Consider the following 115343-nt stretch of genomic DNA (forward strand, 5'->3'; position numbering starts at 1 on the left):
AGCCAGACCATGGACTCGAGGGGGAGTTTACGCTTGCGTAGGGTGACGGTGTCAGTGAGAGAAAAAGCTTGCTGAATGAGGTCAGGAGACAGGAGGTCAGCGAGGCTTTGAACTTCATCGGGGGCAGTGAGATTGATAATACCGAGAGCTTGTGAAAGTTCCATTTAAAAAGGGTCCATGATGAGCATGAACCCTTTTTACACGAGCCACCGGATCGGTCAACTGATCCTTAAACGATCGGCATTAGCCTGAAGAGGCGGTTTTTATTTTTCTGCACCAGAACTTACAGCGCAGAACTTACAAAGCGATATCCGCAGGCTGTTTTGGCTCTTGTTTGGCCTGAACATCCAGCGGGCGCAGCTGAACCACGTCGGCGACCGGCGTGGTGATCATCGACGGCGTTTCCAGTTGCAGAATACGGCTGGTTTCCAGCAGCTCTTTCTCGGTCGCTTCGATATTGCCATTCAGTTTAGTGCCGTAAGACGGGATGATTTCCCGGAATTTGGCCTGCCATTCCGGGCTCGCGGCTTTTTCTTTAAAGACCGTTTCCAGCAGTTTCATCATGATCGGCGCTGCGGTTGACGCACCCGGTGATGCACCCAGCAACGCCGCAATACTGCCATCTTTTGCGCTCACCACTTCAGTGCCCAGACGCAATACGCCGCCGTGTTTGCCATCTTTTTTGATGACCTGCACACGTTGTCCGGCCACCCAGCGTTTCCAGTCTTTCTGCTCGGCTTCGGGGAAAAATTCCTTCAGTGCGGCATGACGGTCTTCATCGCTGAGCATCACCTGCCCGACCAGATATTTCACCAGATCGAAGTTACCCATGCCGACATGTGTCATCGGCAACAGGTTGGAACTGTTCACACTGCCAAACAAATCCCAAAGGGAACCGTTTTTCAGGAACTTACTGGAGAAAGTGGCGAACGGCCCGAACAGCAGAACCTGTTTGCCATCAATAATGCGGGTGTCGAGATGCGGAACGGACATCGGTGGCGCGCCCACGGCCGCTTTGCCGTAAACCTTCGCCAGATGGCGTTTCACCACATCCTGATTTTCGGTCACCAGGAATTCACCGCCGACCGGGAAACCGCCGTATTCACGCGCTTCCGGAATGCCGGATTTTTGCAGCAGCGTCAGGGACGCACCGCCCGCGCCGATGAACACGAATTTCGCATTCACCACGCGATGTTTGTGGCTGTGTTTCAGATCGGTAATCGTCACGCGCCAGCTTTTATCCGGATTGCGCTGGATATCGCGCACTTCCTGACCGTTTGCCAGCGTGAAATTGGATTTCTTCTGCAACGCCTCGACAAGCTGGCGGGTCACTTCGCCGAAGTTCACGTCCGTACCTGCGGTGGTGCGGGTCGCGGCAACTTTTTGCTTCGGATCACGGCCTTCCATGACTGCCGGGATCCATTGTCTGATTTGTTCCGGGTCTTCCGAATATTCCATCCCGCGGAACAGCGTGCTTTCCTGCAACGCAGCAAAACGTTTGCGCAGGAAATCGATATTCTCATCGCCCCAGACAAAGCTCATGTGCGGCACGCTGTTGATGAACGAGCGCGGGTTATTCAGCACGCCTTTCTGCACCTGATACGCCATAAACTGACGGGAAACCTGGAAGGCTTCGTTGATCGCCACGGCCTTGGTGATATCGACAGAACCGTCGGGCATCAGCGGGGTATAGTTCATTTCTGCCAGCGCGGAATGGCCGGTACCGGCGTTATTCCAGCCGTTGGAACTTTCCTGCGCCACGCCGTCCATGCGTTCAATCATATGGACTGACCAGTCCGGCTCGAGTTCCTGGAGATAGGTCCCCAGGGTAGCACTCATAATTCCGCCGCCGACCAGCAATACATCAACGGATTTTTCGTCTTCTGCGGCCGCAGGCTCGCTGGCACCCAGTGAGTCACGGTTGAGAAGCATACCAAGTATCTTTCTCATGACGTCTGTTTCTCTAAATGTTCAGTTCTGTTCTGTTATGAATCGTTGTTGTGACTATCGAACAAGAAATTAGCAAAAAAACACGCGGGATCGTTACTGAAACTTCATTTTTTCAAATGATGGCTACGAATATAACATTATCACTACAAAAATTAAAAAAGGATTTAACGTTTCAAAAAAACAGGCAAACGGGATACCGGACAGCGCTTCAGGCCGCGTCACCGCTGGATTTGAAGGGTTTTGCAAAGGAATTCCGGAGGGCTTTGGGTCGGTCAAAGAACGAGCTATTCGTGCTAAATCGGGTTTTGTGGTGAAAGCGAGATGTTAAAAAGGCGCAGTTGCCCGCGCCTTTACGATCACTTTTTACGGAATCAGATTACAACGCGACGTCTGCCACTTGTTTCTGCTCTTCGCCCTTTTTAGGAGCTGAAGAATTGTCCGCCGCCGGAGCCGGTTCCGCCGCTTTCGGTTGCGGGTTGTCGAGCATCAGAACGCGGCTGGTGTCGCCCAGTTCTTTCTCGGTTGCCGCCACGTTGCCGTTCAGTTCAGTGCCGTAAGAAGGGATGATTTCCTTCAGTTTGGCCTGCCACTCCGGTGTGGCGACTTTGTCTTTAAACACTTTTTCCATCAGGTGCAGCATGATCGGTGCCGCAGTGGATGCGCCCGGAGAAGCGCCCAGCAGCGCGGTAATGCTGCCGTCTTTCGAGCTGACCACTTCGGTGCCGAGACGCAGAACGCCGCCTTCTTTCTCATCTTTTTTGATGATCTGCACACGCTGACCGGCTTCCCACAGACGCCAGTCTTCTTTCTTCGCATCCGGGAAGTATTCACGTAATGCATCGAAACGGTCGTCATCGGAGAGCATCACCTGGCTGACCAGATATTTCACCAGATCAAAGTTGTCGATGCCCACGTGGGTCATCGGCATGATGTTGGAGAAATTCACGCTGCCGAACAGATCCCACAGGGAACCGTTTTTCAGGAACTTGCTGGAGAAGGTGGCGAACGGCCCGAACAGCAGAACCTGTTTGCCATCCAGAATACGGGTATCGAGGTGCGGAACGGACATCGGCGGTGAGCCGACAGACGCTTTCCCGTACACTTTCGCCAGATGACGTTTCACCACGTCCGGGTTCTCAGTCACCAGGAATTCGCCACCCACCGGGAAGCCACCATAGTTGTCCGCTTCCGGAATACCGGATTTTTGCAGCAGCGTCAGGGACGCACCGCCCGCACCGATAAACACGAATTTCGCTTTGATAACGCTTTCTTTGCCGTCGTTTTTCAGGTCGGCAACGGTCACGTCCCAGGTGTTATCCGGGTTACGTTTAATGTCGCGCACTTCATGACCGAGGCTCAGGGAGAAGTTAGGCTTCTTCTGCAACGAGGCCACCAGCTGACGGGTGATTTCGCCGAAGTTTACGTCGGTACCAATCGGAATGCGGGTCGCAGCGATTTTCTGCGCCGGATCACGCCCTTCCATCACCAGCGGGATCCACTGTTTGATTTGCGCCGGGTCTTCTGAATATTCCATGCCACGGAACAGCGTGCTTTGCTGCAATGCCGCAAAACGTTTACGCAGGAAATTGATGTTGTCATCACCCCACACAAAACTCATGTGCGGCGTGCTGTTGATGAAGGAACGCGGGTTGTGCAGCACGCCGTTCTCAACCTGATAGGTCCAGAACTGACGGGAAATCTGGAAGGATTCGTTGATTTCGACCGCTTTGGAGATATCGATACTGCCGTCGGCTTTTTCCGGTGTGTAGTTCATTTCTGCCAGCGCAGAGTGGCCGGTACCGGCGTTGTTCCAGCCGTTGGAGCTTTCCAGCGCTACGCCGTCCAGACGCTCAACCATATCGATGGACCAGTCTGGCTCTAATTCCTGAAGGTATGTCCCCAGCGTCGCGCTCATAATGCCGCCGCCGATCAGTAACACATCAACGGGCTTTTCATCTTCTGCCAACGCTGACTGGCTGAAAGCAACCACGTTAAGGCAGAGGATCATGGCGAGTATCTTTCTCATGACGTCTGTTTCTCTGAATGTTTAGTTTTAGTTTTGCAGGTGAAAGCTATCCAGATTTCTTCTGGATAAACGAAATCAACAACCCGGCGGTGCGGTGGGAAATAAGCGATTATTTCCACAGAGTATGAAAGGACAATAATGGGGAGCAACGAAAACCGCGGCGAAGAACGACAAATCAACCACACAAATGTTACCGAATACTCATATTATCGAGATTTCGTAAACAATTTAACATTATCGTTACGTGTATTAAAAATAGTTTAATACTTTAAATAATTACATAAGTTAGTGACGTGACGAAATCATTCAGGCCAGATTCGCCTGTAAAGCCGCGGCATGCGCGGCCAGAGCCGGTGCCGGACTGTGGCCAATCAGCATGAAGTTGTAACCGGCATTGCGCCAGTAAACCACGTTCATTCCCCGGCGGATTTCTCGCTGCAATGCCGTATTGTCGCTGTGCTCGCTGCGCGTAATACACAGCGCCATCGGGCCGTACCGCGCGTCAAGATAGGTAATTTGCGCGATGTCATATTCGTCATAATGCAACATACGGGCATCTTTCAGATCCGCGCCCTGCACCGCCAGCGCCGCCGGGCTCAGTGCAATGCCTAAGGTGTTTTGCACCCGCGCGAGCTGGATTTTTTGTTGTCCGGCAGAATCATCCACATCCGCCAGCGTCTGCGCGGTATACAGCGACATGTAATCCGCCACGCGCGCACGCCAGTTATCGTCAGAAGCAAAAAGCGTGGAATAACGTCCACCCAGCAGCCCGACGGCCAGAAAGCTTAACGACGCGGCGAGCAGTGCGCGACGGCTGAATCCGGACGAACCGGCAATCCGTGCGTCAGGGACAGCATCGAGCGCAGCCTGTAATTTCCCGACAGGCGCTTCCTGCAACATCGCGCCAAAGGCGTCGTGGAACGGTAAATTGCTGCGTGACATCTGCGCCAGCCGCTGCGCCAGCACGTCGTCCTGCGCCAGTTGTGCATCAAATTTTGCACGCTGAGATTCGCTTAGCTGGTTATCGAGGTATGCCACCAGAACTTCATCGGCGTAAGGCGCAGCCGGGATTTCACGGGTCATTTTTTCTCTCCCTGCTGCGATTGTGTGGCGGTACCGGCGTCTTTTGCCAGCGTCAGCCGGGCGGTCGCCAGACGGCTCATGATGGTACCGATGGGGACGGAAAGCGTCATCGCCGCCTCCTGATAGGTGAAACCTTCGACATACACCAGAAACACTGCGTTGCGCTGGGCTTCCGGCAGCCGGTTCACCCGCTGCATAACCTGCGTATGCCAGTGACGCTCCTCGAAAGACAGCGTATCGGCGGGCGCCTGCGTTTCATCAACATCAGCAAAACCCTGCCCCTGACGGACGTACTGCGCCCTGAGTTCGTTAACCCATATGGAGTGCAGGATAGAAAAGAGCCAGCGGTCCACACCGGTGCTGTCCTTAATCTGCGCGCAGCGTTCCAGCGCCCGCACGCAGGTGGATTGCACCAGATCGTCCGCCACATCATGCTTGCGCGACAGTACCATCGCGTAGCGCCACAGACGTGACAGGCACTGGCTCAGTTCAGAACGTAAGTCTGCCGGTGAGATTTATCGATTCTCCGTGATCAGGATTCCGGATGACCGTCGATGGCGGCGCTCAGGTCGCGGTATTCTTCGCAGCCGGTGCCGCACAAGCCTTTGATGGTCGCTAACTGGGCTTTGGCGAGATCAGGACGCCCTTTAATCATATAAGCCTCGCCGAGATATTCCCGGACTTTGGCATACTTCGCGTCAATCGCAATCGACTTCTGATAATAGCTGATACCTTCGTCGGTGCGCCCGAGTTTACGGGTGGCATAGCCGCGATAGTTCCAGGCTTCTTTGGTGTTCTGATCTTTCAGCGTATCCAGCACCGTCAGCGCTTCCTGATAACGACCGGTTTTCGCCAGATGATAAGCGTACTGCGTTTTATCCTGATCGGAAATCATGCTGCCTTTATCCACCATGCAGCTCTTAGTTTTGCTGTCGTAGATTTGCCCCTTCGGGCAGTCCGGCGTTTTTTTAGCGTCGGAATCATCACCCATCGCGTTAGCGGCGGCGCTGAAAAACAGCAGATTGCCCGCCAGACACACAACCGACAGCGCCTGTATTACCGTTTTTGTCTTCATAATGATGTCCTGTAGGGAATTAACTGATGACTTACGGGCGGCTTGTGCTGCCCGGTAACATGCGGCGCAAAATGCCGTCGCGGAGAACGTAATGGTGGAACAGTGCCGCCAGCGCATGTATACCCGCAATAATGATCAGCGCCCAGGCAACGTTGTTGTGCAACGAACCGAAAGTTCTGGTCATCACACTGTCGAAATTGAACACGTCAGGAATGGGGAATAAACCGAAGAAGTAGAACGGTTCGGCCTGCGACCAGCGGAATAAAAAGCCCAGAATGATTTGCGCGACCAGCAATAGATAGAGCGCCAGATGGGTCAGGTGCGCGGCGGCTTTCATCAGCGTCGGCATGGCGACCGGTTGCTGTTTACTGCGACCGGTGCTGACGGTAAACAAACGCCATAAAAGACGCCCGATAATAATCGCCGCCAGCAGTATCCCCACCGAGATATGCACCGATTGCAGCCCTTTGCGCAGCGGCGTGCCGCGCTCCAGCACTTCCCAGATATGCGCGCTGGCAAACAGGAAGATGACGGCCAGGGCCGTCAGCCAGTGCAGCAAAATAGTCAGGCCGTCGTAACGGCTGCGAAGAACAGAAGATGAAGTTTGCATATAAAACCGTGCCCGTCAGTGTTCGATATAAAGGTAAACACCTGAGCAGCGATTTTTATTCGCCGTGAAGGGAAATAATTTTCTCCGGTGAGGTTTTAAATGAAAAAAATTGAGGAGAAAATAGGCATCAGAACGCGAAAAGATAGCCTATATATAAATCAGAGACGCGCAAACAGCGCCCTGCGCGCCCGGAATGTCCCTTTTTGCGGGTCAAAATAGACGTTATTGCGCGATAAAGTTTTGCTCTGAGTGGCCGATAATCCGTATTGGGCGCCTTATACGTCAACGGCTGCGCCATAATTTTGCATTTATTTCTTATGAGGTGTGGCAGGTGAGCGAAGTATCGAAAGAGTCGTTTGCGAAGCGGAACACGCTGGCAATTTTGTCCGTTCTGCGAGACTTAAAGAAGAACCAGACCCTGGTCATGGTCAGCCATTCCCGCGGACAATTTATCAGTAAAATTCTGGACGTTGATGCTGACAACCATCAGTTCCTGTTCGATCTGGGCAGTTCAGATTACGAGAACACTCTGGCCGCTGAAGCCGGCACACTGACGTTTGTTGCGGAACCGGCCGGTGCCAAGGTTGAGTTTTCCTGCAGCAGAGTCCGCCAGGTCAGCTATGAAGGTTTGCCGACATTTACCTGCGATCTTCCGCCCGTGTTGTATTTCATTCAGCGCCGTGAGTATTTCCGCGTGAGTGTGCCGCGGATGTCGGATTTCCGTTGCAGCGGAATATTGCCTGATTCCTCTGAGTTTGCTTATCGCGTGCGTGATATCTCACTTGGCGGGCTGGGGCTGGAGATTGAAGGGGCTACACCGCCGGAAATCACCAGCGGGTCAATGCTGAAAGATTCGCTGATTCAGCTAGCGGAGCTGGGAACCTTTACATTAGATCTGCAGTATCTCGGCGCGATGGTGCGTAAATCGGTGAGCAATAAAGGCGAAACCGTGACGTCGCAGCGGCTGAGTTTTAAGTTTCCGAATTTATCACCCGCGCAGGAACGCGACCTGCAACGGGCGATTTTTGAGCTGGAAAAACAGCAGCATATGAAAGCGAAGCGTTTCCAGCACGATTAACGTTTAGATAAACATACCGCCTGAGGCCTCAACGCGCTGGGCGGTCATCCAGCCCGCTTCATCACTGAGCATCAGCGCCACCATATCACCGATATCATCCGGCAAACCGGCGCGGCCCAGCGCAGTATTGCTGGCAACCAGTCTGTTCACATCCGGATTATCGCGCACCATACCCCCACTGAAATCCGTTTCAATTGCGCCAGGAGCCAGCACGTTGGCGGTAATCCCGCGTGCGCCGAGTTCTTTCGCCTGATAGCGGGTCAGCACTTCGATGCCCCCTTTCATCATGGCGTAAGCCGATGAGCCCGGTAGAGCAAAACGCGCCAGCCCGCTGGAGATATTCAGGATGCGGCCTCCGTCGGCCATCAGCGGTAACAGTTTTTGCGTCAGGAAGAACGGCCCTTTCAGATGGACATTCATCATCAGATCAAACTGTTCTTCGGTAGTATCGGCAAAAGACTGATGTAAACCTACCCCGGCATTGTTGATCAGAAAATCAAAAGTATCGCGCTGCCAGACCTGTTGCAGTTGCGCTTTTACCTGCACAACAAAGCCATCAAAACTGCCGGACTCACCGGTATTGAGCTGCAACGCAACGGCCTTTCCACCCTGTGCTTCGACAGAAATCACCACTTCCTGTGCCGCAGCGGCCTGATTGTGGTAAGTCAGAATCACGTCAACGCCCTTTTTTGCCAGCTTTTCAATGGCATTCTTACCTAAACCACGGCTTCCGCCGGTCACTATTGCGATTTTACGGTTCATATCTGACCTCATTGGCTTTTTGTACCTTCTGCATCGGATGAAACACAGCCTATTGGATTACCGCAGAGTGATAAATGAGCCATAATGATTTTCACTGTCTCATTCTCAACAACAATCAGGCAAATTGTGGATAAAATTCAATCAATGCAGGTGTTTGTGCGCGTCGCTGAACTGAGTAATTTTACCCGCGCGGCTGAAAGCCTGGGATTGCCCAAAGGCAGTGTGTCGCGGCTGGTGCAGCAACTGGAAACGCGGATGTCGGCACGTTTGCTGCACCGTTCAACGCGCCGCGTACAACTGACACAGGACGGACAGGTGTTTTATCAGCGCTGCAAAGAGTTGCTGGCCAGCATGGATGAACTGGAATCGATGTTTCAGTCGAATCCGGCCAGTGTCAGCGGACGTTTGCGGGTTGATATGACCACCGGTATGGCGACGCATCTGGTGTTACCGCGTCTGGCGGAGTTTCTTAACCGTTATCCGGCGCTGGAAATTGAACTGAGCTGCACTGATCACCGCGTGGATGTGGTGCGGGAAGGGTTTGACTGTGTGATCCGCTCCGGCACCCTTAAAGATTCCGGGCTGATTGCGCGTCCGCTGGGGCATCTCAGCATGGTTAACTGCGCCAGCCCCGGTTATCTGCGCCGCTACGGCACGCCGGATCACCCTGACCAGCTGGCACAACACGCCATGGTGCATTATGAACAAATCCTCGGCAGCCATACGTCGGCCTTTGAATATCTCGACGGCAAACAGGTGAAAACGGTCAAAAGCGGCGGCGCGGTGACGGTTAACAGCACCGAAACCTACGTCAGCGCCTGTATCAACGGCCTGGGCATCATTCAGGTTCCGCTGATTGGTGTACGCGACGCGCTGGCGGGTGGTCAGCTGGTCAGTATTTTGCCGCAGTTCCGTGCACCGCCAATGCCGGTGACGCTGGTTTATCCCCATCGTCTGAATCTGTCACGCCGCGTTAAAGTGTTTATGGACTGGCTGACCGATATCACCCAAACGTTCATTGCCTGAGCTTTCAGACGCCTCTGGCTTAGCCCTCACCGCTCAGGCGTCTATACTTAAGGCCGGATGAATTTTTAAGGACAACATGGATCAATGCCCATCATTTCAAAACAAGAACCGGCCACACAGGAAAAACCGACCCCGCTGATCAACATCAAAACCGGCAATCAGACGGTGGATAAAAACATCGGCAGATTTTCACGACTCGTGGAATACGTGCAGTCCTGGGGCTGGGTGGCACATTTGCTGCGTGCCACGGAACGCTTTAACGATCGCCTTGGCAGCCAGTTTGGCGCGGCCATCACCTATTTCTCCTTTCTGTCGCTGATCCCGATTCTGATGGTGTCCTTCGCTGCGGTCGGTTTTGTGCTGGCCTCAAATCCTGATTTGCTGGCAGAACTGATCAACCGAATCGTCAACAGCATCAGCGACCCGAATCTGGCGAATACGCTGAAAAGCACGGTAAATACTGCCATCCAGCAGCGTACTGCCGTGGGGTTATCCGGTTTGCTGATTGCGCTTTACTCCGGCGTGAGCTGGATGGGGAATTTGCGCGAGGCGATCCGTGCCCAGTCGCGCGATGTCTGGGAGCGTAATCCGCAGGATCAGGAGAAAATTTACCGCCGCTATATTCGCGATTTTATTTCCCTGACCGGGCTGGTGCTGGCGCTGATTATCACGCTGTCGCTGACGTCGATTGCCGGTGCCGCGCAAAAAACCATTGTCGATGCGCTGGGTCTGGGTGGCATTGACTGGCTCCGCCCGGTGATGACCAGTATCACGCTGGTGATTTCCATTGCCGCTAACTATTTGCTGTTCCTGTGGATTTTCTGGATGTTGCCGCGCCACAAACCACGCAAAAAAGCGCTGCTGCGCGGGACGTTGCTGGCGGCGATGGGTTTTGAGGTGATTAAATTCGTGATGACCATGACACTGCCGAAGCTGGCGACCTCACCTTCCGGCGCAGCCTTTGGTTCAGTGATCGGCCTGATGGCTTTCTTCTATTTCTTCGCCCGCCTGACGTTGTTTGTCGCCGCGTGGATAGCGACGGCGAAATACAAAGATGACCCGCCGATGCCGGATCCGAAGCAAAAAGCCGCCAAACACGCGAAAAATGCCACGGAAAACGACAGTGAATACACGCCGGACAACCTCATCGTGCCAGACGAAATGCATATATCCACAGTTAATGCTGAAGATGAAGTTAAAAAGCAGTGAATAATGCTAAGTCAGGCATGGCGCCGCCGTGAAAACCAGAATAACTGACTGAGAGCCGTACTTTTATTTTGCGGTTTTGCAGTCAGTTGCTCTGCCTTTTACCCATTCGCCAAACTTATGACTGGCGAAATCCTGCCCTGATAAAATAATCCCCCGATCCGGCTTTAAACGCCTTTTTTCGCGGCTTCCGCTGCGTTGAAATACCGCCGCGCTCTGCATAAGATGCCTTTTCGATATACATTTATTTACATTAGATCCCTCCCACTCATTACAAATAAGAAACACTTATGCAAGCCACTATCACTCCAGAATTAGAAGCTGACGCGCAATTGGTGAGTCAGAACTCCCGCAGCAAAGTCATCGTGGCATCGCTTATCGGTACGGCCATTGAATTCTTCGACTTTTATATCTATGCCACTGCTGCGGTGATTGTTTTCCCGCACATTTTCTTCCCGCAGGGTGACCCGACGGCGGCCACGCTACAGTCTCTCGCGACCTTTGCCATCGCCTTTGTCGCCAGGCCGATCGGTTCCGCGCTGTTCGGCCACTTCGGCGACCGCGTCGGACGTAAAGTCACGCTGGTGGCCTCTTTGCTGACGATGGGCGTGTCTACCGTGGTGATCGGCCTGCTGCCGACCTACGCAACCATTGGCGTATTTGCACCGATGCTGCTGGCGCTGGCGCGTTTTGGTCAGGGTCTGGGCCTTGGCGGTGAATGGGGTGGCGCGGCGCTGCTCGCGACTGAAAATGCACCGGCGAAGAAACGTGCCCTTTACGGCTCTTTCCCGCAGCTTGGCGCACCGATTGGCTTCTTCTTCGCGAACGGCATGTTCCTGCTGCTGTCGTGGCTGCTGACCGACGAACAGTTTATTTCCTGGGGCTGGCGTGTGCCGTTCCTGCTTTCTGCGGTACTGGTGATCGTCGGTCTGTATGTGCGCGTTTCCCTGCACGAAACACCGGTATTTGCCAAAATTGCCAAAGCCGGTAAACAGGTGAAAGTGCCAATCGGCACGCTGTTCACTAAATATAAAAAGGCGACGATTCTCGGCACCTTTATCATGGTTGCGACTTACACGCTGTTCTACATCATGACCGTGTATTCACTGGGTTACGGCACTGCCGCAAAGCCGGTCGGGCTGGGCATTCCGCGCAATGAATTCCTGTTGATGCTGATGATCGGCGTGGTCGGTTTCGGCGTGATGGTGCCGGTTGCCGGTCAGCTGGCGGATAAGTTTGGCCGTCGCAAAACCATGATTTGTATTACGCTGCTGATGATCGTCTTCGCCCTGTGTTTCCCGACCATTCTGGGTGCCGGTTCACAGGCGCTGGTGATGGTATTCCTGCTGTGTGGTTTCATGGTGATGGGGCTGACTTTCGGTCCGATGGGTGCGCTGCTGCCGGAGCTGTTCCCGACAGAAGTTCGCTATACCGGCGCGTCCTTCTCCTATAATGTGTCTTCGATACTGGGCGCATCTGTCGCGCCGTACATCGCCACCTGGCTGGCAACCCATTACGGGTTGTTCTATGTGGGCGTTTATCTGGCTTCAATGGCAACGCTGACGCTGATCGCGCTGCTGCTGTCCAAAGAAACCGCCCATCAGTCATTGTAACTGACCCGGATACCGTGCCCGGTTTGCGCCCGGCACGGTGCCTTCTGCGAAGGTCTCTTATGCGCTTGCGTCGATTTATCCTGCCTGTTCTGATCCTGCTTATCCTTATTACTGCGGCCTTTTGGTATTTCTGGCCACACACCTCCAATCCCAACGCTCTGTGGAACATCATCAGCAAAAAATGCGTGCCGAATCAGCAAAGCACGGGCAAACCTGAGCCCTGCGCGCAGGTCGATGAACAACAGGGTTTTGTGGTGCTGAAAGATCTGAACGGCCCGCTGCAATATTTGCTGATGCCGACCGCGCGGATCACCGGTATGGAAAGCCCTGCGTTGCTGGAACCGTCAACGCCAAACTTTTTCAGCCAGGCATGGAATGCGCGGCATTTTATGGCGGATAAATACGGTAAACCGATTGATGACAGCAATGTCTCGCTGGCGATTAACTCGCAATACGGACGGTCGCAGAATCAGCTGCACATCCACATCTCCTGTCTTTTGCCACAGGTAAAAACCACGCTGAGCAAAGATGGCGGGCAGATGGGATATAACTGGCAGGAACTGCCGGATAAGCTGCTCGGACACACCTATCTGGCGCGTAAAGTGACGCAGGCTGAGCTGAATGAGAAAGGCGCTTTCCGGCTTCTGGCCGAAGGCGTACCTGAAGCCGATAAAAAGATGGGACATTTCGGCATGGCGATGGTCAGCCTGCCGGGCGGCGATTTCCTGCTGCTCGCCAGCGAGCGTGACTTACTCAAACTCAATAACGCCTCCACCGAAGAAATCCAGGACCACAAATGTGCGGTACTGGATCCGGTGCCTCAGCCTTAAAGCCCCCTTCCGGCCTTCCCCTTCGCAGGGGGAGGCGTTAATCCAACACGATTACTTCTGTTTCATCTGCTGCAAGATCGGGCCGCACTGGTTTTCTTCATTATCACTTGGAGAGATCAACGCCAGCAGCGCGGCAGCCGGGGCAACGACAGCGCCAAGCGCGACGGCTGCGGCACCGCGGGCAATCAGCGGCCCTGGTTTCACGCCGGCATCCGGATTTTTATAGGTGCCGCGAACATACAGCGGTGAACGTAAGGTCAGGATACGCACGCCCTTGCTTTCAGGGTTGATCGACAGATCCAGCCGTTCGGTTGCCATATTGGTGTTGCCGGTAATGTTAATCACCGCATTCTCAGTATCGAACACAAACAGCCGTGGCGTGACCAGTCCGTTCTTCACATTGACGTTGGCGGCCGCGCAGTTGATCGCCACTTCATCATCGCCGAACAGTTTACTCACCACGTAATTACCGACATTCAGCCCTGCCAGTTCCATCAGGCCACGGCTGATCACGCCATCGTTAATAAGGATTTTCATATCACCGTTGCTGGTACCGAGCAGCGCTGCGACCGAATTCCCGGTGCCGGTCAGCGTGGCGTCACCGTTCAGGTCGCCCAGACTGCGCTCCATTGACTGTACGTTTGGCAGCAATTGTTTGAGCTTCAGTTTACGGGCATGGATATCGGCGCGCGCCTGCATCGGCGATTTGTCACCTTCGAGGCGGATGGTGGAATTCAGATTACCGCCAGCCAGACCGAAACGCAGCGGGTCGAGCAGGATCTCGCCGTCGGTCAGTTTCAGGTGAGTGCTCAAATCGCTCAGTGGCAGGGATTTACCATGCTCGATACGTTTGGCGCTGAATTTCACATCAGCGTCCATTACCCGCCAGCTTTTTGTATCGAATTTCTCCACCGGCAATACTTTGTCGGCAGGCTGCCGGGTAGTTTCACCACGTTTGGCTTTGTCCTGGTTAGAATCGGCACCAATCAGCGGAGCCAGATCAGCAAAGCGCAGCTGTTTTGAAACTACCTCACCGGTCAGTTTAGGTCGCGGTTTAACGGCCTGATAAGTCAGTGAGCCGTGAATATCGCTGTCGCCGATTTCACCGTTAAAGTTCTGATAACGGTAAATTGCGCCGTCTTTATCATGCAACGTCGCCGATAAATGCCCGTCGGTGGAATACGGTGGCGTTTGCGGCAGCAGCACGCCGGTCAGGCCATACAAGTCAGACAGCGTCTGGCCGGAGAATTTCAGACGTAAATCCAGCCCCCCGAGATTCATCGGATCCTGCAATGTCCCCGCGACGGCCACCCGCGTATTCCCGGAACGGACATCTGCCTGTAACGGGAACAGCACATCCGGGTCTTTCAGCGCCAGCATGCCACCGATTTTGCCGCTGCCGGAAAGCGATTCACCGTTGTATTTACCGTCAACTTTCCAGCCAAACACATAAGGCGGGGTTTTGGTTTTCGGTGCATCTTTCTTATCACCGACCACTTCCGTGAACGGCAGCGGTTTGCCCAGCGGGTCAATCACGGCGCGGAAATCAGCTTTCAGTTTCGCGTCTTTATAGTCAATCTGCCCGCGATCAAACACGATATCATTGAGCGTAAATGACCAGGCAGACGGCGGCTGCGCCGGATCCTGTGTATCGCTGTTGGCGAGATTGAACGTCCAGTTATTTTTGCCATTATCCAGACGCAGCAATGAGGCATCAGGCTGTTTCAGCCATATACGCGGGATCAGCACTTCTTTATGCAGTAAGGCGAGTGGCGCAATGCTGGCGTCAACGCGGGCGAGTTTCACCATCTGCGCGTCTTTTTCGCCGGTTTGCACATCGGAAGGGTTACCGAGCACGATATCTTCAGCATGAATATGCGGCCACGGCACCCACGCGCGCCACCCCGCTTCGTCTTTCTGACGCGACCAGTCCACGCCTAAATCACCGCGGATCGCGAATGCGCGGTTCAGTTCGGTGCTGACTTTTTGATTGATGGTCGGTTTGAGGCGGTTCCAGTCGAATGTCGCAATGAAAATCACGACAGCAATCAACGCAATGATAATCACACCCACAACCCAGGAAATCACTTTACCTGTGCGCGTCATAAATCTGTTCCTTTCAGACAGTTAACCAATCCTAAGTTTTAACCATAGTAGAATTCTCAACAGCTTGCAGGAAGGGGCATTCGTGAAGGGGGCATATCAGGCAGGAAGTCGGAAGGTAATGCTTTTTAAATCAGTGAAATGAAAATGCATCACACCACAACGAGTCACCAGCAACTTTGAGAGTTTGCCTCAGCAGGTCAGGCGTGATCCATTATCCTTTGAAATGTATGGGCAGATTATCCAGATTGTCGAAAATGGTGGGGCGCGCCAGATAATAGCCTTGTGCCGCCAGCGCATCAGAATTGCAGACCATCGCCCATTCAGAGGCCGTTTCAACGCCTTCAATAATCACGCCTTTGCTATAACGGTTCATCAGCGTCACCAGCGTGTAAAACAGCCGTGACCCCTCTTCACTCTGGCCAAGCAAAATAAACAGATCGCGGGCGATTTTGATGTATTCGTAATGCCAGGTGGTGAAGGAAGAGAAGTTAGCGATACCCTGACCAAAGTCATCGAGCCACAACCGGTCAGATTGCTCGATTTGCGACAGCGGGATACTCAGCGCATTTTCGGCGCTTTCAACCAGTTCAAAACGGACATACGGCATCGCGCTGATTTGCGCGCGCAGCGCCGAATCAGATTGCAGCATTTCCAGTACCTGACCATCTACGTTAATCGACGCCAGTAATTCGTTTTCAATGAACAGATGCTGCCAGCGCTGCAACAGGTCGAGCTGCTCCTGCACGATTTGCAAACGTTTGCCCACAGCGATCGCGACAAAATATTCTTCCGGCGAAATGAATTTGTGCGGGCTCGCAGGGTGAAAAATCCCTGTCAGCAATTCAATTCCCAACAGCTTTCCTGTGGTGCGATAAATAGGCTGAAAACGGTACACTCTCTGACACTGACGCCAGTAAGACTGTGCTTTTACGCGCTCTATGGCGGTAAAAGAAGGCGTAATCAGCCCTAACATCATCTTAGTTATCATATTTTTCTGCCGTCATGAATAAGAATCAGATAATCAGGGGGACATGCGGCAACATGTGTCGCGTGACTACAATGTGATTCATGTCAACAGCGTGTGTTCGCAGAACACTGTGTTTCATGGAGGCAAAGTAGCCCGGTTTCCTGGCTTTCTTTAGTAGAGTTATCTATCGGCGCTGCGCGGGGAAACTTTAATCACTCGATATAACCTTACAATCTGTGCGCCTAAATCAGCCAAAAAGCCGGGCTGGAAGTTCTTTTACACAGGCTCTACAGTGGAAGCACTGAATATTTTATTGACGCCTCATTCACAAGCCGGAGAAAAAAATGCCTTACGTTAATATCAAAATCACCCGCGAAGGCGCGACAGCTGAACAGAAGAAAGCGCTGATCGCCGGGGTGACACAATTACTGGTGGACACGCTGGGCAAAAATCCGGCGACGACCGTGGTCGTCATTGACGAGGTTGACACCGATAACTGGGGAGTGGGTGGCCGTCCGGTGACCGAACTGCGTCAGGAAAATAAGTAACTGCCTCAGGTGGAAGTGCTGACGCTTCCACTTTTCCCCTCGTTTTTTCTTCGTTTTTTTGCCTGCCGCCTACAAAAATAAAACCTTGTTTTAATTTATTTGACTGACCGCATTCTTATGAAGAGACTAGAGCGCAATAATGACGGTCTTTTCTTTCCTTTCGTTTTAATGCTTCAGACATAGGCCAGGTACCATGACCAGCAAAAACATTGCCGTTATCGGCGAATGCATGATCGAATTATCTCAGAAAGGCGATGCGCTCCACCGCGGTTTTGGTGGCGACACGCTGAACACGTCTGTTTATATCTCCCGCCAGGTTTCCCCTGATGCGCTGAACGTGCATTACGTCACCGCGCTCGGCAATGACAGTTTCAGCAATGAAATGTTGCAGGCCTGGCAGCAGGAAGGGGTTCACACGGATCTGACCCAGCGCCTTGAAAACAAGTTACCCGGTTTGTATGTGATTGAAACGGACAGCACCGGCGAGCGCACCTTCTATTACTGGCGCAATGATGCTGCCGCGCGCTACTGGCTCGACAGTCCGCAATCCGAAGAGATTTGCCAGAAACTGGCAGAATTTGATTATCTGTATCTGAGCGGTATCAGTCTGGCGATCCTCAGCGACGCAAGCCGTGACCGTCTGATGACCTTGCTGAAAGCCTGCCGTTCACGCGGTGGCAAAGTGATTTTCGATAACAATTACCGTCCGCGTCTGTGGGCCAGCAAAGAACAGACGCAGGCCGCGTATAACGCCATCCTTTCCTGCACCGACATCGCCTTTCTGACCCTCGATGACGAAGATATGTTGTGGGGCCAGAAGCCGTACGACGACGTGATTGCGCGCACCCATGCGCTGGGCGTCAGCGAAGTGGTCGTCAAACGCGGAGCCGACAGTTGCATCGTCTCCAGCGCTGAAGGCGAGTTGCATGATGTCCCTGCGGTGAAATTGCCGAAAGAGAAAGTCATTGATACGACGGCAGCAGGAGATTCCTTCAGCGCCGGTTATCTGGCGGTGAGGCTCACCGGTGGCAGCGCGGTGGAAGCCGCAGTGCGTGGACATGAAACAGCGAGTACGGTTATCCAGCATCGCGGTGCGATCATTCCGATGGAGTTTATGCCGGGGCGGGCATAAGGGGAGTTTTTCTTTACTCCTCCCCCTGCGAAGGGGGAGGCTGGGAGGGGGTTTTAATGACTAACTCTTTGCTAAAGCACACTTAAACTTTTTGATTTAGACCTTAATACCCCACCCCAACCCTCCCCTTCGCAGGGGAGGGAGCCGACCGAATTCTTACTCAACGATCTACTTATTGCACAGTCGTCGCCGATGCCGCTGGCACATCCCCCGCAGGGGCATCAACCGCAGGCGCGGTTTCCACCGGTGCCATTATCTTGTCATAAACCGCCCGCAGCTCTGCGGCATTCACCTCAGGTTCCCCTTTTGGCTGCGCCACTAATAACGCAGGAGCGCGGGAAAGCTGTTGCTTCAGTTCCTGATTCAGCACCGGCAGGGTCAGCGTGGAAAGGAACTGCTGACGCAATTGCTGATACTGTTCTGGGGCGATATCTACCACACCGTTTTGCTGGGAACGCAAACGCTGGCTCATCAGCACATCGGTATCGGTACGGGCGTAAGTCGCGAACAGTTTGCTCAGCTGATCGTTTTTCTGCGCAATCAGTGCGTCAAATTCAGCCTGAGAAATGCCTTTATCGCGAACAGCCAGGAGTTCTTCTGACAAACGTTTAAACAACTCCGTCAGCTTAGCCTGCGGTGCTTCAATGCGGATTGCACACTGCGCGCGCTGATATTGCACATTACAGTCGAAACCCAGCCCCGGGCCAGGTGCCGGGGTGTCTTTTTTGGTTTCAAACGCACTTTTCAGTTGTTGCTGCAAATGCCAGAACAACGCTTCGCGGGCTAGATCACTGCGCCAGTATGCGGCAAGTGCCTGTGAATCCTGAATGGGCTGCCAGGCGTTATCCCACATTAATGAGACACGATCCTGAGTCAGATTTTCATCCATGACGGTCATGGATTTTGTCGTCACTTCAGACAGCGTGGGCAACGTCTGCGGCGTCTGGCGGCTGCCTTTGAGTGACGAGAACGTGCGATTGATTTGTTCACTCAGGCCACGACTGTCGACATTACCGACGACAAATAACGTCATCGCATCAGGCGTATACCACTGATGATAAAATTTGATTAATGCCTCGATATTGACAGGTTTGGTCGGTAAATGGTTTGGATTGTGACCAACCAGCGTCGAACCGGCCATCCGCGCACGCCACCAGGCATCCTGCGTATTTTGAGGCAGAGAACCTACCGGATCCTGAGATTCCTGACGGGCTGCACTCACCAGCGCCGGGGTGACAGACACTTTGCCCGCCGTATTTGCCAGCCAGTTCAGAGCATCTTTCAGAAGCTCAGGACGGTTATTGGGCAGGCTCAGGTTGTACATCGTGAAATCATAAGAACTGACCGCTGGCGGCAAGGGCCGCTGCGGATTGATACTTTGCTGCCACAGAGACTGGAGCTGAGCCGTGCTGAAGCCTTCGCTGTGCATCAGCGCAAGGCGGGGAAGGAAATGGGCATAGCCCGTTTGCTGGGCTGATTCCGCCAGCGAGCCGGTGCGAACCACCAGGCGTAATTCAATGCGATCGCTCGGGCGTTGCGGCGTGGTCAGCAACTGCCAGGTAAATCCATTGTCCAGTTTCCCCTGCTGCCAGGCCGGATCTGGTTGTAATGCTTCAGCTTGCACATGACTTGCGGCTGCTGCCAGCAGCAATCCACCAATGAGTAAACGGATTTTGGTGCCCTGCATGTGAACCCCTACGTAATGACAATCCAATTTTCAATATGCTGTCCTGCCGGTGTCGGTCGACTGGCCCACAGGAATTGAATGCGTAAGTTTAAGGACGGAAAATACAGCCCTTCGTTAGACCGCGCATTTTTCGCAATGTCACGCAGCCCGCAAAAATATTATGGGAACGAACGCCAGATGAGGCATTTGAGGGACATATTATGAAGATAATCCACCGGTTGCATCAAGTAACCGGTGGATATTAGGTGGGTTTGGGGCTAAATAAATGCGTTTTTAGAAACCTTTCTCAATATTTTCATCCATTCAGCCACCATATTTCAGAAATTTCAGGCGGACTTTTCGGCTTCGGTCAGACCTTTCTGGCCGTTTAAGGTCGCTTTTAACTGCCCTTCGTCCAGCTGATCACACCATTTTGCGACCACGATGGTGGCGACGCCGTTACCCACCAGATTGGTCAGCGCACGCGCTTCGGACATGAAACGGTCAATGCCCAGAATCAGTGCCAGTCCTGCAACCGGTAAATGGCCCACAGCAGACAACGTTGCCGCCAGCACGATGAATCCGCTGCCCGTTACGCCTGCCGCCCCTTTTGAAGACAACAGCAGCACCACAATCAGGGTGATCTGATGCCAGATATCCATATGGGTATTGGTCGCCTGCGCGATGAAGACTGCTGCCATCGTCAGATAAATCGAGGTGCCGTCCAGATTGAAGGAATAGCCGGTCGGAATGACCAGCCCGACCACCGATTTCTTACAACCCAGACGCTCCATTTTATCCAGCATGCGCGGCAGCGCTGATTCAGAAGATGACGTGCCCAGCACGATCAGCAGCTCTTCTTTAATGTAATTCACAAACTTGAAGATGCTGAAACCGGTGAAGCGCGCGATAAGCCCGAGCACCACCACCACGAACAAAATACAGGTCAGGTAGAAGCACAGGATCAGTTGTCCCAGTTGCACCAGCGAACCGACGCCGTATTTGCCGATGGTAAACGCCATGGCCCCAAATGCGCCAATCGGTGCGAGGCGCATGATCATATTGATGATGCCGAAAATGACCTGAGAGAAGCTTTCGATCACATTGAAAATCAGCTGGCCTTTGTGGCCCAGACGGTGCAACGCAAAGCCAAACAACACAGCAAATAGCAGCACCTGAAGAATGTTCCCGCTGGCGAATGCCCCAATCACGCTGGAGGGGATCACGTCCAGAAGGAACGGAATGATGCCCTGGCTTTGCGCCTGCTCGGCGTAAACCGCTACCGCTTTGGCATCCAGCGCGGCAGGATCCACGTTCATCCCGGCTCCCGGCTGTACAATATTGACGATCACCAGCCCGATGATCAGCGCCAGTGTACTGACAATTTCAAAGTACAGCAGCGCAATCGCACCGGTGCGGCCGACCGCTTTCATGCTTTCCATACCCGCAATACCGGTGACGACAGTACAGAAGATCACCGGCGCGATGATCATCTTGATTAATTTAACAAAACCATCACCAAGTGGTTTCATTTGAGCGCCAATCTCAGGGTAGAAATGCCCCAGAAGAACACCGACGGTAATAGCCAAAAGCACCTGAAAATACAGGCTTCTGAAGAGTGATTTTTTCATGAATACCCATCCTGAAGTGATTGCGCCGACTTCTATTTTTTGTAAGGTCAAAGGTAATGAGTGGCAGCAGGTAAATAACACAAGCACAACATGATGGAAATATTTCGTTTCCCTCCGCAATCACGAGTCATGAAAAACCGGAGCGGAAAGGATTCAGCAGGAAGTAATGTAAGTAAAAAAAGCGTCAGGAGGGGGAAATGCCGGACAAGAAGAGGTTTTCCTGTCCGTGGTACAGGTCAGGAAGGCTGGCAGAATTTCCGTTCGAAGTCAGTTTTGGAAAGCGGCGCGGAAAATAAATAGCCTTGTCCGAGCTGAATATTTTCCTTAAGCAGCCACTGACGTTGTTCCTCAGTTTCTACGCCTTCGGCTACCAGCTGAATATTCATGGCGCGACCAATCGAGGCCACAATATTCACCATCACTTCATCCTGCGGCAGCACGCTGACGAAGCTGCGGTCAATTTTGATGACATCAATAGGCAATGTGCGCAGCCGGTTGAGGTATTCCAGCCCGGAGTAACCCAGACCAAAATCATCAAGCTCGATGGAAACACCCACGGCGCGAAGTTCGCTGAGCAACAGCAGCGCGCGATCGAGATCATCAATGCGGGCCGTTTCCGTGATTTCCAGCACCAGTTGTCCCGGATTAATTTTGTAACGGCTCAGCAGGCTGCGCAGTTCCGGCAGGAAGTTACGCTGCTGTACCTGCGCGCCGGAGAGATTGACTGACAGCGGCAGGGGAATGCCTCGTTGCTGCCAGTCCGCCAGGATCTGACAGCCCAGCTCAAGAATTTTGTAACCCAGCTGACTCATGACGCCGATTTCTTCGGCCAGCACAATAAAATCGCTTTCCAGGCCGTAACTTCCATCGGCCATTTTACGACGCAGCAGGGCTTCCGCCCCGACCACCGTGTCGGTTGCCATATTCACCTGCGGCTGGATAAACAGCGTGAAATCATTCTGTTCCATCGCATGCAGGATTTCGTTTTCCTGCAGTAAGCGTTTCTGAATTTTTTCGGTCAGTTCCGGCTCGAAGAACAGGATTTGGTTTTTCCCCTGCTGATAGGCCGAGACTCTGGCCGCACGACCATTCACCATCAGTTGCTGCGCACTCACCGGGAATTCGCCGGTGTATTGCACGATGCCGATGCTGCCGGTCGGATGCAGAGACATATTGCCAGCATGACTTTCCTGCGGCGCATTGATGCGCTCCATGATTTGCCGCGCCAGACGCATCGCCATAAAGGGCCGCGGAATATCCGCCGCCAGCAGAGCAAATTCGTTATAACTCAGGCGCGCCAGCAGGCAGTTCTCAGGCAACACATTCATGATGGAAGAGATCAGCGGGCAATCCACATGGCCATCATCGCGCAGGCTTTCAATGCCGATTAACAGCAGGTGGAAACTTTTTTGCGGTTCAGCGCAATGCAGGCGGTGTTCCAGATGCTGCATAAACTGTTCTTCATTATTCAGCATGGTTTGAGAAGGCAGCAGTCCTTCACGGGCAGTGCATTGCGGCTTCTCCCGCTGTTGCTGATTGCGGTTGTAGCTGCGCACCAGCATGCCGATCTCATCGTCTTCGTGGCGTTGCGGCAGGGTTAGCTGATGGCCTGGCACCTCGCTTTCCGGCAGGGATTCCAGATCGCTGGCAATCGCGCGAAGCGGTTTCACGATCAAACGGTTGATAACCCAGCTCACGGAAATGGTCAGGATCAGCGCCAGCAACAGATATGTCGTCAGCATGGTCGAGAGCGCGCTGATGATGAACTGATACATGCGGTAGGAATCAGCCTGAAGGACCAGATAAGCCAGGGGTTTGGGGGCTTTAGGGCTGGCAGCCGCAGAATAGAGAGGTACGGAGATTGTCACCGGCAGATTGAAACCGCGGGTCACCCATTGCGGCACCGGGCGGCCTGGTGGGAAATGCGTATGCAGTGCGGCGATCTGATTGGGTAACACGACGTCGGCACGGCTCAGAATGCCCACCGGTTGCAGCGTATTCAGAATGTCCTGCGTTTCTTCCAGATCAACATCCAGCACGGCTTGCGAGAGCGGAACCCGAACAGAATGCGCAATATTCTCAAGTTGCTGGGCGTAATCGTCCCTCCGTTGCTGTACAAAGTGGAACAGCTGGATGACGATAAAAATACAAATGGTGATGGCCGCAATGCTCGACACGGCCGCCATCTGTTTAATCGTTAATGAACGCCTGACCCGCAACTTAATTCTCCATCTACCACCGACATGATTTTCCGCGCCCATCCGGGCATAAACGGTACTTGTGCGCAGTATACCTTATAACGTGTTATTTCGAGGTTAAAGACGAAGTTTTGGCTATAAAAAACAACATGTTTGCCGGTACACACCTACAATGAATATTCTTTATGTTGTTCAACTTAGAGAAAACATACATTACTCAGGTTAATCGAATAATTCACAGCATAAGAACATCCTGAGCCCGGCGCACCTGATGAATATTATGTGCTATTCATCACATAAAAAACCAAACATTATACTAATTTAACAAAAACGCATCGCAAAACAACATCAAAAACCTTTTGCGCCAGCCAGTTATGCCCGTGTTGTTTTTTATGCGGGTTAATCCTATTTTTTGTAAAAACTGCTCTATGCTGTAAAAGAACTGATATATTAAGACGAGTCCTATTCCCACATAAAACTTTAAAAATATTCATCTTTTTACACTCTTTGTTAACGGCCAATCACAGTCGTTTTGACGTCCAGAAAACACCGAAATATATAATCCTATCGGGCGGGATTTATGAATAAATATGATGACATTAAACGTTTTATGGATAAGACGAAGTTGGAAAATCTTGATTATAAAGAGCTTAATGAAAAATCAACGGGAGAATCCATAACAGGTTCAATGAATCAGTGGACGTTGATTAAACAAGTCTCAGCCAGCGAAGAGCCTGCCGGTCCACTTGATAACGGCCGTACCACGCAGCCAACGCCACAATCCATTTCTGCGGACGAGTTTTCGCTTTCTGCTTCTCAGTCTGTCAATGAGCAGCAGAAACCGCATGCTTCTGCCGCACAGCCTGTTATGCACACACCAGCCACGCCGATGTCTTCGGAGGTTACTCCTCCGCCAGCCGGTTTTGGTCTGCTTGATGCCCTGCGCGAAACGCTGCCGTCCGCACCCGTTCAGCCAGCCCCCGTGTCCGTGCAGCCCGCGCAACATCAGCCTGTTCACACAGCACCGACATTGCACGCCCAGTCAGTCATTCCTGACAGCGGCTCAGGTTTACTCGATTCATTGCGTAAAGCAATGCCCGAAGCGCCTTCAAAGCCTGCACCTGCGCCGGTTCAGACGCCTCAGCCAGAACAACACCCCGCCGCGCCGGTTTACCACCAGCCGCCGGTACAAAATCCAGCGCCAGTGGTGCCCGCATCCCCGGCGTCTGCTGAGGTTAACCAGCGCTTTAAACAAATGTTTAAACAGCGAGCGCCGCAGCCTGCCAGCGCTTATTTACATCGCGACACACCGCTTCAACCCCTGTTAGAGATGATTGCCTCATGCCGTTAGTTTGCGTTTGTTCACCGAAAGGTGGGGTAGGAAAAACCACGGTGGCCTCCAACCTGGCCTATTCGCTTGCCCGCAGTGGCAGCAAAGTGCTGGTCATCGATTTTGATGTGCAGAACGCCCTTCGCCTTCATTTCGGTGTACCTATTGCCGATACCCGCGGTTTTGTCGCCGGTTCGGGTAATGAATCCGACTGGAGCCAGTTCATCCTGAAAGCAGGTTCCAATACGTTTGTCTTACCTTACGGCGAAGTGACGGAAGATCAGCGGCTGGAATTCGAACATCAGCTTGCCAGCGATCCGCATTTTTTACAGCGCGGATTAAATACCGTCCTGAATTATCCGGGATTAATTATTATCGCGGATTTCCCTCCCGGCCCGAGTCCGGCATTAAAAGCCGTTCAGGCCATTGCTGATTTACATGTGGTGGTGATGCTGGCCGACACCGCATCATTATCTTTATTACCCTTAATGGAAAAAAACAAATTAATTGGCACCCCTTTGAATAACAAGTTGGGTGAATATTATGTTGTTAACCAAAGTGACACCCGCCGGACATTAAGCCGCGACGTCACCCAATTTTTCGAACAGCGTTTAAATGAAAGATTATTAGGCACAATCCACAGGGATGAATGTGTGCCAGAGGCCAATGCCTCGCAGCGCTCTATTATTGATTTCAGTCCGGTATCGGCTTCGGCATTTGATATTGAACTGATCAGCAAAAAAGTCGCCGCCATTTTAGGGATTAAAGTCGGTGATGGTGAATTACACGCCGCGCCTAAATCTGGCAGTTATTAGCTATCACTGTTAACAGCGACCCCAAAAGCGATGAATAAATTCCTGTTTTCTCTTCTTGTACTTCTGCTGCTGCCGGTGGCAGCAGTCATCATCATTACCCCGATGGACAGCCAGAAGCAGTACATTTTTGGCCTGATCAGCATCGGTCTGTTATTCCTGCTTGGCATCAGTAAAAGCCGACGGATTAGCGTGGTGATGGTCATCATGTCCGTCATGATGTCGACGCGTTATATTTACTGGCGTGCGACGGAAACGCTGCATTTTAATTCAACAATAGAAGCTATTTTAGGGATCGGCTTATTCCTTGCCGAACTGTATGTCTGGCTAATTTTGTTGCTGGGCTATCTGCAAACCACCTGGCCATTAAAACGCACCATCGAACCTTTGCCGGATGACACCACGCTGTGGCCAACCGTCGATGTGTATATTCCGTCTTATAACGAAAGTCTCGACGTAGTACGTGACACCGTGCTGGCGGCGCAGTGCATCGATTATCCGAAAGACAAAATCAAAATTTATGTTCTGGATGACGGTAAACGGGACGAATTTGCGGTGTTCTCCGCTGACGCCGGCGTGGGATATATCACCCGTAACGACAACTCCCATGCCAAAGCCGGCAACCTGAACCATGCAATGAAACTCACCAAAGGCGAGCTGATTTGCGTATTCGACTGTGACCACGTGGCCACCCGCGCGTTCCTGCAGGCGACGGTCGGCAGCTTCCTGAAAGACCCGCGTCTGGCGCTGATCCAGACACCGCACTACTTCTATTCACCTGACCCGTTTGAACGTAACTTGTCTGCGGGCCGCACCATGCCCAACGAAGGTGCCCTGTTCTACGGCCCGGTTCAGCAAGGTAACGACAACTGGAATGCGACGTTCTTCTGCGGCTCCTGTGCGGTTATCCGCCGTGTGGCCCTGGAAGAAGTGGGGGGTTTTGCGGTTGAAACGGTTACCGAAGATGCACACTCCGCGCTGAAAATGCAGCGTCGTGGCTGGAATACCGCGTTTCTGGATATCCCGCTGGCCGCCGGTCTGGCGACCGAACGTCTGGGTCTGCACGTCATTCAGCGTACCCGCTGGGCGCGCGGCATGACGCAAATTTTTCGGGTGGATAATCCGCTGCTCGGCCGCGGTCTGAAATGGCAGCAACGCCTGTGCTACCTGAACGCCATGCTGCACTTCCAGTTTGGTCTGCCGCGTGTGGTGTTCCTGACCGCACCGCTGGCTTTCCTGCTGTTCAACCTGAACATTATTTCCTCGTCCGCCAGCCTGATTTTTGCTTACGCGCTGCCGCACCTGGTGATGTCGCTGTACATCAACTCCCGCATGAACGGGCGTTTCCGCTACACCTTCTGGGGTGAGATTTACGAGACCGTGATGGCCTTCCACCTGATCCTGCCCACGCTGGTAACAATGTTCGCACCCAAACGCGGCAAGTTTAACGTGACCGATAAAGGCGGTTTGCTGGACGTCGGTTTCTTCGACTTCAACATCGTCAAACCTCACCTGATTGTCGCCATCCTGATGATTATCGGCATCGGTTACGGCATCGTGCGCGCCATCTTCCACAATTACTTTGCCATCGACCCAAACGTTATTGCGCTGAATATCGCGTGGGGCAGTTTCAGTGTGCTGATTTTGCTGGCAGCGATTGCAGTAGCGAAAGAAACCCGTCAGGTACGTAAAACTATCCGTATCGATGTGGCCATCCCGGCGATTATTCATTACGCCAATGGTATTTCACTGCGCACCACCACTATCGATATGTCGATGGGCGGTGTGCAGCTGGTGACGCCGGACGTGCGCTATCTGGATGAAGAAATTGAAGAAGTAGAAATTCAGCTGTCTTCCGGCGCGGAAAGTTTCCCGGTGACGCAAATCAGCGGAGACAAAGAGCGGTTGCGTCTGCAATTTGAAAACCTGCCGTTATCGAAACGCCGCGAGCTGGTTCGCGTGGTCTTATGCCGTGCTGATGCCTGGATTGGCGAAGAATACCCGCCGGATAACCCGTTCAGATCGCTGGTAAGCATCATCCGTTGCGTGTTCGAGTTGTTCTATAACACGTGGAAGGAACGCCGTGCTAAAAATAAACCCGCTGACGCCACCAGCAAGAGTGAAGCAGCATGAACCGACCTTATAACCTCATGAGTAAGCGCCGTTTATTGGCTGCACGGGGCGCATCCCTGTTCAGAAAAATCACCACCGGTTTGTTGCTGACGTTCAGCAGTCTGCCGTTGTCACAGGCGGAAGACGCGCCGGCACCAGCCGTTGATCCGGCAACCAGCCTGCCAGCCGCGCCGTCATGGCTACCGCCGGTCATGCCGATGCCGGGTGAAACGGCGCCAGCCGGTGACACAACGCCAGCCCCGGCCGCAGATGCACCACAGACGGATACCACGCCGGTGAATAACAGCCCGGCGATGCCTGATGTAACTGCCGATCCTTCCGCTGCCCCTGCGCCGGTAATGCCGCTGGTTCAGCCGGTGACCAGCAACGTCACCGTTGCCGAAATGGGCCAGCCAAACGGGCTGACGCTCAGCGGCGGCCAGTTGCAGTCCGGTATCATTTTCACCCTGCCTGCCGATGAAGTGGTGACTAACGCGCACCTGTCGCTGGCACTGAAAATTTCTCCGGCGCTGATTGCCCGCGATACCACACTCGAACTGATGCTCAACGGCCAGCCGCTGGGTAACCTGCCGCTGAATCAGAGCAGCAACGGCGGCGATGTTTACGATCTCGATATTCCGGCAGCCATGGTGGTATCCAACAACAACCTGAGCTTCCGCGTGCATGACAGCAACACCATGACCTGCGAGAAAGATCAGTCGGATAAATATTGGGTCACTATTTTGCCCACCACCAGCATCGGGCTGGAAGGTCAGCAACTGAATATTGGCCGTAATCTGGGTAACTTCCCGCGTCCGTTCTTTGATGGCCTGCAGATGCAGGAGTCCAAAATCACCATGGGCTTCTCTGCTGCCATGAAACCGGGCGATATCAGCGCTGCGGCGATGGTCTCTTCTTATCTCGGCATGTTGTCCGATTATCGCAGCGTCGATTTCCCGGTCATCCTGAATGATTTGCCGGATCAGAATGGCATTCTGTTCGGCAAGCCGGGGGATAAAATCGGTTCACTGACGTTGCCGGCGAGCAACGGCGCATCGATTCAGATTATCGATAACCCGATCAATCCGGTTTACAAGCTGCTGCTGGTACTCGGTAATGACGATAACCAACTGCGTCAGGCTGCGTATCGCCTGATCAGTGGCGGGATGCCGAACAACACCGACCATCTGGATGTGGCCCAGCAAACCATTCCGTCCAGCAAACCGTATGACGCGCCGCGCTGGATTGACACCTCACGGCCGGTGACGCTGGGTGAACTGGCGGGTAAAGATCAAGATTCGCTGATTTCAAACGGCATTTATCACGACGGCATTCAGGTCGCCTTCCGCGCTGCGCCAGATCTGTTCATGTGGGACGGACACAATATTCCGGTGCGCATTGATTACCGTTTCCCCACCGAAAACTGGATTGATGAAGACAGTTCAAGACTCAACGTCTCCATCAACAGCAACTTCCTGCGCAGCCTGACCGTCAACAAAGTGGGTCTGGTGGAAAATATCTGGCGTCGCCTGGGCGGTGACAGCCGTCAGGAACGCTACACGCTGCAACTCGCGCCCTACCTGATTTACGGCGACAACCAGTTGCAATTCTATTTCGACATCAAGCCGAAAAAAGATGCGCCGTGCAGCATTCTGACCAGCGACAATATTAAGAGCCGTATCGATCCAAAATCTTTCATCGATCTGAGCGGAAGCTACCACTTCGCTCAGTTGCCGAATCTGTCGTATTTCGTCGGCGCGTCTTATCCGTACTCCAAACTGGCTGATTTCTCCGACACCCTGATGCTGTTGCCGCAAACGCCGACGGCGGATGAAATCCACACCCTGCTGAACCTGGCCTCACGCGCCGGTAAAGCCACAGGCATGCCGGTGAATCATGTGCAGGTGGCCTTCGGCCTGAACGGTGATGAACAAAATAACCCGCTGTTTGACCGCGATATTCTGGCCGTCACCACGCTGGGCGACACGCCATTCAACCAGCAGTTACTCGCGGATTCTCCTTTCAGCATCAACGGTGGCTCAATGGGCGTAAAAACGCCGACCGAAATGCAGCGCGTTGTCGCCTGGCTGACCGGTGACTGGTACCGCCAGCCGGTCGATGCAGACCGTTATCTGTCCTCAACCGGCGCATGGCGTGGCTTCGTCAGCTACCGTTCGCGCTGGTCTGCCGACCATGTGGTCGTGCTGGCAACCGGTACAGACGATCAGCAGTTGCTGAAAATCCATAACGATTTGAAATCACCCAAAATCAACGCCAACGTGCGCGGCGATCTGGCGATTATTACCGATGAGAATGGCATCCGCAGCTTCTCAGTGGGTCAGCAATTCCCGACCGGGCAAATGCCGTGGTACATGATGGTGCTCTGGTATGCCAGCAAACACATCGTGATCCTGTCGTTGATTGCGACCCTGCTTTCGCTGGTGGTTGGCCTGAGCCTGTTCGTTGTCCTGCGTCGTCACGCGGCCAAACGTCTGGGTCAGAAATGAAAAGCATCGGCTTTAAAACAAAAACAATGAAGATCGCCCCGATTTCGGGCGGCGACTCTCTGGCGATTACCGGAGCTGGAAAATGAAGAAACATAAACTGTCCCTGGCGGTGATCAGGGCTATTTATCTGGTAGGGATCGCCGGAGTAGCGAGTTTTAGTGCCACCACCTTTGCAGCGGATACCACCAATCCTGCCATGAAAGCGTTGTTTGATCAGGCCGCTTACTGGCATGAACGCGCCCATGACGACCTGGCGAAAGACGCCTTACATAAAGTGCTGCTGGTTGAGCCAGACAATGCGCAGGCGCTGTACCTGATGTCGCTGTATTCCATGCAAAGTGGCGATAAAACCGCAGCCAGTCAGTGGCGCGAAAAACTGGCCGCTGCCTCGCCGGACGATCCGCGTCTGACATCGCTCAACAGCGCCAAAGCCATGCAGTCAATCCCGCCGGCTCAGCTGGCTTCTGCCCGCCAGATGGCCGCGCAGGGCAACGTCAGCGGTGCGCTTTCGGCGTACCGCACGATCTTTAACGGCAACCAGCCACTCGACAGCCTGGCGACCGAATACTATCTGACGATGGCGGGCGACAAGTCGCTCCAGCCGCAGGCCATTGCCGGCTTACAACAGCGTGTCGCCTCGCGTCCTGACGACACACAGGCGCGCCTTGGTCTGGGTAAGGTGCTGACGTATCAGGAATCCACCCGCCGCGACGGTATAAAATTACTGAGCACGATGGCCGGTTCCAGCACCGAAGCCGACCGCTCATTACGTCAGGCATTATTGTGGATGACGCCGCAGGAAGCTGACCGTGATTTTTATCAGGGCTATCAGGCGCGTCACCCGAACGACACCGGCGTGATGACATACTTCCAGAAAAACATCGGCGGCGCGGCGAAAGGTCAGGGCTTCACGGCACTGAACAGCGGCGACGTCAACAGCGCGAAAGCTAAGTTTGAAAGCGTGCTGGCCGATAACCCGAATGACGCCGATGCACTGGCCGGTCTCGGTTATATCGCGCAGCGCAGCGGTAACTTTGAGCAGGCGTCACAGTATCTGAGCAAAGCTGCCGCACAGGGCGGCCCGAACAGCACCCAGCTGAGCAATCAGGCACAGGATTCCGCGTTTTACGCCCAACTGGCGAAAGCCAAAGACGCCGCCGGTTCCGGCAGTTACGACGCCGCACTGGCGGCCGTCACTCCGCTGACGCAGGTCGGTGGTGAGAAAGGTCTGTCGGCCAGCCTGTTGCGTGCGGATATTCTGCGCCGCAAAGGCGATCTGGCCGGGGCTGAGCAACAATATAGCGCGCTGGGCGATAATGCCGATGCCCGCGCCGGGTTGTATTACGTGCTGCGTCAGCAGAACAAAACCGCCGAAGCCAGTCAGGTGCTGAAAACGCTGCCAGCCGGGATTCAGGCCAAAATGAACCCGCCGACCGTGGCGGATGTTATCGAGCCAATGCGCCGTCAGGCCGCCCAGGCCGTAGCGAACAACGATCCGCAGCGCGCACTGAATATTCTTCAGCAGGCACGGGAACGTCAGCCGTCAAATGTCTGGGTGAAACTGGATATGGCGCGCATCCTGCAATCGCAGGGGCAAACCGCGCAGGCACAGTCAATCATGGCGCCGTCTGCGCGTCCGGGTGCCTCTTCTGCCGATCTGTACGCCGCGGCCCTGTTCGCGTCAGAAACCAAAAACTGGTCAACCGCCAACGCCCTGCTCTCGCGTATTCCGCGCAGCAGTCAGAATCAGGGGATGCGTGAACTGGCGCAGCGCGCCAACTTCAATGCGCAAATGGCCGATGCCGAAAGCTATCTGCAACAGGGCAATGCCGCCGCTGCGTCTAACACCTTGCGTGCGCTGGCACAGAATCCACCAGCCGCGCCTGCGGATGTCGGCGCGCTGGCGAAAAACCTGGCGGCGGCCGGTCAGCTTCCGCTGGCGGTGCAACTGGTTCGCCAGAATATGCGTCAGGGCGTCAACGGCAATGCCGGGGATTACGCCGATCAGGTCAGCGTGCTGAATCAGGCCGGTCTGAGCAATGAGGCGCAAGCCTTCCTGCAAAATCCACAAATCCAGTCCGGCACGTCACCGACAGCGCTGGCGAGCCTGCGTAACGGTTTCGTGATCACCCAGGCTGACCAGTTGCGCGAACAGGGTCAGTACGCAGCGGCCTACGACAAACTGGTCGTCGCGTTGCAGGCTGATCCGCAAAACCGCGACCTGATGCTGGCGATGGCGCGCCTGTATCAGTCCGGAAAACTCAATAAACAAGCCGGTCAGGTCTATAACTACCTGATGAGCAACGACACACCGACACAGGATGCACGCGTCGGTGCGATTAATGTTGCGCTGGGCGAAGGTGATAACCAGCGCGCCAAAACGCTGATGGAAGGCCTGCGCGGACCGCGTACGCCGGACCGTCTGTTACTCGAAGCGCGCGTCGCCGAAGCACAGGGCGATCATCAGCAGGCGCTGGCGTTACTGCGTTCTGCGAAGGGCAAGATGATCGGGCTGGAAGGCACAGACAGTCAGGCGCAGGTGGCCGGATTGCAGATCAGCGACAACCCGTTCATCAACCGCTCAACACGCACCTCCGCCTCACGACCGGCGACACAATCTTCTTACGGCGCCGTATTGCCGTGGCAGGTATCAGATCAGGTTTCCACGCCGGGAAATATTCCGGCGGCAACGACCGAACCGACAGCGGTCACACAGCGTAATGCCACGGAAAAACAGATCGACGACATGCTCGACGAGTTGCAGGGCAAGACCGCGACCTGGGCGCAGGGTGATATGTCGATCCGTGGCCGTGACGGCGAAAGCGGTCTCAGCCAGCTGACCGAAGCTAAAGCACCGATGACCTTTGCCTTCGTGCCGTTTGATACGTCCCGTCTGAGTATTGGCGTCACGCCGGTTTCTCTCAGCGCAGGCAACCCGTCCGGTACCGGCAATTCCCGCTTCGGTCAGGGCGCACTGGCTGCAGCACAGTCGGCGCAGAAAGATGTCGCCGCAGCCGCAGCAGCGGCGGGTCTGGATCCAACATTAAGCCTGGCTGAATTGAGGAAAAGCATAACGTCTAACGACCTCAGCACTGCATGTGCCGCCACAGGTGATGCTGCGAAATGCTCGGCTTACAGCACAATAAATAGTATTGATCCAACCACTTACAGTGCAACAGAAGCAGGCAATCAAAGCGCAACCGGCGTAGAAGTGAACGCTGCGCTGACCGGTGACAGCTATAAAGCCGATATCGGCAGTACGCCGCTCGGGCAGGATCTGAACTCGCTGGTCGGTGGCGTGCAATGGGCACCGAAACTGACTGACTTCACCACCCTGCGCGTGACGGCTGAGCGTCGTGCTGTCACTGACAGTATTCTGTCCTACGTCGGCACCAAAGATAATTACAGCGGCAAGGAATGGGGTCAGGTCACTAAAAACGGCGGCAGCGTCAATCTGTCGTACGACGATGGCGATGCTGGTTTTTACGCCGAAGCGGGTTATTACAGCTATCTGGGTAACAACGTGAAGAGCAACAAATCGGTGAACGCCAATGCCGGTCTGTATGTACGTCCGTTCCGTTATGACGATCGTGAACTGAAAACCGGCATCAACGTCGGTTACATGGATTTCGACAAAAACCTCAGCTATTACAGCTTCGGTCAGGGCGGTTACTTCAGCCCGCAAAACTATGTCAGCGTCTCCTTCCCGGTGGAATACACCCAGAAATATGACGACTGGGATCTGAAACTGTCCGGCGCGGTGGGCTATCAGTCTTATTCGCAGGATAAGAGCGCCTACTTCCCGAATAACCCGGACCTGCAGAAACAACTGGAAGATCTGGTGGCTGAGGGCTACGGCACAGAAGCTTATTACAGCGGTAAAACGCAAAATGGCATCGGCTGGAATGCGGGCGTCGGCGGCAACTATCATCTGAACAAAAGCATGCAGATTGGCGGACAGGTTGGCTACGATACTTTCGGCGATTACAACGAAAGCAAAGCGCAGGTCTACTTCCGTTATCTGATGGGCCAAAATTAATCGCGGTGAAATAAAACCATGCAAGAACATAACTATACTCAGGTCGCGCAGGAATATTACCGCCAGCGCCACACCACACCCGGCTGGCAAAGCCTGGTGCAGGTGCTATTTTCAGGTATTCTGGCGTCCGCCGATGACGAAGATGGCCGCCGCTTTCTGACCCTGATGGGCAATAACCTGGCACGCCAGCATCCGCTTCCCGCCTCTGCGACCCTTGGCGAACTGGAAGACAATATCAATCATATTCTCAGCCGTTTTGACTGGGGTGTCGTGAAGCTGGAAGCGACTTCGCAACAACTGGCGCTGGTGCACATTGCCTGGCCGGCATCACCGCAAGGGCAGGATGATGCGTTGTGGCCTATTGCGCTCATCGCCCTGTTTGAAGGACTGTATGCTGAGTGGTTGTTATCACAAGGCGGGCAACCCTATGTTCCGCTGCGCTGGCAGGAAAGCACACCGGAAGGCGCATTCGTTTTTCGTTATCAAAATGGTTTGTAAGGAATCTCTATGTCGTTATTTCGGCGCTACAGCCTGGTGCTGTGGTTCGGCCTTATTTTCGCGTTTTTCAGTTCCGCTGTAATGGCTCAGGATGCTGGCTGGTCTGCGTATAAAAGTCGCTTTCTGATGCCAGATGGACGAATCATTGATACCGCCAATAAAAACGTCAGTCACACCGAAGGTCAGGGTTTCAGTATGCTGCTCGCGGTGTTCAATGACGATCAGGCGACGTTCGACAAGCTGTGGCAGTGGGCAAACACGACGCTCTATCGCAAAGATATCGGCCTGTATTCATGGCGGTATGACCCGAACAGCACTCCGCATGTGGCAGATATCAACAACGCCTCTGATGGCGATACGCTGATGGCCTGGGCGCTGTTGCTGGCGGGTGATAAGTGGAACGACAGCCGTTACACCAAAGCCTCTGAAAAATTGCAGACGGCGCTGATCAAATACAATGTGATTGATTACGCCGGTTACAAAGTGATGCTGCCGGGCGTGAAGGGTTTCAATCAGACCAGCAACGTAACCGTCAATCCGTCCTATTTCATCTTCCCGGCCTGGCAGGCATTTTATGCGCACAGCCATTTGAAAGTCTGGAAAGATCTGGATGAAAGCAGCACCGCGATGCTCAGTAAAATGGCGTTTGGCGATTTCCGCTTACCGACGGACTGGGTGGATATGCAGGCCGATGGCACCCTGAAACCGGCCAGCCGCTGGCCAACGCGTTTCAGTTACGATGCCGTGCGTATCCCGCTGTATCTCGGCTGGGCGCATCCCGGCAGCCCGCAACTGGCACCGTTTATTCTGTGGTGGCAAAAATCCCCACGCGACGCCACACCCGCCTGGATTGATGTCATGACCGGCACCAAAGCGGGCTACAACATGTCACCGGGATTATTAGCCGTGCGCGATTTCACCATGGCCAACGCTGGCGCCATCAGCCCGAACCTGGCACCGAAAGACGATTACTACTCTTCCACCCTGCAACTGCTGAGCTGGTGGGCAAGTCATAAAGGATAAGCGTACTCTGAAATAGTAAGGCCAGTCAGTGGATGCTGACTGGCCTTTTTTGTTGTAATCGATTGCATATATACAATCGATTAATTCTAAAATGATTGTATATATACAATTGATTTATCCAAATTTGATTGTATATTTAATATTGAAAATCAATAAATCTATTGTAAATATGCAATTAAAAGGTTTCTCTATGTGGGATAAAGAATTAAAGATCAAACAGGTAGACAACCTTCTCAATGAAATGAAACCTCGACGCAAAGCCAAGCGCCCAAAAAAAGGATGGATACAACTTCTCAGAAGCGCGCTGGGTATGAGCACCCGCTCCCTTGCCGAACGATGTGGTTTAAGTCAGTCGCGCATCTCGCTGATAGAAAAAGGTGAAATTGAAGGGTCGCTAACGCTGAATACACTGGAAAAAATCGCTGAGGGCTTGGATTGTGAGCTTGTATACTTTTTGCAGCCAAAGCAAGGGCGAACGCTGCAAGAACTAAGAGAGCAGCAGGCCGGGAAAAAAGCGAAATTCCTTAATCAGTACACTGAAATTCATATGTCACTGGAACAGCAATCCACATCATCAGCGTTCCAAGAATCGACACAAGACAAGCTTAAAAGCGACCTATTACAAAAATGGCCTCGGGATTTCTGGGATGAAAAATGAGCGAAACCATCAATAATGGCCTTCCTGAAGGGGCAACGGAACTTAGCCCTGACGATCTGGCCGGTTTAATTCCCGACTACATCTTTACCCGGGAAGACCTGAATCAATTTGAAAAAACGAACATACAGCAGGCATTAGCGCATCTCAGCCGTCAGAAGCTGATTTACACAGAGATCTTAACTGTCGATTTCTGTCTTCGATTACACCGCAACATGTTCAATAAAACGTGGGAATGGGCGGGGCAACTCAGACGCAGAGAAGTAAACATCGGGAATACGCCGCCTTATATGATCTCAATGCGTGTCAGAGATACTCTCGATAATGCAATTTTCTGGATTGAAAACGAAACTTACCCACCCGATGAAATCTGCCTGAGACTTCACAGAGACATTGTATGGATCCACCCTTTTCCCAATGGGAATGGAAGGCATTCCCGGATATTTTGCGACGTGCTTCGTCGCGCGCTTGGAAGGGGGTTCTTTCCCTGGGGGATATCAGCAGGCGAACTCGTTTCACCAGATGCACATCGCGCTGAATACATTCTCGCTCTGAGAGAAGCCGACAATGGCGATTATAGGCGCCTTATCAGATTTGCTTCTGACTAAATATTACCCAGAAAAAAGCCCGCTTTCGCGGGCTTCGTTATAACGGCGGGGGATTACTGATTTACGGCGACCGTCTGCGTCGTACCGGTTTCATCCTGATCGACGGCAAAGCAGGCGACGAGCTGATCGCCGTACTGTTTCAGCTGCGGCTGGAACTGTTTGCAGGTGCCGAACGCACGGCGGCAGCGGGCGTTGAACGCGCAACCGGCTGGCGGATTCAGCGGGCTTGGCAGCTCGCCGGTCAGTTTGATGCGCTCACGGCGTTCGTCCGGGTTCAGACGCGGTGTCGCGGACAACAGCGCCTGTGTGTACGGATGACGCGGATTGCTGAAGATGGCGTCTTTCGGCCCCTTCTCCACGCAGCGTCCCAGATACATCACCATCACTTCGTCAGCAATGTGTTCAACCACGGACAAGTCGTGGGAGATGAAGACGTACGACAGCCCTAAATCCTGCTGCAAATCCATCATCAGGTTCAGTACCTGCGCACGCACGGAAACGTCGAGCGCGGAGACCGGTTCATCGGCGATCACCACGTCCGGATCCAGCATCAGACCGCGAGCGATAGCAATACGCTGACGCTGGCCGCCGGAGAACATGTGCGGATAGCGGTCGTAATGCTCGGTTTTCAGGCCGACTTTCGCCATCATCGCCAGGGCTTTTTCGCGACGTTCTTCGCGGCTAAGTTTGGTGTTGATCAGCAAGGGCTCTTCGAGGATCTGCCCGACTTTCTTACGCGGGTTGAGCGATCCGTAAGGATTCTGGAACACGATTTGGATCTTCTGACGGCGCAGCTTTTCAGCGGTTGCGTCAGGTTTCAGCAAATCCTGACCACGGTAATACAGCTCACCGCCGGTCGGCACTTCAATCATGGTCAGCAGGCGGCCCAGCGTGGATTTACCACAACCGGACTCCCCGACCACCGCCAGCGTTTTACCGCGTTCGAGGGTAAACGACACGCCGTCGAGCGCTTTCACCGTGCGTTCCTGGCCGAAGATGCCCTTCTTCACCGGGTAATGTTTTTTCAGGTCAATCGCGTGCAACAGCGGCTGCGGTTGGGTGTTATCAGGACTCATAAGTAGGTCTCCCGGCATCATCCAGCGGATAATGGCACTTCGACTGACGCCCGTTCGCGAGGTCACGCAGCGCAGGTTCTTCTTTACGGCAAAGATCGGTTGCATACGGGCAACGCGGATTCAGCAGACAGCCGTTAGGACGGTCATATTTACCCGGCACCACACCCGGCAAGGATTGCAGACGCGCTTTATCTGCGGCGAATTCCGGCAGTGAGCGCAGCAGCGCCTGCGTATACGGATGGCGTGGCGCACGGAAGATTTCCGTGGCTTTTGCCGATTCCACTACCTGTCCGGCATACATCACAATAATGTGCTGCGCGGCTTCGGCCACCAGTGCCAGGTCATGGGTGATCAGCATCAGCGCCATGTTTTCGCGTTGTTGCAGATCGAGCAGCAGTTCAATAATCTGCGCCTGAATGGTCACGTCGAGCGCGGTGGTTGGCTCATCGGCGATCAGTAATTTCGGGCGACAGGCAATCGCCATTGCGATCATCACGCGCTGACTCATCCCGCCGGAAAGCTGATGCGGATAGACATCGAGACGCGAAGCCGGATCCGGAATACCCACCAGATTCAGCAAATCGATGGTGCGCTGACGACGGGTCTTTTTGTTGCCGCCCTGATGCACCTTGATGGCTTCCATAATCTGGAAACCGACGGTGTAACACGGGTTCAGGCTGGTCATCGGATCCTGGAAAATCATCGCGACTTCGGCACCGACAATCTGGCGGCGTTCTTTTTCGCTGATGCCCTGCAGATTACGGCCACCAAACTCGAGTTTTTCAGCCATCACTTTACCGGGGAAGTCGATCAGCCCCATCAGCGCCAGTGAACTGACTGATTTACCGGAGCCGGATTCACCGACAATCCCGACCACTTCGCCCTGTTTCACGCTGTAACTGATACGGTCTACGGCGCGGAACGGCGTCCCTTCGTCACCAAAGTGAACGGAGAGTTTATCCACGGTCAGCAACGTTTTGCCGACCTGAACATCATTCGTTAATGTTGTTTCCATCTCCAACCCCTTACTGCTTAAGTTTAGGGTCGAGGGCATCACGCAGGCCATCACCCATCAGGTTAAATGCCAGCACCGTCAGCAGAATGATCACGCCGGGGAAGGTCACGACCCACCAGGCACTTTGAGCAAACTGTAAGACGTCCGACAGCATGGTGCCCCACTCCGGCGTTGGCGGCTGTGCGCCCATACCGAGGAAGCCCAACGCTGCCATATCAAGGATGGCGTTGGAGAAGCCGAGCGATGCCTGAACGATCAGCGGCGCTAAGCAGTTAGGTAAAATATTGATGAACATCTGACGGGCAGAACCGGCACCGGCCACGCGCGACGCAGTGACGTAGTCGCGGTTCACTTCCACCAGCACCGCAGCACGGGTTAAGCGGACATAGTGCGGTAAGGCCACGAAGGTCAGCGCCAGCGAGGCGTTAACAATCGATGGGCCAAAAATTGCCACCAGCACCAGTGCCAGCAACAGGCTTGGCAGGGCCAGCATGATATCGACCACACGCATGATGATGGCGTCAACCACACCGCCGTAGTAACCGGCAAACAGACCGAACACCACGCCGAGGATCAGCGACAGTACGACGACCAGGCAACCGACCAGCAGCGATAAACGCGCGCCGTACATCAGACGCGACAGAATATCGCGGCCGACGTCGTCGGTGCCCAGCAGGAATTTCCAGCTCCCGCCTTCCATCCAGACCGGCGGGCGCAACAGCGCGTCACGGAACTGTTCGGCAGGCAGATGTGGTGCAATCACGTTCGCACCAATCGCAATGACCAGCATGATAATGATGTAAGCCAGGCCGACAACGGCCCCTTTGTTACGCTTGAAGTAATGCCAGAATTCGCGCAAAGGCGGCATCGGCACTGGCGCAGCCGTCACTAACTCGTTAGCGACCGGCTCAGTGGTTTGAGACATTGTGCGCCCCTTATTTCTTGTGGCGAATACGCGGGTTGACCACGCCGTAGAGCACATCTACCAGCAGGTTAACCACGATGATCAGAGTAGCGACCAGCAACACCCCGCCCTGCACGACCGGATAGTCGCGGCGCTGGAGTGCGTCAATCAGCCACCGGCCGAGTCCCGGCCAGGAGAAGATGGTTTCGGTCAGGATGGCACCGCCGAGCAGCGTACCGACCTGCAAACCAATGATGGTCACCACCGGCAACAGCGCATTGCGCAGTGCATGAATGACGATCACCCGCATACGGCTGACGCCTTTGGCGCGCGCGGTACGGATGTAGTCTTCGCCCAGCACTTCCAGCATGGAAGAACGGGTCATACGCACAATCACCGCCAGCGGAATGGTGCCCAGTACGATGGCCGGTAAAATCATGTGCATCACGGCATCCACGAAATCACCCGGTTCGCCCCAGAACAGCGTGTCGATCAGCATAAAGCCGGTCAGCGGCAGGCTGTCATCCAGGAAGACGGTATCGCTTATTCGCCCCGATACGGGCGTCAGATTGAGCTGCACCGAGACCAGCATCACCAGCATGATCCCCCACCAGAATATCGGCATCGAATAGCCGGTCAGCGAGATCCCCACAGCCGTGTGGTCGAATATCGATCCCCGTTTTACCGCCGCCAGCACACCCACCGGAATACCGACAATGATCGCGAAGATCATCGCGCAGATGCCCAGTTCCAGTGTCGCTTTGAAGCGCGGTACGAATTCCTGCCAGACAGGGGTGCGGCTTTTTAAGGACGTGCCCAGGTCGCCATGCAGCACACCGTTCACGTAGTGGAAATATTGTTGGTAAAGAGGCTTGTCGAGCCCCATATCTGCCATCAGCTGGGCGTGACGTTCGGGGGAAACACCGCGTTCGCCTGCCATGATGGTGACCGGGTCGCCTGGTATCATGTGTACGAAGGCAAAAGTCAGCAAAGTAATGCCGATAAACGTTGGGATAACTAACCCCAGACGTCGGAGTATGAACTGCAACATATCCCGTACTCTCTGTATAAAATGCCCGGCGAACCGTAGCTCGCCGGGCTTATTGATAGCTCACAAAACTTTATATCGCTGAACTAAAAGACGTAGTGAGCGCTCAGCGAGCAAGGCGGAGGAGCAGAGCAATTGAGACATACCATTAGGTAGGCGAAAATTGCGAGCACCGCACAACGCAGCTCCCTGTGCGCTCAGTAGTCAATTACTCCATTGAGACGTTTTCGAAGTGGTGTTTGCCGAGCGGATCGACGACATACCCTTTGACTTCTTTGCGAACAGGTTCGTATACGGTGGAGTGAGCGATGATCAGCGCAGGTGCCTGGTCATGCATCACAACCTGAGCCTGCTGATACAGCGCGGCACGTTTGGCGTGATCAGATTCAGCACGGGCTGGCTGGATCAAATCTTCAAACGGCTTGTAGCACCAGCGGGAGTAGTTGGAACCGTCTTTCGCCGCTGCACAGCTGAACAGGGTAGCGAAGAAGTTATCCGGATCCCCATTGTCGCCGGTCCAGCCCATCATCACAGACTGGTGCTCACCGTTCTTAGCACGCTTGAGGTATTCGCCCCACTCGTAAGTCACGATGTTGGCTTTCACGCCAATTTTTGCCCAGTCAGCCTGGATCATTTCAGCCATACGGCGTGCGTTCGGGTTGTACGGACGCTGTACCGGCATCGCCCACAGGTCGATAGCGAAACCGTCTGCGTGACCGGCTTCTTTCAGCAGCTCTTTGGCTTTCTCAGGATTGTATTCGTAATCCACAACGTCTTTGTTGTAGCCCCACATGGTTGGTGGGATCAGGTTTTTAGCCGGCTGGCCAGCACCCTGATAAACCGCATCGATGATGGCTTTTTTGTTCACAGCCATGGTCAGTGCCTGACGCACTTTCACTTCATCCAGTGGTTTCTTCTCAACGTTGAAGGACAGATAACCTACGTTCAGGCCAGGCTGTTGCATCAGGTTGATGGATTTATCTTTCTTCATTGCCGCGATGTCAGCCGGGTTCGGGTATGGCATCACCTGGCATTCGTTTTTCTGCAGTTTCGCGTAACGCACGGAAGCGTCAGGCGTGATGGAGAAGACTAAACGGTCGATCTGCGGCTTGGTGCCCCAGTAGCCCGGGAAGGCTTTGTAGAGAATGCGTGAATCTTTCTGGTATTGCAGAAGCTGGAACGGACCGGTACCGATCGGATCCAGGTCGACTTTCTCAGGGGTTTTCGCTTTCAGCATGTTGTCAGCGTATTCCGCAGACAGGATGGAAGCGAAGTCCATCGCGAGGTCAGCCAGGAACGGAGACTCCGGGCGGTTCAGTACGAACTGCACGGTGTTGTCGTCCACTTTCACGATCTTGTTAATCAGATCGCCCATGCCCATGCCTTCGAAGTATTCGTAGCTGCCGCCGGAAACGCCGTGGTAAGGGTTATTTTTGTCCAGCTGACGTTCGAAGGAATAAATTACGTCGTCCGCGTTGAAATCACGGGTCGGTTTGAATTCCTTGTTGTCCTGCCACTTCACGCCTTTGCGCAGATGGAAAGTGTAGGTTTTGCCATCAGCAGACACGTCCCACTTCTCAGCCAGACCCGGCTGGATTTCAGTGGTCCCGATCTTGAATTCAACCAGACGGTTGTAGATAGGCACGGAGCTTGCGTCATACGTGGTGCCAGAGGTGAACAACTGAGGGTTGAAGCCTTCAGGTGAACCTTCAGAGCAATACACTAACGTTTTTGCCTGGACACTGGCCGCAACGGTCAGCGCAATCAGGCCCATACTGAATTTCAGTAGCCCCGACTTACCTAAAGAGATTGTCATCGCTTCTGCTCCATCGATTAATGGTGATGTGGATGTGTGTGTTGTGTATACAGCTCACGTCACCCTTTATTTTTATTTGCGGGTGACTGTGTTTGCTCGTGTGCTGCAATAAGTCCAACCAGAGCATGGTGAACTGCCATTTTTTTCCTTCGATCTGTAAAGCTGTCTTTACAAAATCTTACCGGAAATAATCACTGGTCTTCCTTGGGGCTATCAATTTGGCAACTCCTTTCCTTGACGTCAATATAACCATCAGGCATTTACACAGACTGTGAGTTACAACAAACAAACATAAAAAAACATTTTGTTAACCAAATCAGGATGAATGTTCAGTTTGCGCAGTGAATAACCAGACAATCCCCTTTGTAAAAGAATATTCCTGGGGGTTTCGCCCATTTTAAATCCCTAAAAATTTCTGGCTAAATGATGAATATATGAACGGTTATTTTTGAGATAGGGGTGGAAACCAGCGGAAAATGCTGACAAGTGTAGCAAACGGCGTCGACTCATCAGCGAAAGCGTTTGCGCTGGCACCCGCAAAATACCCCAAAATAGCGCAATTGCACGCTGGTGGTGCAGGTGATTTAGCGTACTGATGTTGTCTGTTTTTCCGGCATAAGCCGGGTTGCGGGCGGACATGGATTGAAACCAATATGTTAAGCAGTTTTTAAACTCTGGCGCATTTATTGCTTGTTATTACGGGCTTATTACCCGCCAGAGGTTTTCTGATGGAACTGAAGTGGTTTGAAGATTTTCTCAGTGTGTCTCAGTGCTATAGCTTTACGCGAGCCGCCAGTGAAAGAAACATCACCCAGTCCGCGCTGAGCCGACGAATTAAGCAACTGGAAGAATGGCTTGGCGTGCCGCTTTTTGACCGAAAAACCTACCCGATACGCCTGACGCCGGAAGGCCAGGACTTCCTGCATACTGCGGCAGATCTGGTGTTTTCCATGACACAACTGCGCAGCGACCTGCGTGAGCGCCATGCGCAGAAGCACGCCATCGTGCATTTTGCCGCGCTCAATACGCTCTCCCTGACCTTTTTCCCCGACTGGATCAACCAGATCGACCCGTCGCATCAGTACGGCTACATTCGTTTGTGCGATCAGCAGCCGTCATTCAGCGGCAATATTTCCCTGCTGCTGGATGGCGAAACGGATTTTCTGCTGACCTACGCCCATGATTCCGTTCCGCTGATGAAACAGCTCGAACGCTTTCCCTATATCGAACTGGGAAAAGAGAATGCGCTGGCCGTCTGTGCACCAGACGATGACGGCAAGCCCCTGTTCCCGCTAAGCCCCTTTGGCGGCACCCGCGTCCAGCTTCCTTATCTCAGTTACGGCAATCGGTCCTTTTTTGCCCACGCGCTGAGTGCCCTGTTTGCGTCGCGCCCGCTGCCGCTGAAGCCGGTGTATGAAAATCCGATGTGCAGCGGCCTGAAAGCGATGACCATTTCCGGCTGCGGCGTGTCGTGGTTGCCCACCAGCCTGATCTGCGAGGAACTGGCGAACGGCTCGCTTATCCGCGCCGGAGAACGAAGCTGGGATATTCAGGCCAGCATCCGTCTTTACCGGCTGGAAAAATTTCGTACACCACAGGCTGAACGGCTGTGGAATAAAGCCAGCCAGTTGCACCAGACCCGCGCCGTCGCCTGACCGGTTCCGGCGGTAAAAATGTTCCCTTTCCACGCCTGGCTCCCGCGTGAGGCTCCCCGCAACCTGTAATTTCTCCTTTCTATTCAGAGAGTCACGCTGACTATTCTGTTTTCGCATATCTCAAAATATCTATGCGGTTTTGGAATGGGTCAGCTGAAAGACTCATTGGATCTTTGCCTTTTCTGCACACATTCTGAACAGGTTCCTCCGACACACTGACCTCATAAAACCGTAGCCACTGGCACAAGGAGTCTCCGTTGAATAACGCATCTGCGCAGAATAAAGAAACCGTCTGGAGCCTGGTCGACGCCAAAAAAGCCCTGTTCACCGCCCTGAGCGATCGCGTCTGGGGTATGCCGGAAATTTGCTATACCGAATACCGTTCCGTCGCTGAGCACACGGCGATGCTGAAAGAACAGGGTTTTCGCGTCACGGAAAACGTCGCTGACATTCCGACGGCCGTGATGGGCGAAGCCGGTGAAGGCGGCCCGATCATCGCCATTCTGGGCGAATACGATGCGCTGCCGGGGCTGAGCCAGGTAGCAGGAATTGCCCGCCCTGAACCTTTACCGGGCAACGGTCAGGGGCATGGCTGCGGGCACAATCTGCTGGGTTCTGCCGCCATGCTGGCAGCTACGGCGCTGAAAGACTGGCTGGCACAAACCGGCACACCGGGGCGCGTGCGCTATTACGGCTGTCCGGCGGAAGAAGGGGGCGCCGCCAAATCCTTTATGGCGCGCGCCGGGGCGTTTGACGGCGTGGATATCGCCATCACCTGGCACCCGAATGCCTTTACTGAAGTTGCCCGCGCCGAATCGCTGGCCAATACCCGCATGGATTTCGTCTTCCATGGCCGCTCCTCGCACGCCGCCGCCTCGCCGCATCTTGGACGCAGTGCGCTGGACGCCGTTGAACTGATGAACGTCGGCGTTAACTACCTGCGCGAACACGTACCGCAGGATTCCCGCATTCACTATGCGATGCTCGATTCCGGCGGCATCGCGCCGAACGTGGTGCAGGCGCGTGCCGCCGTGCGTTATGCCATCCGTTCACGCGACGTACATGCCATGTTTGAACTCAACGAGCGCGTGAAAAAAGTCGCGCAGGGCGCGGCGCTGATGACCGAAACCACCGTCGATATCAGCATCATGAGCGCCGTGGCCAACCTGCTGGGCAACCGCCCGCTGGAAGAAGCCATGCAGCGTAACTTCGAACTGCTCGGTCCGCTGGAATTCGACGCGGCTGACAAAGCCTTTGCCGCTGAAATTCAGGCCACGCTCAGCCCGCAGGATTTGCAAAGCGCCTACCGCCGCATCGGCCTCAAAAAACCGCAGGACGCCTCACCGTTATGTGAATTCATTGTCCCGCTGGAAACCTCCGGCGAACTGATGCTGGGTTCAACGGACGTCGGTGATATCAGCTGGAAAATGCCGACCGTGCAGGCGCATGTCCCGACTTACGCCATCGGGACACCGGGTCACTCGTGGCAGCTCACCGCGCAGGGGAAAATGCCTGCCGCGCATAAAGGGCTGGCTTACGTCGCCAAAATCATGGCCGCCACCGCCATCGACACCCTGACCGACAGCGCACTGATGGCAGCCGCCAAACAGGCGCATCAGGAACTGACCGCTGAAACCCCTTATGTGTGCCCGATCCCGCCGGAAGTCAAACCGCCGGTTCAGCCACGTCCTGAATAAAAGTTTGAAGCACCCTCTCTGATGACAGGGAGTGGGTCTGCTCCTCCCCCTGCGAAGGGGGAGGCCGGGAGGGGGTTTAGCAGGCAACTCCGGTGATGCCATTAATACCCCACCCCAACCCTCTCCTTCGCAGGGGAGGGAGCCGATCGAGTCTTTGCTCCTCCCCCTGCGAAGGGGGAGGCCGGGAGGGGGTTTAGCAGGCAACTCCGGCGACGCCATTAATACCCCACCCCAACCCTCCCCTTCGCAGGGGAGGGAGTTGACCGAATACGCCTTCTCTTTCTGCGAAAGGGGCTGACAGAGATTCACTATTTTACGCTCGTTTTTTTTAATCAAAGGAACCCGATTTATGCTCAACACCAGAACAAAAATCCTCGCCACAATGATTGGTCTCACATGGGGAAGTACGGCTGCACAGGCCGCGACGCCTGCGGATTCGCTGGTGATGGCATGGAATATTGACGCAATCAGCACCTTTGACCCGGCGCAGATTGGCGAAGTGGTCACTAATGAAATCATCAAAAACACCTGCGACACGCTGGTGGATTTCGATCCGAAAGACGAATCCCGCGTTATTCCGCGCCTGGCAAAAAGCTGGGATATCGCGCCTGATCGCAAACAAATCACCTTCCATCTCAATACCGGCATGACGTTCCCGTCCGGCAATAAAGCCACAGCGAAAGACGTCGCCTGGTCGTTGCAGCGCGTGGTGCTGCTCGGTTTCGGCAATTCCGCCACCCTGACTGAATATGGCTTTACCAAAGATAACGTCAAAGAACGCATTACCGCGCCCGACGACAACACGCTGGTGATGAAATTCGACCAGCCGTACCCGACCAATCTGGTCTTACAGGCTATCGCCGCCAATAACGTGTCGACCACGCTGGATCAGGCGCTGGTGGAGAAAAATGCCGTTGGCGACGACATGGGCAACAAATACCTGACCACGCACACCGCCTGCGTCGGTGCCTATCAGCTGATGCGCTGGAATGCCGGTGAAGGCGTGGTGTTGCAGGCGAATAAAGATTACTGGGGCGAGAAACCGAAACTGCAACGCATCCTGATCCGCCACGTTGCGGAAACCGGCACGCAGCGCCTGTTGCTGACACAGGGGGATGTGGATATCGCCCGTGACCTGGCGCCGGACGATTTACGTGATCTGGACAAAGGCGGTCAGGTGAAGGTGGAGAAAGTCCTCAAGCCGCAATTGTTCTTCTGGACCTTTAACAGCGAAGACCCGATTTTCAAAAACCCGAAAGTGCGCCTCGCGATGCGTTATCTGATTGATTATCAGGGGCTGGCTTCCACCGTGATGCCGTATCTCGGTGTGCCGCGCGCCAGTTTCGCCCAGCTCGGCGCCTTTGGTGCGCTGGATAAAGATGCCGGACAGCCGTTCAAACTGGATCTGGCGAAAGCCAAACAGTTGCTGACCGAAGCCGGTTATCCCGACGGTTTCTCCGCCAAACTGATCATCGGCACCCTGCCGCACTCGGCGCCTATCGCCCAGAGCACGCAGGAAAATGCCTCGAAAATCGGCGTAAAACTCTCCATCGAAAGCATGGCCAATGCCCAGTTATTCAGCCGCGTGCGCGGGCGTGAATTCCAGAGCGCCATGATGGCATGGCAGACCTCGGTGCCGGATGCGCACGGTAACGCCTCGCGTCTGGTCTACAACCCGGACAACAGCAAAGAAGCCAAGAAAACCCAGTATCCGAGCTGGCGTGCTTCGTATTTCGATCCGGCGATGAATAAAAAAGTCACCGAAGCGCTGCTCGAACCCGATGAGCAAAAACGTATTGCCCTCTATCACACCTTGCAGGAAGAGCAGATGCAGCAAGGCCCGATGGCGATCATGTTCCAGATGTACAACACCGCCGGGCTGACCAGACAGGTCAAAGACTGGACGTGGAACGGCTTCCGCGTTTATTACGCACTGGCATCCAAATAAGCCTTCCATAAAAAACCAAGGAGCGCCCGATGTCGCACCTCGATTCGACCACAGCAGGCATAGCGCATGCTGAACCTCTCTGGCTGCGGCTGCGCGAAAGCGCCGCCCGGCTGAGTAAATTGCTGGTTTCCGTGTTCTGCACGTTACTGGGGCTGGCGGCGCTGACCTTTTTTATCGGGCGCTTGCTGCCGATTGACCCTGTGGTATCAGTGCTCGGCGATAACGCCAGTCAGGAAGCCTATCAGAAGATGTATCACCTGCTCGGGCTGGACAAACCGCTGTGGGAACAGTTTCTGATCTACCTGAAAAACGTCGCGATGCTGGATTTCGGTAACGCACTGACCACCGGCAATCCGGTCACCACCGACATTGCCCGCGTGTTTCCGGCCACGCTGGAACTGGCGACGCTGGCGGCACTGATCGCCACCTGTCTGGGCATTCCGGCAGGCGTGTTATCGGCAATGTACCGCAATACCTGGTTTGATCACTGCATCCGCTTTATCGGCCTGCTCGGCCATTCTGCGCCGAATTTCTGGCTGGGTCTGATGGGGCTGGTATTGTTTTACGCCGGACTCGGCTGGATCGGCGGGCCGGGGCGTATCGACTTTATGTATGAATTCGACGTGCAGAAAGTCACCGGATTTTATCTCATCGACACCGCACTGACCGGAAACTGGGAGGCGTTTCGCAACGTTTTCAGCCACCTGATTTTACCGGCATCGATTCTTGGCCTCAGCGGGCTGTCGTACATCAGCCGCATGACCCGCAGCTTTATGATTGAACAACTCGGACAGGAATATGTGATCACCGCCCGGGTGAAAGGGTTGTCATGGGCACGCAGTGTGTGGATCCACGCCTTTCGTAATGTGGCGGTGCAGGTGGTGACGGTCGTCGCGCTGTCTTACGCCTTTTTACTCGAAGGCGCGGTGCTGACCGAAACGGTATTCGCCTGGCCGGGTTTTGGCCGCTATCTCACCAACGCCATGCTGGCGGGCGACATGAACGCCGTGGTGGGTTGCTCGTTACTGATCGGCGTGATTTTTGTGGCGCTGAACCTTATCTGCGACCTGCTTTACCGCATCTTTGATCCGCGAACCCGTCAGGAGCAATCATGACCGACTCCGCTAAACCTCATCTCACTGCGCGCCCGGCGTTTTCCCTGCGGGCATGGCTCGACGCGCCGGTTCCGGCCACACCGTGGCAGGCGCGTGTGCAGCAAAGCCTGAATCAGTGGCGGCGCTTTCGCCGGAATACGTCGGCGCTGTTCGGGCTGATCGTCATCCTGTTTATCGTCACAGTGGCGATTTTCGCGCCGTGGCTGGCGACACACGATATTTACGCGCAAAACCTGCACCTGCGGCTGGCACCGCCGGACCGGGAATACTGGCTGGGGACCGACGAACTCGGACGCGATATTTACAGCCGCCTGATTTATGGCGCGCGTATCACGCTCTACATCACCGGCCTGACGGCGCTGATTGTCGGTCCGCTCGGATTACTGGTCGGCACGCTGGCGGGCACGGTTGGCGGCTGGACGGACACCATTCTGATGCGCATCGTCGATATCTTTCTGGCGTTCCCGAGCCTGATTCTGGCGCTGGGTTTTGTCGCCGCACTCGGCCCGGGTATCGAGAATGCGATTATCGCGATTTCACTTTCTGCCTGGCCGCCGATTGCCCGTCTGGCACGCGCCGAAGCCTTGTCTATCCGCAAAATGGATTACGTCGCCGCCGTGCGTTTGCAGGGTGCATCGCAGATGCGCATCATCCTGCGCCACATCATTCCGATGTGTCTGCCTTCGGTGGTGGTGCGCCTGACGCTGAATATGGCGGGGATTATCCTGACCGCCTCCGGCCTCGGATTTCTCGGCCTCGGGGCACAGGCACCCAGTCCGGAATGGGGCGCGATGCTCTCTTCCGGCCGCCAGTTCATGATGACTCACTGGACGATTGCCGCCATTCCCGGCCTGTCGATTCTTTTCACCAGCCTGGCGTTCAACCTGTTCGGTGACGGCCTGCGCGACGTACTGGATCTGCGCCATGACTGAAACATTGCTTGATGTGCAAAACCTGAACATTACGTTCAAAGGCCACCGGCAGGAAAACCACGCGGTGCGCGGTATCTCCTTCTCAGTTGGCCGTGAAAAAGTGGCGATTGTCGGCGAATCCGGTTCCGGTAAATCGCTCACCGGCCGTTCACTGCTGAAACTGACGCCGCAGGGTGCCAGCGTCAGCGCCGACCGCATGCAGTTTGGCGATATCGACCTGCTCAGTACCGGCGAGCGCCAGATGCGCAAAATCCGCGGCAAACGGATTTCCATGATTATGCAGGACCCGAAATTCTCGCTGAATCCGCTGATGCGCGTCGGTCATCAGATTAATGAGGCATACCGCATTCACTTTCATGTCAGTGAAAAAGAAGCCCGCGTGAAAGCACTGGCGATGCTGGAAGCGGTGAATATCCGCGATCCGGAACGGGTGTTTGACCTGTATCCGCACGAGATTTCCGGCGGCATGGGGCAGCGCATCATGATCGCCATGATGCTGATCCCTGAACCCGATTTGATTATCGCCGACGAACCCACGTCGGCGCTGGACGTCACGGTGCGTCAGCAGGTGCTGAGCGTACTGGACGCGTTGCTGGCACGGCGCAAAACCGGCCTGCTGTTTATTACTCACGATCTCGGGCTGGTGTCGAGTTTCTGCGACCGCGCACTGGTGATGTACGCCGGACGTATTCTCGAAGAAATTTCGGCAGATCAGCTGCATAACGCCAGACATCCTTACACCCGCGCCCTGCTCGCCAGTCAGCCGGATTTACAGCATCCGGTGGACATGCTCGCTATTCCGGCACGCGACCCGGCGTGGCTGACCGGCCCGGTATACCGCTACGGAGAAGCCTGCTGATGACCACTTTCATGAATCCCACGCCGCCGCTGACCGCTGACCGGATGCTCGAAACCGTCGATCTGAGCATCGCTTTCGGCAAAGGCACTCACAGCAAAACCGTGGTCGATAGCGTCACAATGCACATCGCCAGAGGCGAAAGTTACGGGCTGATTGGCGAGTCCGGCTGCGGAAAATCGACCATTCTGCGCACGCTGACCGGCCAGAACACCCGTTACAGCGGCGCGATTTTGTATCAGAACCGCGAACAACATCCGGTGCGCAATAAAGACTATTACCGGCAGGTACAAATGGTGTTTCAGGATCCGTATGCCTCGCTGCATCCGCGCAAAATGGTCTACCACACGCTGCTGGAACCGCTGGTGATCCACGGCATGGACCGGCGGGAGGCACGCATCAGCGACGTGCTGAATGCGCTTGGCCTGAGCGATGCCTTTCGTTACCGCTATCCGCATCAGCTTTCGGGCGGTCAGCGCCAGCGTGTGGCACTGGCACGGGCGCTGATCATTGAACCGCAGGTGCTGCTGCTCGACGAACCTACGTCCGCACTGGATGTGTCAGTGCAGGCGGAAATCCTCAATCTGCTGAAAAAACTGCGCCGCGAACGCAACCTGACCTATCTGATGGTGACGCATGATCTGGCGGTGGTCGCGCACCTGTGCGACCGCGTCGCCATCATGCATCAGGGAAAACTGCTGGAAGAACTGACCGCCGCCGAAATCCGCAGCGGCGCGGCCCGCGAGCCGTATACCCAACAATTTCTTGCTGCCAGCCGCCACTGAAGCCGTTGAAGGAAACATCATGAATGTGATTGAAGCCATTGCCCGCTGGTGTTGCAGCCAGCCTGATTTCAGCACCACCGCGCGCCGCAAAGCCCGGGAAGCGATCACCGATACGCTGGCCTGCCTGTACGCCGGACAGGATGATTTCTCCAGTCGTGCCGTGCGTGCCGCCAGCGAAAGCTATTTTACCCCGCAAGCCCGTTGCCGTTTAGCCGGTGGCGGACGCGCACCTGCGGCCATCGCCGCGATGGTCAACGGCACGGCCGCGCACGCCATCGATTATGACGACAACTTCGCGCCGGGCATGAGCCATGCGTCTGCGGTGCTGGTTCCGGCGCTGCTGGCGGTCGCTGATGATATCCATGCCAGTGGCGAACAACTGGTGAAAGCCTATCTGATCGGTTTGCAGGCGCAGGCGTTTGTCGGTTCCGGCGTCGCACCATCACATTACACCGCCGGCTGGCACGGCACCTCGACCGTCGGCTGCATCGGCAGCGCGGCAGGTGTCGCCTGGCTGATGGGATTAGATCAGGCAGGTATCGCCAGAGCGTTAAGCAATGCCGTCAGTTTTGCCTCCGGCACCAAAGGTCAGTTCGGCACGCCGATCAAACCGCTGCACGCAGGATGGGCTGCCCGTAATGCAGTTGACGCGGCGAATTTTGCCCGGCAACACATGCAGGGACGCATTGATATTCTGGACGCGCCGCAGGGCTTTCTGGAAATGTTTGGCGGCCTGACGCCGCCGGGCTGGAATATTCCGGCTATTTTGGGCACCCATTTTCACGTCATAGAAACCACCGGCGTGATGCCCAAACGTCACCCGTGCTGCGGCTCGACGCACATGATTATCGACGCCCTGGACGACCTGCGTGCGCAGCATGATTTCAGTGATGATGACGTGCTGACCGTTGATACGCTGGTTGGCATCGCCAATCTGCGCAATCTGGCGTATCCGCTGCCGGTCAATGAAATGCAGGCGCGCTTTTCGATGCAATACTGCGTCGATACCTGGCTGCGCAACGGCTCGCTGAGCGTCGCTGATTTCACGCCAGCGCGGGTCGCAGAACTCACTGAACCGGCTCGTCTGGCGCGCATATCCCTGCGCTGCTATACGCCGGAACAGGAAGCAGAAACACCGCCGGGCGATCGCCTGACACATGAAGTAACGCTTACCCTGCGCGATGGCCGCACGTTACAGGCAGGCCGCAAACTGGCGAAAGGCAGCAACAGCGAGCCGTTCAGTGACGCCGACAGACTGCGAAAATTCACTGATTGTTGCACCACGATGAGCAACGCCAGCGACCTTTTTCGTCAGCTCAACCGGCTTGAGGAGCAGGAGGATTTAGGTTTTTTAGCCCCGTTGTTGGGTGAATCTTTGCGGGACGGTGCGCAGGGTTGATTGCAGGAAAAACGGCGTGCCGGACATTTTTACGTGATGCCTCGCAGGAATGAAAATCCCGCGAAAATGCCCCTTTCTTACGTATGTGACAACGTCTATTCTCGCGGCTCAGGGAACTCAAGAAAGGCGATCTCAGTTACCTGAGGGTGCATAAATTTCCGCTGGAAAAGCAGCAGGCTTTGCTGGGTTATTGCTGGCGTGAAGAGAAAATTGAACTGTATCTTCTGAGCCTGGATTCGCATGAGAATTTCTATCAGGATCATAAAAATCACCGCAAAGGCGATTTGAAGATGATGAAGTAAAAAGCAATGCATTTGCATTGGCAATGCAAATGCATTACGCTGACAAAATTGCTCAAATAAGCATCATTATGGAGTCTCATTATGTCAGCCTCGGCACTATGGGGAATAAAATTCGAAGCCGAATCCAAAGTCACCCGCCGCTTCCAGACCACCATTCCGGCCACTATCCGTAAGGCATTAAATCTCACCGAAAATGATCGGATCCAGTACAAGATTTTGCCAGACGGGCAGGTGGTTATTTCGAGGCAACTCGAAGAAGCGGAAGACCCTGTTATCAGTGCTTTTCTCGGTTTTGTGGCAAAAGATATGCTCAATAACCCGGAAAATATGCAGCCGGTAACATTATCCCTGCATGAAAAAATCAATGTACTGACCGCCGGGATGGCTATCGATCTTGAGAGCCCGCTTTCTGACGATGACGAGTAAAGGATTATGCACAATCAGGCCATGGAGATTAACGGATGGACCCTTCTCGCTCATCCTCTGATCCTGCAACAAATACAGGCACTCACTGATCAGGTTGTTTTACTGCGCCGCAAAGATCCGGCAGGCTATAAAAGTAAGAACGCCACCAAACGGCTGGCTGCGATCAATAAGCTGATGTTTGACGTTATCCCGCAGGATCCGGCGCGTGTTGAATTCCGTCAGGGCGATACGTTAGGCGGGGAATTCTCACACTGGTTCAGGGCAAAATTCTTCCAGCAGTACCGTTTGTTTTTCCGCTACAATCTGAAAAGCCGGATCATTATTTACGCCTGGGTGAATGATGATAAAGAATTACGCGCCTACGAAAGCAAAACAGACGCATACCGGATGTTTCGCAAGATGTTGAAAAGCGGTGAACCGCCAGACAACTGGCAGGCACTTTGCGAGGCGTCAGGGAAGGTAGCGGCGGAAGAATTACCTTAGTCTCCCTCATACACGCCACAAAGCAAAAAGCCCGCAACCAGAAGGCCGCGGGCTTTTTACAGACGAAAAAAAACCTGCTTTAAAAAGCAGGTTTTTCAAATATGGTCGGCGAGAGAGGATTCGAACCTCCGACCCACTGGTCCCAAACCAGTTGCGCTACCAAGCTGCGCTACTCGCCGAATGGGGCGCATCTTACTGCGACCCCCTCAGAGCGTCAACGGCTTTTTATAACATCCGAACTGACTGCCCATAAATTATCCGATACGCCGCCAAAATAACCTACAGCTTCTGTTCTGTCTGCGGTTTTGCACACCAGTTATTCGCCGGATTAATACCACCGTCCGGCGACGTATAACCCAGACAGCCTAAAATCGAATCGAATAACTCAACGTGACGTTTCTTCGCACCGACCCGCTGCTGCGCCTGCAACTGCTCAAACGCCAGCTTGTGATCCGGTTGTTCGAGGAAACTGTCAGAAGCCCACACCATCATCGGCACGCGGAACTGCTCCGGTGGTGCCATCTCGCGCGGCGTACCGTGCAGATGCGAGTTCTCATCGATAGATTCGCCGTGATCGGAAGCGTAAAACACCAGCGCTTTCTTATCACGCAGTTGATCAATTACGCTGTCAATAAAAGTATCGGTGTACAACACGCTGTTATCGAAGGCATTAATCAGTTCCGCTTTGGTGCAGGTGTTGCTCTTACATTCCGGGGTATAGCGGGCATAACTGCGCGGATAACGCTGGGAATACAGATAGTGCGAGCCTTTGGTATGCAGGATCACCAGATGCTTGCCTTTCGGATGTGTTTTCAGTGATTGCTCTAACTCATTGACCAGCAACATGTCATCGACCGGCTTGCCATCGTTGCGTTTTTCCGAGGCGATAATTTCACGGAAGGAGAAATTATTGGTGTCAGCATTATTGTAGAACCACAGCTCGCTTTGCATCGCGAACAGCTCTGAGGTGAAGCCCAGTGATTTCATCACCGCAAAAATATTCTGTTCTTTCAGCGTACGCTGCGGATTATCCGCCGTGCCGCCTTCACGCACGAACATACAACGCAGTGACAACTTGGTGGCCGTATCGCAGGATGTCCCGCGAAACGCCACCAGGTTCTTCTCTTTGGACAGGCGCGGTGTGGTATCCCGCTCGTAGCCCAAAATCCCCATATGATCCCAGCGGGTGGTTTCACCTATGATAAACACCACGTAGGTATCGTCGATGTCAGCAGGTGCAACGTAAGTGAAGTTCTTCGCCGGATCAAAGTAATTACCGGCATCCTGACTTTCATCCACCTGCGTATAGGCATACAAACCCAGTGCAGCCAGCCAGTTAGACGGCAGATAGGAGTGCGCGACAACACCGCCGTAGCTTGGCAAATCGACGTTAGTTTTCTTCTCATTCACACTCTGCGCGTGATCCAGGGAACGCAGCGGCAACCACACCAGCAATGCCGCCGCCAGCAGCACCGCTAAAGGCAGCACACGCTGCCCCGGCGTTTTCATTTGTTCGATCAACGTCAGACGCAGATTATTTTTCCAGATGAGGAACAGCGGTACCGCGCTGACCAGCGCCATCCAGATAAACAGGTGATAACCAACGATCTCTTTGCTCAGATCGATATCGGTGGTCATCACCGACACCACGATGCCGTAGCCGATCACCACGTTGAACATCACCATGTAATAACTGGCGGCAACGGAAATCAGCACCAGCAAACTGGCGATAATGCGGAAGAACAGCCGCCCGCCCAGCGAGAGCAAGCGCAGAACAAAGAAGGTAAATAAGACGATGGCACAGACTTCGGTGACGGCCTGAACCAGTTCAGCCGACGTGAAATGATTGACCAATGCAGCAAAGCGGCGCTGGAACACAGAGACATTCAGAAAAATGCCAATGTAAATCGCTAACAATAAAGAGATATTTTGCTGCGATAGAGTCTTCACTCTATTCATGAAAAGTGACTTTCCTAACGTATTTTGAAAGATTTGGAATCATTGTGACATGTTTATGGCGGACTGGTTCACAGATTATGCTGAGAATGCGGTTTTATGCAGCTTTCTGGATTATTCCGCATGCGCAGCGACGTCGTATTTTCTTTCCGAATATTTTCTGTTGGTCTGTGGATACGCGCTGGCAATGCAAAAAGGAGGCCGAAGCCTCCTGAGATTTTTTGCTTTTATACATCACAACATTCCCCTGGTGAAGGCGTTGTGTATCAGAACATTATTTAACGTTCAGCGTGACGTCGATATTGCCACGGGTCGCGTTGGAGTACGGGCAAACCTGATGCGCTTTTGCCACCAGCGCTTCGGCTTCGCTGCGTTCAAAGCCCGGCAGGGTAATATCCAGCTGTACTTCGATGCCATAGCCGCCCGGGATAGCACCAATGCCTACCGCACCTTCGATTTTAGCGTCAGCAGGGATCTTAATTTTTTCCTGCGCGGCCACGGCTTTCAGTGCGCCGAGGAAACACGCGGAATAACCGGCGGCAAACAGTTGCTCAGGGTTGGTACCGCCACCCATACCGCCCATCTCTTTTGGTACGCCCAGTTTGACGTCAAGAACGCCGTCATCGGAAGTCGCACGGCCATCACGGCCACCGGTAGCGGATGCATGAGCACGATACACAACTTTTTCAATAGACATATTTCGTTCCTTATCTGTGATAAATACTTATTAGTTTCAAACGATTTAATCGCACACTACTTAATTAACTTTACCTAACGACCCGCAGAAGCACCTTCGGACTCGTCTGGTTAACACTCTTAAGACAATCAGCGCTACGCTTTATCCTGAAGTTTAGCCCGTAATACTTCGAGCTGCTGTTTCAGCGCCACGAGTTCGCCGATATCACATTCCGTCGCACACACAATGGCTTCGGGAATGTCCTGTGCTTTTTCACGTAGTGCCTTACCCGCATCAGTCAGGGAAATAATCACCTGGCGTTCATCTGCTTTGGCGCGCTGACGCACCAGTAAACCTGCCGCTTCAAGACGCTTTAACAGCGGCGTTAAGGTCGCCGAATCCAGAAACAGTTTTTCGCCGATTTCAGACACCGTGACTTCATCACGTTGCCACAGCACCAGCATCACCAGATATTGCGGATAAGTGAGCCCGAGTTCCCCGAGTAACTTACGGTAAACTTTATGCAGTGCCAGATTCGCAGAGTAAAGCGCGAAACACATCTGTTGATCCAGATGCAGCATGCGGTGTTGTGTTGGGTCGCTGTCTGTTTTCATGTTCATGCCGCCAATATATATAGTGCGCGATATTATCGCAAGCTATTTCCGTGAAAAAAATCAGCAGAAATCAGAAACCTTCAATTCGCTGCAACATATACGGATAAAACGGATTGGATGAAACCCGCATCAGTTGATCCATGCTCACCACCAGCGCGCCATTTTCTCCACGGGCAGCCAGTGTTCCCAGCCGGATGCCAAACTGCGCCGGACCTTGCGGATTGCGCCCGTACAGCGAATCGTCCGTCGGAAAAGGCAGCGAAACATGCGACAGCGAATAGAATTCCGACGGATAATTCAGGCCGAGTGGCGTAACTGACGTGCTGTTTTGCCCCGCCGCAGTGGTTTTCGCGACAGCGGCGGCATCGTCCGGCGAGGCATTGGTGATAACCGTCGTCTGATAAGCGCGCGGGGGCTCAGGCAACAGGCGCTCTGCTGCTGTTTCAGAGGAAGGACGCAGCAGCGGGCCGACATAGGCACTGCGGTTGATATCAAACAGAACCAGCTGGCTGCCATTGGCGGGAAGCTGATTAAACAACGCCGTCACCACGGCACGGGAACTGACGGTGGAGTCAACAACCGACTGAAACGCCAGCAGCGGTGGCAACTGCGCCAGCTTGCCGGATTGCGCATCCTTGCTGATCTGCTGCTGCAAAACATGGGTGAGCAGATAGGACTGACGGGCGGCTTTCACCGGAAAAGAATTGTATTTAAACGGATTAAATTCCGGCATCAGGTTCAGCCAGGCGGTTTTGGCAAAGGCCGGGAAAATTGCCGGCCAGCCCGCATATCCGGCAAAGCGCGCAAAACTGGTCACGCCAATCATCGGGGAAATCAGCACCACACGCGAAGGCTTCGCCAGCGCAGGGTCATCAAGGGAATCCAGCGTGTATTTCATCGCCAGCGCCCCGCCGTTGGAGAAACCCACCAGTTGCAGCGGTACATCTGTCCCGGCTGCGCGACGCGCCTCACGTACCGCCAGCCGCGTTGCCGCCAGCCACTGTTCCCAGTCCACCCGCGTCAGGCCGCCGGGCACGGTGCCATGACCGGGCAGGCGGATACCGACAACCACAAATCCGCGGCGACGATAATCCTGCGCAATATGCCGCAGGCTGTAAGGGGAATCGGTCAGACCGTGTAACAGCACCACTGCACCGGCTGGCTTACCGTCGGGCATCAGCTCATAAGAGCGGTTCCAGTCCTGTGCAAAATGCTCGGGATAAATCGGGCTCCGATCGTAATAGCGGTTAAGCGGAATACGATCTTCTCTGTCGAGTTTGTCCGTCACCTGCTGCTTCACTTCAACAAACGCCTGCTGCTCCGCGCGCAGATACGCCGGCCAGTCGCTCTTATCCAGTTGCTCCGTACTCAGTTCGTCCGGCACCAGTTTGTGCCACGGTTCAAGCGGCGGCCCTTGTAAGGCGTCATAAGTACGCACAGCCAAAAGCGTGATAATCACCAGAACCAGCGCCAGTAACAGCTTTTTCAGGCGTTCAGAGAGATGACGAAGTTGCATTAAATAGGGGTTTCCTCTGGCCAATGCTGAGCGCTATGCACCAGCCTGATGATTTGAATTTCGGTGTCAGTCACGCGATATACCATCCTGAAATGCTTACGGATAATACATTCTCTGGTTCCGGTAACGCGTCCTGCTGCATACATGTCGGGACTTAGTAAAATGCGCTCTGCTGCGGCATCAAAATCATCATCCAGCTCAATAGCGGCATGAGGATTCTCACCCGCGACATAACTGAATATATGCTCGCGATCATCCTGCGCGTGTGGTTTCCATACCAGCATTTTGGTCATTCGTTACTTTTCCTGTTCCTTAAGTAACGCGGCTTTCCGGGCTGCAAACTCAGCCTTCACTTGTTCGTGAGGAATGACGGGGCGCGGATCATCCAGTGATTCCTGAACCCGTTTCCTGAACCACAGATCATAGGTGGCTTCATCCATCGCGGCAGCTTCATGCGCCCTTTTTAGCGCTGCCGACCGGTCGGGGCGAGTTCCTTTACCGCTCCCTACAGGATCATAGTCGGTAATATCCACTTCGAACTGGTTTATGCCCATGTCTTTTAAATAAGCCGCCAGCGTGTCGAAACGCTTGAAAACCCGCACTTTACCGCTACGTTGTGCGATAAGGGTCCGCTGATGTTCGCCGTATCTGATCATTATTATCCATCCTCCCTGTTGTGCGACCACGCTGAGCTGGCTGACCGCGCCAGCTTCTGCCAGACAAATTAATGTTGAATGGTCGATAGTTTCTTTAGACATATCCCTGCCAGCCTTTCTGCAAATAATAATAAATCATCGGTTCATACAACTATATACCGATATCTCTACTGAGCCAGATTTATCTTTTTGATGCGAGCCATCGCGCAAATTTTCGCCCCATTTTTGTTCAGTTGCATTCCGTCCGTGGTGCAACAAATATACAGACCGGTCATACAACAAAACATAAACCCAACAATATCAATAGATAATGATGTGGCACAGGCTTTGCTTAGATGAATTCAATCTTGTATACCAGATGGGATTCACAATATGGCTTCAGCTTCAGAAACAGTCGCATCACCTTTTCGCGGTTTTACCTTGCGGGAATGGCAGCAGCATTACCGCAGTGCGCCCGACAGCCTGCGCACTACGCTTTCCCTGGTGTTGGGGAGCCTGAGTGACACAGACAATGCCTGGATTTATCTCGCCACGGCAGAACAGCTTGAAGCACAAATCACCCGTCTTGAAACCCTGCGCGATCAGGCTGAAGGCTCCCTGAGCGCCCTGCCGCTGTTTGGCGTGCCGTTCGCCGTCAAAGACAATATGGATATCGCTGGCTGGCCGACCACGGCGGCCTGCCCTGCGTTTGCTTATACCGCAGAAGCGGATGCCACCGTCATCGCCAATCTGAAAGCCAAAGGCGCGGTGGTGATTGGCAAAACTAATCTCGATCAGTTCGCCACCGGCCTGGTCGGCACCCGCTCGCCGTACGGCGCGGTGCGCAATACGTTCAATCCTGATTACGTCAGTGGCGGCTCAAGCTCGGGTTCGGCTTCCGTTCTGGCCCGCGGTCTGGTGGCGTTTTCGCTGGGCACCGACACCGCCGGTTCCGGTCGCGTTCCGGCGGGCTTTAACAATGTTGTCGGGCTGAAACCGACCAAAGGCTGGCTGTCGAATACCGGTGTGGTTCCGGCCTGTCGCCTCAACGATGCCGTCTCGATTTTCGCCCTGACCGTCGCCGATGCCCAAACCGTGGCCCATGCCGCAGGCGGATATGACGCCGCCGATGCCTATTCGCGTAAAAATCCGCATACCGCGCCGGTGGCTTTTTCCGCACAGCCGCGCATCGCCATGCCTGACCGTCTGGAATTTTTTGGGGACGATCTGGCACAGGCCGCTTTCAGTGAGGCGCTGGATCGCCTGCGCCACCATGGTGCCACGCTGGAAACGATTGATTTCACGCCGTTCCGCGAACTGGCTGAGCAGTTGTATTACGGCGCTTGGGTGGCAGAACGCACCGTGGCGGTCGGCGAAATTTTTGAAGAAAGCCCGGAAGCAATGGATCCGGTCGTACGCGGGATTGTCGCCAATGGCCTGAACTACACCGCCTGCGATGCCTGGCGCGCTGAATACTTACGGGCGGAGCTGGCACGCAAAATTAATCTGGCACTGGAAGGGTTTGACGCGCTGGTAGTGCCGACGTCGCCGACCATCCGCACCCAGGAAGAGCTGGTTCGGGAACCGGTGCTCTACAACTCGCAGTTCGGTATTTACACCAACTTCACTAATCTGGCGGATTTGTCGGCGCTGGCGCTGCCTTGCAGCCTGCGCGCCGACGGCCTGCCCGCCGGGATCACGCTGATCGCTCCGGCCTGGCATGACGACGCACTGGCCAGTTTTGGGCGTCAGTGGCAGCGCAGCCTGAGCCTGCCGCTTGGCGCGACCGGGCTTACGATGAAACCTGAAGAATTCATGACATCCGCGCCGGTCAGTGCCGCCAGCGTGCGCGTTGCCGTGGTCGGCGCTCATCTGACCGGCATGCCGCTGAATTTCCAGCTCACCAGCCGCCACGCGGTACGCGTCGAACAAACCACCACTGCTGCCACCTACAAACTCTTCGCCCTCGCCAACACTAAACCGCCGAAGCCGGGGCTGGTGCGGGCTGAGAGCGGCAGCGCAATTATCGTCGAATTGTGGGATATCCCGCTGGCGCGCTTTGGGGAATTCGTCGCTGAAATCCCGGCACCGCTGGGGATCGGTTCTCTCGAACTGGCCGATGGCCGCATCGTGAAAGGCTTTATCTGCGAGCCATGGGCGACTGGCGGAGCCACGGATATCACCGCGTTTGGCGGCTGGAGAAGTTACATCCAGAGTCTGAATTCATCACCGGTAAAAAGCTGAGGAACGCACATGTTTACCACCGTTTTAATTGCTAACCGTGGCGAAATCGCCTGCCGTGCGATCCGCACGCTGAAACGTCTGGGCGTCACCAGCGTCGCGGTATATTCCGACGCTGACCGCAATGCCCCGCACGTCACACAGGCGGATATCGCCATCGCGCTGGGCGGCGAAAAGGCCAGCGAAAGCTACCTGATGATCGACAAAATTCTGGCCGCCGCAAAAGAAACCGGCGCGCAGGCAATTTATCCGGGGTACGGCTTTTTATCCGAAAGCACAGAGTTCGCCGATGCCTGCGAAGCAGCGGGCATTGCGTTTATCGGCCCGACCGCCGGACAAATCCGCGAGTTTGGCCTCAAGCACCGCGCCCGCGAATTAGCCGGTGCCGCGAATGTGCCGATGACGCCGGGCACCGGTTTGCTCGACAGCATTGATGACGCGGTGAAAGCTGCCGCCGAAATTGGTTATCCCATCATGCTGAAAAGCACCGCAGGCGGCGGGGGCATTGGTCTGACGCGCTGTGATAACGAAGAGGCATTGCGTGCCGCATGGGATAGCGTGAAACGTCTCGGCGAGCAGTTTTTCCGTGATGCCGGTGTGTTTCTGGAACGCTTTGTCGATCGCGCCCGCCACGTTGAAGTGCAGATTTTCGGCGACGGTAAAGGCCGCGTGGTGGCCCTCGGCGAGCGTGACTGTTCGTTGCAACGCCGCAATCAGAAAGTGGTGGAAGAAACCCCTGCGCCGGATCTGCCGCAGGCCAGCCGCGAAGCATTGCATCGCGCCGCCGTGCAGCTCGGCAAATCGGTGAACTACCGCAGCGCCGGTACGGTTGAATTTATCTATGACGCCGCGCGCGACGAATTTTATTTTCTCGAAGTAAACACCCGTTTGCAGGTTGAGCATCCGGTCACCGAAATGGTCACCGGTCTGGACTTGATCGAATGCATGCTGAACGTCGCCGCCGGTGAATCGCCGGACTGGCCAGCAATGGAAAAAGCCCCGCAGGGCGCATCGATGGAAGTGCGTATTTACGCAGAAGATCCGCTGAAGAATTTCCAGCCAAGCCCCGGCGTGCTGACCGAAGTGTTTTTCCCCGAAGACGTCCGCGTCGATGGCTGGGTGTCTACCGGCAGTGAAGTGTCGGCGTTTTACGACCCGATGATCGCCAAGCTGATTGTGCATGGCACCGACCGGCAGGACGCACTGGCGAAAATGTCCGTCGCGCTGGCCGCCACCCGCCTGCACGGTATCGCTACCAACATTGATTATCTGCGTCAGGTCGTCGCCACGCCGGTGTTCCGCGACGCCAAAATGTGGACGCGCATGCTCGACAGTTTTGACTACTCGCCCAACGCCATCGAAGTGATCGCGCCCGGCACTTACAGCAGTGTGCAGGATTATCCGGGACGTCTCGGTTACTGGGATATCGGCGTGCCGCCGTCCGGCCCGATGGACGATTTTGCCTTCCGTCTCGCCAACCGCATTGTCGGCAATCATCCGGATGCCGCCGGTCTGGAATTCACGTTGCAGGGACCCACACTGCGTTTCCATTGCGACGCCGTTATCGCACTGACCGGCGCACGCTGCCCGGCAACGCTTGATGACGAAGCTGTTTCTTACTGGCAGCCGGTGGATGTGAAAGCCGGTCAGACACTGACACTTGGCCGCGCCACACAGGGTTGCCGCACCTATCTCGCCGTGCGTAACGGTTTCGACGTGCCGGTGTATCTCGGCAGCCGGTCGACCTTTGCACTCGGGCAGTTTGGCGGGCACGCCGGTCGCACGTTACGCGTCGCCGATATGCTGACTGTTTCACAGCCGGAACTCGCGGCCTGCACCACGCCCGCGCCGGTCGGTTTACCGCAGGCAGCCGAAAATATCGTGCCGCCTTACGGCGACATCTGGAATATCGGCGTGCTTTACGGGCCGCACGGTGCGCCGGATTTCTTCACCAAAGACGCCATCGATACGTTCTTCGCCGCAGAATGGCAGGTGCACTACAACTCCAACCGTCTCGGCGTGCGGCTGGTCGGTCCGAAACCGCAATGGGCGCGGCAGGACGGCGGCGAAGCCGGTCTGCATCCGTCGAATGTGCATGACTGCGAATACGCCATCGGCGCGATTAATTTCACCGGCGATTTCCCGGTGATTCTGACCCGCGACGGGCCAAGCCTCGGCGGTTTCGTCTGCCCGGTAACCATCGCCAAAGCCGAACTGTGGAAAGTCGGACAGGTGAAACCGGGCGATAAAATCCGTTTCCATCCGATCAGTTTTGAACAGGCGCAGGCGCTGGAACGGGCGCAACAAGGCACGCTCGATTCGCTGATGCCAGTCAACGCGATGGCGCTGCCGGTGCCATCCCTGCTGCCGGACACCACCGCATCCGCCACCATTCTTGCGGCATTACCGGCCACGGCAGAACGCCCTTCGGTGGAATACCGTCAGGCGGGCGACGGCTACGTGCTGATTGAGTACGGCGACAACGTGCTGGATCTGGCGTTACGCATGCGCATTTATCTGCTGATGAATGCCATCAAAGCCGCCGGTCAGCAGGGCATTGAGGAACTGTCACCGGGCGTGCGTTCGCTGCAAATCCGCTACGACAGCCGCGTGCTGCATCAGACGGCGCTGCTGCAACATTTACTGACGCTGGAAAACAGCCTGGCCGATATCAGCCAGCTCAAAATCCCGACCCGTATCGTGCACATGCCGATGGCGTTTGAAGATTCCGCCACGCTCGGCGCGGTCGAACGCTATCAGCAAACCGTGCGCGCAGAAGCACCGTGGCTGCCGAATAACGTCGATTTCATCCAGCGCACCAACGGGCTGGCGAGCCGTGAAGACGTGAAAAACATCATTTTCGACGCCAGCTATCTGATCCTCGGGCTGGGGGATGTGTATCTCGGCGCACCGTGCGCGGTGCCGGTCGATCCGCGCCATCGCCTGCTGAGCTCCAAATACAACCCGGCGCGCACGTTTACCGCCGAAGGCACGGTCGGTATCGGCGGCATGTACATGTGCATTTATGGCATGGATTCGCCGGGCGGCTATCAGCTGGTCGGGCGCACGCTGCCGATCTGGAACAAGTTCCTGAAAAACGAGCAGTTCAAAAACGGCGAGCCGTGGCTGCTGCACTTCTTCGATCAGGTGCGGTTCTATGAAGTCACCGAAGCCGAGCTGGACATTCAGCGCGAAGCCTTCCGCGAAGGACGGGCGCAAATCCGCATCGAAGAGACGGAATTTGATTTTGCGCACTATACGCAATTTCTCGCCGACAACGCCGCCGACATTGCTGATTTCCGCACCCGGCAAACCGACGCTTTTACCCGCGAAGTGGCGCACTGGCATGAGGCTGAAAGCGCCGCGGTGGAAGCAGCAGCCAATGCCGTGCAGTTAGAGGAAGACGACGCGGATCAGGACGGCCATTTAGTCAGCGCTGACCTTAACGGCAACGTCTGGAAAATCCTGGTACAGCCGGGCCAGCAGGTCGAAGAAGGCCAGCCGCTGATCGTCGTCGAAGCCATGAAAATGGAACTGTCGGTGAACGCGCCGTGCGCCGGTACCGTCCTGAAAATCAGTTGCCAGCAAGGCCGTCCGGTCGGGCCAGGTGATGCGTTGTTGTGGCTGGACACAGCCGTTTAAAACTATCGGGAATAACAGGGAATATTTCATGCAACTCACGGGACCTAAATCTTCACGCAGTAAAAGCCGCCCGGAAGGGCTGGCGGAACGCATTTATCAGCAGCTGAAAGACGACATTTTCAGCTTCCGCCTGCTGCCCGGTGACCGGTTCAGCGAAAACGACATCGCTGACCGCATGGAAGTCAGCCGCACACCGGTACGTCAGGCGCTGTTCTGGCTGGAACATGAAGGCTATGTCGAAGTGTTTTTCCGCAGTGGCTGGCAGGTTCGCCCGTTCGATTTCGACTTTTTCGAGCAGTTGTACGATCTGCGTATCGTGCTGGAACTGGAAGCAGTGAAACGTCTGTGTGCGTTGCCGCCAGCCGCTCAGCCCTTACAACTGGCTGAACTGAAAGCGTTCTGGATCGATCAGCCGCAACTGCAAGATGGTCAGGTGGTCTCGCGTTATGACGAGGAGTTTCACATGACGCTGGTGGCCGCGGCGGGTAATGCCGAAATGGCGCGAATCCACCGCGAGCTGACGGAGAAAATCCGCATCATCCGGCGGCTGGATTTCACCAAAGGTGAGCGGGTTAACGCCACCTATAAAGAACACGCGAGCATTTTGCTCGCCATCATCCAACAACAAACCGAGGAGGCACAGCACCAGTTACACGATCATATTGCCGTCAGTAAGGCCGAGGTACGCAAAATTACTCTGCACATGTTGCACCGGGCCCGGGCGGAGAGTGACGAGGGCAACCCGTCATGACTTTTTTAAATGTTTTTTCGACTTTCTACATACCAGCGTTCTCTTAACTTTTCTTCAGAGGGTACATCTATGCAACGTCGACGTTTTATTAAAGCCTTTGCTCTTTCCGCTACCGTAGTCAGCATGGGCTTAGCCTGGAGCGCGCAGGCAGCCGAGACCATCAAAGTCGGTATTATGCATTCGCTTTCCGGCACCATGGCCATTTCAGAAACTCCGCTGAAAGACATCGCGCTGATGACCATTGACGACATCAACGCCAAAGGTGGCGTGCTCGGCAAAAAGCTCGAGCCGGTGGTGGTCGATCCAGCCTCCAACTGGCCGCTGTTCGCTGAGAAAGCCCGCCAGTTGCTGACGCAGGATAAAGTCGCGGTGGTGTTTGGTTGCTGGACGTCGGTGTCGCGTAAATCTGTGCTGCCGGTGTTTGAAGAACTGAACGGCCTGCTGTTCTATCCGGTGCAGTACGAAGGCGAAGAAATGTCGCCAAACGTGTTCTACACCGGTGCCGCGCCTAACCAACAGGCGATCCCGGCGGTGGAATACCTGATGAGTGAAGACGGCGGTGCGGCCAAACGCTTCTTCCTGCTCGGCACCGATTATGTCTATCCGCGTACCACCAACAAAATTCTGCGCGCCTTCCTGCATTCCAAAGGCGTGAAAGACAGCGACATCGAAGAAGTCTATACGCCGTTCGGTTACAGCGATTATCAGACCATCGTTTCCAACATTAAGAAATTCTCCGCTGGCGGCAAAACTGCGGTGATCTCCACCATCAACGGCGATTCCAACGTGCCGTTCTACAAAGAGCTGGCGAATCAGGGCGTGAAAGCGACGGATGTGCCGGTGGTGGCGTTCTCGGTCGGTGAAGAAGAACTGCGCGGTATCGACACCAAACCGCTGGTCGGTGACCTTGCGGCGTGGAACTACTTCCAGTCGGTTGATAACCCGACCAACAAGAAATTCGTGGCTGAATGGAAGGCTTACGCGAAGGCGCACAAACTGCCAAACGCCGATAACGCGGTGACCAACGACCCGATGGAGGCGACCTATGTCGGCATCCATATGTGGGCGCAGGCGGTGGAAAAAGCCGGTACGACGGATGTGGATAAAGTCCGCGCCGCGATGGCCGGACAGACCTTCGCTGCACCGTCCGGCTTCACGCTGACCATGGATAAAACCAATCATCACCTGCACAAACCGGTAATGATCGGCGAAATCGAATCCAACGGTCAGTTCAACGTGGTCTGGCAGACCGACAAACCAATCCGCGCCCAGCCGTGGAGCCCGTACATCGCGGGTAACGATAAAAAGCCAGATACCCCGGTAAAAACGACTAACTGATTGCTTTAGCTCCTTCTTGCGAAGGGGAGGGCTGGGGTGGGGTATTAATGGCAACTGTGTTGTTTGCAAAACCCCCTCCCCGCCTCCCCCTTCGCAGGGGGAGGAGCAAACCAGCATCAACTTTATGCGGCGAGAACATTATGAGAATCCTCATCCGATCACTGCTTTTCCTGCTTTGTTGCCTTCCGTTGCTGGCAGAGGCGGGTGCGGCGAATGACTTTGCTGCCGCCAGCCGCAGCCAGCAGGCCACGTTATTACAGCAATGGGCGGCAGACCCGCAGCCGGAAAGGCTGCCACTGCTCGAGGCACTGAAGCAGGAAAACGTCGTCATCGACGAAGCAAAACATGCGTTTGCGCAAAATGGCGATCAACTGACGCCGCTGGAAGGCGACGTTAAACCGCAGGGTGACACCAAAAAAGTCTGGCTGAACAACCGCCTGCGTATTCTGATTGCCAATGCGCTTTCCGCACACCGTCTGGTGAGCACCGACAGCGCGGTCCGTTTACAGGCCGCCAAAGCCTTACAGCGCGAAGCGCAGGCCGATCAGTTGCCGCTGCTGACCCGTCGTCTTGAACGGGAAAAAGACAGCACCGTTCACGACGCCCTTTCCATCGCGCTGGCAAATTTACAACTGGCTGATGCCAGTCCGCAGGTGCGCCTGAAAGCCGTTGAACTGCTCGGCACGTCGGGCGATCCGGATACTCAGGGCCGCCTGCAAAGCCTGACGGATCCGAAAACCGAGCCTGATGCCACGGTGCGTAATGCCGCGCTCGCCAGCCTGAAAGCGGTGCAGCATCGCCTGATGATTGGCGATTTACTGGGTCAGGCGTTTACCGGCTTATCGCTCGGCTCGATTCTGCTGCTGGCCGCACTCGGACTGGCGATCACATACGGTTTGCTGGGTGTGATTAACATGGCACACGGCGAGATGTTAATGCTCGGCTCTTACTCGACTTACATGGTGCAGTCGCTGTTTCAGCACTATGCCCCTGGCCTGCTGGCGCTGTATCCGCTGGTGGCACTGCCGGTGGCCTTTTTCATTACGGCGGGGATTGGCATGGCACTGGAGCGCACGGTCATCCGCCATTTATACGGTCGTCCGCTGGAAACGCTGCTGGCGACCTGGGGCATCAGCCTGATCCTTATTCAGGGCGTACGTATGCTGTTTGGTGCGCAGAACGTCGAAGTGGCGAATCCCGGCTGGCTCTCCGGCGGTATTCAGTTGCTGCCGAATCTGGTGCTGCCGTACAACCGCATCGCGGTGATCATCTTCGTGTTGCTGGTGCTCGGCCTGACCTGGCTGCTGCTCAATAAAACCCGGCTGGGCATGAACGTACGCGCCGTCACCCAGAACCGCGCCATGGCGGCCTGCTGTGGGGTGCCCACCGGGCGCGTCGATATGCTGGCGTTCGGCCTCGGTTCCGGCATTGCCGGTTTAGGTGGCGTGGCATTATCGCAGCTCAGTAACGTCGGCCCGGAACTCGGTCAGGGCTACATCATCGACTCCTTCCTGGTGGTGGTACTTGGCGGTGTCGGACAACTGGCGGGCACCGTGGTGGCGGCCTTTGGTCTGGGCATCGTGAACAAAATTCTTGAGCCGGAAATCGGCGCAGTACTGGGGAAAATCCTGATCCTCGCGCTGATTATCCTGTTTATTCAGAAACGTCCTCAGGGACTCTTCGCCTTCAAAGGCAGGGTGATTGACTGATGAGCCAGCCTCTGACGATTACCGGCGTACAAAAAGCGCCTAAGATTGCGATTTCGGTGGGCACGCTGGTGCTCATCTTCCTGATTGTGATGCCGTTTCTGGCGCTGTTGCCCGCCGGTAATCCGCTGGCGATCTCCACGTACACGCTGACGCTGATCGGCAAGATCCTCTGTTATGCGATCGTGGCGATCGCGCTCGATCTGGTCTGGGGTTATGCCGGTTTGCTGTCGCTCGGCCACGGGCTGTTTTTCGCCCTCGGCGGTTATGCGATGGGCATGTATTTAATGCGGCAGGCCGCAGGCAGCGGATTGCCGGATTTTATGTCGTTTCTGTCGTGGACCGAGTTGCCGTGGTTCTGGGCAGGTACGCAGCATTTCGCCTGGGCGCTGTGCCTGATTGTGCTGGTGCCCGGCGCGCTGGCGTTTGTGTTCGGCTATTTCGCCTTCCGTTCAAAAATCAAAGGCGTCTATTTTTCGATCATGACGCAGGCGCTGACGTACGCCGGTATGTTGCTGTTTTTCCGCAATGAAACCGGTTTTGGCGGCAATAACGGTTTCACCGGTTTTACCACCCTGCTCGGCTTTCCGGTCACCGCCACCGGCACCCGCGTGGGATTATTTTTAGCCACGGTTCTGGTGCTGGTCGCCAGTCTGGCGCTGGGCTTTGCGCTGGCGAGAAGTAAATATGGCCGCGTGCTGACGGCAGTGCGTGACGCTGAGAACCGGCTGATTTTCTGCGGTTACGATCCGAAAGGTTTCAAGCTGTTCGTCTGGACGATTTCCGCCATGCTGTGCGGTCTGGCGGGTGCGCTGTACGTGCCGCAGGTCGGCATTATCAACCCGGGCGAAATGTCGCCGACCAACTCCATCGAAGCCGCCATCTGGGTGGCACTCGGCGGACGCGGCACGCTGATCGGCCCGGTTATTGGCGCAGGCATCGTGAATGGCGCGAAAAGCTGGTTCACCGTCGCCATTCCCGAATACTGGCAATTTGTGCTCGGCGGCATGTTTATTCTGGTGACACTGTTCCTGCCGCAAGGCGTGATTGGCCTGCTGCGCAAGAGGAAATCCTGATGACCATGACCGAAGACCTGTTTACCCAACCGCAGCGGGCGGACCGGCACCGCGAACAAACTGACCCGATTTTGCAACTGGAAAACATCAACGTCAGCTTTGACGGCTTTAAGGCGCTGACCAATTTGTCGCTGAACATCGGCGTCGGCGAATTACGCTGCGTGATCGGCCCGAACGGCGCGGGGAAAACCACGCTGATGGACGTGATCACCGGCAAAACCCGACCGCAAAGTGGTCGTGTTTTTTACGACCAGCGTACCGATCTGACGAAACTGGATCCGGTGCAAATTGCGCAGTCAGGCATCGGGCGGAAATTCCAGAAACCGACGGTATTTGAAGCGCTGACGGTATTCGAAAATCTGGAAATCGCGCAGAAAACCAATAAATCGGTATGGGCGTGTCTGCGCGCAAAAATGAACAGCGAGCAGCGTGACCGTATCGATGAAATGCTTGGCACGCTGCGCCTCGCCGCTGAGCGCCACCGACCGGCGGGCCTGCTTTCGCACGGTCAGAAACAGTTTCTGGAAATCGGTATGTTGCTGGTGCAGGAACCGCATCTGTTACTGCTCGATGAACCGGCGGCAGGCATGACCGATGCCGAAACCGAATACACCGCAGAACTGTTCAAACAACTGGCTGGCAGGCATTCGCTGATGGTGGTCGAGCACGATATGGGGTTTGTGGAAACCATCGCTGACCACGTCACCGTGCTGCATCAGGGTCAGGTGCTGGCTGAAGGCTCGCTGCGTGAAGTGCAGGCCAACGAGCAGGTTATCGACGTGTATTTAGGGCGCTGAGGAGTCGCATTATGTTGCAGGTAAATGAACTGAATCAGTTTTACGGCGGCAGCCACATTCTGCGCGGCCTGTCTTTTGAGGCAAAAATCGGCGAAGTGACGTGCCTGCTCGGGCGTAATGGCGTCGGAAAAACCACGCTGCTCAAATGCCTGATGGGGCTGATACCGGCGAAATCCGGCACCATCACCTGGCAGGATCAGGTGATCAATTCCCGCAAACCGCACCAGCGTGTACAGGCGGGCATTGCCTATGTCCCGCAGGGACGCGAAATTTTTCCGCGTCTGACCGTGGAAGAAAATCTGCTGATGGGGCTGTCGCGTTTTTCCGGCAGCAATGCTAAACAGGTGCCGGATGAAATCTACCATCTGTTCCCGATCCTGCTGGAAATGAAGCATCGCCGCGGCGGGGATTTGTCCGGCGGCCAGCAGCAACAACTGGCGATTGGCCGTGCGCTGGCCTGCAAACCGAATCTCCTGATCCTCGACGAACCGACCGAAGGCATTCAGCCGTCGGTGATTAAGGAAATCGGTGCGGTGATCAAACAGCTCGCCGCCCGCGGTGACATGGCAATCCTGCTGGTCGAACAATTCTACGATTTCGCCGCCGAACTGGCCGACAGCTATCTGGTGATGTCGCGCGGCAGCATTGTGAAACGCGGGCGCGGGGCAGAAATGGAGGCGGAAGGCGTGCGCGGGCTGGTGGCGATTTAGTCCCTGATCAAGTAACGCTCGCTAATTCATCCCTTCAGGTCTACCATAAACCTAACTGCTAGGTTTATGGATAAACTCATGCCCACAATTCTCCGCTTTTCAGGATGGTTGATTATGGTTTACAGCCATGATCACCTGCCACGCCATGTTCATTTACGACGCGGAGATCAAAGCTTTGTTTCGTTACTTAGAAGCAAATATCGTCACGCTCAATGCTGAATGGGAGAAGATCCATGGCACCAATGACACGATTTGATGCGGCGTTAAAGCGCGGGGAGCAAACGGCTAATGACCCTTCCCGCCCTGTTTCGGTCGAATACCGTCCTGAACAACATGCCTTTATGATCATGCACGGCAACGGCGTCGGGTATCTTATTAACATTGATTTGATTGAAGAACTTCAGCACGCGACGCAGGAACAACTGAACACCGCAGCAGTCGATGGTTTCAGCAAAGCACTGCGTATTCCGGCCTGTAATGTGGATATTTACCTGCCGGGATTACTTGCAAAAATTCTTTTTGATGCCAGCGACTTACAGAAAATTGTTGCCTCAATTAACGGTGCCATGCGCAGCGCCGTTAAAGCCAGTGCCAGCCGGGAAAATGGTAAAAAAGGCGGACGTCCGCGTAAAAATACAGAGTTACGTTAATGCCCAAAATCAAAAGTCAGGAAGCTCTGATGCGTCAGCGCAAGCGCTGGATCATGCTGGCGGTGCTGTTGGCGGTGATCGCCGCAGGCCATCAGTGGTGGAAACAAGGGAAACTCGTCTCCGAGCAATGGAGCCCGAACAAACAGTATGTGGTGCGCGAGTATAAAACTTTCGAATTTATTCCGCGCATGACCATGCCGGGCGACGGCGGGCATTATTCCGGCTATATGCGTGTCTACAACCGCGACGGCAAACAATTTTACGAAGAGTATTCCGGCCTGCTCGACTTTATCGAAGGACCGTTCTGGGCGAAGGAAGGCGTTTACTGGATGGGTAATGATAATCAGGACATCGTACGGTTGCCGACGTCGCCGGTGGAGTGATTAACAGACACAAAAAAGCCGCGACTTGCGCGGCTTTTCACATCTCAACCTAAGGTCGACACCTTAGCTTCTGACTTTACGGTAGATAAACAGTACGACGATCGCACCAATCACGGCGACCACGAAGCTGCCGAAGTTGAATCCGTCTACGCGACCAAAACCGAAGAAAGTACTGATATAACCACCCACAACGGCACCTACAACACCCAGGACTACGGTCAGAATGAATCCGCCGCCATCTTTGCCCGGCATGATCCATTTCGCCAGAATACCTGCAATCAGACCAAAGATAATCCAGGATAAAATTCCCATTTTCGACTCCTCCGAATAAATTTCCGTTACCGTGAATATTGTTCAGCCAAATTAGCCAAACAAGAGCAGAACGTTTCAGGCTCTGCGAGCAGAACGTGTGTTTTGCACGAACGCCCTCTTCTTGAACTGCAGATAAAGTCTAGCACCCTTTCTACAAAACCGCCCAAAATCAGCAGGAAGGGAAGAAATGCAGAGAAACCTAAGGCAGTTTCAGGCTGTGTCAGCACGAATGCGGTTTCGTCAGCTACCCGCATTCGCACGTAAAATCGCGTAAAAAGTAGACCAAATATTTTGAACAAGATACTCAAATCAATCCGTTTTTCATCTCCGGGTATCACGCCTATTATACATTCATCGAAAGGCAACCACCTTTCACTCTCATAACCTGAATGGATAAATCATCATGAAAAACGTCAAAATTTTTGCTGTAGCTGCAACCCTTTCCCTGATTTCTTTCGGCAGCTTCGCGGCTCAGCAGATTACTCAGCCATCAAGTGACATGCAGAAAATTGGGGTGATTTCCGCCGCCAACTCCACCTCTATCAGTGGCCTGGAAGCGAAACTTTCACAACAAGCGAAAGATGCCGGTGCCTCTTCTTACCGCATCATCTCCGTGACCGGGAACAACAAACTGCACGCTGACGCTGAAATCTACAAATAATCGTCTGCGAGAAAACCCTCTGAAAAGCCTGTGGAAGCCCGACTTCCACAGGCTTTTTTATTTGCCAGTATTTTTATGCCGAATTTCATTTAAATTCGCGATTGCATCTCTGCCGTCCGCTTCACTATTCTGGTTTTTTCGCTCATCAGGAAAAGCCAATGACCGTTACCGAATCCCTGCTTTCTTACGCGCTTGCCGCTGGCATTTTAACCCTCACCCCCGGTCTCGATACCGCACTGGTGCTGCGCACTGCCGCCAGTCAGGGCAGTAAAAAGGCGCTGTCCACCGCTTTTGGCATCAGCACCGGTTGTCTGGTCTGGGGCGCGATGGTAGCACTTGGCCTTGGCGCCGTGCTCGCTGCCTCTGAAATCGCCTTCAATGTCTTGAAATGGATCGGTGCCGCGTATCTGGCCTGGCTCGGCCTGCAGATGTTGTTCAAACCCCGCAACGAAATGAACATGGATGCGCCGCAAAGCCGCCGCACCGCCTTACGCATCGGGAACTCGCCGTTCGTTAAAGGCCTTTTTGGCAACGTGCTTAACCCGAAAGTCGGTGTGTTTTATGTCTCTTTCCTGCCGCAGTTCGTCGCCACCGGCTATCCGGTCGGGCCGTACATTTTCGGCCTCGCCGCCATGCATGCGGTGATCGGGACGTTATGGTCGGTCACCATGATTTCGGCCACCCGCCCGCTGTCGCGCTGGTTGCGCCGTCCGGCAGTGGTCAGAACGCTGGACCGGCTCACCGGCACCGTGTTTATCGCTTTTGCAGTTCGCCTCGCTACGACAAAACGTTAACGGAAAAAGGAAAAATGTCATGAAGACTCGTCTCACCCATGCCCCGACCGAAAGCGATCTCGAGGAGATCAAAACGGCACTGCGGGATTTCAACAGAAACTTTATCCCGAAACCGACCTTCCGCGAGTTAGGCATTTTCGTGGAAGATGAGAATGGCAAGAAACTGGCCGGTATCGTGGCTGAAACCGTCGGCTACTGGATGTACATAAAGATGCTGTGGGTCGATGAAACGCTGCGCGGCAAAGATGTCGGCACGCAGCTCATCAGGGAAGCGGAAGAGGAAGCCAAAGCACGGGGTTGCCGTTACTCGCTGGTTGATACGTTCAGTTTCCAGGCGCGGCCTTTCTACGAACGTATGGGCTATAGCATGCAAATGGCGCTGGAGGATTACATCCCTGATTCCCGCGCGCCGGACGATGCGCCCTCGACGCATACGCGGTTCTTTCTGACGAAAACGTTAAGCTGAAAGCGCCAGCCATTCCTTCACCGATGGCCGCTGCCATTGCGCCTCTGCGTAAGCGGCCAGTTTCTCCGGCAGCGGATCGCCGTTCAGATGCAGACGATTAAGCATCAGCGCCAGATCCACGTCCGCAATACACCATTCGCCAAATAAATATTCTTTGTCGCCCAGTAAAAACGCTGCGGCGGCATACAATTTTTCAGCCGCCTGCTGTCCGCTTGCACTGAGCGCCGGACGTTTCGCACCGGCAAACACCACTTCCGTTGAACGCTCTTCGCGAATAGGCATCAGATCGCTGCGCAGCCATGCCTGTACTTCACGGGCCTTGGCGCGGTTTTCAGGGTCAGCCGGGTAAATGGCCGGGAACGTGGGCGCAGGGAACAACTCTTCGACATATTCATCAATCGCAGAAGACTCGGATAACACAAACGTGCCATTGGTTAATGTCGGTACGCGGCGGGTGACGGAAATCGCCGAATAATTTTCCTTCAGGTTTTCCGCGTTAGCCAGATCTACCTTTTCCAGTTCAAAGGGAATGCCTTTTTCGGTCAGCGCGACAAAAGCAGACATCACGTATGGGCTGAAAAAATTGGCATCGGAATACAAAATCAGCGAAGGCTGGCTCATGGCAAACTCCTGAAAGAAATAAAACAAAGGAAGAAAAACATAGCGCAGAAAGAGGGAGGTGTCGTTAAAAACTCATTCAGATGATAAACCCGAGTGGAGTTGTTGGGATACGGGCAAATGTTCTCATTCTAAAGAATGCGTACATCATCTTATACATTAAGCTAATTTTGAGAAACTGATTAAACAAGATATTTTCCGCACCAAACTTTCGCACGTTTTTTAACCATTGCCATTTGGCTTAAGTCAATATATCCTCTAAAAAACCGCCAAACAAACGGACTTCAAAGGGCGCATTATGGATAATTCAGAAGAGATAGCACAGCGCATTGCCGACATAATTATTTCCCCTGATTCAGCTATTGGTTTGGTACATGGAATACTTTCCGTGCCAGTTGATCTTGGATATCTTGCCTATGGTTTTTTTGATACAGATTCATACCACGCGCATGAAACAGAAACAATAAGAATAATAGAAGCGATTAAACGTGGAATACTGGAACATGATCGGATTACGGACGCGATACAAACTATACTTAACGATTTCAATAAATACGTTTCAGAAAGCGAACAAAACAAAACATACAGCCGCTCTGTTTTCTCAGTTGTCGGCAGAACTGCAACTAATACAGTTATTGCCGGGAAAGTTGCTATCGCGATAGCTCAAGGAACAAGCTTTTTTGTGAAAGTAAGAGGCGGGGTCATTGGAAACATATTATTAGTCGGAGGAATGAAAGAACGCTGCATTCGGGCATCAGAAAAGCTGAGCGTGGAAGTGCCTGAACTCTACGCTATTTTGCGGTTAAAAGATTATGATCTGCTTTATTTCCTGTTCGAGCCTGCCCTGTCACCTTTTGTTGACGCCCTGTATGTTCGACACCAACAAGGCTCTCCCGCGTTTGATAAGATCCTAAAAATTGTAGATTCAAAAGTTGGAGGCCGTGGATAAGTGGATAAGAAACCCAGTTTTATGAAGAAAGCTGCAAATGCTGCAGTAGGTCAAATAGGCGCTATCCTTGGCGGTGCATCAGTCTGGTTTTCGTTATTCTTTGTATTTTATTTTGATACCTGGCTGGAGAGATTGCTCGCCATTTCAGCTATGGTATTTGTCATATGGATTATTGGTAAACTAGTCGATAAATATTACCCACAAGATAACTAAACATTAAAAATAAGGATATTTCATGTCAAATCCGGCATATTTATTTCTAACCGGAGTAGATGGTTCACCCATTGTTGGTGGTTCGTTGGTTTCAGGCAGAGAAGGGGCGATAGAGTTAAAATCAGTGACTCATAATATGCATATCCCAGCCGACAGAAACACGGGTAAACTAACAGGGACACGAATACATTCTCCGATCACCTTGCAAAAAGAATTCGATAGGACAACGCCGCTTTTGTATCGAGCACTGAGTGAAGGACAAACGCTGAAGTCTGCTACAATCAAAATGTATCATATTCTTGAGGCGGGAATAGAAGCCGAATACTTCAATATCATTTTGGAAAATGTAAAAGTTACATCCATTGCACCCAATTTATACCCAGGCAACCAGACTGGGACACATTTTGAAACTATCCAGCTACGCTATGAAAGCATTACATGGAAGTATGTAAACGGGAATATCATTTATAAAGATATCTGGAATGAACGCATAACCGCCTAATAGATCGGCGACAACCCACTACAGCCTCCATCTCTGCTTCGGAAATCCAAAAACGACATATAAAGTCGGCATTTTTACGCCTCCAACCCACCTCATACTTATTCATTGTAGCAATGAATAAGTATGAGGTCCGCCAAAGATAAACGTTCGCATCCTGCGCACGTCTCCCTATACTGCTGTTATGTCGGCTGATTCAGCACCTGTTCAGGAAACTCCTATGAAGTCATGGCTCTTACCTCTTTTGCTGCTTGCACCGCTCTGCTCGCAGGCGGCATCTACGCCGAAAGAAATCAAAGCGCGGTTCAGCCAGTTTAAGGTCGGCGATAAAACCATTTGCCTGGATGATGTGACTTACGCCAACAACAGCAAAATGAAAGTTATCGAGAACGGCTTCGTGGTTTCGAAACGCAAGAATGTGCTGGTTTATCAGAGCAACACCTTATTTCTGCTCGGTAATGACATCACGGTGAACATCAAGGCCGTGATTGAAAGCAAGGCGGGGAAAACAGGATTCCGTAATCAGTTTAAACAGGCGATGATCCGGGTCGACGGGATGGATGATCCGACGCGCGCCAGTGAAAAAGCCAAAATCATTCAGTCTTTTGAAGACGTGATTTCAGATAAAAATAATGAAACGCCCTACAGTTCAGTGGCGCTGACCGATAAAGGCTACATCATCACGCAGATGGAAAGTCATTCCACCACCATCAGCGAATGCTACGTCACGCCTTATAAGAAGCCGGAAAACAACAAATAAATCAGAGGGAAAGGATGACTATTTTAGCGCCGATGAGTGCTGCGTTTTACCAGGGTTTCGCAGAACAGCTGGCAAAAGATTATGCAGAAGAGAACGTAACAGCCGGTCTTTGGCAGGCGGATACCGCGCTGGAACGGGCTCGCAGTTCTACGCAAAGTGCACTGCCGCAAGGTATTGATACGCCGGATCAGTATCTTTTTGAGATTAAAACCAAAGAGAACGGCGAAACAGCGGGCTATTTATGGTTTTCCAATGTGGAACGTTATGGCGTGCGCAGCGCGTTCGTGTACGAACTGACGGTGTATCCGCAATTTCGCCGTCAGGGTCATGCAGCGGCAGCGTTCAGATTGATGGAAGAACGCCTGCAGGAACAGGGTTGTGTGGCAATTGAACTGAATGTCTTTGCCAGCAATCCCGGTGCGCAGGCGCTGTACGCCAGCCTCGGTTACGTCACAACGAAAATGAATATGCGTAAACCACTTAACGGGAATATTTAATAAATTCGGTCAGCGTACCAATACGATCATACAGTTTGCGGGCAGTATGATTTGAGGTCTGGGTAGTCCAGTAGACGTTGGCTTTATTGTTTTCGTCGGCGTAAGCATAAACCGCTTCAATCAGTTTTTGCCCGATCCCCAGTTTGCGGGCGCGGTCGTCAACGTACAAATCCTGCAAATACACCACCTGCTGCATGTGCCAGCCATGATCGTGATTGATACAGTTCACCAGCCCGACCAGTTTTCCCTCGTACTCCGCCACATAGCCAAACATGCTGGCGTAATCAGGCTGTGATAAACGCTGGAAAGTGTAATCAAATTGCGCCGGATCGAGCTCCGACTGGTAAAAATCCAGATAATCACGCCATAACGCTTCCCAACCTTCGCGGTCTGCGGGGGTTAACAGACGGATCATCACATCGTGCGGCTGGCTCATCGGGCATTCTCCTCAGGAAATGAAAACGTTACGGGCGTGACTGCGGATAATGTATCAGGTCGTGGAAACGCACGGAATGACCGCTTTCATTGCGGTAAGCGTGCGGACAATCGGCAACAAAACGCAAAGCTTCACCGGCGCTGAGCACGCGCGTCACGCCGTCAACCGTCAGCGTCAGTTCACCTTCGATAACAATCACATGCTCAATCACTCCGGCTTCGTGTGGTGTGGATTCGCTGCATCCGCCCGGCTCGAGATCGATAACAAACATGTCCATACGCAGCGTGGTATCGAACGGAAACAACGGCACCACGCGCATGCCCGAAGTGTCACTGTTGAACGTAGTCAGTAAGCCGTGGCGATGCAACGCCGCTGACTGCGCGGGCGGCGTTTCGAGAAATTCCGAGAACGAAACATTCAGGCCGCTGGCGATTTTCCACAGCGTCGCGACGGTCGGGCTGGATTCGCCGCGCTCGATTTGCCCGAGCATCGCCTTGCTGACGCCGGTATGTTCTGCCGTCTGGCTGAGACTCCAGCCGCGTTCGCTGCGCACGGCTTTCAGCTGGCTGCCAATATGGTGGGTGAGTTCCTGCATCCTGACTCCTCTGGCAATCGTTTTTACCGATCGCGATTGTGCGCTATAACGCACAGTGATATCTTGAGCGCAGCAGATGTGCGCTATAACGCACAACAGCATACCGCCAGCGTCCGCTAACCAGAAGGAATTTCGCCCATGGCCTCGCGTCTCAGTTTGCAGAATTTAACGTTTTCGGCGGTAATCGCCGGATTTGTCGCGGTTTTAGTCGGGTATACCAGCTCCGCGGCGATTATCTTTCAGGCGGCGGAAGCGGCGGGCGCCAGCGTAGCGCAGATTGGCGGCTGGCTGAGTATGCTCGGGCTGGGCATGGGCGTTACCAGCATCGGGCTATCGTTGTATTACCGCACGCCGGTGGTGACGGCCTGGTCAACGCCCGGTGCGGCGCTGCTGGTGACCAGCCTGCCCGGCACTTCGCTTAACGAAGCCATTGGCGTATTTGTGTTTGCCACCGGGCTGATCCTGCTGTGTGGCGTGACCGGCTTATTCGCCAGACTGATGCATTACATTCCTCAGGCGCTGTCAGCGGCGATGCTCGGCGGTATTCTGTTGCGTTTCGGGCTGAACGCCTTTACCTCACTGCAAAGCAATTTTGCCCTCGCAGGGACCATGTGTCTGGTGTATCTGCTGGCAAAACGCGCCCTGCCGCGCTATGCGGTGGTAATGGCGCTGGTTGCCGGGCTGATCGTCGCCGCATTACAGGGTGATATTGCCCTGCACGGTCAGACGCTGACCTTCGCCGCACCGGCGTTTGTGATGCCGCATTTCACACTTTCCACCATTATCGGCATTGGCATTCCGTTTTTTGTGGTGACCATGGCCTCACAGAATGCGCCGGGCATCGCCACACTGAAAGCGCACGGCTATCATCTGCCCGTTTCGCCACTGATTTCCTGGACAGCGCTGACTGCGTTAGTTTTAGCGCCGTTCGGCGGTTTTACCATCTGTATCGCCGCCATTACCGCCGCGATTTGTATGGGTGAGGATATTCATCCTGATCCCAAAAAACGCTATATGGCGGCCGTCTCGGCAGGCGTTTTCTATCTGATTGCGGGCGTGTTTGGCGGTTCCATCGGCATGGTCTTTACTGCGTTACCGGAGGCGCTGATCCACACCATCGCCGGGCTGGCGCTGCTCGGCACCATTGCTGGCAGCCTGTACCGCGCGCTGGAAAATGAGCGTCAGCGCGACGCGGCAATCATTACGTTTCTGATCACCGCTTCCGGCGTCACGCTGCTGGGAGTCGGTTCGGCATTCTGGGGGCTGGCCGGTGGTGTGATAACCCATCTGATCCTCAGCATTCCGGCGCGCAATCGTGATAAATCTGCCGGGAAAAGTTGAGTCCGTTCAAGTTATGGGTAACAGGTTTTCGTAACACGACGCAAAGTGACGACGATCACATTTTATGACCGGCAAACCCTCTTTACTGGGCGCAATCAGGCCCTTTAAAGAGCGAGAATTCCATGACTATTGCCACACAATCCTGCGTCGTAACCGGGAAAAAAGACGTTTCGGTGATCAACCAGACCCTCGACTACACCGGAGCAGGTACGCTGGTGAAAATCACCCGCGGCGGCATCTGCGGCTCGGATCTGCATTATTATGAACACGGCGCGGTGGGTGATTTCAAAGTGCGCGAGGCGATGGTACTCGGCCACGAAGTGGTGGGTGTGGTGGAGAAATCGGATAACCCGCGTTTGCAGCCTGGTCAGAAAGTGGCGCTGAACCCGAGTAAGCCGTGCAAAGCCTGCAAATACTGTCTTTCCGGCGACGAAAATCAGTGCACCACCATGAAATTCTTCGGCAGCGCGATGTATTTCCCGCACATCAATGGCGCGTTTACGCAGTATAAGATCGTCGACAGCAACCAGTGCATTCCTTACGACAATCAGGTCAGTGACCGTCTGATGGTGTTCGCCGAGCCGCTGGCCGTCGCCATTCATGCCGTCAATCAGGCAGGCGATATTCATGGCAAAACGGTGTTTGTTTCCGGCGTCGGTCCGATCGGTTGCCTGATCGTGCTGGCGGCGAAAGCCAAAGGCGCCGCGCAAATCGTGGTGACGGACCCGAGCGAACGTTGCCGCACGCTGGCACTGGCGGTGGGTGCAGGTAAAGCGCTGGACGCCGCACAGGGTGATTTCAGTGAATATCAGGCGGAGAAAGGCTTTTTCGATGTCTCCTTTGATGCCTCCGGCCATCCGTCTTCCATCCGCCGTTGTCTGGAAGTGACCCGCGCGCGCGGCACGCTGGTTCAGGTCGGCATGGGACCGGTGGTGAATGAATTCCCGCTGATGATGCTCATTGCCAAAGAAATTAACTGGGTCGGCAGCTTCCGCTTCACCGAAGAATTCAACACGGCGGTCGAATGGCTGGCGAATAAAACGGTCGATCCGATGCCGCTGCTGTCGGCGGAATTCCCGCAGGAAAGCCTGGTGGAAGCGCTGGAGTACGCCCTGGATAAATCCAAAGCCTCGAAAGTGCAACTGGTTTTCTAACCGGGTCTGCAATACCAGTCACAATATCAAAACACCGTTTCATTTTATTATGTCCTCTGATTTTTATCCTCAGAGGACATTTGCATTATGGTAAAGGACAACGCGAAAAAGCAGGTCGCTCTGCTGCTGGCCGACGGATTTGAAGAAGGTGAAGCGGTAATTGTGCTCGATATTCTCGAGCGGCTGGAGATTCAGGTCACCACATTAGCCTGCCAGAAAAGCCTGACGCTGCGCACCTATCACGGCATTCAGATGCAGGCCAACGAACTGCTGTCCGCGCAGGGTGATCGTTTATTCGATGCCGTGGTAATGCCCGGCGGGCCGGAAGGTTCAGTGGCGCTGGCGGCCAGTAAAGAGGTGGTGGAATTTGTCCGCCGTCATGACGACGCCGGGAAACTGATTTGCCCGCTGTGCTCCGCTGCCGCGCGCGTACTGGGCGGAAACGGGCTGCTGAAAGGTCGTCGCTATGTCTGTTCCGGCGATTTATACAAAGACGTGAAAGACGGCGTTTACCTCAATCAGTCTTTTGTGGAAGACGGCAACTTACTCAGCGGCAAAGGATTAGGGCTGGCGTTTGATTTTGCGTTTCAGCTTGCGTACCGCCTGACCGGCGATGCTGAAACGACCAATTTCCAGGCCGACCATATCGACTATCACCACTGGCGCGCCGATCAGAAGCTTTGATCAAAAAATTCTGAACCGACGGCGGATGGCGCAGGTCGTCCGCCCTGGTCAGCATCATGTCCGTTTTTGGCATTCTTCTCATTTCAATTCAGGCGCACACTGGCTTCACACTCACCAGATGGAGTCCGGAAATGACCCAAAGCGCCCTGTTAAATATCGACGTTCAACGTTCCTTCGAACATAAAGACTTCTGGCAGCAGGATGATTTACCGGCTTTCAGCGCAGCCTTAACCCGCCTGATTGATGGTTGTCAGGCCCGCAACGTGCCGGTTATCGACGTGTTTCACGTCAATCCTGATGGCGACTTTTCGCTGGCTTCCGGTCTGGTCACGCCGATGACGTTCCTCACACACCAGCCGCAACATGTCGTCCATAAACACGTCCACAATGCCCTGACGGAATCCGGCCTCGACGGCTGGCTGCGCGATAAAGGCATCACGCATCTGATTATCGCCGGTATGCGTACCGAGCAGTGCTGCGAAACCACGGCCCGCGTGGCGTCCGACCTCGGCTATTCGGTGACTTTTGTCACCGAAGCGACACTGACCTTCCCGATGACCCACGCCAGCGGACTCACGCTGAGCGCGCAGGAGATCAAATTGCGTACCGAACTGGTGCTCGACGACCGCTTTGCCACCCTCACCGACGTGACCGGTGCGCTGGCGGAACTTGACCGCGTTGTGTGAAGATAGCGTTTTCCCCTGCGGACGGATGAAGCACTATGCAGCGAAATGTCTACTTTGTGACGCTCCCCGGCGTGATGTCGTTAGATCTCACCGGCCCGGCGGAAGCGCTGCGCCTGAGCGGGCAATTCCGGCTGCACTACATCGGGCCGCAGCCGGAAGTCATGATGTCTACCGGCCTGATGGTTAGCCATTTGCAGCCACTGCCGCAAAGCCTGCCAGAGGGCAGCATTCTGATCATGCCGGGCGTGGCGGAATCCGCTGAAAACTTCAGCTCAATGGTGGCGCAGACGACCTGCGACTGGCTGCATCAGCAGAAAAGCGCCATTGAAGCGGGGAATTTAACGCTGGTGTGTATCTGCTCCGGCAGCCTGCTGGCCGGAAAAGCCGGGCTGCTCGACGGCTATCAGTGCACGACACATCACGACGTGATCGGGCAGTTGCGCCAGCAGGTCCCCGCCGCACAGGTAAAAGATAACCGGATATTTGTTGAAGACCGTTCCGTGCTGACCAGCGCGGGCATCAGCGCCGGTATCGATCTGGCACTGCACCTGATCGCCACGCATCTGGGGCCACAGGCGGCGCTGGATGTCGCCCGCGAAATGGTGGTCTATTTTCGTCGTGGCGGTGATGATCCGCAACTCTCTCCGTGGCTGCGTTACCGTAATCATCTGCACCCCGCCGTTCACCGCGCACAAAATCTGATGGCCGCCGAACCGGAATCCGCCTGGCAGGTGGAAGAGGTCGCTGCCAGAGCGCACATCAGCGCACGCCACCTCACCCGTTTGTTCCGCCAGCATCTGGGTATCAGCGTGCGTGACTACCACGAGCAACTGCGTATCGCCGTGGCGCAACAGCGCCTTCAGCAGGGATCAGGCATCGAAAAAGCCGCCCTCGCCGCCGGATTTTCATCCGCAAGACAATTGCGCCGTGCGCAGGAGCGGTGGCGTTAAACGCAAGGCTGATTGCAAGTTGAGCATTAATTGAGTAAAATTTTATCCGCTGACGATTTGTGGGACTGAATGGCTACGCTAAACAGTACGTCGGTGTCTGCCTGTAAAGGCCGCTGGCCGTGCCGCGATAAGATGAAAATCCAAAGACCTCCGCCTGAAGCTGTAAAAACAAAAAAGCGACCCCGTGTCGCTTTTTTGTTATCTGCGCCTTGTTGGTAATTTAAGACCTTTCATCCTCGCATCAAAAATATGCCAAAAACTGAACCATCCATTTACGCCCACCGGGCCAGCCCATTTCTCTCTCGGGTAATTTGTCATCACTTTTAATCGTATGTCACCCACCGGATGTTTATTTTTTGTTATTTCAAAAAACAAACAATAATCCACACCCATATAATGTGTTTCCAGATAATAAAATGTTTCCTGATGCTGATGCAACGCCCGGCCTAATAACGCATTTTCATTAATGAGTTTATTTATAAGCTCGGGTAAGCGGAATGAATATGAATGACGTTGCGGACAAAAATATCGCTGATGCTTTCCGGGAGCATGAGGATAAACCCACAACTCAGATTCTGCCTGATGCGCCGTGAAACAATGATCAGTGTAGACCACAAAAATCCGTAACTTACGGGTTGGAAAATCGTCACTGGCTGGCCTGACAGCAACAATTGTCGATGCCCGAAGATGATCAAGCGTATAAATCACACCATTTATTTGAAAGGGCGGCCAGAATGTCATGATAATTTGCCTGGATAAGTGAAGCGAAATAATATCCGGAACAAAATGACAAAGATAATGAAAGAGATTAATCGTGACGTGCCGATTTAATAAAATAAGGGGAAATAAATTGATAATATCATGCACAACCATTCATGATGTGTATAAATAATCAATATTGTTTTCAGCTCACCCAATTCCGCCGGTCTATTTTCCCCAACCCCATCGCCAGTAATAATCCGCCACCCAGTCCGCAGATAAACAAAAAGGCGATGTTCAGCAGCGGATATTGCGGAAAGTCGAGATGCTGGCTGCGCAGGCCAATGATGATCAGTGCATGAAAGCCGTAGATGGCCAGGGAATGACGGGAGATCAGGGCAAATCCCGGCAGCATGCGGTGTGTCAGCGCGTTTTTGAACACCACGAACAGCGCGATGGCGGAGATAAACACCAGCGGGCCGCTGTAGACGTAAAAAGTGTCGGCGAAATTCTGGTTAATTTGCATCTGCCGGTACGTACCCGTGGCAATCGCCAGCGTGCTGAGGATAAACAGGGCGCTGGCGGTAAGCGTGATTACCATTTTTTCAGTATTGAGCTGGCTGATGGCGCGGCCCATCAGGGCGTAAAGCACGTAATAGAAGGTATCGCCACTGATGTATAAATCCAGCGGCAAAAGATGGATTTTCTGCCATGTCACGGCAGGCAGTTGCGGATTCGCCAGGACGCCAAGCAACGTTCCGGCGATCAGCAGGTATCTGCCGGAGACGGCTTTAACGTTAATCAGCGGGGAAATCAGGTAAATCACGATAATGGCGTAGAAAAACCAAAGATGGTAAAACACCGGTTTTTCCACAATCAGACGCAATGACGGCCAAAATCCTATTTTTGTCATCGTGAGGATATACATCAGCGAGACGGCGCTGTAGAACAGCAAACATAATGTGACGCGCCAAAAATGCCGTTTTTGCGCACTTTTTTCACCCAAAAATAGCGCACCGGAAATCATAAAGAACAGCGGCACACAGACGCGCGAGGCGGAATTGAGCAGGTTTGCCACTGTCCATTCAGCGGTATGGACCGCAGCGAAATTGACCACCAGCGAGGTGCTGGCGTGGATCATCACCACCATCATGCAGGCGAGCCCACGCAGATTATCTATCCAGCTGATTTTTTGGCTCATTCCCTGCAATTTCCTTCTTACCGATGGTTGTTGGCAGCGTAGCCAGCTTTTGGAGGGCTAACAAGGCAAAAGTGCCGTTCTCAGATTGTGCTGAACGTGAATCTGAAGATTGCGTTGCGCTCAAATAATCGGCAAAATAGCCAGCATTACTGCCTCGCTTGCGAAACCCGCCCGGACAGTCTCTTATTTTCTGCTAATTTTCAACCGATTAGCCTTACGTCTGTGAATAACTAAAATGCATAATTCTCCAAATACTGTGTCCCTTCTGGGTCGGCAGGCGCTTTTGTTCCCTCTGTGCCTGGTGCTGTTCGAATTCGCGACTTATATCGGTAACGATATGATCCAACCGGGCATGCTGGCCGTCGTGGCTAATTTTAATGCCGGGGAAGAATGGGTGCCAACATCCATGACCGCTTATCTGGCTGGCGGCATGTTCCTGCAATGGCTGCTCGGGCCACTGTCAGACAGGCGCGGGCGTCGTCCGGTCATGCTGGCGGGCGTGAGCTTTTTCATCATCACCTGTCTGGCCATTTTGTTCGTACAAAACATTGAACAGTTTATGGTGATGCGTTTCCTGCAAGGCATCAGCCTGTGCTTTATCGGCGCGGTCGGCTACGCCGCGATACAGGAATCCTTCGAAGAATCGGTGTGTATTAAAATCACGGCCATGATGGCGAATGTCGCGCTGATTGCCCCGCTGCTCGGGCCGCTGGCCGGTGCGGCGCTGATCCACATTGCCCCGTGGCAGTCGATGTTTGTAATTTTCGCCGTGCTCGCCGCTATCGCGCTATGGGGATTGTGGAAATCGATGCCGGAAACAGCTTCCCGCCTTGGCGAACCGTTCTCGATGCCAAGCCTGCTGCGCGATTACAAGCACGTGCTGAAGAACCGTCAGTTCGTATGCGGCGCGCTGGCGATTGGTTTTGCCAGCCTGCCGTTGCTGACATGGATTGCACAGTCGCCGGTGATTTTAATCAGCGGCGAAGGCTTAGCCGCTTACGATTATGGCCTGTTACAGGTGCCGATTTTCGGCGCACTGATTATCGGTAACGTTACGCTGGCGCGCCTGACGGGCAAACGTACCGTCGAATATCTGATTAAACTGGGCGCAGGCCCGATGGTGGTCGGTTTGCTGATCGCTGCGGTGGCTACGATGTTTTCTGCGCATGCCTATCTGTGGATGACCGCCGGTCTGAGCCTGTATGCGTTCGGAATTGGTGTGGCGAATGCCGGTTTGTACCGCCTGACGCTGTTCTCCAGCGACATGAGCAAAGGGACTGTCTCCGCCGCCATGGGCGTTATCAGCATGATGATTTTCACGGTTGGGATTGAGCTGGCAAAAGTGGCTTATGTCGAAGGCGGTGCGGGGATGTTTAACATGTTCAACCTGATCAGCGGCCTCGCCTGGCTGGCGCTGGTGGTGGTTTTCCTGCGCAGCCGTCAGGTGGTGCTGCCGCCGAACAGCGTGGTGTGATTTCGTACTGAGTCGCCTGCAAAACCCCCTCCCCGCCTCCCCCTTCGCAGGGGGAGGAGTAAAAACGCCGACCTGCCCCCTCCCCTGCGAAGGGGAGGGCTGGGGTGGGGTATTAATGGCAACTCAGAATCAGAAAAGCCCCATCGGTTTACTCGAATAACTCACCAGTAAACATTTCGTTTGCTGATAGTGATCCAGCATCATCTTATGGGTTTCGCGCCCGATACCGGATTGTTTGTAACCGCCGAATGCCGCATGTGCCGGATAGGCGTGATAGCAGTTGGTCCAGACACGGCCAGCCTGAATGTTGCGCCCCATATGATACGCCACGTTGCCGTCACGGCTCCAGACACCCGCCCCCAGCCCGTACGCCGTATCGTTGGCGATTTGTAACGCCTCATCCATATCTTTGAATGTCGTTACCGCCAGCACCGGTCCGAAAATTTCTTCCTGGAAGACGCGCATATTGTTTTTACCCAGCAAGATGGTCGGTTGCAGGTAATAACCCTCGTTCAGCGAACCTTCAAGTTTTTTCTTCGCACCGCCGGTCAGGACTTCCGCGCCCTCATTTTTACCGATTTCGATGTAATCCAGAATGGTTTTCATCTGTCCGGCAGACACCTGCGCGCCCATCTGGGTTTCCATATCCAGCGGGTTACCGGTTTTGATCGCTTCCACGCGTTTGATTGCCCGTTCCATAAAGCGTTCGTAGATGGACTCCTGCACCAGCGCACGGCTCGGACAGGTACAGACTTCGCCCTGATTGAAGGCAAACAGCGCGAACCCTTCCAGCGCTTTGTCGAAGAATTCGTCCTCTTTATCCATCACGTCGGCGAAGAAAATATTCGGCGATTTACCGCCCAGTTCCAGCGTAGCCGGGATCAGGTTTTGTGCAGCATAGCCGGCGATCCGCTGGCCGACTTCCGTCGAACCGGTGAAAGCGACTTTGGCGATACGTTTGGAGGTCGCCAGATATTCGCCGATTTCCCCGCCCGCGCCGTTGACCACGTTAATGACGCCAGCAGGCAGAATGTCCTGCACCAGTTCCATCAGCAACAGAACCGACAGCGGCGTCAGTTTGGCCGGTTTGAGTACGATGCAGTTACCTGCCGCCAGCGCCGGTGCCATTTTCCAGCACGCCATCAGCAGCGGGAAATTCCACGGGATAATTTGTGCCACCACGCCCAGCGGTTCGTGGAAATGATAGGCCACGGTTTCGCTGTCGATTTCGCTGATCCCGCCTTCCTGTGCGCGTACGCAGGAGGCGAAATAACGGAAATGGTCGATGGCTAACGGCACGTCTGCACCACTGGTTTCGCGGATCGGTTTGCCGTTATCCCAGGTTTCGGCATTTGCCAGCAGTTCAAGATTTTGTTCCATGCGATCGGCGACTTTCAGCAGTAAGTTTGCACGCTGCTGCACCGGCATTTTTCCCCACGCGTCTTTGGCTTGATGGGCGGCATCCAGCGCCAGATCGACGTCATCGGTGCTGGAACTGGCCACTTTACACAGCACTTCGCCGGTAACCGGCGTCAGGTTGTCGTAATACTCTTTTTTTACCGGCGCGACCCATTCACCGCCAATAAAGTTGTCGTATTGTTTTTTGAGTTTCAGCGGGAAACCGTATTCTTCCGGTTTGACGGCATGAGGATTTTTATCATAGGCCATGATGGAACTCCTTTATGCAACAGGGATTAGCAGAGCGCTGCACAAAGCTTAGGCTTTAAAAATCTCACCGGCAGATTGTAAAGAGAAGTCTTCGAGCGGCCTCACACCTTTTTCGCTGCAAAGCTGGCGTTACCACTTCCGGGGGGTGTGGTGCGCGCAAAACTCTCGCGCTGGAACAGGCGTTCAACCAGTTTTACCAGTTCGGGATGCTCGACACACCAGCCCGGCGCAATACGCCGGAAGTTGAGATAGCCCAGACAACAGGCGACGGCAATATCGGCCACGTTGAGGCTTTCAGAATTGAGCAATGTGCGGTTTGCCGCATGCTTTTCCAGCGCATCCAGCCCGCGCAGCAGTTTTTCCCGCTGGCGCAAAACCCAGGCTTCGTTACGTTTATCCGCATCGCGGCGACCTTCCAGCACCAGCGCCACGGCAGCATCAGTGACGCCGTCGGCCAGCGCTTCAATTTGCTTCACGCGTAACGCTTCCAGCGGCTGCCACGGCAACAGCGTGGGCGCGACATTCATCAGTTCGATGAACTGCACAATGATCGGGGAATCATAGAAAATTTCGCCATCATCGGCGACCAGCGCGGGGACTTTTCCGAGAGGATTGTACTGCGTGATTTTGCAGCCAGGTTCGTGGGGGGTGTCATTAATGAAATCAAACGGGATGCCTTTTTCCAGCAACATCACAGAAATTTTGCGTACATACGGGCTGGTATAACTGCCGATCAATTTCATCAGACCCTCCTCGTTTTCGCCGGAACCTCTTTTAAAGCTAGCAGCCATGCCGGGGTTTACCAGTCACGGCTGCCAGATTTACAGGTTACCCGGCGGGAAACAGGAAAGGGTTGATGCCGCTGCCGGAAAATCCTTTATCTTCCATCCGGTCATCGAGCAGCAGCGTGGCGAGGTCGTCCGCCACGGCGTCTGCCTGCGGATCTTTATCCTGATAAATCACTTTCAGGTACGCGCCGCAATCGTCACAGGCTTCGGCTTTCACCGTCGCCTGCTCATCGTCGATAGACCAAAGGTTCAGATGCTCCATTTCATCACAGTTGCTACATTTGGCGCGCACCACATGCCACTGGCTTTCACACAGATTGCAGTGCAGATAGCGCAGGCCACCGGCATTGATCACCGCAGACACAGGAATACTGCCGCAGACCGGGCAGAACTGACGATTTTCGCCATAATCCGCCCGCCCGACACCCCGCAACTGCGCCGCCATCTGCGCCCAGTACAGCGACAACGCGGCCCAGATAAACGGGGCTTCATCGGCCGGAACGTGTTTGAAATCCTGATTCAGCAACTGCGTCGCCATCATTTCCCGCTGCAGGCTCGGGGAATGTTCGAGGCGCTCAAGTACGCCGGACACCGGCTCTGATGCGCCATGTTTGAGCACCAGGATCAGCGCATCCAGCAAGGTCAGCCAGTGCGGCGTGCGCGGAAACAGACGGCAGTCGAGTGGCGGTTTACCGGCCGCTTTTTCTAATTCGCCACTCAGGTCGATACTGAGCGGAAACTCTTTCAGCACGCGCTGCTGGGCGTCGCAAATCGCCGCAGCAAAGTTCAGATATCCGTCGAGCGGGCTGTTTTCAGCCAGCGCGCGCAGACGATCGGCGCGGCGCTGATACAGTGTTTTCAGGTTGGCGAACAGTACCGGCGGGATGTTCCCCGCCGTGGTTTTACCGTCTGTCAGTTCGTCCTGTTGAACAATCTGGATGCTCATCCGGCTTTCCTCTTATCTTGTTCTTTTTTCAGCTCTTCAGCACGCACCTGACGATACCAGCGCGGATGGTGATACTTCGCCCACGACGCGGGCACTTTGCCGCCGGTCATGGCCGAAATCGACCCTTTCGCCCAGGTCGCCGCGTAGACGTGCATGATGATCACCAGAATCAGGCCAATACCGGCCAGTGAATGCACCAGCAGCGCCAGACGGATCAGCGGGATCGGGAAGTAACCAGCAAACCACGGACGCCAGATCATGACGCCGCTCGCCATCAGCAGCACAAGGCAACTGATCGCCGCCCAGAACACGCATTTCTGGCCGAAGTTATAGCGGCCTGTGTCGCCGACTTCATGATTGGTCAGCACTTTGCCGATATTTTTCGCCCACACAATGTCATCTTTTTCCGGCAGGTTGTGCTTCCAGTAGCGGAAGAACATACCGAGGAAAGAGACGAACATCACCACGCCGAAAAACGGGTGCAGGATACGCGCCAGTTGCGGGGTGCCGTAAACGTTCATCAGCCAGTTAAACGACGGGAAAAAGAAGCCGATGCCGCTGAGCGCGAGCGTCACAAAACAAAACGCCACGATCCAGTGATTGAGACGTTCCACCAGGTTATAGCGCTGGATTAACTTCTCTTTTTTCATGAGCGTTTCTCCTCATCGTCATGTTTATCTTCCCCTTCCGTATGCTCTTCCTCTTTCACGTAATTCGGCCCCACGCCGAGGAAGTGGAATGCCGCCGCGGCGAAGGTCACTGCAAAGCCGACGGCGGCCAGCGGTTTCCAGACACCTTTCCACAAGGTAACCGCCGCGCTGATGGCCGGATCTTTTGGCAGGCCGTGATACAGCTCAGGATTGTCGGCGTGATGCAGCACGTACATCACGTGCGTGCCGCCAACGCCCTGCGGATCGTATAAACCGGCATGTTCAAACCCGCGGCCTTTCAGCTCGCTGACGCGTTCTGCAGCCAAATCCTGCATCGCGGTTTTAGTGCCAAAATGAATCGCACCTGTCGGGCAGGTTTTCACACAGGCCGGTTCCTGGCCGACGCTCACACGGTCAACGCACAGCGTGCATTTGTAGGCACGGTTATCCTGTTGGTTGATGCGCGGAATGTTGAACGGGCAACCGGCGATGCAGTAACCGCAGCCGATGCAATGTTCTGACTGAAAATCGACGATGCCGTTGGCGTACTGCAAAATCGCGCCTTCCGCCGGACAGGCTTTCAGGCAGCCCGGATCGGCGCAGTGCATGCAGCCATCTTTGCGGATCAGCCATTCCAGCTTGCCGTTTTGTTCCACTTCGGAGAAACGCATCACCGTCCAGGATTTCGCACTGAGATCCATCGGGTTATCGTAAACGCCGGTATTAAACCCGACGTCATCGCGCAGGTCGTTCCATTCGGAACAGGCGACCTGACAGCCTTTACAGCCGATGCAGGTGGTGACATCGATGAGTTTCGCCACTTCCTGCTGATGATCACGGGCACGCGGCGCTGGCGTGAACCCGTTGGTTGCGGACTTACGAAGTATGTCCTGTGATTGCATTGCCATAATTCGCCTCCGTTAGACCTTTTCCACGTTAACCAGGAACGCCTTAAACTCCGGCGTTTGCGAGTTAGCGTCACCGACTGACGGCGTCAGCGTGTTGGCTAAATAACTTTTACGCGTTGCGCCTTCAAAACCCCAGTGGCAAGGGATGCCAATGGTATCAACGTGCTTACCGTCGATGGTCAGTGGCCGGATGCGTTTGGTCACCACGGCTTTCGCCACGATGAATCCGCGCTTCGAAGACACTTTCACTTCATCGCCCTGCGCAATGCCCTTCGAGGCGGCCAGACCTTCGCCGATCTCGATAAACTGTTCTGGCTGCGCAATGGCGTTCAGCAACGCGTGTTTGGTCCAGTGGCGGAACAATTCGGTGATCGAATAGGTGGTCGCCACATACGGGAAGTCTTTGGCGGTGCCCATATTCGGCAAATCGCTGGCAAAAATGCGCGCGACCGGATTGGAAATCACAGCCGGATGCAACGGGTTGGTGCCAATCGGCGATTCGATCGGTTCGTAATGCTCAGGGAACGGGCCGTCGGCCATTTTGTCAGTGGCGAATAAACGGCCGACGCCTTCCTGTTGCATGATGAACGGCCCGACACCGGACCCCGGCGCGGCGGCGCTGTAATCCGGGACATCAAAACCAATCCACTTCGCGCCATCCCAGCGGATGATTTCGCGTTTCGGATCCCACGGCTGGCCCTGCGGATCAGCAGACGCACGGTTATACAGAATGCGGCGGTTGAGCGGCCAGCACCACGCCCAGCCGGACGTACAGCCCAGACCGGAAGGATCGGCATTATCGCGGCGCGCCATCTGGTTACCGGCTTCCGTCCAGCTTCCCGTGTAAATCCAGCAGAAACTGGCGGTGCTGCCGTCATTTTTCAGATGGGCAAACGTCGAAAGTTGCTGGCCTTTTTTCGCCAGCAGATTGCCCTGGTCATCATGAATATCAGCCAGCGCTTTGCCGTTGGCTTCGCGGGCGATTTCTTCCGGCAGCGGGTCGAGCGGATCCTGATAATCCCACGCCATATTCATTACCGGCAGCGGATTGGCACCGCCCTCTTTCTGGTACAGCTCACGCAGTTTCATAAACAGACGGGCGATAATTTTGCCGTCGTGCAGCGCTTCACCCGGTGGCTCAGAGGCCTGGAAGTGCCATTGCAGCCAGCGACCGGAGTTCACAATCGAACCGTTTTCTTCTGCAAAACAGGAAGACGGCAGACGGAATACCTCGGTCTGAATATCGGCGGTCTGCACGTCGTTCATTGCACCGTGGTTTTGCCAGAAGTTTGAGGACTCAGTCACCAGCGGGTCGATCACCACCATGTATTTGAGTTTTGAGAGTGCACGCGAGGATTTGTTTTTGTCCGGGAAGGCCGCCAGCGGGTTGAAGCCCTGCACGATATACCCGTTCAGCTTGCCTTCGGTCATCAGCTCGGCCTGTTGCAGCACGTCGTAGCTTTTGTCCCATTTCGGCAGCCAGTCAAAGCCCCAGTCATTTTCCGCCGTGGCGTGATCGCCCCAGAAGCTTTTCATCATACTGACGAAAAAGTTCGGCGTGTTTTTCCAGAAATTGACCTGTCCATCCACCAGCGGTGCGGGCGTAATCTGATGCAGATAATCAGTGAAATTAGTCTGTTTTTCCGACGGCAAAGGCATGTAACCCGGCAGGTTCAGCGACAGCAAACCGAGGTCGGTATAGCCCTGAATATTGGAGTGACCACGCAGGGCATTCACGCCGCCGCCCGGCATACCAATGTTGCCAAGCAGCAACTGGATCATCGCCGCACAGCGGATGGTTTGTGCGCCGCCGGTATGGTGCGTCCAGCCCAGCGCATACAAAATGGTCGAGGTTTTATCGCGCGCGCAGGTTTCCGCCAGAATGGAGCTGATCAGCAGGAAATCTTCTTTCGAGGTACCGCACAGACGTTCCACCAGTTCCGGCGTGTAACGGGAAACATGCTCTTTCAGCAAGTTCCAGACACAGCGCGGGTCCTGCAACGTTTTATCCTGTTTCGCGAAGCCTTTTTCATCCAGCTGATAGTGCCAGCTTTCTTTGTTATAGGATTTTTTCGCCGCGTTAAAACCGCTGAAAAGACCGTCGTTGAATTCATAATCTTCACGTACCAGCAGGCTGGCATTGGTGTATTCCAGGACGTATTCGGTCTGAATTTTATTGTGGGTGATCAGATAGTTGATCATGCCGAGCAGGAAGGCCGTGTCAGAACCAGCGCGAATCGGCGCGTAGATATCGGCCACCGCAGCACTGCGGTTAAAGCGCGGATCGACGACGATGACTTTGGCGTTATTTTTGGTTTTGGCCTCAATCACCCATTTGAATCCGACAGGGTGCGCTTCCGCCGCATTTCCGCCCATAATTAAAATCACATTGGCGTTTTTGATGTCGACCCAGTTGTTCGTCATCGCACCACGACCAAAGGTTGGCGCTAATGCCGCCACGGTCGGGCCATGACACAGACGGGCCTGACAGTCGATCGCCACCATACCCAGCGCGCGGGTGAATTTCTGATCCAGCAGACCGGTTTCATTACTGGCCGCAGAAGAACACAGCATGCCGGTGGTCAGCCAGCGATTGACCGTCACGTTGTTTTCATTTTTCTCGACGAAGTTGGCGTCGCGGTCATCTTTCATCAGGCGGGCGATACGGGAAATCGCCTCGTCCCACGTGATGCGCTGCCATTTATCGGAACCGGGAGCGCGGTATTCCGGATATCTGAGACGGCCTTCGCTGTGGATGTAATCCAGCACGCCTGCGCCTTTCGGGCACAACGAGCCACGACTGACCGGATGATCGGCGTCACCCTCTACGTGGAAGATATTTTCAGTGACGTTTTTCGCGCCATCGCCCTGGCTGTAAATCAGTATTCCGCAACCTACGGAACAGTAAGTGCAGTTGTTGCGGGTTTCACGGGAGCGAAGCAGTTTGTATTGGCGGGTTTCCGCCAGCGCCATGGTAGGAGTAAATCCTAATAATGCCGCCGTGGTGCCGGCCATACCACCCGCACATATTTTGAATAATTGTCTTCTGCTGACTTGCATGAAAGACTCCTTCCCATCATCTGTTAACACATTGCTTTTCAAATTGGCGCTTTCCGCAGCTGATGCGGAAGCGTTAAAATTAAAGCCAAGTACCCATAGTTTTTGTACGGCTTATGTAGCCGGAATGTTTATAAGGTTATTGCTAATGGATGTCCATCAAGTAAACGAACTGGGCGAAAAAGATGACAAAAAAGTGACTCAGATCATCGGAGCCAGCCAAAAAACGGTGATGCAGCGCGCACATCTCAATGAGCCGGAAGATGACTGGATTGCTCAGGAAGTGCCCGTTGCGCTGGTTTATAACGGCATTTCGCATGTGGTCATGATGGCTTCACCGAAAGATCTGCAGGCCTTTGCGCTGGGCTTTTCGCTGTCAGAAGGGATTATTGAATCGGTCAGTGATATTTACGGGATGGAGGTGACACCAAACTGTAACGGGATTGAGGTTAACATCGAATTATCGAGCCGCCGTTTCGCCGGGCTGAAAGAACGCCGACGTGCCATGGCAGGCCGCACCGGGTGCGGCGTCTGCGGCATCGAACAGTTAGGCGATTTATTCCGCCCGCTCGCGCCGCTGCCGTTCAGCCAAACCTTTGATCTGGCGAATCTGGACAACGCGCTGCACCAGCTGAAATCCGTGCAGGAAATCGGCCAGCTTACCGGCTGTACCCACGCCGCCGCGTGGATCACGCCGGAAGGTGAATTACTGGGTGGCTGCGAAGATGTGGGCCGTCATGTAGCTCTCGATAAAATGCTCGGTATGCGTGCCAGACAAAACGACTGGATATCCGGCGCCGCGCTGGTATCAAGCCGCGCCAGCTATGAAATGGTGCAGAAAGCCGCGATGTGCGGCATCGAAATCCTGTTTGCCGTCTCCGCCGCCACCACGCTCGCAGTCGACGTTGCCGAAAAATGCAATCTGACGCTGGTCGGTTTCAGTAAACCGGGACGGGCAACGGTGTATACGCATCCGCAGCGGTTACGTTAACTCTCTCTAAGCACCGCGTGCCTTTAGACAATTTAGGATTGTTTGCGGTTATCTGGTTCTAAGCCCCGTATAACAGGCGCTTACGAGTACCCGCACAAAGCATGGAGCATAGATAATCATTTTCAATATCATTTAATTAACTATAATGATCCGACTGATTACGCGGTGCTCACAATGACGGTGCCGCCCTACACTATGGAGACGATGAACATGAGTTATTCACTGCCATCACTGCCTTACGCATACGACGCACTCGAACCGCATTTCGACAAAGAAACGATGGAAATCCATCACACTAAACATCACCAGGCTTACGTGAACAACGCTAACGCTGCGCTGGAAAGCTTGCCGGAACTGGCTGCATTGCCGGTTGAAGAACTGATCACCAAACTGGATCAGGTTCCTGCAGACAAGAAAGTTGCACTGCGTAACAACGCAGGCGGCCACGCTAACCACAGCCTGTTCTGGAAAGGCCTGAAAACCGGCACCACCCTGCAGGGCGAACTGAAATCTGCGATCGAACGCGATTTCGGCAGCGTTGACGCTTTCAAAGAAACTTTTGAGAAAGCAGCGACCACTCGTTTCGGTTCAGGCTGGGCATGGCTGGTGCTGAAAGACGGCAAACTGGCGGTTGTTTCTACTGCTAACCAGGACAGCCCGCTGATGGGCGAAGCCATTTCCGGCGCTTCCGGTTACCCGCTGCTGGGCCTGGACGTGTGGGAACACGCTTACTACCTGAAATATCAGAACAAACGCCCTGATTACATCAAAGCCTTCTGGGCTGTTGTAAACTGGGACGAAGCAGCAAAACGTCTGGCTGAAGCGAAGTAATTTCGCCCTGCCGCCCTTCGCGGGCATGATGATGTTTTCGCCAATGGCGGGTCAGTGACCCGCCTTTTTTATGTCCTGAATTTGTATGCATGATCACTGTTTTACAGCGAATTATTCTTCCGTTTCCCACCATTATTAGACCCCGCTCGCATTAATCAAAAATACGCCACAGATCCTATAAAGTTTATTAAACAACCTACCGATAGATTGTTCACAAAGGCGTCACAAAAACGCATGTCTATTTAAAAGGGATGTTTGACGGAGAATGATTATGAGTAACGGATCGGGTCTTTCGCAGTGGATGAACAATCTCAAGGTCGGCACCAAACTGGGTCTGGGTTTCGGGCTGGTGCTTTTGATCGCGGCCGTCATTACCACTGCGGGAATGATTAAATTTAACGACATCAGTCAGCGTGCGGAAAAAGTCGATTTCAGTAATCAGATGAACGCATTACTCAATGATGCCCGCCTCAGCCGTACGCTTTATCAGCTCAATTACAATCCGGCATATCTCAAACAAAATCAGGACAACATAGACGCGCTGTCGCAACTGATTGAGCAGTCGAAAGACAAGCTGAAATGGGATGCCGCTGGCCAGGCAGAACTGGAGCAGGTGCCGGTAAAAATTCATGAATATCAGCAGGCACAAGCCGCGTTTAAAGAAGCCGTCGACCGCAAAGATGCGGTACGCGCCAGCTGGAATCTTTCCGAAACCGAAGCCGTTGTGAAACGTTTACAAGATCAGCTGCGTGTGGAAGATGCCGATCCTTCCATTCGTCTTTCACTGGCCGAAGTCATTCAAAAACTGATCAACGTGCGTTATGACGTGCGCGGCCTGTTGCTCAACATCAACAAGGAATCGGAAGCCAGGCTGTTAAAGTCAATTGATGATACGCAGGCCAATGCTAAAAAGCTGAACGCATTACTGTTGCCGGATCAGCAGGCCACACTCGCCCCGCTGATGAGTGCGCTGGCGACCTATAAAGATCACGTTATGGCCTACATGCCGGCTTACGAAGATGAACAAAAGAACTCGCAGCTGCTGACAGTAAAAGCCGCTGAGATGAACACACTGGTCGCAAAAATATTCAAAAATGAACTGGATAACACGCATAAAGACATCACTAATGCGCAGATGATCATGATGGTGATTACGCTGATCGTAATGCTGGTGGGGATTATCATTGCATGGCGAATCACCCGCCAGATTGCCCAGCCGCTGCGCGATACGCTGAAAACGGCGGAGGCGATTGCGCGGGGCGATCTGACTGTCGCGCATCCAACCACACGTCGCGATGAGCTGGGTATGCTGATGAACGCGGTGTCCGCGATGAGCCAGAATCTCAGTACGATGATTTATGAAATCCGCTCCGGCGTTTCACAGGTTTCTCACGCGGCGGCTGAAATCGCCGCCGGGAATACCGATCTTTCCTCACGCACCGAACAGCAGGCCGCAGCGGTTGAAGAAACCGCCGCCAGCATGGAAGAACTGAGCGCGACGGTGAAACAGAACGCCGATAACGCCCATCACGCCAGCAAACTGGCCAGCGAGGCTTCGGGCACCGCAACGCTCGGCGGCAAACAAGTCGGCGAAGTGGTCGACACCATGCAGCAGATTTCCGGCAGCTCAAAACGTATCGCCGAAATTACGTCCGTCATCAACAGCATCGCGTTCCAGACCAATATCCTGGCGCTGAACGCTGCGGTTGAAGCCGCGCGTGCCGGTGAACAGGGTCGCGGATTCTCAGTCGTCGCCTCGGAAGTCCGCATACTGGCACAGCGCAGTGCGCAGGCAGCGAAAGAGATCGAAGGGCTGATTGCCGAGTCGGTTGAACGTGTTAACACCGGCGCGAAGCTGGTGGAAAATACCGGACGCACCATGCAGGATATCGTGAAATCCGTCTCGCATGTGCGCGATATCATGGGTGAAATCGCCTCTGCTTCTGACGAGCAAAGCCGTGGTATCAGCCAGATTTCGCAGGCGATTGTCGAAATGGACAGCACGACACAGCAGAACGCCGCGCTGGTTGAGCAGTCATCCGCTGCCGCCGATTCACTCGAAGATCAGGCCGCGACGCTGACGCAGGCAGTCTCGGTATTCCGCCTGGCCGATAACGGCGATATGCTGGCCGCACCGGCATCCGCCGCGCTGCGCCGTCCGGCCCTGCCGCTGCCAGTTCAAGGCAAAACCAGTCAGGATAACTGGGAAACGTTCTGACTGATGAACCTGCGCACCCCGCATGTGCGCAGGTATTCCTTCTACTCCCGCTGCCGAATGCAGGTTATGCTTGAGCGAGTGACATTTCAGCAGCGGAGAGCTTATGCATTATCCCGACGTGTACATCGGTACCATCGAGCATTATCCCGACTTTTCACCCAGTGCGATTGCCAAACGTCAGGTTGATGGCGCTGTCGCTCTGACGCCTCTCGGGCTGGAGAACGATCAGCAGGCCGAGAAGTCTTATCACGGTGGCGCTGACCGCGCGCTGTGTCATTTTCCCCGCGAGCATTACGCCTGGTTGCGCCAGCAGTTTCCCGAAGAAGAGGACCGTTTTCATCCGCCTGCGTTTGGGGAAAACCTTTCGACACTCGGCATGACCGAAGATAACGTGTATATCGGTGATATTTTCCGCTGGGGCGACGCGCTGATTCAGGTCACGCAACCCCGTGCGCCCTGCTACAAACTGAACCATTTTCTCGACTGCAAAAACCTGTCGCCGCTGTTACAACAAAGCGGCCGCTGCGGCTGGTTATATCGGGTGGTCAGTACGGGGAATGTCAGTGGCGACCGGCCGCTGGAACTGCTGACGCGCAACAGTGAGGTGTCCGTCGCAGAAGCGATTTCTATCGCCTTCAACATGCCGTTTGATGAGGAACAGTATCGCCGTCTGATGTCTGCTGCAGGGATTTCTGCCAGCTGGAGTAAAACCATGCAGATGCGGCTGGTAAATCGCAAGATCGAGGATTTTGGGCGGAGATTGTTTGGGAAGTAAGAAACAGAACGGGTATGGCTGGAGGGGTTTTTCTTTGCTCCTCCCCCTGCGAAGGGGGAGGCTGGGAGGGGGTTATAAAGACAAAACCCGAGTCAAAGCACACTTCAACTCTTTGATTCTGCTTTAATACCCCACCCCAACCCTCCCCTTCGCAGGGGAGGGCGTGTTAGTTCAGAATTCTTTCTTAGCGAAACCGGTCACCGCTTTCAGGCCCATTTCGCGGCCCAGCGCAGTCATCGGGTGAACCACCACGATACCGCGAACGGTTTTCTTCAGCGTGCCCATATCAGCCTGTTCTTTCTTGGTGATTTCACGGCTGAACAGCTTTTCCAGCTTCTGCGCTTCGGTGCTGAGTTTTTTCTCACGCACTTCTTTCAAACGCGCGATCTCGGCAGCCAGTTTTTCTTTCTCTTCTTCGTGCTTGGCGATTAACTCAGCATTACCTGCCTGAATCACGGTCGCATCTTTGTGATTAAGTGCATCCAGCATGTCGCTGAGGCGTTTAATCTCGGCTTTTTCGACTTCTTTCATGGTTTCAGATCCGTTCATGCCGCAGCGGGCACGACTGTAAATTGGGAATAATAAACGTCAGTGTATCAGGAAGTGTGCGATTCTTCAGCTTGCTCCTGCGTTTCTGCCAGCCCCGGCGGCAAACCACACATCTCACACGCCCGCTCGCCGATGCGGATCATCGCCGAAATATAGCGGGTATCGAAAACATAACAGCACGATAAACGCAGGCCATTGGCGTAGCGACCGCTCGGTGAATACAGTTGTCCCGGCGTCATGCAGATTTTATCTTTCAGTAACTGGCGGAACAGCGTGACGCAATCGACGCCCGGCGGGAAATCCACCCAGATAACAAAGCCGCCTGCCGGTTGCGTGGCGCGGGTGCCCTGCGGGAAGTGACGGGCGATCAACGCGCGCGCCTGTTCCACCTGCGACGCGTAGCGTTTGCGTAAAACCCGCAGATGATGATCGTAACCGCCCGATTCCAGAAACAACGTCAGCGTTTGGGAAAGCAAGGCGGACTCTGCCATTGACGATACCGCTTTCAGTTTATGCAGCTTATCGGCAAAGCGTCCGCCGTCCACCCAGCCGATGCGAAAATCAGGTGCCAGCGTTTTGGTAAAGCTGGTGCAAAACAGGATCCAGCCGTCACGGTCAAAGGCTTTTACCGCCGGAGACAGCGTCGCGCCAAACTGAATTTCTGCGTAAAGCCCGTCTTCAATCAGGGGGACCTGGTGATCGTTCATCAGCCGCGCCAGCCGTTTTTTCGCCGCCAGTGGCATGGTAAAGCCCAGCGGATTTTGCGCCGTCGGCATGGCGATCACTGCATTCAGCCGTTTCTCGGTCAGCAGCATTTCCAGCACATCCAGCGACAGGCCGGTTTGCGGATCGGTGGGGATTTCCACTGCTTTCAGTCCGAGACTCGCCAGCATCGGCAGCAGATAAAAATAGGTCGGCGTTTCCAGCCCGATACTGTCGCCGGGTTTGGTGGTAACGCGCAATGCCAGCTGTAACGCCTCCATACAACCGTGCGTAATCGTGATATCCGCAGGCTCTAAAATCATGCCGAGCGTCAGTGCACGGCGCGCAATTTGCTGGCGTAACGCCGGGCTGCCCGGCGGCAGCGCGTATTGCCCGATCAGATTGGGCTGACGACGCAGCAGTGACGACATAATCCGCCCCAGTTTTCCGGTCGGGTAAAAATCGTTCGACTGCGGACAGGCTAGCGATAAGTTGGTGTAGGTGGGGTCAATTTGCGAGGCGAACACTTTGTCGATCAGATCCAGCACTTCATCTGCCGGTTCTGCCGCTGGCGTCTGCGGCTGTTCCTGCGGCTGATGGTCCAGCGCGGGCAACGCGGCACGCACATAAAAACCGGACTGCGGACGTGCCTCGATAAAGCCGCGATCTTCCAGCCGCCGGTAAGCAGCTACCACGGTGTTGATACTGACTGACCAGGTTTGTGCGCTGCGTCGCACGGACGGCAAACGACTGCCCGGTGCGAGTGTGCCACGGCGGATAGCGTCCGCCAGTTGTTCCGCCAGTTGGTTATATCGCGTGTCGCTGAAATCCGCTGTATCAGTCATGGTGTCAGTTCCGTGAAAAGTCATGGGTACAGTTTTTAGTTATGCTATCTGTAACCATAACAATAGCGTATTTCTGGTTCTGTTACCTTTCCTGTGCAGTGTTTACTCTGGTTATCTGGAAAACAGGGGATGCAGGAAAACAAAATGATCGATACCGCTTTTGTCAGTTACGTCACCGTGATGTCAATTACACCCGGCCCGAACAATCTGTTGCTGGCGGCTTCCGGGGTGAATTTCGGGCTGCGCCGCAGCGTGCCGATGATGCTGGGAATTACGCTGGGCTGCGTGGTGCAGTGTGCGCTGATGACCTCCATGCTGGCGATTCTGCTGAGCTGGATGACCGTTGTGCGTCTGCCAATGGCGGCAGTGGGCTGTGCGTATCTGTTCTGGCTGTCGTGGAAAATTTACCGTTCCGGCTCGCCGAAAGAAGGCGCAAAACAGCAACCGATGAACATGATTAATGGCGCGTTATTTCAGGCAGTGAACCCGAAAGCGTGGCTGATGGCGACCAACGTGGCGATTCTGTTTACCCCGCCGGATGGCAACATGCTGCATCACACGCTGCTGATTTGTGTCGGCTTCGCGCTGATCAATCTGCCCTGCATTCTGGTGTGGGTCGTGATGGGTGACAGATTACGTCAGGCGCTACGTGTGGAATGGAAGCTGAAAATGTTTAACACAATCATGGGCGGCATGATGGCATTAACCGCGCTGTGGTTGCTGGTCGGCGAAGTGCGCCATGCGCTTAACTAAAACAAATCCCCAAAATAGTTCGGGTTGCAGGAAGGCGGCAAGTGATGGAGTCCCGATGAGCTTACTCATGTAAGTGATTCGGGTGACTGAACGCAGCCAACGCATCTGTGGCTCGAAGTATGACGGGGATTTATTTTTGCACCGGAGAAAGCCTGGAAGGCTGCTGATTACTGATGTGGGCGATCAGCCCTGTCACGGAAAGGACCATGGTGGAGCGGACGATTTGTTGATAGCGCTGACGTTGCATGGCGATCAGCGACTCGTCGGCTTCGCCCGGTTTCAGGAAAGTGGGCGCTGGCGGCAGTTCTGTCACACAATGCAATTCACCGAACGGGCCGAGAATTTCATCATCGGTAAAACGATACTCTTCACCGTCGTAATTCAGCTCTTCACGCAGCGCCATCAGTAATTCTGCATCTTCGTATTCATGACGGCTGATCACGCCCAGCGCATAAATCAGTTTGAGACGTACAGACAAATCACCGAGCGGTCCGGTGCCGGTCAGTAACGGTTCGACTGCATATTTCACCGCATAATCATCTTTACGGAAAACCTGCACCACCAGAATATCCAGCGCTTCGGCCAGTAACTCCACAGCGGTCATTAAAAAGCTGCGCACGGTTTTACCCGCATTAAGCTTTTCAAGTACACGGTTTTCAAACGCCTGAGCTTTTTCCATAGGGCTTACTTGCATTAAAGAGCCGATGCTGACAGCGCCCCTGGCGTCATCCATGATGCGCGCATGTCGGGCAGAAACATCCCGCCCGACAGGGCTTTCTTTGCCTGGTGTTGGCGAAATCAAAATAAACGCAGTATCAGTGCATCGATTCGTAGAGAGCGACGGCTTTCGCCACAACTTCGCCATCTTCTGGCAGACCTGAAATCTGGGCAAGGGCGGCTTTTGGCCCAACTTTCTCCAGCAATTCTACCAGTTCTTTAGCTTGCGGATCTTGCTCGCTGCGATAATGCATCGCGGCCGCAATCCCTCTCACCAGATTGTCGTTCGGCAAGCGATATTCCTGCGTGCCCAGCAAGGGTTTGATCAGACGATCACCCGCACTCAGTTTACGCAGTGGCTGACGGCCAACGCGCTCAACATCGTCATGCAGGTACGGGTTTTCGAAACGGGTCAGGATTTTTTCGATGTAAGCGAAATGTTTTTCCGGGTCAAAACCGTAACGGCGGATCAGCACTTCCCCGCTTTCTTCCATGGCACCGCGAACCACCAGACGCACTTTCTCGTCGAGGATCGCATCACGAATTGTCGCGTGGCCTGCCTGCTGGCCGAGATAGGCGGTGATGGCATGACCGGTGTTGAGGGTGAACAGTTTACGTTCAACAAACGCCATCAGGTTATCCGTCAGTTCCATGCCTGCGATTTCCGGCAATTCTCCTTTGAACTGGGTTTTATCCACAATCCATTCGCTGAAGGTTTCAACGGTGACTTCCAGCGGATCGGTGGTGCCCGCTGCCGCAGGGGGAACGATGCGGTCTACGGCGGAATCGACAAAACCGACGTGCGCTTCAACCCAGGCTTTTTCATCTTCCGGCAGGGCGTTGAATACGTGCTGTTTAAACTGGCTGGTACCGCGCACCATGTTTTCGCAGGCGATAATGTTCAGCGGCTTTTCGTTGCCTTGCTGATGACGCAGCACCAGACCTTTAGCGACGTTCGGCGCGATTTTTTCCAGCACGGTCGGACCGACGGCGGTGGTCACCAGATCGACTTCAGCGATCAGGTTGATTGCCTCCTGACCGGCGCTGTTCACGGCATTCACATTACTGACAGGCTCAACGGTGGCCTGTTCACCGACCACGTGCACGTCGTAACCTTTACGGCTGTTCAGCGCATCCAGTAAGGCAGGGCTGACATCCGCAAACGTCAACTCAATCCCGGCATCAGCAAGTAATTTACCGATAAAACCGCGACCAATGTTACCTGCACCAAAATGTAATGCTTTCATAATATTTCCTTCAAATCGGGGGCCATACTTTATGGTAAAAAGCTTTGGGTAAAGCTGGGAGCCGCCCGGCTCCGAATCAACAAGCGGGTCTTTTATCAAGACCCGCTTAGTAACGCTCTACTGATTACTCAACCTTAGCCGCGAAGAATAGTCAGAACTTCTTCAACGCTGGTGGTGTTCGCCAGACGTTCGATAACACCTTCTTCGTCCAGCGCCGTGGTCAGTTTGGTGATCACGTTGATGTGCTCATTATTGCGCGCTGCGATACCGACGACCAGGCGTGCACGGTCATCTTCATCATCGCCCCAGCGGATACCCGCCGGATACTGGCAGAACACGATACCGGTTTTCAGCACGCGATCTTTCGCTTCGATGGTACCGTGCGGCACAGCGATGGATTCGCCCAGATACGTCGAGGTCAGCTGCTCACGAGCCAGCATCGCGTCGACATATTCTGCCTGAACATACCCGCCTTTCACCAGTTGTTCACCGGCAAAACGAATCGCGTCTTCTTTGGTCGACGCGTTCAGGCCGAGGAAGATGTTGCTTTCGCTAATGCGGAACAGGTTTTCGTTTTCATTGTCAGTCACGATGCTGTCGCCCAGCGTGGTGGTCACTTTCTCTTTGTACTGGCTGGCTTTGTTCACTTCAACCAGACGTGAAGTCAGGTCCGTGTACAGGCCGCTGTCGAGGAAGTTGGTCAGCGAAATGTGCTGTGCGTGTGGCACCTGGCGCATGGCGCGTTCAGTCAGGTCACGGTGAGTAATCACCAGATCCACATCATCAGGCAGGTTGTTGATCGCGCTGTTGGTGACGCTGATGTTGGTCAGCCCGGCATCCTGCACTTTTTTGCGCAGCACACCGGCACCCATTGCGCTGGAACCCATACCGGCGTCACAGGCAACGATGATTTTACGTACGGTAGACAGGTCGCCCGCCACGCCTGCAACAGCAGGTTTGCCGCCTTTAGACTGGGCTTTCATATCCTGCATACGGCGTGTTGCTTCGTCCAGATCGTCGCCGTCTTTCGCTTTGGTGGTTTTCAGCAGGAAAGAAGAGATAACGAAGGACACCGCAAAGGCTGCCACGATAGCCGCGATGTTAGCGAAGTACGCACCTTTTGGTGTCATCGCCAGAACCGCCAGGATGGAACCCGGAGAAGCCGGAGACACCAGACCGCCATTCAGCACAGTCAGGGTGAACACGCCAGTCATACCGCCCAGAATGACTGCCAGCAGCAGACGTGGGTTCATCAGAACATATGGGAAATAAATTTCGTGGATACCACCCAGGAAGTGGATGATTGCCGCACCGCCAGCTGATTGTTTAGCACTGCCACGACCGAAGAACATGTACGCCATCAGGACGCCCATACCCGGACCCGGGTTCGCTTCGATCAGGAAGAAGATAGATTTACCGGTTTCAGTCGCCTGCTGGATACCCAGCGGAGAGAAGATACCGTGGTTGATAGCGTTGTTGAGGAACAGGATTTTCGCCGGTTCAACAAAGATAGACGCCAGCGGCAACAGGTTATGAATAACCATGATGTGCACGCCTGCAGCCAGCACTTTAGACAGTGCTTCTACCAGCGGACCGATTGCCAGGAAGGCCAGAATGGCCAACAGCATACCGATAATACCGGCCGAGAAGTTGTTGACCAGCATCTCGAAGCCACTTTTGATTTTACCGTCAACCCAGCGGTCGAAACGCTTGATACACCAGCCGCCCAGCGGACCTACAATCATTGCGCCGAGGAACATTGGCATATCCGCACCAACGATAACACCCATTACGGTGATTGCGCCGACCACACCACCGCGATCACCACCGACCAGACGACCACCGGTATAACCGATGAGCAATGGCAGAAGATAAGTGATCATCGGGCCAACCAGTTTCGCTAATGTTTCATTAGGGATCCAGCCGGTAGGAATGAACAGAGCAGTAATGATACCCCAGGCGATAAACGCGCCGATGTTGGGCATTACCATGTTACTCAGGAAGCGACCAAAGTTTTGAACTTTGATCTTAACGTCTGGTGAAAACATAAAACGCACCCCTATTGATACGCGCTGACAATAGAGCGCGTGATATCAGTTAATTATCGGTGACGGTTGTTTCGGTTTTTGTGCCACTGCTTTAAAAATCCGTCCGTCGAATTGCTGTCTGCGAGGCGGACTCTACCACGTGATTATAGGCCTCGCGTAGCCACCCGACAGCCCGTGACGCAGATCACACGTATACAGCCTTCACCCCCTGCATTTTGGTGATCATCATCACAAAAACAGCCTGTAACCGAGCTACACTGACGATTATTTGAGCGTGACCCTGCCAAATATGTGACTTAAGTCACTTTTTGTTAACGAGTCTTTATCATTAAAACGTGATATTGATCACAAAGTATTTTTCGCCGGACTTGTGTATTTCGCTTAAAAAGCATTCAGACGTGTCTGAGGAAAGGAAAACTGAGTTTACGGGAGAGATGTTGAAAGAAAATTACAGGGGGAGCGGGTATCCGGAATACCCGCTTCTTCTTTAATCGGGGACAGGTTCATCACGAAGCTTATGAGTAACATTCAAAATCACTTTTGATTCAGAATCACCATAACTATCCAGATATTGTGGATCAACGTGATGGGAAGCAGGGATTTCATAAGAAATTGGCTTGCCTCTGTCATCTTTTCTCGGACGGCTATAACCGAAAAATTTTGTATACCGTCTCGGTGCCGTTCCCTCAAAATTCTCGAAAATAACCTTTTTAGTTTTATCCGTACTGTCGGCATGAGCTATCGAATCACCGTGAAGGTCTTCAGCCAGACTCTTGGCATAAGGTTCGATATAAACCACCCTCTTCAATCCAGCGGCAACAATATGTCGTGCACAGTTGTGGCAAGGATAAGTTGTGCAATAAAGTGTCTTATCACAAGTACTTGCATTCGCAAGACGCGCCATCGTAGTAATTGCATCCATTTCGGCATGAATAGCACGCGAGTATTCAATCAGGGACTTTATTTTTGGGGTTTTCATAATCTGTATTGCAAGTTCATTCGCCCGTGACGGATCACTACGGGCGATCACTGCTTCGACCTCACGCCTGACTAAATCCTTGTGCATATCACTATGGCAGCCATCGTTGTTATAACAGCGTTTATCGCTCTTGCTTTCACAGGAATAGAGCCCACCACCTGCAGCAGGTACATCGTTGCAGCCAGTGGAGAGGATATTGCAATTATCATCCGTAATAGCAGCCCCCACCTGACGCGATAAACAGGCAGAGCGTAATGCGGCTGAATTCGCGGTGAACATGCCGGTTTCATCCTGGCTGGGACTCACATTATTTGCGCCATGTACAAGGTCGATAAATCGGGCTATCGATTTTTTAATCTGATCATTATTTATGTTCCTGATAAAATAATCGGCACACTGCAATGTGTCCTCGACATGTTGACCATAAGGGTACTCGGAACGCCTGTCGCGCCTGATTATTTCGGCAATCTGATGATCGTTAAGAAAATCCTTTTTCAAATTAATAACTCTTTCATTAATCGTTCTCACTAAGCCGATCAGATAAAAATTATTACGATACACCTCACGAAAGAGATCAACTTCTTCAGGATGTTTTAATTGATCGACAATGTAAGCTATTTTACTGGTTGATTTTCCTGAGGCTCCTTTAAAATCTCCCGTATTTAAATTTGCCGTCCTGATAACTTTTATTTTCCGGATAACCAATTCGGAGTTAATGATATTGCCATGTTTTTCACGCAGAGTATTACCGAGATTTTGCAACTGGATAAAATGCTCATAGCCTTCAAGTTTCTTTAACTCTGCCGCTTCAGCAGCTGACAGGGTGTCTGCCATTAAATCGCTAATTCTTATATGCACAACATGATAATTACAGGCTTTAAGTTTAGTGATGATTTTTTCTTTAAGGGTTTTAACCCCTGATCCACTCGCCCCACAAAGTCCGATGACCAGTTCTTGTGAGCGGCGCTCACGAATATCATCAATGCTGTTATTGTTGCCGAATGATTGATTTGATGCAGGTAATGAAATGATTTTTTTTGCCGGTTCAGCCATAGACACTCCAATGACTGGACAGCCTGAATGTTACCAGTCTAGCTTGGCTGCTTCTTCCAAAACCTGAGCCATGGCCTTTTTATATGCAGCAGACTGACGCCGGGCCGAAAGATCAATAACGTGCTCTGATCCCGTGCTCTCCACTGCTGAGAATTCGGAATGCTGTTCATCCGTTTTCAACGCAGCATAATCAGCGAATTGAACAATCATAAGCTATCYATGTAATCAGTAAAAAATTGAGTAAACTCTGCTGGCAGATCCCAGAATCAGAGATTGTTTCATTGGATGAATATCCATGAAGAAAAGAAGGTTACCACGTCAAAACCCACGAAGTGAGTAAAAATTTACTCAGTTTCAGCCGTTACATTCAATACTGAGAAGTGCTTTCCAAACTATACCTGAGAAGAAAATCCGACAGCACAGGCTGCCGGATTGAAACAAAAATTACTTCCCGCCCTGCGCCTTCACGATAGCGGCCTGCAGTTCTTCAGCAGACACAGCACCAGGCAGAACGCTGGTGTTTTCAGCGGTCGCGCCGCTGGTTGGCATCACCACGAACCCTGGCGTACCGCTGAAGCCCAGCGTACGGGCCAGCTCATCGTTAGCGGCGATGGCTTCGTGCGTCGCTTTACGCTGTGCATCGGTTGGCGCTGTCGCTTTCGCGGCTTTCACTGCACCGGCGATATCGGCATCCGTAAGCTTACCTTCGTCATGACCGGTGCGGTAAATGCTGTTGTGGTAATCAAAGTACGCCTGAGCGCCTTTTTCTTTCCAGATAGCCATACCGGTTTCAGCCGCAGTGATGGACGCTTTCCAGCGGTCACCAAAGATTGGCCATTCTTTGAAGACGAAACGTACGTTCGGATTGGCTTTCACGGTCTGCTCAACAACCGGCGCCATGTGGCTGCAATACAGGCACTGGTAATCGAAGAATTCCACGAACGCGACTTTTGCATCTTTCGGGCCGTAGCTTGGGGTCGCAGGGTCGTTCAGCAGAGCTTTAGAATTTGCCAACACCGCGCTCAGGGTTTGCTGTTGTTGCTGATCAGCCTGCTGTGCCTGCAATTTCTGGCTGACCTGCACCAGAATTTCCGGGTGCTGCAACATGTAATCCGCCGCAATTTTACCAATGGCTTCCTGTTGCGCCGGGGTGAAATCTGCGGTTGCGCTGTCGGCAGCAACCGCCAGCGTCGGTGTCAGCACAAGGGAAGCCAACAGAGTCATCATCTGACGTTTCATCAAAAATCCTTAAAGTGAAAGACGGGAAAAAACTGACAGTTACCTTCAAAAGTAGAGGAACTCAGCCGGATTTGCAGGCAAAAAATTGTCATTTTTTATAAACAGGCGGACAGGATCTCAGTCAATAAAAAAGCCACGTACAAGATGACGTGGCTTCGTTGCTGATATCAGTCAGGCTTAGTTGCTAAAATCGCCCTGTGCGACTTTTTGCGCCTGAAGCAATGTCTGCTGTTTACCCACCAGATTCGACATCATGGTGTTGTACTGCGTGGCCTGTTGCTGCGTCGGGAACTGCACGCCGCCGTTGGCGAAAGCAACCTGCGTGCCCTGCTGTTGCAGGAAATCACCCACAGACGCGATATCCTGCGTGAAGCTTTGCAGCGCAGGCACCAGTGGTGTCAGCACGTTAGCAGGCTGGGTCACCACGCTGTTGTATACCTGGCTATAAACCGCTTTCAGATCGTCCGGTTGTTTCAATGCCGCCATCGCGGTGTCGGCTTTCACTTTTGAGTCACGCAACTGCGCATTCAGCAAACTCAGCGTGCTGGCCGCCTGTTGCAACGCGCTGCGCTGAGTCATGTAATCCTGCGGCGTACGCACCTGACCAATCGCGCTCACCACCGGCACCAGGCTACCTTCAACGGCACCTTTCATCTGGCGGGAGAATGACAGAATGATGCCGTAGTCATTCGCGTAATTACCAAAACGTTGTTTCTGATCTTCACTCAGCGACGGCAGATTTTGCCCGCTACGCATCACGGTATTTTGCAAATAATCGATAAAGGCTTTGCGTTGCTCCGGTTCTTTATCGCCGCATGCAGTGAGCTGAAACACCACCAGCAGTGCGATAAACGGCGCCAGCCAGCGAGAAAATGCACCGCTTCTGATCCCTACAGCCATGAGTCCTGACTCCTGATTTCAATGTTCTTCTTCCGGCCAGTTCCCTGCCGATGCTGTGCATTCCATGCGGGTTATAGGATAGAACAATTGGGGGGAGAACGCTTTTTAAAAAAGCGTAGAAATTGGCATCCGATAAGCTGCCTTGCTCCTCCCCCTGCGAAGGGGGAGGCCAACCCTCCCCTTAGCAGGGGGAGGGAGCAAAAACTTAACTTACTGAAGCAGCGAAATATCCGCCACCTGCAGGAACAACTCCCGCAGTTTGGAGAGCAGCGTCAGGCGGTTGATACGCACCGCTTCGTTCTCATCCATCACCATCACGGTATCAAAGAACGTATCGACGGTTTCACGCAATGCAGCCAGTTCCACCAGCGCTTCTTTGTACTGACCGGCGGCAAACAGCGGTTCCAGCTTGTCGCGCAGAACCACCAGATGCGTCGCCAGTTTCAGCTCAGCAGGTTCTTTCAGTACGGACGCGTGGACGTGATCCAGCAGAACATCCGTGGATTTCGCCAGAATGTTGGACACACGCTTGTTGGCCGCCGCCAGCGTGGCCGCTTCATCCAGCGTACGGAAGTAGCTCACCGCTTTCACGCGCGCATCGAAATCAGCCGGTTTGGTCGGACGACGTGCCAGCACAGCCTGAATGGTATCAACTGCGTGACCTTCTTCCTGATACCACGCGCGGAAACGACCGAGCATGAAATCAACCACATCATCTACTACCTTCTCGTTAGTCAGCTTGTCGCCGTACAGACGCACTGCTTCTTCGGTCAGGGTTTGCAGATCAAGCGGCAGGTTTTTCTCAACGATAATACGCAGAACACCCAGCGCGGCACGGCGCAGTGCGAACGGGTCTTTGTCGCCTTTCGGATGTTGACCGATGCCAAAAATACCGGCCAGGGTGTCCATCTTGTCAGCGATTGCCAGCGCGCACGCTACCAGCGAAGCCGGTAACTCGTCGCCCGCAAAGCGTGGCTGATATTGCTCGTTCAGCGCAACCGCGACTTCTTCCTGCTCGCCGTCGTGACGTGCATAATGCATGCCCATCACGCCCTGCGTGTCGGTGAACTCGAAGACCATGTTGGTCATCAGGTCACATTTAGACAGAAGACCGGCGCGTTTTGCGTTCTCAACGTTGGCACCGATTTTCTCAGCGATCCAGCCAGACAGCGCCTGAATACGGTCGGTTTTGTCGCGCAGCGTACCCAGTTGCTTCTGGAACAATACGGTTTCCAGACGCGGCAGGTTATCTTCGAGACGTTTCTTGCGGTCGGTATTGAAGAAGAATTCGGCATCGGCCAGACGCGGACGCACCACTTTCTCGTTACCGGAAATGATTTGCTGCGGATCTTTCGATTCGATGTTGGCGACAAAGATGAAGTTCGGCAGAAGTTTGCCTGCGGCGTCGTACACCGGGAAATACTTCTGGTCGCCTTTCATGGTGTAAACCAGCGCTTCAGCCGGAACAGCCAGGAATTTCTCTTCGAATTTCGCGGTCAGCACCACCGGCCATTCAACCAGAGACGCGACTTCTTCCAGCAGACTTTCACTCAGATCAGCGATACCGCCAATTTCTTTTGCCGCTTTTTCCGCGTCACGTTTGATCAGCGCTTTACGCTGCTCGTAATCGGCAATGACTTTGCCGCGTTCCAGCAGAATTTGCGGATACTGATCGGCATTATCAATCGTGAATTCAGGCTCGCCCATGAAGCGGTGACCGCGAAGAGTGCGGGCAGAATCGATACCGAGAATTTTCGCCGGGATCAGCTCATCGCCTAACAGCAGGGTGACAGTATGCACCGGACGCACGAACTGCACGTCGGAATCGCCCCAGCGCATCAGTTTAGGAATTGGCAGTTTAGACAGTGACGTGGCGATCATCGCAGGCAGCAGTTGTTGCGCGCTTTCGCCTTTGACGTGCGCACGGTAAACCAGCCATTCGCCTTTGTCAGTGACCAGACGATCGGCCTGATCAACGGTGATACCGCAACCGCGAGCCCAGCCTTCAGCGGCTTTGCTGGGTTTGCCTTCGGCATCAAATGCCTGCGCCACAGCCGGGCCGCGTTTTTCAACTTCGCGGTCAGCCTGGGATTCATGCAGACCGGAGACTTTCAGCGCCAGACGGCGCGGTGCGGCAAACCATTTTACGTCGCCGTGTGGCAGATTCGCCGCATCCAGCTCCGCAGTCAGGTTAGCGGCAAAAGATTCAGCAAGGCTGCGCAGAGCCTTCGGTGGCAGTTCTTCCGTGCCGATTTCCACCAGAAATGTTTTTTCAGTCATGGACTTATCTCACTTCTCGTTCTTTTTGCACATCGGGAAGCCCAGCACTTCGCGGGAAGCGTAATACGCCTCAGCTACCGCTTTAGTCAGGGTACGGATGCGCAGAATGTAGCGCTGACGTTCAGTCACAGAAATCGCTTTACGCGCGTCGAGCAGGTTGAAGCAATGGGCCGCTTTCAGGATGCGCTCGTAAGCAGGCAAGGCCAGTGGATTTTCGAGTGCCAGCAGGGTTTGCGCTTCTTTCTCGTGCTGTTCAAAACAGGTGAACAGGAAATCGACATCGGCGTATTCAAAGTTATACGTCGATTGTTCCACTTCGTTCTGATGGAACACGTCGCCGTAGGTGGTTTTACCCAGCGGACCGTTGCTCCACACCAGATCGTACACGCTGTCCACGCCCTGGATGTACATCGCCAGACGTTCCAGACCGTAAGTGATTTCGCCGGTTACCGGTTTACATTCCAGGCCCCCGACCTGCTGGAAGTAAGTGAACTGCGTCACTTCCATGCCGTTCAGCCACACTTCCCAGCCAAGACCCCAGGCGCCGAGCGTCGGGTTTTCCCAGTTGTCTTCAACGAAGCGGATATCGTGGATCAGCGGATCAAGACCCAGCTCTTTCAGTGAGCCGAGGTACAGCTCCTGAATGTTTTCCGGTGAAGGTTTGATCATCACCTGAAACTGATAATAGTGCTGCAGGCGGTTCGGGTTCTCGCCGTAGCGGCCATCGGTCGGACGGCGTGATGGCTGAACATAGGCTGCCGCAAAAGGCTCAGGGCCGAGTGCGCGCAGACTGGTCATCGGGTGCGAGGTCCCCGCGCCGACTTCCATATCCAGCGGTTGAACAATGGTGCAGCCCTGCTGCGCCCAATAATCTTGCAGTGTCAGGATCAGGCCCTGAAATGTCTTGGTATCAAACTTTTGCATGTTGGATTCGCACGCGAGAAAGTGGGTGTAAAGAGAGTGCGACAGTA

At 54.1% G+C, this 115343-nt stretch carries 101 protein-coding genes, 1 tRNA gene and 2 pseudogenes; 56 read left to right on the forward strand and 48 right to left on the reverse strand.

The genetic code is table 11. From position 1 onward, the window contains the following. The 7 genes from AC1DUO_RS04895 to AC1DUO_RS04925 all read right to left on the reverse strand — a co-directional run. Nucleotides 1-164, reverse strand: a 164-nt coding sequence (locus AC1DUO_RS04895) for a transposase domain-containing protein (protein WP_477986730.1), incomplete at its 3' end; no start/stop codon positions are given. A 133-nt stretch (nt 165-297) separates the two neighbouring features. Continuing rightward, on the reverse strand, nt 298-1950 hold the full coding sequence (gene mqo / locus AC1DUO_RS04900) for a malate dehydrogenase (quinone) (protein WP_119261080.1): 1653 nt from the start codon (nt 1948-1950) through the stop codon (nt 298-300). 376 nt (nt 1951-2326) lie between these two features. Further along, nucleotides 2327-3976, reverse strand: a complete 1650-nt coding sequence (locus AC1DUO_RS04905; protein ID WP_013573476.1) for a malate:quinone oxidoreductase — start codon at nt 3974-3976, stop codon at nt 2327-2329. 306 nt (nt 3977-4282) lie between these two features. Then, entirely contained in the window at nt 4283-5059 is a 777-nt protein-coding gene (locus AC1DUO_RS04910; RefSeq protein ID WP_119261079.1) for an anti-sigma factor family protein, read from the reverse strand. Beyond that, on the reverse strand, nt 5056-5511 hold the full coding sequence (locus tag AC1DUO_RS04915; RefSeq protein WP_240433017.1) for a sigma-70 family RNA polymerase sigma factor: 456 nt from the start codon (nt 5509-5511) through the stop codon (nt 5056-5058). The genes AC1DUO_RS04910 and AC1DUO_RS04915 overlap by 4 nt, the downstream gene beginning before the upstream one ends. Nucleotides 5512-5591: 80 nt before the next feature. Next, complete coding sequence (locus AC1DUO_RS04920) at nt 5592-6134, reverse strand: tetratricopeptide repeat protein (RefSeq protein ID WP_013573473.1); 543 nt, start codon at nt 6132-6134, stop codon at nt 5592-5594. Between the two features lie 31 nt (nt 6135-6165). Further along, complete coding sequence (locus tag AC1DUO_RS04925; RefSeq protein ID WP_013573472.1) at nt 6166-6744, reverse strand: cytochrome b; 579 nt, start codon at nt 6742-6744, stop codon at nt 6166-6168. Nucleotides 6745-7075: 331 nt separating this feature from the next. Here AC1DUO_RS04925 and AC1DUO_RS04930 point away from each other — a divergent pair, with 331 nt between their 5' ends. After that, nucleotides 7076-7822 carry a flagellar brake protein gene (locus AC1DUO_RS04930; protein WP_013573471.1) on the forward strand — a complete coding sequence of 249 codons (747 nt, stop codon included), beginning with the start codon at nt 7076-7078 and terminating at the stop codon, nt 7820-7822. Between the two features lie 3 nt (nt 7823-7825). Here the strand turns inward: AC1DUO_RS04930 and AC1DUO_RS04935 are convergent, their stop codons facing one another. Beyond that, complete coding sequence (locus AC1DUO_RS04935) at nt 7826-8584, reverse strand: SDR family NAD(P)-dependent oxidoreductase (RefSeq protein WP_013573470.1); 759 nt, start codon at nt 8582-8584, stop codon at nt 7826-7828. 126 nt (nt 8585-8710) lie between these two features. Here AC1DUO_RS04935 and AC1DUO_RS04940 point away from each other — a divergent pair, with 126 nt between their 5' ends. The 4 genes from AC1DUO_RS04940 to AC1DUO_RS04955 all read left to right on the forward strand — a co-directional run bounded on the left by AC1DUO_RS04940 (nt 8711) and on the right by AC1DUO_RS04955 (nt 13259). Beyond that, nucleotides 8711-9610 carry a LysR family transcriptional regulator gene (locus tag AC1DUO_RS04940; protein WP_014411462.1) on the forward strand — a complete coding sequence of 300 codons (900 nt, stop codon included), beginning with the start codon at nt 8711-8713 and terminating at the stop codon, nt 9608-9610. 84 nt (nt 9611-9694) lie between these two features. Next, nucleotides 9695-10819 carry an inner membrane protein YhjD gene (gene yhjD, locus AC1DUO_RS04945; protein ID WP_013573468.1) on the forward strand — a complete coding sequence of 375 codons (1125 nt, stop codon included), beginning with the start codon at nt 9695-9697 and terminating at the stop codon, nt 10817-10819. Between the two features lie 287 nt (nt 10820-11106). Then, nucleotides 11107-12429 (forward strand): MFS transporter, encoded by a 1323-nt coding sequence (locus AC1DUO_RS04950; RefSeq protein ID WP_013573467.1) that lies wholly within the window; start codon nt 11107-11109, stop codon nt 12427-12429. 59 nt (nt 12430-12488) lie between these two features. After that, entirely contained in the window at nt 12489-13259 is a 771-nt protein-coding gene (locus AC1DUO_RS04955; protein ID WP_013573466.1) for a CDP-diacylglycerol diphosphatase, read from the forward strand. 51 nt (nt 13260-13310) lie between these two features. Here AC1DUO_RS04955 and AC1DUO_RS04960 read toward each other — a convergent pair whose 3' ends face one another. Together AC1DUO_RS04960 and pdeH are read right to left on the reverse strand one after the other, a co-directional pair. Next, nucleotides 13311-15365 (reverse strand): AsmA family protein, encoded by a 2055-nt coding sequence (locus AC1DUO_RS04960; protein WP_013573465.1) that lies wholly within the window; start codon nt 15363-15365, stop codon nt 13311-13313. 211 nt (nt 15366-15576) lie between these two features. After that, nucleotides 15577-16353: a cyclic-guanylate-specific phosphodiesterase gene (pdeH, locus tag AC1DUO_RS04965; protein ID WP_013573464.1), complete on the reverse strand. Its 777-nt coding sequence runs from the start codon at nt 16351-16353 to the stop codon at nt 15577-15579. A 323-nt stretch (nt 16354-16676) separates the two neighbouring features. Between pdeH and AC1DUO_RS04970 the strand changes: the two genes are divergently transcribed. Further along, on the forward strand, nt 16677-16880 hold the full coding sequence (locus tag AC1DUO_RS04970; RefSeq protein WP_013573463.1) for a 2-hydroxymuconate tautomerase family protein: 204 nt from the start codon (nt 16677-16679) through the stop codon (nt 16878-16880). A 193-nt stretch (nt 16881-17073) separates the two neighbouring features. Beyond that, on the forward strand, nt 17074-18012 hold the full coding sequence (gene kdgK / locus AC1DUO_RS04975; protein WP_119261077.1) for a 2-dehydro-3-deoxygluconokinase: 939 nt from the start codon (nt 17074-17076) through the stop codon (nt 18010-18012). A 172-nt stretch (nt 18013-18184) separates the two neighbouring features. Here the strand turns inward: kdgK and AC1DUO_RS04980 are convergent, their stop codons facing one another. The 3 genes from AC1DUO_RS04980 to hmsP form a co-directional block, all read right to left on the reverse strand. After that, nucleotides 18185-19699 carry a M16 family metallopeptidase gene (locus AC1DUO_RS04980; protein ID WP_112151973.1) on the reverse strand — a complete coding sequence of 505 codons (1515 nt, stop codon included), beginning with the start codon at nt 19697-19699 and terminating at the stop codon, nt 18185-18187. A 326-nt stretch (nt 19700-20025) separates the two neighbouring features. Continuing rightward, the gene (locus AC1DUO_RS04985) at nt 20026-21309 is read right to left on the reverse strand and encodes a dicarboxylate/amino acid:cation symporter (protein WP_013573460.1); all 1284 of its coding nucleotides are present in this window, start codon (nt 21307-21309) and stop codon (nt 20026-20028) included. 236 nt (nt 21310-21545) lie between these two features. Then, entirely contained in the window at nt 21546-23528 is a 1983-nt protein-coding gene (hmsP, locus tag AC1DUO_RS04990; RefSeq protein ID WP_119261076.1) for a biofilm formation regulator HmsP, read from the reverse strand. A gap of 559 nt (nt 23529-24087) precedes the next feature. On the opposite strand from hmsP, the gene AC1DUO_RS04995 reads away from it, so the two are divergent. From AC1DUO_RS04995 to AC1DUO_RS05035, 9 genes are all read left to right on the forward strand, one after another. Then, nucleotides 24088-24858, forward strand: a complete 771-nt coding sequence (locus AC1DUO_RS04995) for a hypothetical protein (RefSeq protein WP_013573458.1) — start codon at nt 24088-24090, stop codon at nt 24856-24858. Then, nucleotides 24849-25652: a cellulose biosynthesis protein BcsQ gene (bcsQ, locus tag AC1DUO_RS05000; RefSeq protein ID WP_013573457.1), complete on the forward strand. Its 804-nt coding sequence runs from the start codon at nt 24849-24851 to the stop codon at nt 25650-25652. The genes AC1DUO_RS04995 and bcsQ overlap by 10 nt, the downstream gene beginning before the upstream one ends. A 30-nt stretch (nt 25653-25682) precedes the next feature. Further along, nucleotides 25683-27782 carry a UDP-forming cellulose synthase catalytic subunit gene (gene bcsA, locus AC1DUO_RS05005; RefSeq protein WP_013573456.1) on the forward strand — a complete coding sequence of 700 codons (2100 nt, stop codon included), beginning with the start codon at nt 25683-25685 and terminating at the stop codon, nt 27780-27782. After that, the gene (gene bcsB / locus AC1DUO_RS05010) at nt 27779-30268 is read left to right on the forward strand and encodes a cellulose biosynthesis cyclic di-GMP-binding regulatory protein BcsB (RefSeq protein WP_112151975.1); all 2490 of its coding nucleotides are present in this window, start codon (nt 27779-27781) and stop codon (nt 30266-30268) included. The genes bcsA and bcsB overlap by 4 nt, the downstream gene beginning before the upstream one ends. Nucleotides 30269-30350: 82 nt before the next feature. Then, complete coding sequence (locus AC1DUO_RS05015; protein WP_119261075.1) at nt 30351-34307, forward strand: cellulose biosynthesis protein BcsC; 3957 nt, start codon at nt 30351-30353, stop codon at nt 34305-34307. Between the two features lie 18 nt (nt 34308-34325). Continuing rightward, entirely contained in the window at nt 34326-34805 is a 480-nt protein-coding gene (gene bcsD / locus AC1DUO_RS05020; RefSeq protein ID WP_013573453.1) for a cellulose biosynthesis protein BcsD, read from the forward strand. 9 nt (nt 34806-34814) lie between these two features. Continuing rightward, nucleotides 34815-35828 (forward strand): family 8 glycosyl hydrolase, encoded by a 1014-nt coding sequence (locus tag AC1DUO_RS05025; RefSeq protein ID WP_013573452.1) that lies wholly within the window; start codon nt 34815-34817, stop codon nt 35826-35828. Between the two features lie 190 nt (nt 35829-36018). Next, nucleotides 36019-36486, forward strand: a complete 468-nt coding sequence (locus AC1DUO_RS05030) for a mobile mystery protein A (RefSeq protein ID WP_013573451.1) — start codon at nt 36019-36021, stop codon at nt 36484-36486. After that, nucleotides 36483-37091 carry a mobile mystery protein B gene (locus AC1DUO_RS05035; RefSeq protein ID WP_013573450.1) on the forward strand — a complete coding sequence of 203 codons (609 nt, stop codon included), beginning with the start codon at nt 36483-36485 and terminating at the stop codon, nt 37089-37091. Before AC1DUO_RS05030 ends, AC1DUO_RS05035 begins: the two co-directional genes overlap by 4 nt. A gap of 53 nt (nt 37092-37144) precedes the next feature. On the opposite strand, the gene dppF is transcribed toward AC1DUO_RS05035, so the two are convergent. From dppF to dppA, 5 genes are all read right to left on the reverse strand, one after another. Next, nucleotides 37145-38167, reverse strand: coding sequence for a dipeptide ABC transporter ATP-binding subunit DppF (gene dppF, locus AC1DUO_RS05040; RefSeq protein ID WP_013573448.1), 1023 nt, complete (start codon nt 38165-38167; stop codon nt 37145-37147). Continuing rightward, nucleotides 38157-39182 (reverse strand): dipeptide ABC transporter ATP-binding protein, encoded by a 1026-nt coding sequence (gene dppD / locus AC1DUO_RS05045; RefSeq protein ID WP_013573447.1) that lies wholly within the window; start codon nt 39180-39182, stop codon nt 38157-38159. Before dppD ends, dppF begins: the two co-directional genes overlap by 11 nt. 10 nt (nt 39183-39192) lie before the next feature. Continuing rightward, complete coding sequence (gene dppC / locus AC1DUO_RS05050) at nt 39193-40107, reverse strand: dipeptide ABC transporter permease DppC (protein ID WP_013573446.1); 915 nt, start codon at nt 40105-40107, stop codon at nt 39193-39195. A 10-nt stretch (nt 40108-40117) separates the two neighbouring features. After that, nucleotides 40118-41137, reverse strand: a complete 1020-nt coding sequence (gene dppB / locus AC1DUO_RS05055; protein WP_013573445.1) for a dipeptide ABC transporter permease DppB — start codon at nt 41135-41137, stop codon at nt 40118-40120. 205 nt (nt 41138-41342) lie between these two features. Further along, nucleotides 41343-42950, reverse strand: coding sequence for a dipeptide ABC transporter periplasmic-binding protein DppA (dppA, locus tag AC1DUO_RS05060; RefSeq protein ID WP_013573444.1), 1608 nt, complete (start codon nt 42948-42950; stop codon nt 41343-41345). Nucleotides 42951-43678: 728 nt separating this feature from the next. On the opposite strand from dppA, the gene AC1DUO_RS05065 reads away from it, so the two are divergent. From AC1DUO_RS05065 to AC1DUO_RS05115, 11 genes and pseudogenes are all read left to right on the forward strand, one after another. Beyond that, nucleotides 43679-44605 carry a LysR family transcriptional regulator gene (locus AC1DUO_RS05065; protein ID WP_013573443.1) on the forward strand — a complete coding sequence of 309 codons (927 nt, stop codon included), beginning with the start codon at nt 43679-43681 and terminating at the stop codon, nt 44603-44605. A gap of 257 nt (nt 44606-44862) precedes the next feature. Continuing rightward, entirely contained in the window at nt 44863-46302 is a 1440-nt protein-coding gene (locus tag AC1DUO_RS05070; RefSeq protein WP_013573442.1) for a M20 family metallopeptidase, read from the forward strand. A gap of 349 nt (nt 46303-46651) precedes the next feature. Then, nucleotides 46652-48250, forward strand: coding sequence for an ABC transporter substrate-binding protein (locus AC1DUO_RS05075; RefSeq protein WP_112151978.1), 1599 nt, complete (start codon nt 46652-46654; stop codon nt 48248-48250). A 29-nt stretch (nt 48251-48279) separates the two neighbouring features. Beyond that, nucleotides 48280-49365, forward strand: coding sequence for an ABC transporter permease (locus tag AC1DUO_RS05080; protein WP_119261074.1), 1086 nt, complete (start codon nt 48280-48282; stop codon nt 49363-49365). Beyond that, a complete protein-coding gene (locus tag AC1DUO_RS05085) occupies nt 49362-50297 on the forward strand; it encodes an ABC transporter permease (protein WP_119261073.1) in 936 nt (311 codons plus the stop codon). Before AC1DUO_RS05080 ends, AC1DUO_RS05085 begins: the two co-directional genes overlap by 4 nt. After that, complete coding sequence (locus AC1DUO_RS05090) at nt 50290-51156, forward strand: ABC transporter ATP-binding protein (RefSeq protein WP_014411456.1); 867 nt, start codon at nt 50290-50292, stop codon at nt 51154-51156. The genes AC1DUO_RS05085 and AC1DUO_RS05090 overlap by 8 nt, the downstream gene beginning before the upstream one ends. After that, nucleotides 51156-51938 carry an ABC transporter ATP-binding protein gene (locus AC1DUO_RS05095; protein ID WP_014411455.1) on the forward strand — a complete coding sequence of 261 codons (783 nt, stop codon included), beginning with the start codon at nt 51156-51158 and terminating at the stop codon, nt 51936-51938. The genes AC1DUO_RS05090 and AC1DUO_RS05095 overlap by 1 nt, the downstream gene beginning before the upstream one ends. 19 nt (nt 51939-51957) lie before the next feature. After that, the gene (locus AC1DUO_RS05100; protein ID WP_013573436.1) at nt 51958-53337 is read left to right on the forward strand and encodes an MmgE/PrpD family protein; all 1380 of its coding nucleotides are present in this window, start codon (nt 51958-51960) and stop codon (nt 53335-53337) included. A gap of 125 nt (nt 53338-53462) precedes the next feature. Continuing rightward, nucleotides 53463-53639, forward strand: a pseudogene (locus tag AC1DUO_RS05105) (type II toxin-antitoxin system RelE/ParE family toxin); the annotation flags it as partial. A gap of 81 nt (nt 53640-53720) precedes the next feature. Beyond that, nucleotides 53721-54065 carry a type II toxin-antitoxin system PrlF family antitoxin gene (locus tag AC1DUO_RS05110; RefSeq protein WP_013573435.1) on the forward strand — a complete coding sequence of 115 codons (345 nt, stop codon included), beginning with the start codon at nt 53721-53723 and terminating at the stop codon, nt 54063-54065. Between the two features lie 6 nt (nt 54066-54071). Continuing rightward, on the forward strand, nt 54072-54548 hold the full coding sequence (locus tag AC1DUO_RS05115) for a type II toxin-antitoxin system YhaV family toxin (RefSeq protein ID WP_014411451.1): 477 nt from the start codon (nt 54072-54074) through the stop codon (nt 54546-54548). Nucleotides 54549-54650: 102 nt separating this feature from the next. Here the strand turns inward: AC1DUO_RS05115 and AC1DUO_RS05120 are convergent. From AC1DUO_RS05120 to relB, 7 genes are all read right to left on the reverse strand, one after another. Further along, nucleotides 54651-54727, reverse strand: a tRNA-Pro gene (locus tag AC1DUO_RS05120). A gap of 100 nt (nt 54728-54827) precedes the next feature. After that, nucleotides 54828-56507, reverse strand: a complete 1680-nt coding sequence (gene eptB / locus AC1DUO_RS05125) for a kdo(2)-lipid A phosphoethanolamine 7''-transferase (protein WP_013573433.1) — start codon at nt 56505-56507, stop codon at nt 54828-54830. A 271-nt stretch (nt 56508-56778) separates the two neighbouring features. Continuing rightward, entirely contained in the window at nt 56779-57201 is a 423-nt protein-coding gene (locus AC1DUO_RS05130; RefSeq protein WP_013573432.1) for an organic hydroperoxide resistance protein, read from the reverse strand. 134 nt (nt 57202-57335) lie between these two features. Then, complete coding sequence (locus AC1DUO_RS05135; protein WP_013573431.1) at nt 57336-57794, reverse strand: MarR family winged helix-turn-helix transcriptional regulator; 459 nt, start codon at nt 57792-57794, stop codon at nt 57336-57338. Nucleotides 57795-57864: 70 nt separating this feature from the next. Beyond that, nucleotides 57865-59310: an alpha/beta hydrolase gene (locus AC1DUO_RS05140; RefSeq protein ID WP_119261072.1), complete on the reverse strand. Its 1446-nt coding sequence runs from the start codon at nt 59308-59310 to the stop codon at nt 57865-57867. Further along, entirely contained in the window at nt 59310-59603 is a 294-nt protein-coding gene (locus AC1DUO_RS05145) for a type II toxin-antitoxin system RelE/ParE family toxin (protein WP_013573429.1), read from the reverse strand. Before AC1DUO_RS05145 ends, AC1DUO_RS05140 begins: the two co-directional genes overlap by 1 nt. 3 nt (nt 59604-59606) lie before the next feature. After that, the gene (gene relB / locus AC1DUO_RS05150) at nt 59607-60068 is read right to left on the reverse strand and encodes a type II toxin-antitoxin system RelB family antitoxin (protein ID WP_119261071.1); all 462 of its coding nucleotides are present in this window, start codon (nt 60066-60068) and stop codon (nt 59607-59609) included. Between the two features lie 270 nt (nt 60069-60338). Here relB and atzF point away from each other — a divergent pair, with 270 nt between their 5' ends. The 10 genes from atzF (at nt 60339) to AC1DUO_RS05200 (ending at nt 73239) form a co-directional block, all read left to right on the forward strand. Beyond that, a complete protein-coding gene (atzF, locus tag AC1DUO_RS05155; protein WP_119261070.1) occupies nt 60339-62189 on the forward strand; it encodes an allophanate hydrolase in 1851 nt (616 codons plus the stop codon). Nucleotides 62190-62198: 9 nt separating this feature from the next. Then, nucleotides 62199-65828, forward strand: coding sequence for an urea carboxylase (gene uca, locus AC1DUO_RS05160; protein WP_119261069.1), 3630 nt, complete (start codon nt 62199-62201; stop codon nt 65826-65828). A gap of 28 nt (nt 65829-65856) precedes the next feature. Next, a complete protein-coding gene (locus tag AC1DUO_RS05165; protein ID WP_119261068.1) occupies nt 65857-66579 on the forward strand; it encodes a GntR family transcriptional regulator in 723 nt (240 codons plus the stop codon). 69 nt (nt 66580-66648) lie between these two features. Further along, nucleotides 66649-67917: an urea ABC transporter substrate-binding protein gene (urtA, locus tag AC1DUO_RS05170; RefSeq protein WP_013573424.1), complete on the forward strand. Its 1269-nt coding sequence runs from the start codon at nt 66649-66651 to the stop codon at nt 67915-67917. A gap of 140 nt (nt 67918-68057) precedes the next feature. Then, entirely contained in the window at nt 68058-69626 is a 1569-nt protein-coding gene (gene urtB / locus AC1DUO_RS05175; RefSeq protein ID WP_119261067.1) for an urea ABC transporter permease subunit UrtB, read from the forward strand. Further along, nucleotides 69626-70699, forward strand: a complete 1074-nt coding sequence (urtC, locus tag AC1DUO_RS05180) for an urea ABC transporter permease subunit UrtC (protein ID WP_112197282.1) — start codon at nt 69626-69628, stop codon at nt 70697-70699. Before urtB ends, urtC begins: the two co-directional genes overlap by 1 nt. Further along, nucleotides 70699-71496, forward strand: a complete 798-nt coding sequence (gene urtD / locus AC1DUO_RS05185; protein WP_013573421.1) for an urea ABC transporter ATP-binding protein UrtD — start codon at nt 70699-70701, stop codon at nt 71494-71496. Before urtC ends, urtD begins: the two co-directional genes overlap by 1 nt. 11 nt (nt 71497-71507) lie before the next feature. Continuing rightward, nucleotides 71508-72206, forward strand: a complete 699-nt coding sequence (urtE, locus tag AC1DUO_RS05190) for an urea ABC transporter ATP-binding subunit UrtE (protein ID WP_112197281.1) — start codon at nt 71508-71510, stop codon at nt 72204-72206. A 233-nt stretch (nt 72207-72439) separates the two neighbouring features. Beyond that, complete coding sequence (locus AC1DUO_RS05195; protein ID WP_013573419.1) at nt 72440-72856, forward strand: DUF2442 domain-containing protein; 417 nt, start codon at nt 72440-72442, stop codon at nt 72854-72856. A gap of 29 nt (nt 72857-72885) precedes the next feature. Beyond that, nucleotides 72886-73239 carry a hypothetical protein gene (locus tag AC1DUO_RS05200; RefSeq protein ID WP_225444971.1) on the forward strand — a complete coding sequence of 118 codons (354 nt, stop codon included), beginning with the start codon at nt 72886-72888 and terminating at the stop codon, nt 73237-73239. A gap of 63 nt (nt 73240-73302) precedes the next feature. Here AC1DUO_RS05200 and AC1DUO_RS05205 read toward each other — a convergent pair whose 3' ends face one another. Continuing rightward, on the reverse strand, nt 73303-73551 hold the full coding sequence (locus AC1DUO_RS05205; RefSeq protein WP_013573417.1) for a GlsB/YeaQ/YmgE family stress response membrane protein: 249 nt from the start codon (nt 73549-73551) through the stop codon (nt 73303-73305). A 403-nt stretch (nt 73552-73954) separates the two neighbouring features. Between AC1DUO_RS05205 and bhsA the strand changes: the two genes are divergently transcribed. The 3 genes from bhsA (at nt 73955) to AC1DUO_RS05220 (ending at nt 75472) form a co-directional block, all read left to right on the forward strand. Beyond that, on the forward strand, nt 73955-74212 hold the full coding sequence (gene bhsA, locus AC1DUO_RS05210) for a multiple stress resistance protein BhsA (protein ID WP_013573416.1): 258 nt from the start codon (nt 73955-73957) through the stop codon (nt 74210-74212). A 158-nt stretch (nt 74213-74370) separates the two neighbouring features. Further along, the gene (locus AC1DUO_RS05215; RefSeq protein WP_013573415.1) at nt 74371-75006 is read left to right on the forward strand and encodes a LysE family translocator; all 636 of its coding nucleotides are present in this window, start codon (nt 74371-74373) and stop codon (nt 75004-75006) included. 19 nt (nt 75007-75025) lie between these two features. Beyond that, nucleotides 75026-75472, forward strand: coding sequence for a GNAT family N-acetyltransferase (locus AC1DUO_RS05220; protein WP_014411441.1), 447 nt, complete (start codon nt 75026-75028; stop codon nt 75470-75472). Here the strand turns inward: AC1DUO_RS05220 and yfcF are convergent. Beyond that, nucleotides 75464-76093, reverse strand: coding sequence for a glutathione transferase (yfcF, locus tag AC1DUO_RS05225; RefSeq protein WP_013573413.1), 630 nt, complete (start codon nt 76091-76093; stop codon nt 75464-75466). The two genes, AC1DUO_RS05220 and yfcF, sit on opposite strands and share 9 nt — an antisense overlap. A 295-nt stretch (nt 76094-76388) precedes the next feature. On the opposite strand from yfcF, the gene AC1DUO_RS05230 reads away from it, so the two are divergent. The 5 genes from AC1DUO_RS05230 (at nt 76389) to AC1DUO_RS05250 (ending at nt 79008) form a co-directional block, all read left to right on the forward strand. Continuing rightward, nucleotides 76389-77039: a hypothetical protein gene (locus AC1DUO_RS05230; RefSeq protein ID WP_037033838.1), complete on the forward strand. Its 651-nt coding sequence runs from the start codon at nt 76389-76391 to the stop codon at nt 77037-77039. A 21-nt stretch (nt 77040-77060) separates the two neighbouring features. Beyond that, nucleotides 77061-77252 carry a hypothetical protein gene (locus AC1DUO_RS05235; protein WP_037033839.1) on the forward strand — a complete coding sequence of 64 codons (192 nt, stop codon included), beginning with the start codon at nt 77061-77063 and terminating at the stop codon, nt 77250-77252. Nucleotides 77253-77274: 22 nt separating this feature from the next. Continuing rightward, on the forward strand, nt 77275-77754 hold the full coding sequence (locus tag AC1DUO_RS05240) for an Hcp family type VI secretion system effector (protein WP_037033840.1): 480 nt from the start codon (nt 77275-77277) through the stop codon (nt 77752-77754). Between the two features lie 217 nt (nt 77755-77971). Further along, nucleotides 77972-78511, forward strand: coding sequence for a hypothetical protein (locus tag AC1DUO_RS05245; protein ID WP_013573412.1), 540 nt, complete (start codon nt 77972-77974; stop codon nt 78509-78511). Nucleotides 78512-78525: 14 nt separating this feature from the next. Further along, nucleotides 78526-79008, forward strand: coding sequence for a GNAT family N-acetyltransferase (locus tag AC1DUO_RS05250; protein WP_013573411.1), 483 nt, complete (start codon nt 78526-78528; stop codon nt 79006-79008). Here AC1DUO_RS05250 and AC1DUO_RS05255 read toward each other — a convergent pair. Both AC1DUO_RS05255 and AC1DUO_RS05260 read right to left on the reverse strand, forming a co-directional pair. Further along, nucleotides 78992-79444, reverse strand: coding sequence for a GNAT family N-acetyltransferase (locus AC1DUO_RS05255; RefSeq protein ID WP_112151985.1), 453 nt, complete (start codon nt 79442-79444; stop codon nt 78992-78994). The genes AC1DUO_RS05250 and AC1DUO_RS05255 overlap by 17 nt on opposite strands. 28 nt (nt 79445-79472) lie before the next feature. Beyond that, entirely contained in the window at nt 79473-80039 is a 567-nt protein-coding gene (locus AC1DUO_RS05260) for a helix-turn-helix domain-containing protein (protein ID WP_013573409.1), read from the reverse strand. Nucleotides 80040-80177: 138 nt separating this feature from the next. Here AC1DUO_RS05260 and AC1DUO_RS05265 point away from each other — a divergent pair, with 138 nt between their 5' ends. From AC1DUO_RS05265 to AC1DUO_RS05285, 5 genes and pseudogenes are all read left to right on the forward strand, one after another. Continuing rightward, a complete protein-coding gene (locus tag AC1DUO_RS05265; RefSeq protein ID WP_013573408.1) occupies nt 80178-81380 on the forward strand; it encodes a benzoate/H(+) symporter BenE family transporter in 1203 nt (400 codons plus the stop codon). A 122-nt stretch (nt 81381-81502) separates the two neighbouring features. Continuing rightward, entirely contained in the window at nt 81503-82534 is a 1032-nt protein-coding gene (idnD, locus tag AC1DUO_RS05270) for an L-idonate 5-dehydrogenase (protein WP_013573407.1), read from the forward strand. Between the two features lie 87 nt (nt 82535-82621). Further along, on the forward strand, nt 82622-83218 hold the full coding sequence (locus tag AC1DUO_RS05275) for a DJ-1/PfpI family protein (RefSeq protein WP_014411438.1): 597 nt from the start codon (nt 82622-82624) through the stop codon (nt 83216-83218). 131 nt (nt 83219-83349) lie between these two features. Beyond that, nucleotides 83350-83892 (forward strand): annotated as a pseudogene (locus AC1DUO_RS05280) (isochorismatase family protein); the annotation flags it as partial. 47 nt (nt 83893-83939) lie between these two features. Continuing rightward, nucleotides 83940-84854: a GlxA family transcriptional regulator gene (locus AC1DUO_RS05285; RefSeq protein ID WP_013573404.1), complete on the forward strand. Its 915-nt coding sequence runs from the start codon at nt 83940-83942 to the stop codon at nt 84852-84854. A 198-nt stretch (nt 84855-85052) separates the two neighbouring features. Here the strand turns inward: AC1DUO_RS05285 and AC1DUO_RS05290 are convergent, their stop codons facing one another. Next, nucleotides 85053-85595 carry a hypothetical protein gene (locus tag AC1DUO_RS05290; RefSeq protein ID WP_126124045.1) on the reverse strand — a complete coding sequence of 181 codons (543 nt, stop codon included), beginning with the start codon at nt 85593-85595 and terminating at the stop codon, nt 85053-85055. Nucleotides 85596-85758: 163 nt separating this feature from the next. Beyond that, nucleotides 85759-86754 (reverse strand): acyltransferase, encoded by a 996-nt coding sequence (locus AC1DUO_RS05295; RefSeq protein ID WP_119261066.1) that lies wholly within the window; start codon nt 86752-86754, stop codon nt 85759-85761. Between the two features lie 235 nt (nt 86755-86989). Between AC1DUO_RS05295 and AC1DUO_RS05300 the strand changes: the two genes are divergently transcribed. After that, nucleotides 86990-88228, forward strand: a complete 1239-nt coding sequence (locus AC1DUO_RS05300) for an MdfA family multidrug efflux MFS transporter (RefSeq protein WP_477986695.1) — start codon at nt 86990-86992, stop codon at nt 88226-88228. Between the two features lie 129 nt (nt 88229-88357). On the opposite strand, the gene exaC is transcribed toward AC1DUO_RS05300, so the two are convergent. From exaC to fdnG, 6 genes are all read right to left on the reverse strand, one after another. Continuing rightward, nucleotides 88358-89896, reverse strand: a complete 1539-nt coding sequence (gene exaC, locus AC1DUO_RS05305) for an acetaldehyde dehydrogenase ExaC (protein WP_013573400.1) — start codon at nt 89894-89896, stop codon at nt 88358-88360. A 101-nt stretch (nt 89897-89997) separates the two neighbouring features. Then, a complete protein-coding gene (locus AC1DUO_RS05310; protein WP_013573399.1) occupies nt 89998-90639 on the reverse strand; it encodes a glutathione S-transferase in 642 nt (213 codons plus the stop codon). Between the two features lie 85 nt (nt 90640-90724). After that, nucleotides 90725-91630 carry a formate dehydrogenase accessory protein FdhE gene (fdhE, locus tag AC1DUO_RS05315; RefSeq protein WP_013573398.1) on the reverse strand — a complete coding sequence of 302 codons (906 nt, stop codon included), beginning with the start codon at nt 91628-91630 and terminating at the stop codon, nt 90725-90727. Next, nucleotides 91627-92280, reverse strand: a complete 654-nt coding sequence (fdoI, locus tag AC1DUO_RS05320) for a formate dehydrogenase cytochrome b556 subunit (protein WP_013573397.1) — start codon at nt 92278-92280, stop codon at nt 91627-91629. The genes fdhE and fdoI overlap by 4 nt, the downstream gene beginning before the upstream one ends. After that, a complete protein-coding gene (gene fdxH / locus AC1DUO_RS05325; protein WP_013573396.1) occupies nt 92277-93188 on the reverse strand; it encodes a formate dehydrogenase subunit beta in 912 nt (303 codons plus the stop codon). The genes fdoI and fdxH overlap by 4 nt, the downstream gene beginning before the upstream one ends. Nucleotides 93189-93200: 12 nt before the next feature. Beyond that, on the reverse strand, nt 93201-96248 hold the full coding sequence (fdnG, locus tag AC1DUO_RS05330) for a formate dehydrogenase-N subunit alpha (protein ID WP_119261065.1): 3048 nt from the start codon (nt 96246-96248) through the stop codon (nt 93201-93203). A 145-nt stretch (nt 96249-96393) separates the two neighbouring features. On the opposite strand from fdnG, the gene fdhD reads away from it, so the two are divergent. From fdhD to yiiM, 4 genes are all read left to right on the forward strand, one after another. After that, entirely contained in the window at nt 96394-97236 is an 843-nt protein-coding gene (gene fdhD, locus AC1DUO_RS05335; protein ID WP_112151992.1) for a formate dehydrogenase accessory sulfurtransferase FdhD, read from the forward strand. A 210-nt stretch (nt 97237-97446) separates the two neighbouring features. Continuing rightward, entirely contained in the window at nt 97447-98067 is a 621-nt protein-coding gene (gene sodA, locus AC1DUO_RS05340) for a superoxide dismutase [Mn] (RefSeq protein WP_013573393.1), read from the forward strand. A gap of 271 nt (nt 98068-98338) precedes the next feature. After that, nucleotides 98339-100285, forward strand: coding sequence for a methyl-accepting chemotaxis protein (locus tag AC1DUO_RS05345; protein WP_112151993.1), 1947 nt, complete (start codon nt 98339-98341; stop codon nt 100283-100285). A gap of 103 nt (nt 100286-100388) precedes the next feature. Further along, complete coding sequence (gene yiiM / locus AC1DUO_RS05350) at nt 100389-101060, forward strand: 6-hydroxyaminopurine reductase (protein ID WP_013573391.1); 672 nt, start codon at nt 100389-100391, stop codon at nt 101058-101060. A gap of 171 nt (nt 101061-101231) precedes the next feature. On the opposite strand, the gene AC1DUO_RS05355 is transcribed toward yiiM, so the two are convergent. After that, the gene (locus tag AC1DUO_RS05355; RefSeq protein WP_013573390.1) at nt 101232-101591 is read right to left on the reverse strand and encodes a YibL family ribosome-associated protein; all 360 of its coding nucleotides are present in this window, start codon (nt 101589-101591) and stop codon (nt 101232-101234) included. A 65-nt stretch (nt 101592-101656) separates the two neighbouring features. After that, nucleotides 101657-103156 (reverse strand): aminotransferase-like domain-containing protein, encoded by a 1500-nt coding sequence (locus tag AC1DUO_RS05360; RefSeq protein WP_013573389.1) that lies wholly within the window; start codon nt 103154-103156, stop codon nt 101657-101659. A 144-nt stretch (nt 103157-103300) separates the two neighbouring features. On the opposite strand from AC1DUO_RS05360, the gene AC1DUO_RS05365 reads away from it, so the two are divergent. Continuing rightward, the gene (locus AC1DUO_RS05365; RefSeq protein WP_013573388.1) at nt 103301-103909 is read left to right on the forward strand and encodes a LysE family translocator; all 609 of its coding nucleotides are present in this window, start codon (nt 103301-103303) and stop codon (nt 103907-103909) included. A gap of 130 nt (nt 103910-104039) precedes the next feature. Here the strand turns inward: AC1DUO_RS05365 and AC1DUO_RS05370 are convergent, their stop codons facing one another. The 9 genes from AC1DUO_RS05370 to glyQ all read right to left on the reverse strand — a co-directional run bounded on the left by AC1DUO_RS05370 (nt 104040) and on the right by glyQ (nt 115296). Next, nucleotides 104040-104588: an MltR family transcriptional regulator gene (locus tag AC1DUO_RS05370; RefSeq protein ID WP_014411435.1), complete on the reverse strand. Its 549-nt coding sequence runs from the start codon at nt 104586-104588 to the stop codon at nt 104040-104042. 136 nt (nt 104589-104724) lie between these two features. Continuing rightward, nucleotides 104725-105873 (reverse strand): mannitol-1-phosphate 5-dehydrogenase, encoded by a 1149-nt coding sequence (locus tag AC1DUO_RS05375; protein ID WP_013573385.1) that lies wholly within the window; start codon nt 105871-105873, stop codon nt 104725-104727. A 134-nt stretch (nt 105874-106007) separates the two neighbouring features. Beyond that, nucleotides 106008-107921: a PTS mannitol transporter subunit IICBA gene (locus AC1DUO_RS05380; protein WP_119261064.1), complete on the reverse strand. Its 1914-nt coding sequence runs from the start codon at nt 107919-107921 to the stop codon at nt 106008-106010. 487 nt (nt 107922-108408) lie between these two features. Next, a complete protein-coding gene (locus AC1DUO_RS05385) occupies nt 108409-109953 on the reverse strand; it encodes an anti-phage dCTP deaminase (protein ID WP_013573383.1) in 1545 nt (514 codons plus the stop codon). A 30-nt stretch (nt 109954-109983) separates the two neighbouring features. After that, complete coding sequence (locus AC1DUO_RS05390; RefSeq protein WP_013573382.1) at nt 109984-110163, reverse strand: hypothetical protein; 180 nt, start codon at nt 110161-110163, stop codon at nt 109984-109986. Nucleotides 110164-110397: 234 nt separating this feature from the next. Further along, nucleotides 110398-111192, reverse strand: coding sequence for a DsbA family protein (locus AC1DUO_RS05395; protein ID WP_119261063.1), 795 nt, complete (start codon nt 111190-111192; stop codon nt 110398-110400). 177 nt (nt 111193-111369) lie between these two features. After that, entirely contained in the window at nt 111370-112092 is a 723-nt protein-coding gene (locus AC1DUO_RS05400) for a DUF3053 domain-containing protein (protein ID WP_013573380.1), read from the reverse strand. Between the two features lie 210 nt (nt 112093-112302). Next, nucleotides 112303-114372, reverse strand: a complete 2070-nt coding sequence (glyS, locus tag AC1DUO_RS05405) for a glycine--tRNA ligase subunit beta (RefSeq protein ID WP_013573379.1) — start codon at nt 114370-114372, stop codon at nt 112303-112305. Nucleotides 114373-114381: 9 nt separating this feature from the next. Next, nucleotides 114382-115296: a glycine--tRNA ligase subunit alpha gene (gene glyQ / locus AC1DUO_RS05410; RefSeq protein WP_095924009.1), complete on the reverse strand. Its 915-nt coding sequence runs from the start codon at nt 115294-115296 to the stop codon at nt 114382-114384. Nucleotides 115297-115343: the final 47 nt, after the last annotated feature.

Source organism: Rahnella sp. P4_A8 (assembly GCF_056402435.1).

Excerpts from the sequence above, each read along its gene's own strand:
- mqo (WP_119261080.1), bottom strand. The coding sequence starts at position 1,950 with ATGAGAAAGATACTTGGTATGCTTCTCAACCGTGACTCACTGGGTGCC.
- AC1DUO_RS04905 (WP_013573476.1), bottom strand. The coding sequence starts at position 3,976 with ATGAGAAAGATACTCGCCATGATCCTCTGCCTTAACGTGGTTGCTTTC.
- AC1DUO_RS04910 (WP_119261079.1), bottom strand. The coding sequence starts at position 5,059 with ATGACCCGTGAAATCCCGGCTGCGCCTTACGCCGATGAAGTTCTGGTG.
- AC1DUO_RS04915 (WP_240433017.1), bottom strand. The coding sequence starts at position 5,511 with ATGGTACTGTCGCGCAAGCATGATGTGGCGGACGATCTGGTGCAATCC.
- AC1DUO_RS04920 (WP_013573473.1), bottom strand. The coding sequence starts at position 6,134 with ATGAAGACAAAAACGGTAATACAGGCGCTGTCGGTTGTGTGTCTGGCG.
- AC1DUO_RS04925 (WP_013573472.1), bottom strand. The coding sequence starts at position 6,744 with ATGCAAACTTCATCTTCTGTTCTTCGCAGCCGTTACGACGGCCTGACT.
- AC1DUO_RS04935 (WP_013573470.1), bottom strand. The coding sequence starts at position 8,584 with ATGAACCGTAAAATCGCAATAGTGACCGGCGGAAGCCGTGGTTTAGGT.
- yhjD (WP_013573468.1), top strand. The coding sequence starts at position 9,695 with ATGCCCATCATTTCAAAACAAGAACCGGCCACACAGGAAAAACCGACC.
- AC1DUO_RS04950 (WP_013573467.1), top strand. The coding sequence starts at position 11,107 with ATGCAAGCCACTATCACTCCAGAATTAGAAGCTGACGCGCAATTGGTG.
- AC1DUO_RS04955 (WP_013573466.1), top strand. The coding sequence starts at position 12,489 with ATGCGCTTGCGTCGATTTATCCTGCCTGTTCTGATCCTGCTTATCCTT.
- AC1DUO_RS04960 (WP_013573465.1), bottom strand. The coding sequence starts at position 15,365 with ATGACGCGCACAGGTAAAGTGATTTCCTGGGTTGTGGGTGTGATTATC.
- pdeH (WP_013573464.1), bottom strand. The coding sequence starts at position 16,353 with ATGATAACTAAGATGATGTTAGGGCTGATTACGCCTTCTTTTACCGCC.
- AC1DUO_RS04970 (WP_013573463.1), top strand. The coding sequence starts at position 16,677 with ATGCCTTACGTTAATATCAAAATCACCCGCGAAGGCGCGACAGCTGAA.
- kdgK (WP_119261077.1), top strand. The coding sequence starts at position 17,074 with ATGACCAGCAAAAACATTGCCGTTATCGGCGAATGCATGATCGAATTA.
- AC1DUO_RS04980 (WP_112151973.1), bottom strand. The coding sequence starts at position 19,699 with ATGCAGGGCACCAAAATCCGTTTACTCATTGGTGGATTGCTGCTGGCA.
- AC1DUO_RS04985 (WP_013573460.1), bottom strand. The coding sequence starts at position 21,309 with ATGAAAAAATCACTCTTCAGAAGCCTGTATTTTCAGGTGCTTTTGGCT.
- AC1DUO_RS04995 (WP_013573458.1), top strand. The coding sequence starts at position 24,088 with ATGAATAAATATGATGACATTAAACGTTTTATGGATAAGACGAAGTTG.
- bcsQ (WP_013573457.1), top strand. The coding sequence starts at position 24,849 with ATGCCGTTAGTTTGCGTTTGTTCACCGAAAGGTGGGGTAGGAAAAACC.
- bcsA (WP_013573456.1), top strand. The coding sequence starts at position 25,683 with ATGAATAAATTCCTGTTTTCTCTTCTTGTACTTCTGCTGCTGCCGGTG.
- bcsB (WP_112151975.1), top strand. The coding sequence starts at position 27,779 with ATGAACCGACCTTATAACCTCATGAGTAAGCGCCGTTTATTGGCTGCA.
- AC1DUO_RS05015 (WP_119261075.1), top strand. The coding sequence starts at position 30,351 with ATGAAGAAACATAAACTGTCCCTGGCGGTGATCAGGGCTATTTATCTG.
- bcsD (WP_013573453.1), top strand. The coding sequence starts at position 34,326 with ATGCAAGAACATAACTATACTCAGGTCGCGCAGGAATATTACCGCCAG.
- AC1DUO_RS05025 (WP_013573452.1), top strand. The coding sequence starts at position 34,815 with ATGTCGTTATTTCGGCGCTACAGCCTGGTGCTGTGGTTCGGCCTTATT.
- AC1DUO_RS05030 (WP_013573451.1), top strand. The coding sequence starts at position 36,019 with ATGTGGGATAAAGAATTAAAGATCAAACAGGTAGACAACCTTCTCAAT.
- AC1DUO_RS05035 (WP_013573450.1), top strand. The coding sequence starts at position 36,483 with ATGAGCGAAACCATCAATAATGGCCTTCCTGAAGGGGCAACGGAACTT.
- dppF (WP_013573448.1), bottom strand. The coding sequence starts at position 38,167 with ATGAGTCCTGATAACACCCAACCGCAGCCGCTGTTGCACGCGATTGAC.
- dppD (WP_013573447.1), bottom strand. The coding sequence starts at position 39,182 with ATGGAAACAACATTAACGAATGATGTTCAGGTCGGCAAAACGTTGCTG.
- dppC (WP_013573446.1), bottom strand. The coding sequence starts at position 40,107 with ATGTCTCAAACCACTGAGCCGGTCGCTAACGAGTTAGTGACGGCTGCG.
- dppB (WP_013573445.1), bottom strand. The coding sequence starts at position 41,137 with ATGTTGCAGTTCATACTCCGACGTCTGGGGTTAGTTATCCCAACGTTT.
- dppA (WP_013573444.1), bottom strand. The coding sequence starts at position 42,950 with ATGACAATCTCTTTAGGTAAGTCGGGGCTACTGAAATTCAGTATGGGC.
- AC1DUO_RS05065 (WP_013573443.1), top strand. The coding sequence starts at position 43,679 with ATGGAACTGAAGTGGTTTGAAGATTTTCTCAGTGTGTCTCAGTGCTAT.
- AC1DUO_RS05075 (WP_112151978.1), top strand. The coding sequence starts at position 46,652 with ATGCTCAACACCAGAACAAAAATCCTCGCCACAATGATTGGTCTCACA.
- AC1DUO_RS05080 (WP_119261074.1), top strand. The coding sequence starts at position 48,280 with ATGTCGCACCTCGATTCGACCACAGCAGGCATAGCGCATGCTGAACCT.
- AC1DUO_RS05085 (WP_119261073.1), top strand. The coding sequence starts at position 49,362 with ATGACCGACTCCGCTAAACCTCATCTCACTGCGCGCCCGGCGTTTTCC.
- AC1DUO_RS05090 (WP_014411456.1), top strand. The coding sequence starts at position 50,290 with ATGACTGAAACATTGCTTGATGTGCAAAACCTGAACATTACGTTCAAA.
- AC1DUO_RS05095 (WP_014411455.1), top strand. The coding sequence starts at position 51,156 with ATGACCACTTTCATGAATCCCACGCCGCCGCTGACCGCTGACCGGATG.
- AC1DUO_RS05100 (WP_013573436.1), top strand. The coding sequence starts at position 51,958 with ATGAATGTGATTGAAGCCATTGCCCGCTGGTGTTGCAGCCAGCCTGAT.
- AC1DUO_RS05110 (WP_013573435.1), top strand. The coding sequence starts at position 53,721 with ATGTCAGCCTCGGCACTATGGGGAATAAAATTCGAAGCCGAATCCAAA.
- AC1DUO_RS05115 (WP_014411451.1), top strand. The coding sequence starts at position 54,072 with ATGCACAATCAGGCCATGGAGATTAACGGATGGACCCTTCTCGCTCAT.
- eptB (WP_013573433.1), bottom strand. The coding sequence starts at position 56,507 with ATGAATAGAGTGAAGACTCTATCGCAGCAAAATATCTCTTTATTGTTA.
- AC1DUO_RS05130 (WP_013573432.1), bottom strand. The coding sequence starts at position 57,201 with ATGTCTATTGAAAAAGTTGTGTATCGTGCTCATGCATCCGCTACCGGT.
- AC1DUO_RS05135 (WP_013573431.1), bottom strand. The coding sequence starts at position 57,794 with ATGAAAACAGACAGCGACCCAACACAACACCGCATGCTGCATCTGGAT.
- AC1DUO_RS05140 (WP_119261072.1), bottom strand. The coding sequence starts at position 59,310 with ATGCAACTTCGTCATCTCTCTGAACGCCTGAAAAAGCTGTTACTGGCG.
- AC1DUO_RS05145 (WP_013573429.1), bottom strand. The coding sequence starts at position 59,603 with ATGACCAAAATGCTGGTATGGAAACCACACGCGCAGGATGATCGCGAG.
- relB (WP_119261071.1), bottom strand. The coding sequence starts at position 60,068 with ATGTCTAAAGAAACTATCGACCATTCAACATTAATTTGTCTGGCAGAA.
- atzF (WP_119261070.1), top strand. The coding sequence starts at position 60,339 with ATGGCTTCAGCTTCAGAAACAGTCGCATCACCTTTTCGCGGTTTTACC.
- uca (WP_119261069.1), top strand. The coding sequence starts at position 62,199 with ATGTTTACCACCGTTTTAATTGCTAACCGTGGCGAAATCGCCTGCCGT.
- AC1DUO_RS05165 (WP_119261068.1), top strand. The coding sequence starts at position 65,857 with ATGCAACTCACGGGACCTAAATCTTCACGCAGTAAAAGCCGCCCGGAA.
- urtA (WP_013573424.1), top strand. The coding sequence starts at position 66,649 with ATGCAACGTCGACGTTTTATTAAAGCCTTTGCTCTTTCCGCTACCGTA.
- urtB (WP_119261067.1), top strand. The coding sequence starts at position 68,058 with ATGAGAATCCTCATCCGATCACTGCTTTTCCTGCTTTGTTGCCTTCCG.
- urtC (WP_112197282.1), top strand. The coding sequence starts at position 69,626 with ATGAGCCAGCCTCTGACGATTACCGGCGTACAAAAAGCGCCTAAGATT.
- urtD (WP_013573421.1), top strand. The coding sequence starts at position 70,699 with ATGACCATGACCGAAGACCTGTTTACCCAACCGCAGCGGGCGGACCGG.
- urtE (WP_112197281.1), top strand. The coding sequence starts at position 71,508 with ATGTTGCAGGTAAATGAACTGAATCAGTTTTACGGCGGCAGCCACATT.
- AC1DUO_RS05195 (WP_013573419.1), top strand. The coding sequence starts at position 72,440 with ATGGCACCAATGACACGATTTGATGCGGCGTTAAAGCGCGGGGAGCAA.
- AC1DUO_RS05200 (WP_225444971.1), top strand. The coding sequence starts at position 72,886 with ATGCGTCAGCGCAAGCGCTGGATCATGCTGGCGGTGCTGTTGGCGGTG.
- AC1DUO_RS05205 (WP_013573417.1), bottom strand. The coding sequence starts at position 73,551 with ATGGGAATTTTATCCTGGATTATCTTTGGTCTGATTGCAGGTATTCTG.
- bhsA (WP_013573416.1), top strand. The coding sequence starts at position 73,955 with ATGAAAAACGTCAAAATTTTTGCTGTAGCTGCAACCCTTTCCCTGATT.
- AC1DUO_RS05215 (WP_013573415.1), top strand. The coding sequence starts at position 74,371 with ATGACCGTTACCGAATCCCTGCTTTCTTACGCGCTTGCCGCTGGCATT.
- AC1DUO_RS05220 (WP_014411441.1), top strand. The coding sequence starts at position 75,026 with ATGAAGACTCGTCTCACCCATGCCCCGACCGAAAGCGATCTCGAGGAG.
- yfcF (WP_013573413.1), bottom strand. The coding sequence starts at position 76,093 with ATGAGCCAGCCTTCGCTGATTTTGTATTCCGATGCCAATTTTTTCAGC.
- AC1DUO_RS05230 (WP_037033838.1), top strand. The coding sequence starts at position 76,389 with ATGGATAATTCAGAAGAGATAGCACAGCGCATTGCCGACATAATTATT.
- AC1DUO_RS05235 (WP_037033839.1), top strand. The coding sequence starts at position 77,061 with ATGAAGAAAGCTGCAAATGCTGCAGTAGGTCAAATAGGCGCTATCCTT.
- AC1DUO_RS05240 (WP_037033840.1), top strand. The coding sequence starts at position 77,275 with ATGTCAAATCCGGCATATTTATTTCTAACCGGAGTAGATGGTTCACCC.
- AC1DUO_RS05245 (WP_013573412.1), top strand. The coding sequence starts at position 77,972 with ATGAAGTCATGGCTCTTACCTCTTTTGCTGCTTGCACCGCTCTGCTCG.
- AC1DUO_RS05250 (WP_013573411.1), top strand. The coding sequence starts at position 78,526 with ATGACTATTTTAGCGCCGATGAGTGCTGCGTTTTACCAGGGTTTCGCA.
- AC1DUO_RS05255 (WP_112151985.1), bottom strand. The coding sequence starts at position 79,444 with ATGAGCCAGCCGCACGATGTGATGATCCGTCTGTTAACCCCCGCAGAC.
- AC1DUO_RS05260 (WP_013573409.1), bottom strand. The coding sequence starts at position 80,039 with ATGCAGGAACTCACCCACCATATTGGCAGCCAGCTGAAAGCCGTGCGC.
- AC1DUO_RS05265 (WP_013573408.1), top strand. The coding sequence starts at position 80,178 with ATGGCCTCGCGTCTCAGTTTGCAGAATTTAACGTTTTCGGCGGTAATC.
- idnD (WP_013573407.1), top strand. The coding sequence starts at position 81,503 with ATGACTATTGCCACACAATCCTGCGTCGTAACCGGGAAAAAAGACGTT.
- AC1DUO_RS05275 (WP_014411438.1), top strand. The coding sequence starts at position 82,622 with ATGGTAAAGGACAACGCGAAAAAGCAGGTCGCTCTGCTGCTGGCCGAC.
- AC1DUO_RS05285 (WP_013573404.1), top strand. The coding sequence starts at position 83,940 with ATGCAGCGAAATGTCTACTTTGTGACGCTCCCCGGCGTGATGTCGTTA.
- AC1DUO_RS05290 (WP_126124045.1), bottom strand. The coding sequence starts at position 85,595 with ATGACATTCTGGCCGCCCTTTCAAATAAATGGTGTGATTTATACGCTT.
- AC1DUO_RS05295 (WP_119261066.1), bottom strand. The coding sequence starts at position 86,754 with ATGAGCCAAAAAATCAGCTGGATAGATAATCTGCGTGGGCTCGCCTGC.
- AC1DUO_RS05300 (WP_477986695.1), top strand. The coding sequence starts at position 86,990 with ATGCATAATTCTCCAAATACTGTGTCCCTTCTGGGTCGGCAGGCGCTT.
- exaC (WP_013573400.1), bottom strand. The coding sequence starts at position 89,896 with ATGGCCTATGATAAAAATCCTCATGCCGTCAAACCGGAAGAATACGGT.
- AC1DUO_RS05310 (WP_013573399.1), bottom strand. The coding sequence starts at position 90,639 with ATGAAATTGATCGGCAGTTATACCAGCCCGTATGTACGCAAAATTTCT.
- fdhE (WP_013573398.1), bottom strand. The coding sequence starts at position 91,630 with ATGAGCATCCAGATTGTTCAACAGGACGAACTGACAGACGGTAAAACC.
- fdoI (WP_013573397.1), bottom strand. The coding sequence starts at position 92,280 with ATGAAAAAAGAGAAGTTAATCCAGCGCTATAACCTGGTGGAACGTCTC.
- fdxH (WP_013573396.1), bottom strand. The coding sequence starts at position 93,188 with ATGGCAATGCAATCACAGGACATACTTCGTAAGTCCGCAACCAACGGG.
- fdnG (WP_119261065.1), bottom strand. The coding sequence starts at position 96,248 with ATGCAAGTCAGCAGAAGACAATTATTCAAAATATGTGCGGGTGGTATG.
- fdhD (WP_112151992.1), top strand. The coding sequence starts at position 96,394 with ATGGATGTCCATCAAGTAAACGAACTGGGCGAAAAAGATGACAAAAAA.
- sodA (WP_013573393.1), top strand. The coding sequence starts at position 97,447 with ATGAGTTATTCACTGCCATCACTGCCTTACGCATACGACGCACTCGAA.
- AC1DUO_RS05345 (WP_112151993.1), top strand. The coding sequence starts at position 98,339 with ATGAGTAACGGATCGGGTCTTTCGCAGTGGATGAACAATCTCAAGGTC.
- yiiM (WP_013573391.1), top strand. The coding sequence starts at position 100,389 with ATGCATTATCCCGACGTGTACATCGGTACCATCGAGCATTATCCCGAC.
- AC1DUO_RS05355 (WP_013573390.1), bottom strand. The coding sequence starts at position 101,591 with ATGAAAGAAGTCGAAAAAGCCGAGATTAAACGCCTCAGCGACATGCTG.
- AC1DUO_RS05360 (WP_013573389.1), bottom strand. The coding sequence starts at position 103,156 with ATGACTGATACAGCGGATTTCAGCGACACGCGATATAACCAACTGGCG.
- AC1DUO_RS05365 (WP_013573388.1), top strand. The coding sequence starts at position 103,301 with ATGATCGATACCGCTTTTGTCAGTTACGTCACCGTGATGTCAATTACA.
- AC1DUO_RS05370 (WP_014411435.1), bottom strand. The coding sequence starts at position 104,588 with ATGGAAAAAGCTCAGGCGTTTGAAAACCGTGTACTTGAAAAGCTTAAT.
- AC1DUO_RS05375 (WP_013573385.1), bottom strand. The coding sequence starts at position 105,873 with ATGAAAGCATTACATTTTGGTGCAGGTAACATTGGTCGCGGTTTTATC.
- AC1DUO_RS05380 (WP_119261064.1), bottom strand. The coding sequence starts at position 107,921 with ATGTTTTCACCAGACGTTAAGATCAAAGTTCAAAACTTTGGTCGCTTC.
- AC1DUO_RS05385 (WP_013573383.1), bottom strand. The coding sequence starts at position 109,953 with ATGGCTGAACCGGCAAAAAAAATCATTTCATTACCTGCATCAAATCAA.
- AC1DUO_RS05390 (WP_013573382.1), bottom strand. The coding sequence starts at position 110,163 with ATGATTGTTCAATTCGCTGATTATGCTGCGTTGAAAACGGATGAACAG.
- AC1DUO_RS05395 (WP_119261063.1), bottom strand. The coding sequence starts at position 111,192 with ATGAAACGTCAGATGATGACTCTGTTGGCTTCCCTTGTGCTGACACCG.
- AC1DUO_RS05400 (WP_013573380.1), bottom strand. The coding sequence starts at position 112,092 with ATGGCTGTAGGGATCAGAAGCGGTGCATTTTCTCGCTGGCTGGCGCCG.
- glyS (WP_013573379.1), bottom strand. The coding sequence starts at position 114,372 with ATGACTGAAAAAACATTTCTGGTGGAAATCGGCACGGAAGAACTGCCA.
- glyQ (WP_095924009.1), bottom strand. The coding sequence starts at position 115,296 with ATGCAAAAGTTTGATACCAAGACATTTCAGGGCCTGATCCTGACACTG.